The following is a 112,679-nucleotide window of genomic DNA, read 5'->3' as shown; positions in this document are numbered from 1 at the left end:
ACTCCACGAAAGCCCGCGCGATTGCCTCCAGGCCGTGCTGGTCTTCAACGTCGAAACGATCCTGAACCGGACTGTCGAGGTCGAAAACGCCGATCAGCGCGCCCGTCGACGACACCAGCGGGACGACGAGCTCGGAGTTGGAGGCCGAGTCGCAGGCGATATGGCCCGGGAACGCATGCACGTCGGCGATGCGCTGCGTCTGGCGGGTCGAGGCCGCGGCACCGCACACGCCCTTGTCGAGCGGGATGCGCACGCAGGCCGGCAGGCCCTGGAACGGGCCGACGACCAGTTCGGTGCCGTCGAAGAAATAGAATCCGGCCCAGTTGAGCTGCGGCAGCGCGTTGTACACCAGCGCCGACAGGTTGGCGGCATTGGCGATGCGATCGCGCTCGCCGTGCATCAGCGCCCGGGCCTGCGCAAGCAGCTGTTCGTATTGTTCCGGCTTGCTGCCGCTTAGACTTGCGCTGGTGAACATGAGTGCCTCGAACCTGCCGTCGCATAGTGCCTGGGATGCCAGTGTAGATGGGGCCGGACCGCATCGCCGCAACCGGCTCGGCGGGCAGGTGCGGCGATGACGCGCGGCTGGTTCGTCACCGGCACCGACACGGGCATCGGCAAATCGCTGGCCAGTGCGACGCTGCTGCACACGCTGCGCGCGGGCGGGCAGCGTGCGGTGGGCATGAAGCCACTGGCGAGCGGTTGCGAATCCACGCCCGACGGGTGGCGCAACGAGGACGCCCTCGCGCTGCAGGCGGCGAGCGATCCGCGACCGGCCTACGACGACGTCAATCCGTTCGCGCTGCCCAACCCGCTGGCGCCGGAGCTCGCGGCCGCCGATGCCTGCATTCGCGTTACCCTTGCGCCCATCGTGTCCGCATTCCAGCGCCTGTCCTCGCAGGCCGATGCGGTGGTCGTGGAAGGCGTGGGCGGCTGGGCCGCGCCACTGTCGGCCGACCTGGACCAGGTCGACCTGGTGCGCGCGCTCCACCTGCCGGTGGTGATGGTCGTGGGCCTGCGGCTGGGCTGCATCAACCACGCGCGCCTGACTGCGCGTGCGATAGAACACGACGGATTGCGGCTTGCGGGCTGGATCGCCAACGACATCGACCCGGCGATGGCCCGCGCCGACGACAACTTCGAGCTGCTGAAGCAGCGGCTCCCGGTGAAATGCTGGGGACGGCTCCCGTTCCGCGAAATGCCCGATCCCGCACAGCTGTGGTCTTTGCTCCAACCGGCCTGATCGTCGATAGGCGTGACCAATGGGAGATGGGCTGCTCCCGAGCAATGCTAGACTGATCGGTATAGGAATTCGAACCCGTCCGGGCTTCACCGCTCGTCATGAAGGAACTGGAGTCTTCCCCCATGGTCAAGAACCCGCGCACGGTGGCGATCGCCGCCGCGTTGGCCCTCGCACTGTCCGCCTGCGGCGGCAAGGATCAAGCCCAGCAGGGTGGCGGCATGCCGCCGCCGGAAGTCGGCGTGGTCACGGTGAAGCCGGGCGACGTGCCGTTGCAGAAGGATCTGGTGGGCCGGCTGGCCGCCTTCCGCAGCGCCGACGTGCGCGCCCGCGTGCCGGGCGTGCTCCAGCGCCGCGTCTACGAGGAAGGCAGCGACGTGAAGGCCGGGCAGGTGCTGTTCCTGATCGATCCGGCGCCGTTGCAGGCCGAAGTCGGCCAGGCCCAGGCCTCGCTGGCCTCGGCGCAGGCCAACTACGCCAATTCCAAGGCCGCGGCCGATCGCGCCCGTCGCCTCGCCCCGGACAAGTTCGTCTCGCAGTCCGACCTGGACAACGCGCTGGCCGCCGAGCGCAGTGCCGGCGCGTCGGTGAAGCAGGCCGAGGCCGCGCTGGCCAACGCCCGCATCAACCTCGGCTACGCCACGGTCACCGCGCCGATCAGCGGCCGCGCCAACCAGCAGCAGGTCACCGAAGGCGCGCTCGTCGGCCAGGGCACGGCCACGCTGCTGACCACGGTGGACCAGATCGACCAGCTGTACGTGAACTTCTCACTCAGCGTCAGCGAGCTGGAGCAGGTGCGTCGCGCCCAGCAGCTGGCCGGCGATTCGAAGGTGCAGGTGATCCTGCCCGACGGCACGCCGTACGAGCATCCGGGCAAGCTGGACTTCTCCGGCGACGTCGTGGATCCGACCACCGGCGCGATCGCGTTGCGTGCGCTGATCCCGAATCCGGAAAAGAACCTGCTGCCAGGCACGTTCGTGACGCTGCAGGCGACGCTCGGCACGCAGCCGAATGCCTATCTGGTCCCGCAGACCGGCCTGCAGCGCGACGCGAAGAGCGCGTACGTGCTGGTGGTCGGCAGCGACGGCAAGGTCGCGCGCAAGGACGTCCGCGCCGAGCGCCAGCAGGGTGGCAACTGGGTCGTGACGCAGGGCCTGTCGCCGAACGACCAGGTGATCGTCTCGGGCGTGCAGCGTGCGCAGCCGGGTTCGCCGGCCACCGCCAAGCCGGCCGACGCCGGCGATGCGGGCAAGCCGGGTGCCGCGGCCGCGCCGGGCGCTCCCGCGCAGGGACAGGCTGGCCAGAAGCCGGCTGAAAAGGCCGCCGGTCAGGAACCGGCCAAGAAGGACTAATCCCCCGCCATGTCCAGATTCTTCATCAACCACCCGGTCTTCGCCTGGGTCATCGCGATCCTGATCTCGCTTTGCGGCGTGCTCGCGATCCTGAACCTCGGCGTCGAGTCGTATCCCTCCATCGCGCCGCCGCAGGTGACGGTGTCCGCGTCGTATCCCGGCGCTAGCGCCGAGACGGCCGAAGGCGCGGTCACGCAGGTCATCGAGCAGCAGCTGACGGGCATCGACAACCTCGTCTACTTCTCCTCCTCGTCCAGCTCCAGCGGCGGCTCGAACATCACCCTGACGTTCGCGCCGGGCACCGATCCGGACATCGCGCAGGTGCAGGTGCAGAACAAGGTCGCACTCGCCACGCCGCGACTGCCGACCGAAGTGACGCAGCAGGGCGTGGTCGTCGCCAAGGCGAACGCGGGCTTCCTGAAGGTCGTCGCGCTGCGCTCGGACGACGAGTCGATGGACCGCGACGCGCTGAGCGACATCATCGCCTCGCGCGTGCTCGACCAGATCGCGCGCGTGCCAGGCGTGGGCAGCACGCAGCTGTTCGGCAGCGAATACGCGATGAACATCTGGCTGAATCCCGATCGCCTGCGTGGCTTCGGGTTGTCGGCCACGCAGGTGCTGCAGGCGGTGCGCTCGCAGAACGTGCAGTTCGCCGCCGGCAAGATCGGCGCCGACCCCGCGCCGGTGGAGCAGGGCTTCACCGCGACGGTGTCCGCCGAAGGCCGCTTCAGCACGCCCGAGCAGTTCGGCAACATCATCCTGCGCACCAACACCGACGGCACCTCGGTGCGCCTGCGTGACGTCGCGCGCGTGGGCCTGGGCGCGACGTCGTACGGCTTCGACAGCCGCTGGGACGGCAAGCCCGCGGCCGGTTTCGCGATCCAGCTGGCGCCGGGCGCCAATGCGCTGGGCGTGGCCGAAGCCGTCACCAAGCGCATGAACGAGCTGCAGGCCACGTTCCCGAAGGGCGTGACCTGGTTCTCGCCGTACGACAGCTCGACCTTCGTCGCCGTCTCGATCAAGGAAGTGATCAAGACGCTGTTCGAGGCGATCGTGCTCGTGTTCCTGGTGATGCTGATCTTCCTGCAGAACCTGCGCGCGACGCTGATCCCGACGCTGGTCATCCCGATCGCGCTGCTCGGCACGTTCCTGGGCATGTACTTCATCGGCTTCACCATCAACCAGCTCAGCCTGTTCGGCATGGTGCTGGCGATCGGCATCGTGGTGGACGACGCGATCGTGGTGATCGAGAACGTCGAACGCATCATGACCGAGGAAGGCCTGTCGCCTAAGGCCGCCACGCGCAAGTCGATGTCGCAGATCAGCGGCGCGGTCGTGGCGATCACGGTCGTGCTGGCGGCGGTGTTCATCCCGTCGGCGTTCCAGGGCGGTTCGGCGGGCGAGATCTACAAGCAGTTCGCCATCACCATCGCAATGGCGATGTTCTTCTCGGCGTTCCTCGCGCTGGGCTTCACGCCCGCGCTGTGCGCGACGCTGCTGAAGCCGACGGCCGATCATCACCGCGACAACATCGTCTTCCGTACCTTCAACAAGTACTACGACAAGATCGCCAAGACCTACGTCGGCCACATCGGCCACGCGATCAGCCATGCGCCGCGCTGGATGATGGTGTTCGGCGTGCTCGTGGTGCTCGCGGGCTTCCTGTTCACGCGCATGCCGGGCAGCTTCCTCCCCGAGGAAGACCAGGGCTACGCCATCGCGCTGATCAACCTGCCGGCCGGCGCGACGATCAACCGCACCAACGCCGTGCTGGACCAGGTGCGCGAAACGGTGGCCAAGGACGACGCGTTCGACGGCATCTTCACCGTCGCCGGCTTCAGCTTCGTCGGACAGGGCGAGAACGTGGGCATCGCGTTCATCCGCCTCAAGCCGTGGGACGACCGCAAGGTCACCGCTTCTGAATTCATCCAGAAGGCGAACATGGCGCTGTTCGGGATCCGCGATGCGCAGATCTTCGTGATCAACCTGCCGACGGTGTCTGGCCTGGGCCAGTTCGGCGGCTTCGACATGTACCTGCAGGATCGCAGCGGCCAGGGTCGCGCCGCGTTGACCGAGGCGCGCAACACGCTGCTGGGCAAGGCCGCGCAGGACAAGGCGCTGACCGGCGTGCGTCCGAACGAACTGGAAGCCGCGCCGCAGCTGCGACTGGACGTCGACCGCGTGCAGGCGCAGTCGATGGGCCTGTCGGTGGGCGACATCTACAGCGCGATCCAGCTGATGCTGGCGCCGGTGTACGTCAACGACTTCGTCGACGAAGGCCGCGTGAAGCGCGTGACCATGCAGGCCGACGCGCCGTACCGCACCGGTCCGGAATCGCTCACGCGCTTCTACACGCCGAGCCCGCTGACGCAGGCCGCCCCGGGCGAAGCCACGTCGATGGTGCCGCTGTCGAACATCGTGCGCAGCCACTGGATCACCGCATCGCCGTCGCTCACCCGATACAACGGCTACGCCGCCGTGGAAATCGTGGGTTCGCAGGCACCGGGCCACAGCTCGGGCGAAGCGATGACCGCGATGCAGAACATTGTCGAGAAGGACCTGCCGCAGGGCTTCGGTTACGACTGGACGGGTCAGTCGTACCAGGAAATCCTGTCGGGCAACCAGGCGCCGGCGCTGCTCGCGCTGTCGATCCTGGTGGTGTTCCTCTGCCTGGCGGCGCTGTACGAAAGCTGGTCGGTGCCGGTGGCGGTGCTGCTGGTCGTCCCGCTCGGCGCGCTCGGCGCGGTGCTGTTCTCGCTGCTGCGCGGGCTGCCCAACGACATCTACTTCAAGATCGGCCTGATCACGGTCATTGGCCTTGCGGCCAAGAACGCGATCCTGATCGTGGAGTTCGCCATCGAGCAGCGCCAGCACGGCAAGACGCTGCGCGAGGCGACGATCGAAGCGGCGCACCTGCGTTTCCGTCCGATCCTGATGACGTCGTTCGCCTTCATCATGGGCGTGTTCCCGCTGGCGATTTCCAGCGGCGCCGGCGCCAACTCGCGTCACGCGATCGGTACCGGCGTGATCGGCGGCATGATCTTCGCGACCTTCCTTGGCCTGCTGCTGATCCCGGTGTTCTACGTCGCGGTGCGTCGCCTGCTCGGCGACAAGATGGACGAGAAGCCGGTGATCGAGCACGACGACGAGGAACCGACGCCGCGTCCGGCGACGTAACAATCGTCCGCTTCACGAAAAAGCCCGCCGGTTGGCGGGCTTTTTCTTTGCGGCGCAAAAGCGCAGTCAAATCGCCTCGCGCTGCGATGCAAGGTCGCGCGTGTTTTTCTGGACGGCGATTGCTGCAAACAAACTCAGCGCGAATGCCATTCCATAAAAGCCCTTCTCGCTTAGCGTAAGGCTGGTCGCATTGAACAAGCCGACGACGAGCAAGGTGAGCGCCATCAGAATCGAGAACCACGACAACCCGTAGTAGATGGCCGTGACAGGAATGCCCTGAGCACGATCGCGGACGCTCTTCTGAATGGAGACTGCCGAGAACAGGCCATACATGAGCACGGTGAAGTAATAGCCCTTCTCGCTGAGCGACATAGTGGCGTTCCATAGCCCAGCCAGAAACGCACAGGTGCCGAGCAGCAGGGCCAGCCATGAGGCGCCCACGAAGGCACCGGAGGGCTTGCGAAGATCCATTTGATTCCATCCTTGTCATACGTGCTGGGCACGGCGACGGCGGAATGCCGTGCGGCGATAACGTGCAGCGCCCGGGTCAAATCGGGAAGTTGGAAAAGTTCGCAGGATCAATCGCGTGCGTCGTCCGCATCGCGCCACGATCGCGCGTCGCCGGGAAGATGCCCGTCCGGATCGTGCACGCGCAGCATCCGCGCAGGCAGCTGGCTGGAGTTGAACAGAACGAGATTCGTACCGCCTGCATGCGCGGACGACGGAAATAGAATGCCGGCGGCACCGGCATCGAGCGCGATATCGCCCAGCACCCAGCTCGGCGGCTCGCTGCGTTCGTCGAAGGCGAGGCGTCGCCAGTTGCAGGCGTAGTCGGCCCAGATCGGCTCCCAGCGAGCGCTGTCGAACCCGGCGGAGAAGTCGACCACGACGAGCGGGCCGACCAGGAAGGTCACCAGCGTTCCGGGCGGCAGCAGGAGCTCGTGCTGGCGGTATTCCTCCAGCGCGGTGATCGCGTCCTTCGACAGATACAGCGCTTCGAGTCCGGGCCGGTTGAAGCGGCCACCCTTGCGTGCCGCGCCGGCACCGGAGGTCGGCGCGTGCGACCAGCGCGGGACGATGACGCGATACAGCGCGTCGCCATCGCCCAGCTCGCGCAGGATCATCCGGTCGCGCCGCCGGCGACCGACTCGATGTAGTCGATCACGACCTGCGCCTTGCCGGCCTGCACCAGCGCATCGGCGGTGAGGTAATCGAAATCGGCCAGCGGGTCGTTCATGAACCAGAAGATGGCGCGCGTGCGATCGCCGCCGGCGGCGTCCTCCGCCGCGGCGATGACGCGCACGACGTCGCGCAGGTACTGCTGGAGGTGTTCGTTCTGGGGGCGCGCGGTCGGCGTGTTGCGGCTGACGCGGGCGCGTTCGGCCAGACTCTGCACCTGCAGGCCCAGCGCGTCGCCGATGCGGCGGGGCGAGAGGTAGACCTGGTCGGGCTCGCGGACGGCTTCGGCCAGGCTGGCGCGGGATTTCATGACGGCGTTCATCAGGAACTCCGGTCGAGACATGCACTAATCATGCACGAAATCCGCACGGAATTCCACCCGCCGGAGCGAGCGCTGCAACCATCGCCCAAAAGAAAAAACCCGGCAGCACGGGCTGCCGGGTTTCCAGTCCGCCGGGAGGGGAGGCGGACGTCTCGGAAAAAGAAAGCGAAAGGAGAGAGTTGAAGCGGTAGGGATTACTTGACGCTGGCGGCCTTCGGGGCGACGGACGCGGCGGCCTTCACGGTCTTCTCGACCTCGCCTTGCACGCCGCGGGCGGCGGCTTCGAACTGCGACTTGGCCAGCTCGGAAATCGCGCCCTGCGTCTTCATCGTGCGGCCGAAGACTTCCTGGCCGGTGGCGACGCCGCGCTCGAAGTTCTCGCGGGCAACCTGCGTGCCCTTCGGCCACAGGTTCTTGAAGCCGTCGAAATCGCGGATTTCGGCCGCTTCGCCGAGGAAGGCGAAGGTGGCGTTGACGCGGTCCTCGATCGCCGAAAGCTGCAGGCCGAAGACGGCCTCGGCGTTGTCGAGAGCCAGGCGGTTGACCTGTGCGGCCGTGTCCGCGAACTGGCGCGTCGCGGCGGCGAACTGTTCGTTGAACGGCTGGTACATGGTGGTCTCCAGGCAATCCGGGGAGGGGAGGGGGTTCGGATTGTGCGGTGCAGCATAACCGAGGTTTTGTTGCGGTGCAACAAGGGCCGGCACGGGACTCAGGTCCCATTGGGGGAGTTGAAGTCCGGTGGCAGAATCCCGCTGCAACGGGCTCTGCCCGCGCAGGATCGCCAACCAGGATGACCGGACGATGATGCAGGCCCCCCGCACCTCCAAGCCGCACCGCCCGGGGCTGCTGACCCGCCTGGCGCTCCTCGTCGCCATCCTGCTGGGAGCCGTCGCCTCCCCGGCCTTCGCCCAGATCGCCCCCGGGAATCCGGCCACCCCGGCCAATCCCGCCCATCTCCCCTGCGTCGGCCTAGTGCTCGGCGGCGGCGGCGCGCGCGGCTCGGCCCACGTTGGCGTGCTCAAGGTGCTCGAACGCGAGCGCATCCCCGTCTGCAAGGTCGCCGGCACCAGCATGGGCTCGATCGTCGGCGGCCTCTACGCCACCGGCTACACGCCGGCGGAGATGGAAAACCTGATCGACACCATCGACTGGGCGGACATGTTCGTCGACGACCCGCCGCGGCCCGGCCAGCCGATGCGCCGAAAGGACGCCGATTTCCGCTACCTGCTCGACCTGGAGATCGGCTACGTCGACGGCCGCGTCGTGCTGCCGGTCGGCATCGTGCAGGGGCAGAAGCTGCTGATGCTGATGCGGCGGCTGACGATCTCGACCTGGAACGTCCACGACTTCGACCAGCTGCCGATCCCGTTCCGCGCCGTCGCCGCGGACATCATCAACGGCGACAAGGTGGTGTTCGAGGACGGCGACCTCGCGCTGGCGATCCGGTCGAGCATGTCCGTGCCCGGCGCGTTCGCCCCGGTGCGCGTGGGTGACCGCCTGCTCGTCGATGGCGGCATGGTCGACAACGTGCCCGTGGATGTCGTGCGACAGATGGGCGCCGACCGCCTCATCGTCGTCGACGTCGGCTCGCCGCTGCACAAGGAAGAGGCGCTGACCAATCCGCTGGTGATCATGGACCAGATGATCTCGGCGCTGATGACCGAGAAGACCGAGGCGACGCTCGCCACGTTGCGCCCCGACGACGTGCTCATCCGTCCGGAACTGGGCGACATCACCGCCGCGGAATTCAACCGCGGTGCCGAAGCCATCGCCATCGGCGAACGCGCGGCCGAAGCGGCGCTGCCGCGGCTGCGCGCGCTGTCCGTGGACGAGGCGACGTACGCCGCCTATCGCGAGCGCCAGCGCAAGCGCGATTTCGATCCGAAGCTGGTGGCGTTCCTCGACGTCGTCGAGGGCCGCTCGCCGTCGGCAACGCGCGAAGTCGAGCGCGCCGTCGCCCCGAACCTGGACGAGCCGTTCGATGCGGAGCGTCTGGAGAAGACCATCGGCACGGCTTACGGCGACGGCCGCTTCCAGCAGATCGACTACCGCCTGGTCGAACGCAACGGCGAGCGCGGCCTGCAGATCATTCCGGCGGAAAAGCCGTGGTCGGCGTTCGGCAAGCTCGGCTTCCAGCTGGACGACAACTTCAACGGGCGCAACAGCTACATGGTCTCGGCGGAGCTGACGTTCAACGACGTCAACACACTGGGCGCGGAATGGCGCAACGTGCTGCGACTGGGCCGCATCACCGGGCTGCTGTCGGAGTTCTACCAGCCGCTGGGCGAAACCGGCGCGTTCTACGTGAAGCCCGCGCTCGAGTTGCGCAACGAATCCTTCCCGCTGTGGATCGAGGACGCGCAGCTCGCCGAATACCGCGTCAACCGGCGCCAGGTCGCGGTCGAAGCGGGCTGGTCACCGCAACCGGAATGGCGCGTCAGCGCGCAGCTGGTCGCCGGCAAGGATCGCGGCGACCTGCTCATCGGCAATCCGGCCGACTTCACCAACAGCGAGGAGAAGTACGCAGGCGTGTTCTACAACGCGACCTGGGACACGCTGGACAACATCAACTTCCCCACGCGCGGCATCCGCGTGAGCGCGGACCTGGAGACCTACCACGACACCGCCGGCGCGAACGTCGAAGGCGATGTCGCACGTCTCACCGCCGACTGGGCGCAGGCGTGGGGCCGCTACCACCTGCTGCTCGGCGCGCACCTGAGCAGCGCGCTGGAGGACGACAGCTTCTTCCAGACGCAGGGCTTCCTCGGCGGCTTCCTCAATCTTTCCGGCTTCGACGAACGCGCGCTGTTCGGCACGCAGACCGCACTCGCGCGCGCGGTGATGTACCGCCGCACAGGCAACACGAGCCGGTTGTTCTCGATGCCGATGTTCGTCGGTGCGAGCCTTGAAACCGGCAACGTCTGGGCGACAAAGGACGAGGTGGACGACGACCTGATCCTCGCCGGCAGCCTGTTCGTCGGCTTCAGCACGCCGCTGGGGCCGATGTTCCTGGCGTACGGCGCCAACGACGAAGGCGAGAACTCGTGGTACCTGACGTTCGGCTCGCTGCTGCGGCCGCAGGTGAAGTGACGCCGGGCGCGCCGGTGGCGCGCCTCAGGCCTTGTAGTGGCAACCCGACGTGCAGGTCTCGTGCACGACCACTTCCGACAGCAGGGGGAGCGAGGGCTTCAGCTGGTCCCAGATCCACTTCGCCAGCACTTCGCTGGTTGGATTCTCCAGGCCTTCGATGTCGTTGAGGTAGTGGTGGTCCAGGCGGTCGTAGATCGGCTTGAACGCCGCCTTCAGGTCGGCGAAGTCCATCACCCAGCCGAAGTGCGGGTCGATGTCGCCCTCGACGTGGATCTCGATGCGGAAACTGTGCCCGTGCAGGCGCGCGCACTTGTGGCCCTCGGGGACGTTGGGCAGGCGGTGCGCGGCTTCGAGCGTGAAGGCCTTGAAGATTTTCATGCGCGCAGTGTACCGCCGGGCCGTCGCCCGGGCGCTGCGACGCTCCCGGCGCCGGCGGCATCCAGAGGTAGAAATCCCTCGGGAAACTCGCCATGCCGAAGCTGCTCCGCGTCGCCGCCGTCCTGCTGCTGTCCGCCTTCGCCGCGCATGCCGCGCCCGTCCCGCGCGAGCGGGTCGGCGCCGTGGCCGATGCCATCGCCGCGAACTACTTCGATCCCGCGCGTGGAAAGGCCATCGCCGACGACCTGCGTCGCGACGCGGCGAGCGGCACGTTCGACGCACTCGCACCGCAGGCGCTGGCCGACGCACTGACGGCGCGCCTGCGTCCGCTCGACCGCCATTTCCGCGTGCGCTGGGAGGGCACAGGCGCGACCGATACGCAGCTGGCCGGCCCGCGGCGCCGCTCGCCGCCGGCGAACCACGGCATCGCGACGGTGGAAACCCTGCCGGGCGATATCGGACATCTCCGCCTGAGCGAGTTCGCGCATTTCGAGTTCGGCGACGCGAACGCGCCCGAGCGCGCCGCGATCGACGCGGCACTCGCGAAACTCGCCGGGACGCGCGCGATGATCGTCGACCTGCGCGGCTGCCGCGGCGGATCGCCGAGCATGGTCGGCTACCTCGCCAGCGCCTTCGTCGCGCCGGGCGCCGACATCTACAACACCTTCCACACGCGCACGCAGACGCTCAGCGAGGCGCCCGACACGCCTTACGCCACGCCGCGCACGCAGGTGCCGTTGTACGTGCTGGTCGACAAGGGCACCGCTTCGGCGGCCGAATCGTTTGCCTATACGCTGCAGAGCGCGAAGCGCGCCACCATCGTGGGCGAACGCAGCGCGGGTGCCGCCAATCCCGGCGGCATGATCGACGTCGGCGACGGGTACAGCGTGTTCGTCTCCGACGGCTCGCCCATCAATCCGATCACGCGCACGAACTGGGAATCGACCGGCATCGCGCCCGACGTCGTGACCACGTCCGACCAGGCGCTCGACGCCGCGCTACATCTCGCCCGCGCGTCACGCTGAACGTAAAACGCGTCGTACACGCCGGATTCGCATCGGTGAACGAACACGACGAGCGAAGCGGGCGATATCGCGGATTTCACGCGGAACTACGCATTTGCGCTGAAAGCTGTGCGCACCTTCAACGGGAGCCACGACATGAAGATCCGAACGAATTCGACCTTGTTCGCCGCCGTCTTCGGCGCGGCCGCGATGATCGCCGCGCCGGCCATGGCGCTTGCGCAGGATCGCACCCAGACCGAAGCGGAAGAGGAAAGCGATTCCGCGCAGCCGGTCAACGACACCTGGATCACCACCAAGGTGAAGGCCGACCTGATGGCGACGTCCGACGTGCCGGGCACCGAGATCGACGTCGACACCACCAACGGCGTGGTGAAGCTGTCCGGCACGGTCGACAGCAAGGCCAAGCATGACAAGGCGATCTCGGTCGCCAAGGGCATCAAGGGCGTGAAGAGCGTCGATGCCAAGGGCCTGACCGTCGCCAAGGGCGACAAGAAGTAACGAACCGATAGGGCGGCCCTGGGGCCGCGCGGGCGGCAAACGCCCGGGTGTCCGCACCCGGGCGTTTTGTCGTGGAAAGAGGAGAACAACGCAATGGCGAAAGAGAAGAAGCCCACGTCGAATGCCGATGGCACCGCGGCGAAGCAGCAGGCGATCCAGGAGCAGGTCGAAGCGAAGGAAGCGAAGAAGTCGTCGGCCGGCGATTCGGAATCGAAGAAGAAGCCGGTGCAGGCGGGAACCCGCAAGCAGCCGGAAAATCCGCTTCCCGCGCAGCACCAGGACAAGCCCGGGCAGGAACACGAACTCGATCCGCGGCCGCGCTATCTGGCCCCGGACTACAAGGGCAGCGGAAAGCTGCAGGACATGGTCGCGATCGTCACCGGCGGCGATTCCGGCATCGGTCGGGCGGTGGCGGTGCTGTACGCGCGCGAAGGCGCGGACGTCGCGATCGTCTACCTCAACGAGCACGAGGACGCCGAGGAAACGCGCGCGGCGGTCGAGAAGGAAGGCCGCCGCTGCCTGGTCATTCCCGGCGACGTGAAGGATCCGAAGTTCTGCGAGGGCGCCGTGGCCGCGACCGTGCAGGCGTTCGGCAAACTCGACATCCTGGTGAACAACGCCGCGTTCCAGATGCATGCGCAGTCGCTGGAAGACCTCACCGACGAACACCTGCAGGAAACGCTGCAGACCAACATCGGCGGCTATTTCCACATGGCGCGCGCGGCGCTCAAGCATCTGCCGAAAGGCGGCTGCATCGTCAATTCGGGTTCGGAAACCGGTCTGTTCGGTTCGAAGCAGCTGCTCGATTACTCGGCGACGAAGGGCGCGATCCACGCCTTCACCAAGTCGCTGGCGAGCAACCTGCTCGAACGCGGCATCCGCGTGAATGCCGTCGCGCCGGGGCCGGTGTGGACGCCGCTCAATCCGGCGGACCGGGATGCGAAGGAAGTGGCGAAGTTCGGTGAATCCAGCGACATGGGCCGTCCCGCGCAGCCGGAAGAACTGTCGCCCGCGTATGTGTTTCTTGCATCGCCCGTGTGCTCGTCGTACGTCAACGGGATCGTGCTGCCGGTCATGGGCGGGCCGTATGGGTGAGGCAGGCCGCTTACGCGGCACTGCCGCGTGGCCTGCCGAACGCCTGGCCATGGATGGCCGGGCAGGGCGTCCCGAAGCCTGATGCCTGACGCCATGGATGGCGGTGGTGCCGTCGACGGAGTGGCGCCTTTTGCCTTTGCTTGCTTCTGCTCCTGCCGTCGCGCCAGGAGTCGCCTCTGCCGTCGCTCGTGCTGTTGCTCGTCATTCCCGCGAAAGCGGGAATCCATGGACGCTCCACGCCTTCGCGTTGCATTGGAGTGTCGGGATTAGAACAGCCGCACGCGCAGGTCGGAAGCGCTGCCCGCAAAGCATGAAAAGTCCATGGATTCCCGCCTTCGCGGGAATGACGGCACATGGTTTAGCCGCGGAGGAGAGTGCCCGAAGGTCGCAGGCCTGGGTCCCGGCTTTCGCCGGGATGACGGTGTTCTGAGGTGACGGCGGTCGTGAAGTGACGGCGTGATGAAGTAGCGACGGGTGATCTGGAGCGACGACGGTGGTGAAGTGACGACGGGTGATCTGGAGTAATTGCGGTGATCTGTCGTGATGGAGGCCATCAACCCACCCCAGCCATCCTCACGTCGCCGCACTCCAAGCACCGCCCGACGGCACTCCAACCCCACGCGCCGCTACTCCGCGTCCTCCACCTTCCGCTCCCGCAGCTTCGTCATCGCCGCTTCCTCGCGGGCGCCCATGATCATCTCGGCGAGCCATTTGACGAGGATCGTCTGGTACGCCTTCTGCGCCGGCTTCTGCGAGAACGCATGGTCGGCACCCTCGATCACGCGGCGCGTCAGCGAGCGCGTGTTGTGGAGCGCATTGGCGTAGTTGTCGATCACCGGGTGCGGCACGACGGTGTCGTGTTCGGCCGCGACGAGCAGCGCGTGGCCGCGATACTCCGCACATGCGCGCAGCACGGCGTTTTCCTGCCAGTCCATGCGGCGCTGTCGATACGCCACCAGGTCGGTGTCGATATGCAGCTGCAGCTTGGGGCGTTTCCAGCCTTCGTCGCGATAGATCGCCGGCGAGCGCAGCGCGAGCCAGCGCACCGGTCGCTGCGCCGTCATCAACGCCGCCAGATACCCGCCGTAGCTGATGCCGACCACCGCGATCGCATCCGGATCGACATTGGGCCGCGCCGCGAGCCAGTCGTACGCGGCGAGCAGGTCGGCGAGGTTCTGCGGGCGGTTGACCTTCTCCCAGTGCCGCGCGGTGCGCTCGTGCCCGCGCAGGTCGAAGGTAAGGCAGACGCAGCCGATGCCCGCCGCTTCGCGCGCGCGCACCAGGTCGTGTTCCTGGCTACCGCCCCAGCCGTGCACGAACAGCACGCCGGGCAGCTGCGACGGCGGCGAGAGCACCGTTCCGCTGATGCGCTCCTGTTCGACCGCCAGTTCGATGGTTTCGAGGCTAACGTCCATGCGCATCGTCCTGCGCGTCGAGCATGGCGTACTTCGTCATCGGGCCGACGTGCGGATCCTCGCCACGGAAGGACACCTGCGCGCCCGGCGGTGGATCGACCAGCGCGTGGAACTCGTGCGTCGACACATTCACGCGCGACAGCAGCGGATCGCGATGCATCGCTTCCAGCGCGAGGATCTCCGCCGGCGTCGCACCGCCCACGCGCCAGGACTGTTCGAGCACGCCGGTGCGCGGCATGCCCGACGGATCCACGCCCAGCGCCACGTCGTAGTTGCGACGCGATGCGAAGAACGCCGGATACGCGCGCGACACCTCGGCGTCGTAGCGGATCGCGCAGCGCAGGACGCGACGCTCGGCTTCGTCGTCCAACGTGGCGAGCAGGTCGTTGAGGTCGCCCCGGATGCACGCGAGCGAGGAGCCGCCGTACACCGACAAGCCTGACCGGTTGCGCGTGAGCGTCTGCATGCCGAAGTAGGCGATGCGGTGCGACCCGAGCGCGACGGTGCCGACGCTGTAGGTCGTCACCGGCTTGAGGTTGAGTTCGACCACCGCGCCGAGGCGCGCAAGCGATTGCGGGTCAAGGTGCGCGAGCGCGGCGTCGAGCGACTTGCGCTCGGTCGCGACCGACTGCCCGAGGCCTCCGATGCCGTCGGCGCGCTTGATGCGCGCCGGCAGGCCCTGTTCGAAGAGCGACCGCGCCGCGCGCCCGACATCTTCCACGGTGAAGGCCGCAAAGCCCGGCAGCGTCACGTCGTCGAGCGCGCGGCCGAGTTCGTCGGACCAGCCTTCCGGCTTCGTGCGCGCGCCGTCGACCAGCGGATGCGTGATCGCCTTCGTCGCCACGAACGCGTGCGGCACGACGCCCCCGAGCAACTGCTGCGGCCCGGCGATGCCCAGCTCGTGCGCATCGGTGGCGAGCAGCGTGACGTCGGGCAAGAAGAACGGCGGGGCGTCGTACCGCACGCCGGCGTCGTGCACGCCTCCGTATTCGAAATCGAGCAGCGTTGCGACGCGTTCGCCTATCCAGCGGCCGGTCGCGGCCTCGTGTTCGCTGCGACGATCGCGTCGCAGCAGTTCGACCACGCAGCCGGCACCGTCTGCGCAGGCAGCGCGGCCGGGGTCGGGTGCGGTCTGGGTCCAGACTCCGCCGGCCGCCATCGTGCCGTCAGTCCGGTGCCTTGGCCGGCACGAAGGGCGATACCGGATCGCTCGCCGGGAAGGTTTCCTCCAGCGCCTGGTCCTGGTTCTCGCTCTCGTGCTGCTTGCGCTTCTCGCGCTCGCGCGGGTCCTCGGGCTTGTCCTGCGAGGTCTTCTTGTCGTCGTGCAGCGGCGGGTCCTTACGATCCTGCGACATGGCGCGGCTCCGGTCTTGCGTATCGATGTTGCATCGACGATACGACCGCGCCCGGGTAACGCCGCGTGATGGCGCGGGTGGTCGTGAATGCGTCACCGGACGCTGCTGTTCACGTGGATTTTCGCCCGCGCGGCGGATGGTTTCGTCGCGGCGACGGGCCGCGCCACGACGCCTCGTATGGACTGGCACAGCAAGTTCGCCAAGAGTGCGGCCCGCTGGACCGGCAATGCCTCGTGCTTCGGCCTGGCGGTGCTGGTGGTGGTCATGTGGCTGGTCAGCGGGCCGATGTTCGGATTCAGCGACACCTGGCAGCTGGTCATCAACACCGGCACGACGATCATCACCTTCCTGATGGTGTTCCTGATCCAGAACACGCAGAACCGCGACACCGAGGCGATGCAGATCAAGCTCGACGAGCTGATTCGCGCCACGCGCATGGCCGAGAACACGCTGCTGGACCTGGAGGAACTCGACCAGGCCGAACTGGACCGCCTGCGCAAGCGCTACGAGGAACTCGCCCGCCTAGCGCGCGAACATAGCGATTCCCGGCGGCGCGACTCGCCGGCGCACGAGCATGCGCGCAAGACGGATGCGGCACGATCGGGCGAACGCGATGGCGGCTACGACGATCGCGGCGAACATCGCGAGCCGGCGCCGCGCGGAGAGTGACGCGCCCTCAGCGCCAGGCGCTGCCGACCTGCACGTAGAGCGTCTCGTCTTCCGGGCCCCACGCGTAATCGAGGCCGGTGTAGAGGCCGAGCACGCTGGCGATCTTGTAGCGCACGCCCGCGCCCTTCGCGACCTGGCTCGGCGCCTCGCCGAAATTGTTGTGGCGGCCCCACGTGCGGCCGGCGCCGAGGAAGCCGATCAGCGCCCAGCGCGGCGTGGTGTTCCAGCGCAGTTCGGTTTCCAGCGTTGCCGCGCGCGTATCCGCGTAGCGTGCCGAGCCGACGCCGCGCAGGTCGATGAACGGCAGGCGATAGAACGGGATGTCGCCGTTGGCCCAGCGCATGTCGATGCGACCGCCGAGCACGAAACGTTCCCCGCCCATCGGCAGGTAGGCGAAGGTGTGCGAGCGGTAGCTCTGGAACGTCGTGTCGCTGCCGAAGGCGTCGTCGTAGAAGTTCCCTTCGATCTGCCCCAGCCAGCCGCTGTTGGGCGTGAACGAGTTGTCGCGCGTGTCGTACTGCAGCGACAGGCCCAGCCCCGACGTGGTCTGCGCGCGCTCCTTCGGCGTGAAGCGCTGCGCGTCGCCGGCAACGTCGAAGCTGAGATCCAGGTCCATGTACGTCCACGACAGGCCGAGGTACAGGTTCTCCTCGCCGAGCCGCCGCGCGATCTTCTGGAACGAGACCAGGCCGTCGGCGTTGTAGCCGATCGCCAGCGGCTCGGTGAAGCGGCCCGGCGTGTAGAAGTCGAGGTTCACCGACGCCTTCGCGACGCCGGCGGTGTAGCGCCAGCGATCGTCCTTGAAGTGCAGCATCGCGCCGCCGCCGTAGGCATGCGTGCCGTTCTCGGTCTTCATCGCCATGCCGCCGAAGAGGTTGGGCGGCACGAGTTGCTGGCGGCCGTCGGCCGTCGTGCGCGTGGTCGCCGCACCCGCGGGGCGATGGAAGAACAGCGCGGCCAATCCGCCGCCATAACCGACGGCCGGATCGCTGACGATGATCGGCACCGGCAGGAAGCCGCCCTTGCGCTCCAGCAGCCACCGCGACATGTCGAACTTGCCGTCTTTCGGATCGTGGAGCAGGGCGCGCAGGCCGGGCTTTTCAGCGGCCGCGTCATCGGAAGCCGGCGCCGCGGTTCTGGATCCCGACTGCGCGAAGGTCGTGGCGCACGCGAGCACGCCCGCGAGCGTCAGCGCGCAGCGCAGTGCCGCGCGGCACATCAGTGTTCCGGCACCAGGAAGGTCACGACCAGCCGCACGCCCCAGTCGGGCCCGCCGCGCGGCGCGTCGGCGTAACCGCGCACACCTCCGGCGAAGCTCAGCGTCTGCCCGCCGATCCGCATGACCTTCGAGTACAGCACGTTGATCGGCACCGTCCACTGCTGGTTTTCCCAGTCGTAAGTGGATTCGGAATTGAAGGTGAGCGTGCGCCCGCCCGGGAACTGGCGCGCGAAGAACGGCTGCAGGAACGTGTTGCTGAGGTCGGGATCGTTCGCCGAACCGCCGAAGGACCAGATGTGGTTGGCGAGCGCGCCGACCGTCCAGTGCTTGCCCTGGTGCAGCACGAGCACGCTCGGGCCCGCGCCCCATTCGTCCACGCCGAGCAGGTCGTCGCTGGCGGTGGGCAGCAGGAACACCGGGCCGATGCCCCACGTCAGGCCGCCGGCAGTGGGCTGCTTGGGCGAGAAGAAGAAGGTCGGCGTGATGTTGCCCAGGCCGAACTGGCTGCCGGACTTGCCGGCGATGTCCTCCTGGTAGATCACCGGCGCGATCACGCGCGTGATCAGGTTCCAGTCCTGCGAGATCGATGCGGGAATCACCGGCTGGATGTTCAGCGTCTGCTTCGTGCCGTCCTCGCTGCCGTAGCCGAAATCGGCGTTGTACTGGAACGGCACGCTGATCATCGACGCAACGGGGTTCGACAGCTTCTTCGCCAGTTCGTCGGCGCTTTCCTGCGCATGCGCGACAGGCACCGTGGCGGCGGCAAGAACGATTGCGAAAAGGACGCGCGTGCACATGCTCGAACCTCCGTGTTCGTGATCAGAAGGCGATCGTGGCCGTCACCATCAGCGGATCGCCCTTGATGCGCCGCTTCACGTCGAACTCGGTGAGCCAGCGGGCGGCGAATTCGACCTGGCCGCCGTCCCACTTGTTCGTGTAGTTGACCGTCGGCCCAAGCGCGAAGGCGCGACCCTTGAAACCGTTGAGCCGGTCGGCCGTGGGGCCTTCGTCGTCCTCGATCTGCTGGATCCAGCCGCCGATCCCACCTACGCCCCAGCCATTGGCGAAACGCTTGACCAGTTGCGCGTCAAGGCGGAACACCGCGCCGTTCTGGTAATCGGTGGCGTCGTTCTTCGTGTAGATGTCGACGGCGCCGACGGTGGTGAATTCCAGCGTGCCCTTCTGCATTAGCTGCGTGTAGCCGATGGTCGGCGAATACGTCCAGTTGTTGAGGCTCAGGTTCGCCAGCCGGTCGGGGTCGTAATCGCCCCAGTCCGTGTAGACGTACAGCGCCAGCGTCATGTGCCGGGTCTGGTCGAAGTGGTAGCCGGCGATGATCGGCGCGAAGAACGGGTCGAAGACGTCCCAGTCGGCCTTGTCGTTCACCCGCCCGGTGCGCGAGCCGATCGACACGTTGGCGGTGACGTCGACTTCCGCGAATGGCAGCGTCGCCATCGATGCGAAGTTCCATCGACCTTCGCCCGTGTCCCAGACATACAGGCCGGTGACACTGAGCATGTCGAAGGTCGCGTCCATGCCGAGCGTCAGCTGGTTGTTCAGCGGGACTTCGCGCGAGGCGCTGATCTCGCCGCTGTAGTGCACGTAGCCGATGGCGGCATTGAAACCCGGCGTCGGCGGCACGACGCCGGCGAAGGACTGCACGTTCGTGCCGGTGATGGTGCGGCCGAGCGCGCCTTCGGTCGCGAACGCGGGCTGGGCCAGCGCGGCGCAACCCAGCGCGATGCCGGCGGCGAGCAGGTGACGGGTGTTCATCGTTCTCTCTCCAAGCCAATTCAGACGCCGTCTCATCCGGCGTCGAGGAAACAGACGCGGCGCGGCGCATGGCCGCCGCCGCGCGTCGATGGATCAGCGACGACGGAAACCGCCGCCGCCGCGGAAGCCGCCACCACCCAGCCCCGGACGGAAGCCGCCGACCGGCCGCTGCATGCCGCCCGCAGGGCGCTGCATGCCACCGCCGCGCTCGAAGCCGCCGGTGCGTTCCATCGCGCCGCCCTGGCGCTCGAACGCAGCGGGATTGAGCGAGCCGCCATCGCCGCGGATGCGCGCGTCGCCGCGTTCGCGCGCGAAACGGTCGCCGTCGAGCGCACCCGGATCCACGTTCTGCCGCGTCTGGCCGGACAGGTTCTGCGAGCGGTCGGGACGATCGACCTGCGTCCAGCCGTTCTCGTCGTGCTTGTAGACGTTGCCGTCGCGACCGGCGTAGACGTCGTCGTTCACCTGCACCACGCCGCCGCGGTTCAACGTGCCGGTGTCGGCGTTGTAGTGGAAGCCGCCCGCGCCGCGCGCGTCGTTGCCGTTCGGGCCCTGCGTGTTGAACGCGCCAGCCGCGCCCGCGCCGTTGGGGCCGATTGCCGCGCCGCCCGCGGCCTGCGTCACTCGGCCGGTGTTGGTGTTCACGACGGTGCGTTCGCCCGCGCGCGCGGCCTGGCCGGTGTACGGATTCACTGCCGCGGCGCCGCCGCCCGCGACCACGCGACCGGTCTCCGGGTTGTAGCGGATGCCCTGCGCCCCCGCGCTGGTCGTGCCGGTGTAGACGTTGGTGTTGACGCCCGCACGGCCGATGCCGCGCCCGCCGGTGGCTTCGTTGTAGTAGCCACCGCGTGCGCCGCGACCGACGTTCCCGGTCCACGGGTCCGCCCACGCCGCGGCCGTGCCGCGCACCGCGGCGTTGCCCCAGTGGCCGTACACATTCCACGCCGCAGCGCCGCCACCCCACCAGCCGTACGGATACGCCGGGCCGTACCACGGGCCCCACCACGGGCTGTACGGGCCGTACCAGCCGTCGTACCAGCCCCAGCCCCAGCCGAAGCTCCAGCCGACCCACGGGTTCCAGCCGAAATACGCGCCCATGCCGTACGTCGCCGGGCAGCCGTACCAGTACGCGCCGACCCACGGCGTGCACGCGTAACCCGTGCCGTACACGACGACGTTGTCGGTCACGACCGTGCCGTAGTAACCCGGCGTGTAACCGACGTACACGTCGTCGCCGTCGTTGCCGTACACGCGCACGTAGGTGACGTAATGCAGCGGCGAACTGGTCGGGATGCCGTAGATCGCGGGAGGAACGCTGGTGGCGACGGTCCACGGTCCCGTCGGCGAGGACGCGGCGAACCAGATGCCCTTGTCGACCGCGTAGTAGCTGTCGTTCGCCACGCGGATCACCGGCACCGCCGTGTTGCGCGCGTACTGCAGCGAGGTCCCTTCGATGTTCGCGAACTGCGGCGCGCCGTCGTAGGCGACGGTGAGCTTCGCCTGCGCCTTCTTCACCGTCGCGGTCTGCGGGATGTCGTTGGCGATCAGCGCTTCCTTCGACTCCGGCGTTCCGGGAATCGACGCGAGCACGCCGCTCTTCGGGCTTTGCGGCGGGATCTTCGCGAAGTCCGCCGGCAGCCGGTTTGGCGCCACGTAGCGCCACGGCCCCTTGCTGCCCGGCGCCGTGAACCAACGACCCGATACCAGCACGTACCACGCGTTGTCCGCGCCGGCGTCGACGAACACGTCCGCACCTGTGTTGGTGACGTAGCTGAGTCGGGTGCCCTCGATGGAGGCGAACTGCGGATCGCCCTGCACCGTGATCAGTTCGGCCGGATGCGTGCGCACGTACAGCGCGGGCATCCCTCCGTTGGCGAACGCGTCGGCGAGCGCCTGCGGCGGCTTGTCGAGCGTGTCGACCTGCTTCGACGACACCGCCTGCTGCATCGCCTGCGTCAGCTTCGCGTCGACCGTGGGCGCAAGCGTCCACGGACCGTCCAGCGACGCCGCCTTCGCCCAATGGCCAGCCAGATGCGTGTAGTACTGGCCGTTCTGCTCGAGCAGCAGCGAACGGCTGTTGATCACGCGCTGCACGCCGGCCACGCCGCTGGGCTTCAGCGCAGGCTTTCCGTCGACCAGCACCAGCACCGCCGGCTGCGTGCTGAAGAGGATGTCGGGCGGATCGTTGCGGACGGGAAGCGAAGCCGGCGTCTTCGCATCCACGGCGGCGATCGCCAGCGCGGATTCGAGCTGGTCGAGCGAGACGGTGAGGGTGGATTTCTGCTTCAGCTGCGCGCGCACCAGTTCCAGGTACTGAGCCTGCTTCGCGGTGGCGGTGGGGAAGCTCGCGTTCGTCAGCTGGATGTCGCGCAGCACCACCGCGCGCGCGTCCTTGTCGATCTGCGTGCGCGCCTGGAAGGTCACCACGCCGTAGTCGGCGGTCTGTTCCGGCTTGCCGTCCGCGCCGTTGTGCGTGCCGGTGTTGACCGACATCGCGAAACGTCCTTTGAGCTGGTTGTCGTTCCAGCTGTCGTACTGCGGCTGGTGGACGCTGAAAGTGGTGCCGTTCTGCGTGAACTGCCGCGGGAAGGGGCGCGCGTCGATGTTCGCGGCGGCATCCGATGTGGACGACTGCGAAACCAGCAAGACCTGCGCTGTCGAAGGAACCGCGACACACAACGCCATCGCCGCGCTCAACACCAACGACTGGATACGCATATGCACTCCGTTTGCAAGGTCGTTCCCAGCGACGCGTGAACGACGTGGTGGGCGGCGGATGGTGACAGGAAACGCGAGCAGGCAAGCCCAGAAAATTTCAGCGATGAATCGTCAATTCGGTGGATTCACGACGATGTATTGCACCGTGGTTCCTGCGTACTGCGGCTGATACCAGGTGCTGCCGCACTGCTGGTACGCGATGCCGTTGACGACGGTGGTAACGCAGCTCGGCGGCACGGAATTCACGATCGAACCGACCGCCGCCGCCGTCACGGCGACGGCCGTGGTGACCGCGGCCGCGGTCGCGACCGGATGGTCGTCGTACCAGCCGTGATGCCAGCCGTTGTCCACGTCGATGTCGATGTCGTTGTGGACGTCGATGTTCGTGTTGCGACTGACGTTCGTGCTGCGATTGACCTGGGTGTTGCGGTTGACGTTCGTGTTCGCGCTGCGGCTGGGTGCGACCGCATGCCCACCGGCGCCAGCGTGATTGACGCTCGTGCGCGCACCGCCGCGGGCGCGTGGACCCGCATGTGCGTCGGACGTGACCGCGAGCAACGCGACCGCACCGGCCAGCAGTCCGATGCCCGCGCCGATGGCGATCGTGTTGCGCCACGGGTTCGCGTGCGGTGGGGCGTGCCGCTTCGACGCGCGATGTTTCGTCGCAGCGTGTTTCATGGCGACACCTCCTGCGCGGCGACCAGCTCGATGCGATGCGCATCCTTCGGCGGCGTGAACGCGAAATCGCCGTCGCGAATCGTCGCGTTCGTGTTCCATCGCAGCGTGCTGGCGTACTGCGGCTGCGCCGCATCGTCGGTGGTGGTGATCACCATGCGGCGCGGCAGCGGCTTGTCGCCGGCCTCGATCCAGATCTGCCAATCCACGCCGTCCTGGCGGAAGGCGTACTGGTCGGTGACGCTGCCGTCGATGCGCGCCGGGCCGACGTACGCTGCCGAACGCAGCGACGAGACCGGGGCCCGCGCCGTGCCCCACAGGAACAGATCCGCGAGCGGTAGTTCGATGCCGTACTTGTCTTCGGCCAGCGCGAGCAGCCCCGCGATCGTCGGCGGTGCCGGCGTCTGCGCGTACAGCTTGTTGCGCGGGCCGTAGACCGTCAGCGTCTTGCCGTCGTAATAGAGTTCGCGCTCCTTGCGGTCGCTCTTCATGCCGATGTACAGGCCGTTCGGCGAACGAACCTTGTAGTCGAGCGTGCCCGGGAACTCCAGTTTCTGCCCGTCCTCCATCACCAGGTCGATGGTGGTGTCGGCATGCAGGCCGAACTGCTTCAGCGACCGGAGGTAAGCGGACATCTTCTCCAGCGCGGCGATCGCCTCGGGCTGCACCTGCGGCGCGGCCATGATGGCGGAGGAGGGTACATCGGCTGTCTGCGCACGCGCGAGCGCCGGGGCGCACGCGATGGCCACGATGACGACGAACAACGAAGAACGACGCATTGCGCACCTCCTCGATGTTGCGGCGACCCCGGCGGGCGCCGCGTGGCCGCGCTGCGGCCATGGCGACACGTCACTGCCCGCGAAGGGCCGGCGACGCGCCTGTCTTCATGTGCATGCAGAGGATGGTGTCGCGCGCGAAGCTGCAGCCGCGCATCGTGCGCGCTGCTTCGCCGCCACGGCGAAGCACGGTTTGCCTGCTCGACATCGTCCCTCCCTCCCGGCGATCCCGTTGCGGTTGGTGCGTGACGCATGCGGTGCTTGCGCGCGGTACAACAGATGCGATGTCACCGCCGGCACATTTCCGGCAATGCCGCGTGAAACCGTTGTGACGGGCACGCGAACGCGTATCCGTTCAGGCTGAACGACCGACGCGTCCGCCGACGAGCCGTCATTCCCGATGCGCGATTACGCCGCGTCGGGCGCGAGCGTCGTGCCGGTGATGCCGCGCAGGTGCTGTTCGAGTTCGCCGATGCGTTCGGCCAGGCGCCGCGTCTGTTCGTCGTCCAGATGCTGCATGTCGCCGAGGATCGCGGCCAGCCGCGACAGGCGTTCGCTTTCGTCGCGCACATGCTGCCGCTGGCGCAGCGCGAACTGCTCCTCAGCATTCACGGTGCTGCGGCGATGCAGGTCGATGAGCACGTCGTAGAGCCGTTCGGCGATGCGGCGGTCGCCGTCGCTCCACGGCACGCTCTGTCCACGCACCGTCTCGCGCCACGCGGCGAAACTGCGCCGTGGCGCGATTCGCAGGCCGTCGTCGGTGGGTACCGTCGCCTTGTGGGGATGGCCGGCCCACGTGACTTCCTCGACCTGTTCCTTGCGGAAGCAGTACACGCCGTCGCCATCGCGGCCGAACGCCATGGCCAGTACGCCGGCGAGACCGTCGGCCGGGCGTTCCTGGCTGCGCCAGTCCTCGCGAAGATGCGTGGAGGCGACCGCACCCGCGCGCGCGGCGCCCCACGCGCACAGCTCGGAGAACGACTCGCCGCCCGGGACGGTGCCGATGCTCAGCTGCCGGTTGCCCAGCAGCATCATCACGCCGTCGGCATCAAGCAGCTTCGCGATCACGCGCAGGTACGTCGGCAGCACGTCGGCGAGCACGCGCCCCTTCTGCGTCGCTTCGCGCAGCACGTCGCCGAGTTGCTGGCTCTGGTCGTACAGCGCCATCGCGGTGGCCTGCTCGTGGCCCGCCACCCGCATCGACACGTACATGCCGAACAGGTCGGCGGTGGCGCGGATGCCGGGCGGAACGAGCCGGGCAACGCGGTGGTGGCACGCGATCAGGCCCCACAGGCGACCGCCGCTGACGATGGAAATCGACATCGACGCGCCCACGCCCATGTTGCGCAGGTATTCCAGGTGCACGGGCGACACGCTGCGCAGCGCGTGGTGCGACAGATCCAGCGATGCACCGCCAGCATGGCGCGGCGGTTCGATCGGCACGGGCGTGTAGCCCGAATCGGGAATCACGCGAAGCCGGTTCATGAGGTACAGGTGCCGCGCCTGCACCGGGATGTCCGAAGCGGGATAACGCAGGCCGAGATACGGCTCCATGTCATCGGCGTGATCTTCGGCGATCACTTCGCCGGCCTCGTCCGGGCGGAAGCGATAGACCATCACGCGGTCGTATCCGGTCAGCTCGCGCACCAGTGCCGCGGCCTGCTGGAAGAACGCCGCGCCCGGATCCTGCCCGGCGATGCGGCCGATCATCGCGTTGGCCGTCAGTGGGCCGACGTTGTCCGTGCCCGGCTGCTGCGGTTCGATCTCGATGTGCACCAACCCCTGGTGCAGGTGCGTGCTGATATCGCACAGCGCGCCGTGCCCGCCGATGTTCGTCGTCGCCACGCGCTGCGCGGCCAGTCCGGGCTCGATGAAACGCAGCGCGTCGGCGATCGCTTCCAGGATGCTTTCGTCGACGTGCTCGCGCAGCGACGTGCCCAGCAGCTGCGCCGGCGTCTGGTCGAACAGGTCGGCGACGTTGGCCGAGGCATGGCGCACCGTCCAGTCGGGCCAGCTGCAGCTCACCAGATAGCCGTGCGGCTGGATCGCGCCGGACAGGTGGATCGGTTCGCGCGCGCAGATTTCCGCGTCCGTGGCGTTGGCGATGTTCATTCGGTTCCTTCCTTTTCGACGCGCAAGGCGTCGCGCAATGCGGCTTCGACGGCGGCGAAGGCGCGATGGCTGGCGGCGACGAGGCGATCGAGCTGGCCTGCGTCGGGCGTGGCGTCTTCCAGTTGCCGGAGCAGGTCCGGCCAGCCGCTGGAGGCGGCATGTTCGTTCAGGTAGCGCGCACCGGCGCGTCCATCGAAACCCAGCGCGCCAGCCTGGCGCAGCAGCAGGCGCGCGCCGAGCGAGGAGCCTTCGAACACGTACGCCCAGCCGAGCCGTTCGTAGCGGTCTTCCGGTTCCGCATCCGCGGGCGTCGCTTCGCCGACGATTCCAAGCGTTTGCAGATCGTCGGAAAGCAGCGGCAGGTAGCGATCGCGCGCGCCGTCGGGCAATGCGCTGGTCGCGACGAAGCGATGCATCGCGCGCAGGTAGGCGGCGTAGTCGCGGTGTTTCGAAACACCATCGGGAAGCAACGCATCGACGCGTCCATGCGCGGATGCGGTGGCATGGCGCAGATGCGAGCGGACGGGGCCCAGCGACATCGGGCGCTCCCGCGCGATCGAGGAGCTCCAGACTACCCGATCCGTGCTTGCCGCGTTGGTCCGTTCAGGCTCAGCCCTGCGCCGTGGCGCTCTCGCGCTGGTTGCGCGATGCAGTGAACGCCGACGGATGTTCCCCGATGCGGAAACCCATGCCGGGGATCGTCTGCAGCAGCGGCGTGTCGTGCCCGCGATCGATCGCCTTGCGCAGGATGTAGAGATGGCTGCGCAACGAATCCGAATCCGGCGGCTCGTCACGCCACACCTCGCGCTGGATTTCCTCGCGACTGACCACGCGCGGCGCTTCGCGCATCAGCAGGTGCAGGATCTGGAAGCCGATGGGCGTGAGGTGGATCGTCGTGCCGCCGCGCTCCGCGCTCATCGCATGCGGATCGAGCACGAGATCCCCGACGCGGATCGGCTCACCGGCGGTCTTGCGCGAGCGACGCATCAGGCCACGCAGGCGCGCTTCGAGTTCCTCGATCGAGAACGGCTTGGTGAGGTAATCGTCGGCGCCCGCTTCCAGTCCTTCCACGCGATCTTCCACGGTGTCCCGCGCGGTGAGCATGAGGATGGGCGTGGAGCGGCGCTGCTCCTGGCGGATGCGGCGGCACACTTCCACGCCGTCGATGCGGGGCAGGTTGCGATCGAGCAGGATCGCGTCGTACGGGTTGTTCGCCGAGAGCCGCAGTGCTTCGGCACCATCGCGGGCGTAATCCACTTCGTAGCCACCCGCCTCGAAATAACCGCCGAGCATTTCCGCGATGGAAAGGTGGTCCTCGACGATCAGGATGAGTCGACCGTTCTGGTTCATGTGCGTACCGATGCAAGAAAACCTCTGGATTTCAAGACTCGGTGAAGAACCGTGACGCGCACGTGAGAGCGTTCCCGCAACACGCTTAACGCAACGATGAAGAGACTTAACGTCGTCTGCGCGTTCACGATTCCGTCGCCGCATCGCCCGGATGATCGAGCTCATCGCAAACCGAAACGGAGACTGCAATGGCGAACATCGAACATGAACTGCACGTGGTGAACAGCCTCATCGAGACCACCATCGACAGTGTGGACGGCTACCGCGAGGCGGCGAGCGACGCGCAGAACCCGACGCTGCGCACGCTGTTCGAGCGTCGCGCGAGCGAGCGCCAGGCAGCGGTCGCGGCCTTGCAGGCCTACGTCGTCTCGCAGGGCGGCAAGCCCGAGGACGACGGCACCGTGCTCGCCGGCGCGCATCGCGTGTTCGTGGACCTGCGCGCCGCGCTGACGAAGGGCGACGAGGCGGTGGTCAAGGAGGTCGAGCGCGGCGAGGACCACATCAAGCACAAGTACGAGGAAGCGCTGAAGGACCTCGAGCTCTCGCCGGCCGCGCGCGACGCGATCGACAAGGCCTACGCCTCGGTCAAGCAGGGCCACGACGAAATGAGCCGCCTGAAGCACGGCTTCGAGGCACTGGGCTGACCGAGCGCGTCACCATCAACCGCGCCGGCCACTGCACGGGACGCGCCGCATGAATCCCGATGTGATCGGCTGGCTCGCGTCGATCGTTCTTCTTGCGACGCTCATCCGCCAGGTCGTGACCATGGCGCGCGACCCGGAGGCGAAAGGCGTCTCGCGCTGGCTGTTCATCGGCCAGTGCGTGGCGTCGGTAGGCTTCGTCGCCTACAGCGCGATGGTGGGAAACAAGGTGTTCGTCGCCACCAACGTGGCGATCCTCATCACCGCCATCGTCGGTCAATGCATCGTGGCGCGGCGCAAGTCGCGCCAAGCGCGCGCCTGAAGGACGCGCCATGGACCTGAAAAGCGGCTACCCGTTCTGGGCGGTCAAGAACGGGCTGATGCAGTCGTATGCACCGCTGCGCTCGGATCTTCGCTGCGACGTGGCGATTATCGGCGCCGGAATCACCGGCGCCATCATCGCCGATGCACTCGCCGACGCCGGGCACGAAGTCGCGGTGTTCGACCAGCGCGACGTCGGCTGGGGCAGCAGTGCGGCGAGCACAGCGCTGCTCCAGTACGAGATCGACACCCATCTGACCGACCTCGCACGCGAGTACGGCGAGGAACCGGCTTCGATGGCGTATCGCGCATGCGAGGACGCGATCGAGATGATCGGCGACCTGGCGCGTGGTGTCCGCGACGTGGATTTCGCCCGTACCAACAGCCTGTACTTCGCGAGCAGTCGCTGGCACGTGCCACGTCTGCGTTCCGAATTCGAGGCCAGGCGTCGCGCGGGCCTGGACACGCACTGGCTCGATCGCGGCGATGTCGCGCGCGAGTACGAGTTCGACGCGCCGGCGGCTCTGCTCACGACCCAGGCTGCGCGCGTCGACCCGTATCGGCTCGCGCACCGGCTGTTGCAACGCCTGCACAAACGCGGCGGTGGCGTATACACGCGCACACGGTTGAAGCCGGTGCGGACCACCTCACGGCAGGTCGTGCTCGAAAGCGATGCCGGCGCACGCGTGATCGCGCGGGACGTCGTGGTGGCAGCAGGCTACGAGTCGCAGCGCTGGATCGACCAGAGCCTGGCCCGCAATCGCAGCAGCTACGCGTGCATCACGGAGCCGGTGGAGCTGGGCGCGCTCGCGGACACCATGCTGTGGGAAACCGCGCGGCCGTACCTCTACATGCGTGCCACCGGCGATTCGCGTCTGCTGGTCGGCGGCGAGGACGATGCGGTGGACATCCCCCGGCGTCGGGACCTGCGCGTGGACAAGAAGGCGGGCCAGCTGATGAAGCGCGTGCAGGACCTGTTTCCGCGATTGACCACCGTCCCGTCGTTCGCGTGGGCGGGTACGTTCGCTGAAACCAAGGACGGGCTGCCCTTCTTCGGTCCCCATCCGCAATGGGGCCCGCGCGTACTGTTCGCGATGGCCTACGGCGGCAACGGCATCGTCTACAGCATGCTCGGGGCAGGCCTGATGCGCGCGTGGCTCGAGCGGCGTCGACACCCACTGCAGGCGCTCTTCGGGTTCGAGCGATTGCGCTGAGGCGTGGGCCGAGCGTGTCCGGCTCTGCCGACGTTGGTGAACGGGGAGCAGATGGCGCCTGGTGTGGCGGAGCGGCCTCGTCGCCTTCGAACGGGCAACAAAAAACCCGCATCGCTGCGGGTTTTCATGTGTTCTCGCGGATGGTGGCTATGGGTGGACTCGAACCACCGACCCCAGCATTATGAGTGCTGTGCTCTAACCGGCTGAGCTACATAGCCCCGCGGAGAACCGCGAATTATTCATGCCGAAGGGGTGTCCGTCAATCGCCCCGGACCGGGTTGTCGTCGCGGGCGAGGGCGTGGCAGAGTCGGGGGCAGTGAATTCAGGAGTCCGCATCGTGATCGATCCGGACGGCTACCGACCCAACGTCGGCATCGTCCTGATGCACCCGGACGGACGCGTGTTCTGGGCGCGCCGCGTGCATCGCGACGGCTGGCAGTTCCCGCAGGGCGGGATGAACAGCGACGAGACGCCGCTGGAAGCCATGTACCGGGAGCTCCGCGAGGAGACCGGGCTGCTTCCCGAGCACGTCGAGGTCCTCGGCGCCACGCCCGGCTGGCTCCGCTACCGCCTGCCGCAGCGGGCCATCCGCCGCAACGACCGCCTTGTCTGCATCGGCCAGAAACAGGTGTGGTTCCTGTTGCGCCTGTGCGGGCAGGAGTCCGACCTGCGCCTGGACCTGACCGACAAGCCCGAGTTCGACCACTGGCGCTGGGTCGATTTCTGGTACCCGGTCGAGCATGTGGTCATGTTCAAGCGCTCGGTGTACGCCCGGGCGCTGCGGCATCTCGCCCCGGCCGCCCGGCAGGTGGCCGGACCGGCCGCGGTACCGACGCCGGGGCCGGAGTTCCGCCCCCAGGACCAGATCGGCCGCAGCCGCGGCGCGCGCTGGCGCGGCGCCGGAGCGGGGTCCGGGCCCCGCTGACCGGGGCACCCGAACCGGTTGCCGTCGATTAATTGACAATCATTCTCATTCATGGCGGAATGGCCCTGCAGCCGATCCGGCTGTCCAGCCGAATACCGCCGCCGTGTACGTCTGCATCTGCAATGGGGTCACCGATCACGACATCCGCTCGGCCGCCGAGGCCGGTTGCCGCAGCGTGACCGAGCTGACGATGCGTACCGGCGCCGGCGCCAACTGCGGCAGCTGCCTCGACATGGCCGCGTCGCTCCTCGATGCGGCCCACGCCGTCCGCGAGCTGCCCTTCGCGGTGATGCAGGAAGCCGCCTGAGCTTCTTTCCCAACCGAGACTGATTCTCGCACGCGGCTGCACCCGATTCGCGTTCCGTCATCGCGCCCATGAACGGGCTAGAGTGCCGCCATCCCACGTCTTACGGAGGCCGGCCATGAAGGGCGACGCCAAGGTCATCGAGTTCCTCAACAAGGCGCTCTACAACGAGCTGACCGCGATCAACCAGTACTTCCTGCACGCCAAGATGCTGAAGAACTGGGGCCTGAAGGAACTGGCCGAACACGAATACAAGGAATCCATCGACGAGATGAAGCACGCCGACAAGCTGTCGGAGCGCATCCTCTTCCTCGAAGGCCTGCCGAACTTCCAGGCGCTGGGCAAGCTGCGCATCGGTGAGAATCCGCGCGAAGTGCTCGCGTGCGATCTCGCGCTCGAACTGGAAGGGCTGCCGCTGCTGCGCGACGCCATCCGTTATTGCGAGTCGGTGAACGATTACGTCAGCCGCAAGCTCTTCGCCGACATCCTCGATTCCGAGGAAGAACATATCGACTGGATCGAGACGCAGCTGTCGCTGATCGAGCGCCTGGGCGAACAGAATTACCTGCTGACGAAGCTGGAAGACTGATCGCCGCGCATCGCGAACGCTGAAACGAAAACGCCGCCGGATCCGGCGGCGTTTTTCTTGGCAATTCGTCAGATCGGCCCGGGCTTCGGCGTGCGGCGGAACAGCATCCGCCATACCCACCACAGCAGCAGCGCGACGGTGATGCTGATCAGCACCACGAGGCTGAGCGCGATCCACGGATGCGCGAACACCAGCGCCAGGCCACCGATCGTGGCCGCGTCCTCGGTGATCGAGGCCGTCCAGTTGCTGACCGGTTCCGGCGAGGTGTTGAGCAGGGCGCGCGAGCCGGACTTGAGGACGTGGCTGGTCAGCGCGACGCCCGCGCCCGCTGCGAGCGCGCCAGCGCCGAGCTGCCCGTCGGGCGACAGCGTGGCGGCGGCGAGGAAGGCGCCCGCCGGAACGCGCAGCAGCGTGTGCAGGAGGTCCCAGCCGGAGTCGACGCCCGGAATCTTGTCGGCGAAAAATTCACCAGCGGCGAGCAGGCCCGAGACGCCAAGGACCCAGGGCGAGGCGGTAACCTGCAGCGCCTGCGGCAGGTCCAGCCAGCCGAAGAAGCCCGCCAGGCCGACGCCGAAGACCGTGAGGTACACGCGGATTCCGGCCAGCCAGGCCAGAACTACGCCAATTGCGAACAGGTGCGCATCCGTCATGTCGCTCCCTCGCTAGACTGTCCATCGAAGTATAGGGGCTGGGGAATCCGGCGACTCACCGCCGGAAACACGCTTATGAACAACACGCCGCGCAGGGCGCCGCCGCCGCGCTTCACGATCGTCCAGCAGCGTCCGGACCGCCGGCCGCTGATCGCGGCCGTGCTCGCCATCGCGTGGCTGGGCTCGCTGGCGGGCGTGTGGTTCGGTGCCGAGCGCCATGCCGCACCCAAGCTGCCGCAGGTGACGGCGCAGCTGGACGCGGCCCAGGACGAGCTGCGCCGCTGGCGCTCGCAGGCCGAGCAACTGGCCCAGCGCGAGGCGACGCTGTCGCGCTCCGACCAGATCAGCCGCGCGGCGAACAAGGAAGTGCAGGGCGAACTGGCCGAGCGCGAGGAGGAAATCTCCGACCTGCGCGCGAATCTCGCCTTCTACGAGCGGCTGGTCGGCGCCACGGGTCAGCCGAAGGGCCTCAGCGTGCACTCGGCGCGCTTCGATGCCGAGTCCGGCGGCAGCTGGCGCTACCAGATCGTGCTGACGCAGAGCCTCAACAAGGGCGCGATCAGCCGCGGCCGCCTGCATTTCACCGTCGAGGGCGTGCGCCACGGCAAGCTCGCGACGATCAGCTGGGACGAGCTCCACCAGCGCAGCTCCGCGCCGCCGCAGGACTACTCGTTCCGCTATTTCCAGCAGCTCAACGGCAGCGTGATGCTTCCGGCCGACTTCACCCCGCAGCGCGTGCGCGTGTCGCTCGACGGCGGCGACGTCGCCGTGGAGCAGACGCTGGGCTGGCAGCTCGGCGCCACCTGACCCGACGATTTCCCCTACTGCCGGTCCGCCGGCGCGCAACCGGAAGTACCCGATGTTCAAGAACAAACCCGCCCAGATCGACGGCCAGGTCGACACCCTCATCGGCGCCCAGGTCGTCATCCATGGCGACCTGAAGTTCAGCGGCGGCCTGTACGTCGAAGGCCGGATCGTCGGAAAGGTGATCGCCGAGGAAGGCCAGCGCGCCACGATCACGCTGGCCGAGAACGGCAGCATCGAGGGCGAGGTACGCGCGCCGGTGGTCATCCTCAACGGCCGCCTCGATGGCGACGTGTACGCCAGCGAGCGCGTCGAACTGGCCGCGAAGGCCCGCGTGCAGGGCAACGTGCACTATCAGGTCGTCGAGATGCTGGCCGGCTCGGTGCTGACCGGCCGCCTGATCCACGCCGGCGCGCATGAAGGCCACGCCCTGACTGAAGCGGATCTGGACGGCGCCGCCGTTCTGCGCTGACCGTCACACCGGCTCGCGGTAGGCTGGGCGCCGATTCCCACGGCGCCCCGGCATGACCCCGAGCGATCCCGAGCAATCCACGTCGCCCCGACCGCCCGGCCACGTGCCGGAGCCCGTCGCCGCGCCGTCGGCCGCGCGCGACGCGCTGGTCGGCGGCCGCACGCCGATGCTGCTGGGCGTGGTCGCGGTGGCGCTGCTGTTCGGCCTGTGGGGCGCGTGGCGCGTGTTCGCGCCGGCGCCGGACAGCCCACAGGCGCAGCTTGAGAACCGCGAACGCGAAACGCGCAGCCAGCGGCGCCAGATCGAGCAGCTCGAACAGCGTGTGGCGACGCTCAGCCGTTCGGACCAGATCAGCCGCGACGCCAATCGCGACCTGCAGAGCACGCTGGCCGAACGGGACGAGGAAATCGCCGGCCTGCGCGCCGACGTCGCCTTCTACGAGCGCCTGGTCGGCAGTACGGCACAGCGCCGCGGCCTGGCGGTGCACTCGCTCCGGTTGCAGCCGCAGAACGACACCGCCTGGCACTTCACCGGCACGCTCACCCAGAACCTCAACCGCGGGGCGGTCAGTACCGGGCAGCTCACGCTGGCGATCGAAGGCACGCGCGGCGGCAAGCTCGAAAAGCTCACCTGGCCGGTGCTGCGCCAGCAGGCCAACGCGCCGGGCATGACGTACTCGTTCAAGTACTTCCAGCAGGTCGAAGGCGACATCTTCCTGCCACCGGGCTTCACCCCAGTGCGCGTCGCCGTGCGCCTGGCACCGCGCTCGGGGGCGCCGATCGAGCAGTCCTTCACCTGGGCCGACGCCACTCGCGACGTCGCGCCGGCCACCGCAACGCCCTGAAACCGGCGTTGCGGCGCCCGCAGGACGCAGCGACCCGTCCTGCGGCTTGAACAACCCGGCCGCGCGCCCCATCCTTTTTCGCATGGAATTGCCCACCGTTTCCCCCACGCCGGACTACCAGTCCCTCGATCGTCCCCTCCAGTTCTCGTCGGCCGCCGCCCGCAAGGTGCGCGAGCTGATCGCGGAGGAGGGCAACGACGCGCTCAAGCTGCGCGTCTACATCCAGGGCGGCGGCTGCTCCGGCTTCCAGTACGGCTTCGAGTTCGACGAGGCGCAGGGCGAGGACGACCTCGCCATCCAGACCGACGGCGTCACGCTGCTGGTCGACCCGCTGAGCCTGCAGTACCTGATGGGCGCCGAGGTCGACTACACCGAAAGCCTGCACGGCGCGCAGTTCGTGATCCGCAATCCGAACGCGAAGACCACCTGCGGCTGCGGTTCCTCGTTCGCGGTGTGAGCGACACGCCGGCACCGTTCGCGTTCGTCGAAGCCGGCGCGGATGCCGCCTGCCGCGGAGCGCTCGATCGTGCCGACCGCCTCCGCGACGATCCCGACGCGCTGAAATCACGCTGGCCCACCTCGCGCGTGATCCTTCTCGACGAGAAGGGCAACGCGTACGCCGACGCCGAAGGCCGACTGCTCGCAATCACCGGACACGACGTCAGCGAGGGTCCCGGCGGTGTAGGCGCCTCGGTGTTCCTCGGTCTTGATCCGCATGACACGGCATGGTTCGCGCTCGAAGGCGCGCTGACTGCGCTCGATGCGCCGCGTCGTGTCGACCTGCGCAGCGCCGCGGCGTCGTGGCCGGCGTTCGATGCGAGTGTGTTCGCGCAAGCGCGCGCGCTGCAGCACTGGCGCAGCCGCCACCGCTTCTGCGGTGTGTGCGGCGGCGAAGTCGCGTTGTCGCGCGCCGGCTGGCAAGGCACGTGCACGAAGTGCGGCGTCGAACATTACCCGCGCACCGATCCGGCGGTGATCGTCGCCGTCAGCGATGGTTCGCGTTTGCTGCTCGGTCGCCAGGCCGCGTGGCCTGCGCGGCGCTATTCGGTGCTCGCGGGTTTCGTCGAACCGGGCGAATCGCTGGAGCAGACCGTCGCGCGCGAAGTGCTGGAAGAAACCGGCGTGCGCGTGCGTCGCTGCCGCTATATGGCCTCGCAACCGTGGCCGTTCCCGGGCTCGCTGATGCTCGGTTTCCACGCCGACGCCGAACCCGACGTGCCGCAGGTCGACGACGAGCTCGAGGAAGCGCGGTGGTTCACCGCTGACGACGTGCGTCGTGCACGCCAACGCGGCGAATGGGGCAGCACGCAGGACGACGGCGAAGGCCCGGTGCTGTCGCCGAGCATTTCGATCTCGCGCTGGTTGATCGAGCAGTGGCTGGCGGAGCAGGGCGGCGCGTAAGCGAGCCGTTACCAGTCGCCCGAAAGAAAGCCGTCATCCCGGCGAAAGCCGGGGCCCACGCCTGTAACGCACGGGCACTCCCGCACCCGAAACCTACCTCACCGTCATTCCCGCGAAGGCGGGAATCCATCGGTCTGAGGCCACGTCTCATTCGGAGGCGCTGATGCGCGCAAGCATGGATCCCCGCCTTCGCAGGGATGACAGCCAAGCGCGTAGTGCACCGTATCTTCGAATCATTTGGGTGATGTGTCGCAACAGAATGCCGTCCCGGCGAAAGCCGGGACCCAGGCCCTGTAACGCACGGGCACTCCCGCACCCGAAACCTACCTCACCGTCATTCCCGCGAAGGCGGGAATCCATCGGTCTGACGCCACGCCTCATTCGAAGGCGCTGATGCGCGCAAGCATGGATCCCCGCCTTCGCGAGGATGACAGCCAAGGGCGTAGTGCGCCGTATTTTCGAATCATTCCGGTGATGTGTCGCAACAGAATGCCGTCATCCCGGCGAAAGCCGGGACCCAGGCCTGTAACGAACGGGCACTCCCGCACCCGAAACCTACCTCACCGTCATTCCCGCGGAGGCGGGAATCCATCGGTCCAACGCCACGCCTCATTCGAAGGCGTTGATGCTCGCAGGCATGGATCCCCGCCTTCGCGGGGATGACAGCTAAGGGCTCAGTGCACTGCATCGCGAATGATCTTGGCTGCAGCAGCAACTGCCTCACGTCGCGAAAGACGCCCGCGAGACGTGTACGCCATCCCTCCGCCGACCCTCACCCCAACTCCTCTCAGCTCTGCACGCCCTTCGGGTCGCCGGTGGGGAGGGGGCTATGGGCAGACGCCATCGCTCCCGCAACGCCACGCTAGAATCGATCCAGCCCACGCGACCGGAGCCGCCGCGCAATGTCCGCCACCCTGATCGCCGTCGTCGTCGCGCTGGTGCTCGGCCACATGGCGCCGTCGCTTGCGGCATCGGTTCGCCACTACGGCTGGTACCGCGACTGGCTGCGCTGGCTCGACTCGCGCTTCCCCGAAGGCAGCTTCTGGCGCGGCCGCTGGGGCCTCGTGCTTGCGCTGGCGCCGATCTCGCTCCTCGTCACGCTGTTCCAGCTCGCACTGCACGATGCCTTCTTCGGCCTCGCAGGCCTGATCTTCGGCGTTGCCGTGCTGTTCTACGCATGGGGCCCGCGCGATCTGGACGTCGATGTCGATGCCGTCGCCAACGCGCCCGATCCCGTCGCGCGCCGCACCGCTGCGATTCGCCTGTGGCCCGAAGGGGGCATGCCCGCGGTGCTCGACGGCGGCAGCCTCGTCGAAGCCGTCTTCCGCAACGCGCAGCATCGCTGGTTCGGCGTGTTGTTCTGGTTCCTGCTGCTCGGGCCATTCGGCGCGTTGCTTTACCGGCTCACCGCCATGTCGGCCGAAGGCGAGGCGGCCAGCGCATTGCCGAACGAGACCCGCGAAGGCGCGCGTTACCTGTTTGCGATCCTCGACTGGCCCGTCGCACAGCTGATGACGCTCTCGCTCGCGCTGGTCGGCAACTTCGACACCGTGCTCGGCGCATGGCGCGATGCCGGTGGCGCGTCGTTCGACGTGCGCCGTCCGTTTCTCGGCGCCGTCGCGCGTGCGAGCGTGAAGTGCGAGCTCGCCGACGAGGCGGCCGATTACGACGACGTCGCCACCGGCGTGGAAGCGGGCGATGCCGGCCTTGCGCCGACACCGCCGCCGATCTCTGCGTTTTCCGGCGAAGTGCCGGAACTGCGCGACGCGATGAGCCTGGTCTGGCGCAGCCTGCTGGTATGGCTTGCCGTGCTCGCGCTGTTCGTCATCGCGGGCTGGGTGAGTTGACGCTCAGCCCGGCGCCATCCACGCGAACATCGGCAGGTTCCGCAGCACGCCGAACGCGAGAAGCGCGACGATCCACACGCGTCCATCGTGCGCGTACCGGTTGAGCGACGCAGGCAGCAGCGGCCGCGCAAGCCACCACTGCGCCAGCATCGCCGCGAGCAACGGCAGCGCGATCATCGCCAGCGGATTCATCGACCACGCACGCGCCACATCGCCATGCACCAGCGCGTGCAGCATGCGCGTGAGCCCGCAGCCGGGGCAGTGCAGCCCGGTGACGGCATGGAAAATGCAGGGCCACAGCGACTCGGGCTGGAAGACCCGCAGCAGCGCGGCACCCAGCAGCGTGAGCACCGCCGTGGCACCCACCACGGCGGTGCGCATCTCGAACGCGCGCGACGAGGCGCGGCAAACGACGACGTTCATTGCTGCACGCGCTGCACGTTTTCCAGCTCCTGCATCATCTGCTGGTAATGCGCCATGCCGCCGGCGCTGATGAACCAGATCGTCCAGCACAGCCCGAGGATCGTCAGGCCCGTGGTGATCCAGCACCACAGCTTCGCGCGACGCGACGCCACCCACGCGCCGGCTTCATCGCCCGCGGCGAGCTTGGTGTTGACCTGCGCGGCGAACACGATGGCCACGATGCCGGGGATCGTGCCGACGATGCAGCAGAACAGCACCGAGGCGATCGTGATGAGGATCGCCCAGATCATGTAGTTGGGAATGCGCGGCGCCAGCGACGGCGGCGGCGACGACGGCGGGATGGGAGGCGGCACGTTCATGGCGATCCTTCGGGTGCGCCGCGACGCCGCGGCGAACCGATCCTAGGAAACGCCCCATGGTCCCGCCGTGATGGCTCAGGCGGCGTCGCCGCGCATCGCCCGCACCTTCGCTTCCAGCGTGGCCGCGTCGATGGCGGGATCGAGGATCGGTGCCTGTGCGATCACCTCCACCGGCGCTCGGAACCTTCGCGGCACGCGCATCCGGCCCAGTCGCGTGTCGCGCCGGCTCCACATGCTCGTCCACATGTTGCGCAGGGCCATCGGCACCACGGGCACGACCTGCCCGCGCGCTGCGGCGCGTTCCAGGATGTGCTCCACGCCCGACTTGAACGGTGCGATCTGACCGTCCTTCGTCAGCGCGCCCTCGGGGAAGATGCCGACCAGTTCGCCTTCGGCCAATGCGGCGTCGATTTCATCAAACGCCTTGCGCATCAGTTCGGGGTCCTCGCGCGCACCGGCGATGGGGATCGCCTTCGCCGTGCGGAAGATCCAGCTCATCACCGGGATGTTGAAGATCCGGTAATACATGACGAAGCGGATCGGCCGCGGCACGCTTGCCGACAGGATCAGCGCATCCATGTAGCTCACGTGGTTGCACACGATCAGCGCCGCGCCTTCGTCCGGGACGTGCTGCTCGATGCCGTGCGGACGCATGCGGTATAGCACGCGCACGAACACCCAGCTCAGGAACCGCATCATGAACTCGGGCACGATCGTGAAGATGTAGATCGCCACGATCACGTTCGCGATCGCCAGCGCCAGGAACACCTGCGGGATCGTCCAGCCGAAGAAGCGCTGCACCACGAGGCCCAGCGCCGCCGCCAGCACGATGAAGCCCGCGTTCTGGATGTTCATGCCGGCGATCACGCGCGAGATCTCGCTGCGCGGCGTGCGGCTCTGGATCAGCGCGAACAGCGGCACCACGAAGAAGCCCGCGAACAGGCCGATGCCCGTCAGGTCCATCGCGATGCGCCAGCTGCCCGGCTGCTGCAGGAACGCGCCGATGCTGAGCCCCGTCGTCGTCGCCGCGCCGCTACGGGCGAAATACAGGTCGATCATGAAGGCGCTCATGCCGAACGCGCCCATCGGCACCAGGCCGATTTCCACCGTGCGCGCCGACAGTTTCTCGCACAGCATCGACCCCACGCCCGTGCCGACGGAGAACAGCGCCAGCGCGAAGATATACAGCGTGGCGCTGCCGCCCAGGTTGGCCTCGGCATAGGTCGGCAGCTGCGAGGTCAGCACCGTGCCGATGAACCAGAACCACGACACGCCCAGCACCGAGTTGCGCACCGCCAGCTGCTTCTTCGCAAGGCGCAGCACGGCGAGCGATTCGGGGATCGGGTTCCAGTTGATGCGCAGGTCCGGCGCCCCCGGTTCCGCGCGGGGAATGAAGCGGCTGACGATGTTGCCGCCCACGGCGAGCAGGATGATGGCCGTGGCCGCCACCACCGGCCCGTGCGAGCCGGCCAGTTCGAAGATCAGGCCGCCGAAGATCATGCCGACGAGGATGGACATCGACGTGCCCATCTCGACCAGGCCGTTGCCGCCGGTGAGTTCCTCCGGCTTCAGCACCGACGGCAGGATCGAGTACTTCACCGGCCCGAACAGCGTGGACTGCACGCCGGTGCAGAACAGCGCGACGAGCAGCACCACCATGTTCTGCGTGACAAAGCCCACCGCCGCCAGCGACATGATCACGATTTCCATCGTGGTCGTGATGCGGATGAGCTTCGACTTCTCCAGCTTCTCCGCGATCTGCCCCGCGGTGGCCGAGAAGAGGAAGTACGGCAGGATGAACAACGCCGGCGCGATGTTGGTGTAGAGCGTGCGCTCCTCCGGCGTCACCCCGAGCCAGAACAGCAGGCCGATGATCGCCTGCCGGTACACGTTGTCGTTGAACGCCCCCAGGCACTGGGTCACGAAGAACGGCAAGAAGCGCCGCTGCCGAAGCAGGTCGAACTGACTGTGTGCCATGCACGCAAGTGGTTGGGGCGATGCGCGCGAGACTAGCAAATGGGGGAAAACAGCGTCATCCCGGCTGGGCGATGCCCCGACATTGGCCCCTCTCCCCGCTTGCGGGAGAGGGGTTGGGGTGAGGGGCGGCGGCGTGTTGCCGCCGTCCCGGTGGTGACCGGCGCGGACTCCCGCGCGCGGGAATGAAGAAGGTGGAGGCCTTGTCATCCTTCCTCAGGGCGGCGCAGCAAACGCAATCAAGCCCACATCCGCAGCGGCACCAATCCCCACCATGCGAGCACGCACGTCCACTGCAGCACGGCAAGCATCGCGATCACGTCCAACTTCGCGCGCATCGACCACGCTCCGCGCCGCGACGCAGGGATCAAGCCCGCCAGCATCGTCAACGGCCACAGCGCGGTGACGATGGCGAGCAGCACGCTCGCGGTGGTCACGTCGCCCAGCTCAAGGAACGACTGGCGGTAGAAGAGCGGCAACGGCAGAAGCAGCGCAAGCAGGCCCGAGAAGGGAATCAGCACGGCCATGTTCGCGGCGGCCCGCCGGCGGATCAGGGCATGCGCGCCCGACGCGAGCAGCCACACGCAACCGAGCAGGCCGGCGAACAGGCTGCCCCACAGCAGCACCATGCGTGCGAGCGGTGCGCGCTCGTAGCTCTGAAGCCCGGTGCTGATGACGCGGGCGCCATCGGGCGTGATGACCAGGGCGTGCGAGGCGATGACGCGCTCTGGCGCACGCAGGAGGCGGTCGCCGACGGGATGCAGCGCGAGCTCCTTTCCCTGGAACGGCTTGAAGCGCAATGAATCGCCCTCGTGAGTGACGCGCACGAAGTTCAGCGTGCTATCGAGCCACTCCAGGCTGGCGAAGCGGTTCGGCGACGGCACGTAGATGCCGTTCCACCCGGACAGATCGCGCACCGTGCCGCTCACGCGCTGCGGCGGCGACGCGGGCAGGTGCAGCGCTTCGATCAGGCGCCTGTCGAGCTTGCCGTAGTCGACGCCTTCCACGTCGGCGTTGACGGCGATGAAGAACGCGCGCTGTTCGCGAGGAAACAGGCACAGCATGGCGCGATAGCCGACGGTGCTGCCGCCGTGGCAGCGGCCGACGACGCCGTGGCGGTCGCGCGTGGACAGGCCGAGTCCGTAGCCGACGCGCAGGCCGGCATCGGCGGCCTCGGTGGCGACCGGCTCGCCCATCGCGCGTAGCAGTGCAGCGTCGATGTACGGCGCGCCGTCGATGCTGCCGTCGCTCATCAGGAACCGCGCAAGCCGGCCCATGTCGGCCGCGGTGGTCGTGAACTGTCCGGCGGGGCGGATGTAGCTGGGCACGGCCGCGTGCGTCGCGTTGTTCTCGAAATGCCCCATCGCCAGGCGCGGATCCGCGCGTTCGCCGTCCTGTGTGGTGAAGCCGAACGTGCTGTCGTGCATGCGCAATGGCGCGAGCAGGTGCGCGTCGAGGTAGGTTTCGTAACGCGTGCCGGTAATGCGCTCGACCACCATGCCGAGCAGCGTGTAGCTGGTGTTCGAGTAAGAATGGCGCGCGCCAGGGCGACTGCGGACGTGCAGCGGGCCGCGGCCATCGAAGGCGTCGCGCAGCGGCGTGTCTTCGCGCGGGGCAAGCGTGAACGCCTGCGAGAAGCGAACGTCGTCGAGCCCGGCGGTGTGGTCGAGCAGGTGGCGGATGCGGATCGGGTCCGTCGACGCCCATGGATTGTCGAATTCGATCTCCGGCAGCAGCGGAGCGACGGGCGTGTCGAGCGCGAGCTTGCCCTGCGTGACGAGTCGAAGCACGCCGGTCGCGAGCAGCGTCTTCGCCACGGAGCCGACGTGGACGCGGTCGTTCGCCTGCATCGGCTTGCCGGTGCGGGCATCGCGCGTGCCGGCGGCACCGGTGGCGATGGTGTCGCCGGTGAGCGTGAACCACACCGCGCCCTGAAGGCCTTGCGATGTCAGTTCTCGCGCGATCGTGTCGTGCAGTGCCGCGGCGCTTGCGCCGATGGGAAGCATGAGGAGCGCGAGCATGCATGCGAGGCGGCGAAGCGCGCCTTGGAACATTCCAGTGTTCACGTCGTCGTGCGGCCTTGCGATGGCAGGCGACAGTGTCGGGCGAGGCCGCGATCGGAGCCTGTGTCCTTCGTCACGAGGCCGAACGGCGGCTGACGCGGCGACTTTTTTCGGTCGGTTCACTCGTGCATGGCTACGCTGCGGATGCGATTCACACCAGGAGGTCGTCATGTCGTCCGACACCAAGTCTCCGCTCGACCACGTCAACGACACGCTGCTGCAGCTCAAGGAAATGCGGCACTACGCGAAGGGCAACGTGGAACGGCTCACCGCCCAGTGGCTGCTGTTCGACGGCGAACTGGCGAAGTTGAAGGAAGCCGGGAACATCGAGGACCTGATGACGCGGCAGGCCGAGTTCTACGATGCGCTGGAGCGCGTCATCGCCGAGCTGGAGGACGTGGTGGTGAAGTTGACGCCGGCGCCGGAGGAGGGGGCGGCGTGAGACCTCCTTGAGCTGGTTGCGCTAAGAAGCCACAACCAGCAGCGCTGTGCGTTTGAGGTGGGTTGCCGCGAACGCTTCGTTGCCCCTCACCCCAACCCCTCTCCCGGCGGGAGAGGGGCTCAACTCCCGGAGGGAGGGGATCCCAGGCTTTCGATCACGCCGGTTCTTCCGCCCGCTCGCGCTCGATCGCGCGCCAGCCGATGTCGTGGCGGTGGAACTCGCCGTGCCACGAGATACCGGCCACCGCTTCATACGCCTTGTGCTGCGCGTCGCCGACGGTCTCGCCGAGCGCGCACACGCACAGCACGCGGCCGCCGGCGGTGACGACGTGTTCGCCTTCCAGCTTCGTGCCCGCGTGGAAGACCTTCACGTCATCCACTTCGGGCGCGTCCCAGCTGTTGATGACGTCGCCGGTGCGCGGCGTGTTCGGGTAATGCTCGGCGGCCATCACCACGCCGAGCGACGGGCGCGGATCCCACTGCGCGCTGACGGTATCGAGGCGTTCGTCGATCGCGGCCTCGACCAGGTCGAGCAGGTCCGAGCGCAGGCGCAACATCACCGGCTGCGTTTCCGGATCGCCGAAGCGCACGTTGTATTCGATGACCTTCGGCGCGCCGCTCTTGTCGATCATCAAACCGGCGTAGAGAAAACCCGTGAACGGGATGCCGTCGGCCTGCATGCCGCGCACGGTCGGTTCGACGACCTCGCGCATGATGCGTGCGTGCACCTCCGGCGTGACCACCGGCGCGGGCGAATACGCGCCCATGCCGCCGGTGTTCGGGCCGGTGTCGCGGTCGCCCACGCGCTTGTGGTCCTGGCTGGTCGCCATTGGCAGCGCGGTCTTGCCGTCGACCATCGAGATGAAGCTGGCTTCCTCGCCATCGAGGAACTCCTCGATCACCACGCGCGCGCCGGCCGCGCCGAACGCGTAGTCGGAGAGCATGTCGGTGATGGCCGCTTCGGCTTCGGCGAGCGTCATCGCGACGATCACGCCCTTGCCCGCGGCCAGGCCGTCGGCCTTGATGACGATGGGCGCGCCCTTGTCCTGCACGTACTCCAGCGCGGCCTCGGTTTCGGTGAACACCGCGTAGTGCGCGGTGGGAATGCCGTGGCGCGCGAGGAAGTCCTTCGCGTACGCCTTGCTGCCTTCCAGCTGCGCGGCGGCGGCGGTGGGGCCGAAGATGCGGTGCTTCTTCTCGCGGAATCGGTCGACCACGCCGTTCACCAGCGGGCCTTCCGGGCCGACGACGGTGACGCTGACACCCTCGCGTTCGACCAGCGCGAGCAGGCCGTCGATATCGGAAGCGGGCACGTCCACGTTGCGGCATTTGGCTTCGGTCGCGGTGCCGGCGTTGCCCGGGGCGACGAGGACTTCGCTCACGCGGCGCGATTGCGCCAGTTTCCAGGCCAGGGCGTGCTCGCGACCGCCGGATCCGATGACGAGGACTTTCATGCTCACTCCTGCCGCGCGACGTGGGATCGCGATTTTACGCAAAGCCTCCCGCGGGCCGCGACCGGCGCGTGTGGCTCATGGAATCGAACGCGCCCGCGCCGGCGCATCGGCCGCGCGCGTTCATGCGGATCGCTCAATGGGTCGAGAACGAGCGGTGGTAGCGAACGTCGCCCTTCGCGCCGGCATCGTTGAAGGCCAGCGACTGGAAGTACTGCGGCGGGGCGTCGGCGTATCGCAGTTCGCCGTCGTTGTTGAAGCCGAAGCGGGCGTAGTACTCCGGCTCGCCCAGCACAACGCAGCCGGCCGCGCCCTGGTCGGCCAGTTCGGCGAGCCCGGCGCGGATCAGCGCCGTTCCCACGCCGTGCCCCTGATCGCGCGGGGCGACCGCGACCGGCCCCAGGCCGTACCAGGACTGCGCGCCGTCGATCGCGACCGGCGAGAACACCGCCACGCCGGCGATGCGGCCGTCGATGTCGGCCACCAGGCAAAGGCTGAGCTCGCCGTCCTCGCGCAGGGCATCGACGATGCGCTGCTCGATGCGCCCCTTTCCGTCCGAGTCGGCGAACGCCTCGCCGAGCAGTGCGCGGATCGCCGCGTGATCGTCCTGGGTTTCGGTGCGGATCCACATAAAGCCTCCGGGCGTGTGGGCGGAGTGTGGGGGATCGGCGGTTACGGCGGTGTCGTGCGCGTCGCGGGTGCAATGCGGGAGTGCCGGCCGGTGCGCGCCTGGGTCCCGGCTTTCGCCGGGATGACGGGGAGCTGCGCCCGTTGTCGATCGAGTTGCTGTCATCCCCGCGAAGGCGGGGATCCATCTCACCGGTCTCTCACCGTCTTCCTGAGGCGTGACGCTTGCACGCATGGATTCCCGCCTTCGCGGGAATGACGGTGAGGTGGTTTGCCGGAATGCGGAGTGCCCGGGCGGCACGAGCCTGGGTCCCGGCGTTCGCCGGGACGACGCTTCGGACCTGCTTCCGAATCCCGGGTCAGTGGCGGAAATGCCGCACGCCGGTGAAGACCATCGCCAGGCCGTGTTCGTCGGCCGCGGCGATGACTTCGTTGTCGCGCATCGAACCGCCCGGCTGGATCACGGCCTTGATGCCGGCTTCGGCCGCGGCGTCGATGCCGTCGCGGAACGGGAAGAAGGCATCCGACGCCATCACCGAACCGGGCACGATCAGGCCCGCATCGGTCGCCTTGATGCCGGCGATGCGCGCCGAATACACGCGGCTCATCTGGCCGGCACCGACGCCGATGGTACGGTGGTCCTTCGCATACACGATGGCGTTGGACTTCACGAACTTCGCCACGCGCCACGCGAACAGCAGGTCGTCCAGCTGCTCCTTCGTCGGCGCGATCTTCGTCACGACCTTCAGCTCCTCGCGCGTGACTTCGCGGATGTCGGCCGTCTGCATCAGCAGGCCCGAGCCGACGCGCTTGACGTCGACGTTGTTGCGGCCGTCGCCGTGCGGGATGCGCAGCACGCGCACGTTCGCCTTCTTGCGCGCGTAGTCGAGCGCGCCTTCCTCGTAATCCGGCGCGATCAGCACTTCGACGAACTGGCGGTCGAGGATCGCCTTCGCGGTCGCAGCATCGAGCTTCGTGTTGAACGCGAGGATGCCGCCGAAGGCGGAGGTCGGATCGGTCGCGTACGCGAGTTCGTATGCGTCGCCGCAAGCGACGCCTTCGGCAACGCCGCACGGATTGGCGTGCTTGACGATCACGCACGCGGGGCGCTCGAACTGGCGCACGCATTCCCACGCGGCGTCGGCGTCGGCGAGGTTGTTGTAGCTGAGCTCCTTGCCCTGCAGCTGCGTGAACGTCGCGAGCGTGCCCGGCACCGGCCACAGGTCGCGGTAGAACGCGCCGGCCTGGTGCGGGTTTTCGCCGTAACGCAGGTCCATGACCTTCACGAAGCTGCCGTTGGCCTGCGCGGAGAACGCGGCGCGCGAGCCGTCCTCGACGTTGATCGACGACAGGTAATCGCTGATGCGGGCGTCGTACTGCGCGACGCGGTTGAACGCGGCGACCGACAACGCGAAGCGCGTCTTGCCGGACACGGCGCCGTTGTTGCCCTTCAGCTCGGCGACGAGCGCGTCGTATTGCGCCGGATCGGTGGCGACCGTCACGCGCGCGAAGTTCTTCGCCGCCGAACGCAGCATCGCGGGGCCGCCGATGTCGATGTTCTCGATGATGTCTTCCAGCGTGCTCGCCGGATCCACCGAGACCTTCTCGAACGGATACAGGTTCAGCACGAGCAGGTCGATCGCGCCGATGCCGTGCTGCGCCATCACCGCTTCGTCCAGGCCCGCGCGGCCGAGCAGGCCGCCGTGCACGATCGGATGCAGCGTCTTGACGCGGCCGTCCATCATTTCCGGGAAACCGGTGACGTCGCTGACGTCCTTCACCGGCAGGCCGGCGTCGCGGATGGCCTTGGCGGTACCGCCGGTGGACAGCAGCTCGACGTCGAACGCGTGCAGCGCGCGCGCCAGTTCGATCAGGCCGGTCTTGTCGGAGACGGACAGCAGGGCGCGGCGGACGGTGACCGGCGGGCCGGACAGGAGTTCGGAGGTCATGGGGGGTGGCAGCGTGCGGCGGGGAGCTGGGAATTATACGCAGCGGGGCTGGGCGGGCTCCGGCGTGCTAAGCACGGTCGCCTTGACGCCGCGATTCCTGCGCGGACGTGTCGCGTGATAAGCCGCCATTCCCGCGAAGGCGCGGCGCTTTGAAGCCGTCATTCCCGCGTAGGCGGGAATCCATCTGTCGGACTTGCTACGGCTTTCGGAGTGCGTGATGCGCGCCGGCATGGATCCCCGCCTTCGCGGGGAAGACAGCAGAGGGCGCGACGACAGCGGAAAGCGCGAGAGACGACAGCAGAGAACGGAGGACGTCGGAAACGGACGACGGCAAAGAACGAACGGCGTTTACGCGCGTCGAGCTGGCGCGCTCAATCCAGTCCGTATTCGCGCAGCTTCTTGCGCAGCGTGGCGCGATGGATGCCGAGCATCGACGCCGCACGGCTCTGGTTGCCGTCGCAGTGCTGCAGCACTTCCACGAAGAGAGGGATCTCGAGTTCGCGCAACGCGATCTCGTAGAGGTTCTCGGTGCCGTGACCGTCCAGGTCGCCGAGGAAACGACGGATCGACGTGGCGACATGGTCGCGCAGCGGCACGCGCGGCGCGGGTCGTGCGATGTCGTTTCGGTCGGTCGCGGCGTTCAAACGGAATCCCCAGTGTCGCGTCGATCCGGCCCGGTGCGGGATCGGCGGGAGGGCGAGTCTATCGCGCGCCTGTCGCAGGCGCCAATGATGCGGCGAGGTCAGCGGAAGTCGAACGTGAACGCCACGATGCGCGGTGCCGGTTCAATGACCTGGAAGGTCACATTCGCGCTCTGCCCGGGCAACAACCGGTCGTCGGGACGATGCGCGCCGCGGTATTCAGCAGGGGCGAACGCGCGCACGCCGACCGGGCGGCCATCGACGTCGGACAGGCTCAGCACCAGCGTCGGCCAGGGCTGCGGCCAACGCGCATCGTTGCGGAAACTCGCATCCACCGCGAGCACGCCGGGCGCGTTCGGCTGCGGTCGCACGCTGCGCTGGAGCATCGTGAACGCCGCCGGTTCGCGCCACGCCGGCACGTCGCAGCGCAACACGCCGCATGCGCCGCTGACGAGCGGTCGCCAGCGCGGATCGGCGGCGAGTTCATGTCGCTGAGCGAGCAGTAACTGCAAGGCGAACAACAGTGCGAGCGCGGCGATGCCGACGTACCAGCCCCAGTGCGTGCGCGTGGCCGCGTGCTGCACGCTGTGGCGCGCGAAGCTTGGCGCGCCTTTCCGACGCGGCCGCGCAGTACGTTTTGCGGGGCGCGCCGGCGTACCGCCGACCGTAGCCGCGGCGATGGCGTCTTCGTAACTCGGCGATGGCGTTCCGATCGTGCCATCGCCCGCATCGACGGCTTCGTCGTCGTTGGTTGCGGACGTAACCGTCGTCGCGTCGAGGCGCGTCGCGTCGGATGCTGCGTCGATGGGCGCAGCGTCGTCCGTCGCGTGCGAGGTCGCCTGCGTCGGTTCGCCCGGCCGCGCGTCTTCAATCGGCGATACGGTTGCTTCGACGGACGATCCCGTCGACGCTTCGTCCTGCACTAGGCCATCGCAACGCGGGCAACGCTGCGGCGCACCGTCCGGACGGACGATGAGCGCGACGAGGAAACCGCAGTGCGGGCAGGGAACGAACATGGCGGCTATTCAAACATGCCGCCGTGCGCCGATGTCATCGGCGGCGCACGCCTGTGACGCGCATCCAGTCTTCCATCCGCTCGGCGCGAAGGTCGTCGAAGTCGGCGCGGTAGCGCGCCATGACCTCGTCTTCCTGCCCCGCGAGGATGCCCGACATCGCGATGCGACCGCCCGGCGCGACGCGCGCGATGAGCGTGTCGGCCAGCGCCACCAGCGCCGAGGCGAGGATGTTGGCGACCACCACCGGATAGGTGTCGACCGGTTCGGTCTCCGGCGAGTACGCCACCAGCCGGTCGGCCACGCCGTTGCGCTGCGCGTTGTCGTCGGTGGCGGTGAGCGCCTGCGGGTCGTTGTCGACGCCGATGGCCTGCGCGGCGCCGAGCTTGATCGCCGCGAGCGCGAGGATGCCCGACCCGCAGCCGAAATCGAGCACGCGCTGGCCGGCCAGCGCGCCTTCGTCAGCGAGTTCGTCGAGCCACTGCAGGCACAGCGCCGTGGTCGGATGCGTGCCCGAACCGAACGCCAGGCCCGGATCGAGCCGGACCACGGCGGCGTCCGCGGCGTCGGCGCCTTCGGGAAGGTCGTGGTTCCACGGCACGATCCAGGTGCGACGGCCGAAGCGCAGCGGCTCGTACTGGTCCATCCAGGCGCGTTCCCAGTCCTGGTCCTCGACCTCGCGGAAACTCGCGCGCGACCAGTCCAGTCCTTCGTCGGCGGCGTCGAGTGCGTAAAGCAGCAGTTCCGGCGAGGTGCCGCCTTCGAAAAGCGCGGTCAGCAGCATCTCGTTCCACAGCGGCTGCTCACCGACGCCGGGCTCGAAGATCGCCTGTTCGTCGGGGGCGTCGGCATGCTGGTCGGCCAGTGTCACGGCCAGCGCACCGACGTTTTCCAGCGCGCGCTCGTAGCGCGGCTGCTGGGCTTCGGTGCAGGGCAGGGTGAGTTCCAGGAACGGCATGGCGACTCGGGACAACGGCGACGGGCGGCCATGGTGGGCCGTGGCCGGGGCGGCGTAAAGCGGGCGGGTGTCACATGCCCGCATTGGGACGCCCGCATTCAGGTGTCGCGCCGCGGCGCTTTGCATCACTTGGCCTAGAATGGTCCAACGCCGGCGCCAGCCGGTGATCCCCCGCCGATGACCGACACCCTGCAAACCGGGATGAGCAGACGATCGCCTTCGTGGCCGGGCACCCGCACGCTCGCCTGGGCGACGCTGGTGCTGCTCGTCGTCGCGTCGGTGGCAGCGTGGGTGCAGGGCGGCGACCACGACAGCGTCGAACGCGTCGCCATCGCCACGGCCGTGAATGCCCGTCTTCCTGAAGGAAGCGTCGATCGCGCGATCGACCGCCCGCGTGCGAGCGCGATCCAGACGCCGGACGCCGCACCGGCGACGCGTTCGACGATCCGGCAGGCGTTCGATTCCAGCCGCGACCTGTTCGCGTACGCGCAATCGCTCGAGCCGGCCGCGCGCGAGCGCGATGCCGACGCGATCTGGATGATCAGCCGCGTCTACGAATACTGCTCCGGCTTCGCGACATCGCCGGCCGCGTTCGATCGCGACACGCGCGTGATCGGCGAGATGGGCATGCGCGGCTCCGCGGCGATGGTCGCCGCGCGCGAGCGCGTCAGCGAGCGTTGCGCGCGTTTCGCCCCGCAGGACGAACTCACGCCGCGGATGATCGTGCTCAAGCGCGTGGAAGCGGCCGAAGCCGGCAGCGTTGCCGCCGAGGCTTCGCTGATGGCCTCCGGCGAGCCGCTGAAGGACACGCCCGAATACAAGCGCGAGCTCGTCGAGCGCGTGCAGAAGTCCGAAGACCCCGAAGCCTATTCGGCGCTCGCGCCGGCGATGGGCATCGCGGCCAGCGGCAAGGTCGAGTACAGCGACAAGGTCGCAGGCACGCAGTTCTCCGAACTGGCGTGGCAACTGGCGGCATGCCGGCTGGGCATGGACTGCACGGCCGACAGCGCGCTGATGACCTCCTACTGCGCCAACGGCGGCATCTGTTCCAGCGTGCCCGGGCAGGATTTCGAACGCTTCGTCTTCGACGCCGCCGTGCCGCGTCAGGGCGTGGACGTGATCAACGACATGGTCGACTCGCTCATGGGCGGGAAGAGGGAACTGAAATGAAAAGTGTTGCACTGACAACGAGGCCGCTGGCGGGAAAGGTCCGCCGGTATTTCTGGGTGCTGCTGTTCGCCACCTACTCGGTGGGCGCGGCCGGCGTGATGATCGACGTGCTCGCCGACGAGTACCGCCACCTGTCCCAGGTCGCGGTGACGACGGCGCGTTCGTCCGAGGAGCTGCGGATGTCGGGCGCGGCGCAGGTCGCGGCGGTGTACCGGGCCAGCAGCGGCGCGCCGTTCTCGACACTGCCGCCGGGCAGCACGTTCAAGGTCGTCTGGCCCGACGGCTCCAGCGAATACGTCATGGTCGTCAATCCGACGTCGAGCGCCGGCACGCAGCCCATCGCCGGCACGCAGAGCACGGGCGGGAAGATCGGCAACAACGACCTGATCGATGCCGCGGCCGGTGCCTCCGGGGCCGTGCACCGCTGATGCTGTGAACCTGTTTGCGGGCGCCCTTCAGCGCGACGCCCGCTCCGCGCGCCCGGCGGGCGCGGTCTCGAACTGCGGCGGGACGAAATCCACCGGCACCCGCACGATCGACCCCGATTCCTGGCGCTCGGACTGGATGCGCCAACCCCAGGCGGTAGTGATCGCCGACTGGTCCAGCTGCGGATAGCCCGACGACTCGCTCAGGCGCACCGCACGCACTTCCCCGCATGGATTGACCAGCAGGCGCAGCTCGACGCGGCCGCCGTCGCCGTGGCGCGCGAGCGAAGCCGGGTAGCGCGGCGCCGGCATCTGCTTCGGTGCCGGCGTGCAGGCTTCCGTCTCGATCAACCCTCGCCATGCGTCGTAGGACGCCGAATCGTCGCGCGTGGAGGGCTCCGGAGGCGACATTGCGGCCGTTTCGGCGCGCAGCTTGCGGCACGAAGTGGCGGCAGGATCGCAGTGCACGCGGGCGAGGATGCGGTAGTTCTGCGCGTCGGAGCGGTCGATCACCTGCACCGCCGCGCCCGGCCAGCGTCCCGCGTCCGGCGGCGAGAAGGTCCACTGGCCGGCGGACTCGCCGCTGTCGATGGAAAAGCTCGTCAGGTCGGGGCGGAAGGCGAAGTAGTCCGCGTCCGGCAGCGCGGCCAGCTCGCGCTCGTCCATGGCGCCGCTGGTGCGGTACCAGGCGAGCAACTGCTCGCGGTACAGCCGCGCGACGTCGTCGTCGGCGTCGCCGACAAGTTCGACCTTCAGCCAGTCGGTCGGCGCCTTCGCCCCGACGCGCTTCTCGGCGGCGTGCTTCTGGGCCGTGCGCTTGTCGGCCGCGGCGGATTTCGACGCGGCGGCGACCTGCAGCGACGACAGGCCGATCATGAGCATGACGAGCAGGCGCGGGGACATGCGGGCTCCGGGGGCGGGTGCTGCGACCAGCGTACAAAGAAAAACCGCGGCCTGGGCCGCGGTCTGGGGTCACACGATGGAGAGCGCCTTTTCCTTCTGTTCCTTCAGGCGCTTTTCCAGGTAGTGGATGTTCATGCCGCCCTGCTGGAAACCGGCGTCGGACATGATCCGCTGCTGCAGCGGGATGTTCGTCTTGATGCCGTCCACCACCATCTCCGACAGCGCAACGCGCATGCGCGCGATGGCCGTTTCGCGATCGGGCCCGTGCACGATCAGCTTGCCGATCATCGAGTCGTAGTTCGGCGGCACGCGATAGCCTTCGTAGATGTGGCTGTCCACGCGCACGCCCGGGCCGCCCGGTGCGTGGAAGTGCTGGATCAGGCCGGGGAACGGCATGAACGTCTCCGGATCCTCGGCGTTGATGCGGCACTCGATCGCGTGGCCTTCCAGCACGACGTCGCTCTGCTTGATCGAGAGCTTGTGGCCCGGCGGCGATCATCAGCTGCTCGCGCACCAGGTCGATGCCGGTGACCAGTTCGGTGACCGGATGCTCCACCTGGATGCGGGTGTTCATCTCGATGAAATAGAAGCGGCCGTTCTCGTAGAGGAACTCGAACGTGCCGGCGCCGCGGTAGCCGATGCGCAGGCAGGCTTCCACGCAGACCTTGCCGATTTCCGCGCGCTGCTCCGGCGTGATGCCCGGCGCCGGCGCTTCCTCGACGACCTTCTGGTGGCGGCGCTGCATCGAGCAGTCGCGCTCGCCCAGGTGGATCGCGCCGCCCTGGCCGTCGGCGAGGACCTGGATCTCCACGTGGCGCGGGTTCTCCAGGAACTTCTCCATGTAGACCATGTCGTTGCCGAACGCGGCTTTCGCCTCGGACTTCGTGGTCTGGATCGCCGCGGTGAGGTGCGCCTCGGTGTGCACTACGCGCATGCCGCGACCGCCGCCGCCGCCGGCGGCCTTCACGATGACCGGGTAGCCGATCTCGCGCGCGATCTTGACGTTGGTCGCCGCGTCGTCGCCCAGCGGGCCGCCGCTGCCGGGCACGCACGGCACGCCGGCGGACTTCATCGCGCGGATGGCTTCGACCTTGTCGCCCATCAGGCGGATCGTGTCGGCCTTCGGCCCGATGAAGATGAAGCCCGACTGCTCCACGCGCTCGGCGAAGTCGGCGTTCTCGGACAGGAAGCCGTAGCCGGGATGGATCGCCTGCGCGTCGGTAACTTCCGCCGCGGCGATGATCGAGGCCATGTTGAGGTAGCTGTCGGTCGACGGCGCCGGGCCGATGCAGACCGATTCGTCGGCCATCGCGACGTGCTTGAGGTTGCGGTCGACGGTGGAGTGCACCGCGACCGTGCGGATGCCCAGCGCGTGGCACGCGCGCAGGATGCGCAGCGCGATTTCACCGCGGTTGGCGATTACGACTTTGTCGAGCATGGGCTGTTCTCTGGAACGGGGACGGGGCGGTTCACGTGGGCGTGGCCTGAGCCCCGCCCGTCGCGCTTACCCGATGACGAACAGCGGCTGGTCGAACTCGATCGGCTGGCCGTTTTCGACCATCACCTTCAACACCGTGCCGGCGACGTCGGCCTCGATCGGGTTGAACATCTTCATCGCCTCGATGATGCCCAGCGTGTCGCCGGCCTTGACCGCCTGGCCGACCGTGACGAACGCCGGCTTGTCCGGCGAGGGCGAGCCGTAGAAGGTGCCGACCATCGGCGCGCGGACGATGTGGCCCGGCGGCAGGTCCGCGGCGGGTTTGGGCGCGCCGCCGCTGGCCGCTTCGGTGGGACCGTGCATCGGCATGACCGGCGCCGGCTGCGGCGCGGCCTGCATGATCGGCGCCGCGGCGACCTGGATGCCCTTCGGCGTGCGGGCCAGGCGGACGGATTCCTCGCCTTCCTTGATCTCGATCTCGGCGAGGTTGGATTCCTCGAGCAGGTCGATCAGCTTCTTGATTTTGCGCAGGTCCATGTTCGGGCCTCAGGTTGCGTGCGCCCGGCGAGCGGGCAGGCAGGTGGATGTCAGGGCGTCCCGGCGGGCGCGGCCATCCGGGCCAGCGCTGCGTCGAGTGCGTATCGGTAGCTGTCCGCGCCGAAGCCGCACACCACGCCGACCGCCAGGTCGCTGAAGTAGCTGGTGTGGCGGAAGGGCTCGCGACGGTGCGGGTTGGACAGGTGGACTTCGATGAAGGGCAGGGCGACGGCCGCCAGAGCGTCGCGGATGGCCACGCTGGTGTGGGTGAAGGCCGCCGGGTTGATCAGGATGAAGCTGGTACCGTCCTGGCGCGCGGCCTGGATGCGGTCGACCAGCACGTGCTCGGCGTTGGACTGCAGGCTCTCGAAGGTGTGGCCGGCCGCCTGCGCGCGCTCGCGCAGCGAGGCGTCGATGTCGTCGAGCGTTGCGCGGCCGTACACCTCCGGCTCGCGCGTGCCGAGCAGGTTGAGGTTGGGGCCGTGCAGGAGCAGCAGCTTTGCCATCGGGGCCGGAAACACGCGCCAACGCGCGTCGATTGGGGGCGAAGGCCGGCAGTGTGCGCCATGCCCGATGGGGTGTCCAGACGTTCGCCGCCGTATCGACGAAGTTCGCGGAATTTAATCGGGCGTTTGAGTGGTCGCTCTAATCCGCGACCCAGTTATCGATTTCGCCATGCTGGAACGGCCCGATCTTCTGCTTGATCAGGCGGCCGTCGGCGGAAATCAGCGCCGTATAGGGCAGGACACCCTTGGGATTGCCGAGTTGGACGCCCGCGTCGCGCGGGCCGGCTTCGTCCAGCAGGATCGGATAGCGCACGGGAACGCGCTTGAGGAACGCCTCCACGGCGGCCGGGTCATCCAGCGCGATGCCGACCACTTGCGTGCCGTTCGGCCCCTGCGCGGCGGCAAAGCGGTCCAGCTCGGGCATCTCCTCGATGCACGGGCCGCACCAGCTCGCCCACAGGTTCACCAGCACCGGCCGGCCGGCGTACGCGGCGGGGAGTTCGACGGTGGCGCCGTCGAGCGCGGGAAGGCGGATCCTCGGGATGGCTTCGCCGCGCCGGGCGACCGGAAGATCCGCGGGCGGCTTGGGCGCGCTCGCGTCCATCGCCGACTGCAGCGCGCGCTGGCCGACCTCGGTACGCAGCAGCGGACCCGGGCCGTTGACCACGAGGCCCGCGACCACGCCCAGCGCGCCGGCGACCGCCGCAACGAGCAGGATCTTCGCGGTCGAACCCATCAGCGGGTCGCCTGCTCCGACCCCGCGCGGCCGGCACGTTCGACGAAGTTCTCTGCTTCCTCGAAGCCGAACAGCCGCAGTTCGCGGCGCTCGGCGCCGTCGCGGTACCAGAGCGTCGCCGGAGGGCCGATGATGCCCAGGCGCTTCATCAGTGCCTGGTCGACGTCGTCGTTGGCGGTGACGTCGGCCTTGAGCAGCACGAAGCCGTCCAGCGCCTTGTGCACGGCCGGATCGGGGAAGGTGTACTTCTCCATTTCCTTGCAGGCCACGCACCAGTCGGCATAGAAGTCGAGCATCAGCGGCTTTCCGGCCGCCTTTGCTGCGGCGATCTCGCGGTCGAGGTCGGCCGTCGACTTGATCTTGCGGAATGGCAGCTCGGCTTCGACCTGCGCGCCGCCGCCGACGAGGCCGGCCAGCGGCTTGAAGGGATCGCGGCTGCCGGCCATCGCGCCGACCAGCTGCGCGGCGCCGAACAGGCCGAGCACCAGCGCGGCCGTCCAGCCCATGATCCGCGCGCCGTCGTGGCGCGAGTTGCGCACCGCGGTGGCCGTGGTCGCCGCCGCGGCGAGCAGCAGCACGCCCCACAGCGCGAGCGTCACCGGCGCCGGCACGATGCGCGAGAGCATCCACACCGCGAGCCCGAGGAAGACGAAGCCGAACGCGCGCTGCACCGCGACCATCCACGGGCCGCTGGTCGGCAGGCCCTTGCCGGCGGCGACGCCGAAGACGAGCAGCGGCACGCCCATGCCCATCGCCAGCAGGAACAGCGCCGCGCCGCCGAAGGCCGGATCCTGCGTCTGCCCGATGTAGAGCACGGCCGCCGCCAGGGGCGGAGCGACGCAGGGGCCGACGATCAGCGCCGACAGGGCGCCCATCATCGCCACGCCGGCGAGCGAGCCGCCGCGCTGGCGATCGCTCAGCGCGCCGAGCTTCGATCGCAACGACGAGGGCAGCTGCAGTTCGTACAGGCCGAAGCTCGACAGCGACAGCACGACGAACAGCGCGGCGAAGGCGACGATCACCCACGGCGTCTGGAAGGCCACCTGCAGGTTCGCGCCGACCAGGCCCGCGACGACGCCGGCCGCGGTGAACACCACTGCGCTCGCCAGCACGTACACGAACGACAGCGTCAACGCGCGACGCACGCCGAGGTTCGGACCCTGGCCGGCGATGAGGCCGGAGAGGATCGGGATCATCGGCAGCACGCAAGGCGTGAACGACAGTCCCAGACCCAGCGCGAAGAAAGTCAGCAGCGCGAACCAGCGGCCCTTGCCGGACAGCGCGGCGGCGAGGCGCGCATCTTCGGCCTGCTCGCCGTTGGCTGCGTTGGTCGCGGGCGCGCGTTCGCCGGTCGACGTCGCGGCGGAAGGAACGGGCGCGGTCGGCGTCGCCGCGACGGCGGTATCGCTCGCGGGAGGCTGCGCGGGCGCCGCGCCCTGCTCACCGGCCGCAAGCGGAAGCTGCGTCGAAGGCCCGTTCGAGATCGCCTGCACCTTCCGCGCGGGCAGCGCGACGTCAACCACCCGCGTCATCGGCGGATAGCAGATGCCGTCCGTCTGGCAGCCCTGGAATCCGGCCGTCAGTCGCAGCGTCGCCGGCTCGGTCGTGCGTGCGCTCACCGGCGCCGGTACGTCGATCTGGTCGAAGTACACCGTGACGTCGCCGAAATGCTCGTCGCGATGCGCCACGCCCTTCGGCCAGCGCGGTGCGCCGAGCGCGAAGCCGGCCTTCGTCGCGGCGGCGTCGAGTTTCAGCGTCGTCTTGTCGCGATACAGGTAATAGCCGCGCGCCGGGGTGAAGCGCAGCAGCAGCGTGTTGCCGTCGCCGGCGATCGCCTCGAAACCGAACGCCTGCTCCGGCGGCAGCGGCAGCGCATCGGTGCCGGTGCCGGCGTTCTGGCCGAGCAGCCCGCCACCCAGCGGCGCGTTCCCGCGCGGGCCGAAGTTCACCAGCGGCTTGGCGTTGTCCTGCGCGGCGGCGGGCAGCGCAACGGTCACGCTGCGCGTCTGCGGTGGATAGCAGATGCCGGCGTCGGCGCAGCCCTGGTACTTGATCTTCAGCGTGACCTGGCGCGCGCTGGCCTGGCCGGGGAGCACGGCGGTGAGCTGCTGGCGGTAGGTCTCGACCTTGCCGAAGAACTCATCCTCGTGCTGATCGCCCCTGGGCAGTTGCAGCGGCTGCGCGGCGAAACCGGCGTCGGCCTGCACGGCGATGCGGTGGCGATACAGGTAATAGCCGTCGGCGATGCGCCAGCGGATCTCGATGCGGTCGGCGGACGGCGCCTCGGCCCGCAGCGCGAAGGCGTCGTCGACCGGCAGCAGGTCGTCGGGATCGATCGCGGCGGCGGCGGGCAGCGCGGCGAACGCGAGCGCGAGCGGGAGGAAAAAGGAAAGCAGGCGCGCGGCGCGCGTCCGGATCGGGTCAGTCATCGTCACGTGTCTGTTCGTCCACCCAGCCGAGGTAGGCGGCGAGGCCGCCGACGGCTTCGACCGCGAGCGCCTCAGGCAGTTCATACGGGTGCAGCGTCTTCAGCCGCGCGATCAGTTCGTCCTGGCGTGCCGCCGTGGTCTTGATCAGCAGCAGGACTTCCCCGCTGCGTTCGATCGCGCCCTGCCAGCGGTACACCGAGCGGATGCCGGGCAGCACGTTCACGCACGCGGCCAGTCGCTCGTCCACCAGCGCGGTGGCGAGGGCGTCGGCGGTCTGTGCGTCGGGGCAGGTGCTGAGCACCAGCCGCACGCGCGGGTCGGTGGCCGTGGGCATGAGGGGCGCCAGTGTAGGGCCTGCCTGCGGCCGCTGCCCGTGCCGGACCGGCCCGCAGCGTTCCGTCGGAACCCTGCACGATGCGCCCCCGGATGGCGTAGGCTGCCGGCGCCGGCGTTCCGCTGGCCGGCCAGGAGGTTCGATGTCCCACCGCACGTTGCTCGCATCGCTCGGCCTCGTGCTGGCACTCGCCAGTACCGCCGCGATGGCCCAGACCGAAGACGCGCACGGCATCCGCGTGCGTGCCGCCTGTGCGCAGGCGATGCCGGCGCCACGGCTGTTGCTGGACCTCAGCTGCGAGAGCGCGATGAACTGCTGGAGCGATCCGGCCGACCTCGGCGTGCTCGACCTGGAGTCCGGCGAGCGCCTGGCCACGTCCGGCCGCGACCTGGTCTACGTCGACGCGTCCGGCGCGCCGCAGGCCGAGCCGCCGATGCAGGGCACGATCCGCGCCGTGTGGACGGCCGTGCTGGCCGCGCCGCTGACGGCAAAGCAGCTCCAGCTCGTGCAGGGCGACGAGACGGCGACGGCGGCGTTCGCCCCGGCCGCCGATTGCGCGGCGCTTCCGGCGGCCGCGGTCCGGCGTTTGGCGGGCGGCTGAGACGCTACACGCGCGCCGTCTTCGCCGTGACGCGCGCTCGCCCGGTACGCAATTCGGCCAGCTGCTCGACGACTTCCACCAGCGGCGCCCTGGCGCGCGTCGGCGCCGCGCGGAACGCGGCCAGCAGGCGTAGTTCGAGCGGATCCTCGACCAGCACGGCGTCGGCGGCCGCCACCGAATCCAGCGCCGTGTCGGCCGACAGGCCCATGCTGCCGCGGCCGGTCGCCAGCCATTCGAACTGGACACCGGTGACCAGTGCGATCTCGCGCAGGTGCGCCACGCTGGGGAACTTGCCGCGCGCCGCCTCCCAGTGACCGACCGCACTGCGCTGCACGCCGACGGCGGCCCCGAGTGCGGCCTGCGAGAGGCCGGCGTGACGGCGGGCGAGGCGGATCCGCTGCTGGGGTGTCATCGCGGCTACCTATGGTCACAGGGTGAACGAAATACACCCGAAGGTGTGCGCTGCCGGTAGCCGGCGCGCCACCGAAAGCAAATCCGGATCGCAGATTCTGGCAAACCTTCCGGCCGGATGGATACCGCTGGTCAGCAGGCGCGACCAGCCCGCCGCTGGCCCGAACGCGAACGAACGCACACCATTGCCGTGCGCCGTGTCAGGCGCAGGTTCGAAGCACGTGCGCACGGACGGCGCCGGGCCAGGACGGCAACTTCGATACCAAAGAGCGCGTTCCACGGGGCGCGCTCTTTCTTTTTTGGCCGGCCTTGCCGGCGCCGCGCGCTTCCCGCGTTCCAATCAGTCGCTCCCGCCTGCACCGGATATGTCGGCAGGCCTTGAAAGGTTCCGCTGCCGCCCCATCTCCGACGGATCCCGGTTCGCCGGGTACTGTTTGCCCGCGATCTTGGCACTCGTCGCGGGCGACTGCTAAAATTTCGACACTTTTTCCGCTGTTTCAACTACTTACAGAGGTGTTCGTCGCCATGAATATCAAGCCGCTCTACGACCGCGTGGTCATCAAGCGCATGGAAGAAGAAAAGATGTCCGCTGGCGGCATCGTGATCCCGGACTCCGCCACCGAGAAGCCGATCAAGGGCGAAGTCGTCGCCGTCGGCGAGGGCAAGGCGTTCGACAACGGCAACGTGCGCGCCCCGAAGGTCAAGGTTGGCGACAAGGTCCTGTTCGGCAAGTACAGCGGCACCGAAGTGAAGCTGGACGGCACCGAATACCTGGTGGTGAAGGAAGACGACATCTTCGCCGTGCTCGGCTGAAAGCCGTGATTCGTGGTCCGGGAATGGCGATTCGGACGAGCGCAGCGCGCTGACCGATCCCCCGCATCACGAGCATCACGGTTGTCGCTTTCCACGAATCACAAATCACGAATCACGAATCCCGGAGTTAAGAACCATGGCAGCCAAGGAAATCCGTTTCGGTGAGGACGCGCGCGTCAAGATGGTGCGCGGCGTCAACATCCTCGCCAATGCCGTCAAGGCAACGCTCGGCCCGAAGGGCCGCAACGTCGTGCTCGAGAAGAGCTTCGGCGCCCCGACCATCACAAAGGACGGCGTGTCCGTCGCCAAGGAAATCGAGCTTGCCGACAAGTTCGAGAACATGGGCGCGCAGATGGTGAAGGAAGTCGCTTCCAAGACCTCCGACAACGCCGGTGACGGCACCACCACCGCCACCGTGCTGGCCCAGGCGCTGATCCGCGAAGGCATGAAGGCCGTTGCCGCCGGCATGAACCCGATGGACCTCAAGCGCGGCATCGACAAGGCCGTCGCTGAAGCCGTGGGCGAGCTGAAGAAGATCTCCAAGCCGTCCTCGACCTCGAAGGAAATCGCCCAGGTCGGCGCGATCTCGGCCAACTCGGACACCAACATCGGCGACCTCATCGCGCAGGCGATGGACAAGGTCGGCAAGGAAGGCGTGATCACCGTCGAGGACGGCTCGGGCCTCGAGAACGAACTCGACGTCGTCGAGGGCATGCAGTTCGACCGCGGCTACCTGTCGCCGTACTTCATCAACAACCAGCAGTCGATGCAGGCCGAGCTGGACGATCCGTTCATCCTGCTGCACGACAAGAAGATCTCCAACGTGCGCGACCTGCTGCCGGTGCTGGAAGGCGTCGCGAAGGCCGGCAAGCCGCTGCTGATCATCGCCGAGGAAGTCGAAGGCGAAGCGCTGGCGACGCTGGTGGTCAACACCATCCGCGGCATCGTGAAGGTTTGCGCCGTGAAGGCCCCGGGCTTCGGCGACCGTCGCAAGGCGATGCTGGAAGACATGGCCATCCTGACCGGTGGCACCGTGATCTCCGAGGAAGTCGGCCTGCAGCTGGACAAGGCCACCATCAAGGACCTCGGCCGCGCGAAGAAGGTGCAGGTCTCCAAGGAGAACACCACCATCATCGACGGCGCCGGCGATGCCTCGGGTATCGAAGGCCGCATCAAGCAGATCAAGGCGCAGATCGAGGAGACCTCCTCCGACTACGACCGCGAGAAGCTGCAGGAGCGCGTGGCCAAGCTGGCCGGCGGCGTGGCGGTGATCAAGGTCGGTGCCTCGACCGAGATCGAGATGAAGGAAAAGAAGGCGCGCGTCGAAGACGCCCTGCACGCCACGCGTGCGGCGGTGGAAGAAGGCATCGTGCCGGGCGGTGGCGTCGCGCTGCTGCGTGCCAAGGCGGCGATCGCCGGCCTGAAGGGCGCCAACGAAGACCAGAACCACGGCATCCAGATCGCCCTGCGCGCGATGGAAGCGCCGCTGCGCGAGATCGTGACCAACGCCGGTGAAGAGCCGTCGGTCATCCTCAACAAGGTCATCGAAGGCAAGGGTGCGTTCGGCTACAACGCCGCCAACGGCGAGTACGTCGACATGCTCGAAGCCGGCATCCTGGACCCGACCAAGGTCACGCGTACCGCGCTGCAGAACGCCGCGTCGATCGCCGGCCTGATGATCACGACCGAAGCGATGGTCGCCGAGCTGCCGAAGAAGGAAGAGCCGGCGATGCCGGGCGGTGGCATGGGCGGCATGGGCGGCATGGACTTCTAAGTCCCGCTTCCCGCGTCACGCGACACGAAGAACCCCGCAGCGATGCGGGGTTCTTTTTTGTGCGATCGGGCGTCGTGCGCACAACGCGTCGAGCCGATAAGCTCGCGCGCATGCCGACCTCCCTGATCATCGTCGACGACTTCCTCAGCACGCGCGATGCGCAATCGCTGCGCGAGGTCGGACTGCAACTTACCTATCCCGAGCAGCAGGGCGCGTTTCCGGGGCGCAATTCGCTCGAACGCATCGAGATGGATGGGCTGGACCGCACGGTGTCGAACATCGTCGGCGAACGCGTCAAGCCGATCTCGCCGCTGCAATCGCACGCGAAGTTCCGCATGACGCTGGCCGCCGACAAGGGCCGCGCGAAGGTGCACATCGACCACGCGTACTGGTCCGGGATCCTCTACCTCAGTCGACCCGAGGATTGCCGCGGCGGCACCGAATTCTTCCGCCATCTTCCGACCAACAGCGAACGTGCGCCGTGGAGCGAGGAGGAAGCGCGCGCGATGGGCTACGACTCGCTCGAGCACATGCACCAGCAGGTGATCGAGAAGGACACCAACGACGACGCGAAATGGGAGCGGACGATGACCGCGCCGATGCGTTTCAACCGCCTGGTGCTGCTGCGCCCTTGGTTGTGGCACACCGCGGGGCCGGCCTTTGGCGACCGCATGGAAAATGGCCGGCTGGTGTACCTGATGTTCTTCGCGGGCGCGTAATCACGCCTGAGAGTCCCGCTTCCAAACCTGAACAGGGCGGGCGTTACAAGTCGATTGAAGCGCTATTTGAACCGCTGAGTTCTATTTTGCAGTGCAGCGTGCATTGCACCTAACGGTTCCTTCACGATCAGCGCGCATCCCGACGTGGGGGAGGGAGCAGGCCCGCAACCGGTTCGACCGGGGCGGGCTTTTTATTTGCCTCGTCGGCACGCCTCTTGCCGCGAGCACGTCGTAGCGCTCCAGCAGCGCGCACCTCGAATCGACGAAGCGAACGCGCATGACAGAATCGGCGCGATGACTTCCCCCGCACTCGCTTCAATCCCCGACCGATTCCAACCGCTGCTCGCGCGTGTCCTTCCGCGCCTGCGCGCCGTGTTGCCCGGCGAGCTCCTCTCCGATCCGCATGCGATCGCGCGCATCGAACGTGTCGCCATCGCGAGCGACTTCGCGATCGACACGCTCGTGCGACAGCCGGAACTGCTGGAGCGCCTCCTGCGCGACGACGGCGCCGAGCCGCCTGCGCAACCCGTGCTTGATGCCAGCAACCGCGCCGATTGGCCCGCGCTGCTGCGTCGCTATCGCGCCGCCGGCTCCACGCGGTTGATCTGGCGCGACGTGCTCGGCCTGGACGACGTCGGCGCGACACTTGCCGGCAGCACGCATCTGGCCGAGCGCTGCCTGCAGATCGGCCTCGACGCGGTAGAAGCGGAGTTCGCGCAGCGACATGGCGTCTTGCGCGATCGCGACGGCAACGCGCAGCGGCTTGTGGTGTTCGGCCTGGGCAAGCTCGGCGGCGGCGAACTCAATTTCAGCTCCGACGTCGATCTGGTCCACACCTACGAGCACGACGGCGAATCGGACGGCGCGCGTCCGCTCGATGCGGAGCACTACTTCGCGCGCCTTGGCCAGCAACTGGCGAAACTGCTCGACGAACCGACGGTGGACGGTTTCTGCCATCGCGTCGACCTGCGCCTGCGGCCGTACGGAAACGCAGGCCGCGTGGCGTGGTCGTTCAACGCGATGGAGCAGTATTTCCAGCGCGAAGGCCGCGACTGGGAGCGCTACGCCTGGCAGAAGGCGCGACCCGTCGCCGGCGACGCGGAAGCGGGCGAGCGCTTCCTCGACAGCCTGCGTCCGTTCGTCTATCGGCGGTACCTCGATTTCGGAGCGCTGGACGGCCTGCGCGGCATGAAGGCGGCGATCACCGCCGAGGTCGCACGCAAGGAACTGGCAGACGACATCAAGCGCGGGCCCGGCGGCATTCGCGAGATCGAATTCCTCGTGCAGGCGCTGCAGCTGATCTACGGCGGGCGCGAGCCCGAACTGCGCGATCGCCGTCTGCTGCCGTCGTTGCGCGCGCTGGTGGGCGCGCGGCAGATGGGCGCCGAGGCCGGCGACCTGCTCGCCGATGCGTACCGCTTTTTGCGGCGATTGGAAAACCGCCTGCAGATGCTGCGCGACGCGCAGACGCATGCGCTGCCCGAGCGCGAGGACGACCGTGACCGCATCGCCTTCGCGCTGGGTTTCGACGACTGGAGCGCGTTGCGCGAAGCGCTCGACGTGCAGCGCGCCCGCGTCGCCACCGAATTCGAGGCGCTGCTTGCGCCACGTCGCCGCCGCAACGCGCCCGACGCGCTGACGACGTATTGGCGCGCGCTGCCCGACGGCGGCGACAGCGAAGCGCTCGCCGACGCGGGCTTTGTCGAAGCGGGTAACGCGGACGGCGCGCTGCGCGATTTCGCGCGCAGTCCGGGCGTGCGCGGTCTGTCCGACAGTGCGCGCGGACGCCTCGATCGCGTGATGCCGTCGCTGCTGCAGGCCGCGGCCGCGTCGAGCGAACCGATGCTCGCGCTGCGCCGGCTGCTCGCATTGCTGCACAACGTGCTGCGTCGAAGCGCGTATCTCGCGCTGCTGGACGAACAACCCGTCGCGCTGGCGCGCCTGGTCGAAGTCGTCTCGCACAGCGCGCTGCTCGCCGAACGCCTCGCGTCGTATCCGTTGCTGCTCGACGAACTGCTGGACGCACGCGTCGCCGGCCCGCTGCCCGGTCGCGACGAACTGCATGCGGCGTGCGCAGACGCTGCGCCTGGCGGCGACGACGACGCCGAAGCCGTGCTCCAGGTGTTGAACGAAGTCCGGCAGGCATTGAGCTTCCGCATCGCGATGGCGGTGCGCGACGGCCGCCTGACCGCGGTCGATGGCGCGCGCCAGCTCGCGTGGCTCGCCGACGGCGTGGCGATGCGCGTGCTGCGGCTGGCCGAACATGAAGTCGCCAGTGCGCACGGCCGCGTCCCCGGTGCGCGCTTCGCGGTGATCGGCTACGGCAGCCTGGGCGGCGAGGAGCTCGGCTTCGGCTCCGACCTCGACCTGGTCTTCATCTACGACGCGCCCGGCGGCGAACACGCGCACTCCGACGGTGCACGACCGCTCGAAGTCACGCGATGGTTCGCGCGTGTCGCGCAGAAGGTCGTCGCGCTGCTCGGCGCGGTCACCGGCGCCGGGCGGCTTTACGACGTCGATGTCCGCCTTCGCCCCGACGGCGCGAAAGGCCTGCTCGTGTCCAGCCTCGCGAGTTATCGCGACTACCAGCGCGATCGCGCGTGGACCTGGGAACACCAGGCGCTGGTGCGGGCGCGTTTCGTCGCGGGCGATGAATCGCTGGGCGCGGACGTCGAGGACGTGCGTCGCCAGACGCTCTCACGCACGCGCGACATGGAGCGCGTGCGTGAGGACGTCGTGTCGATGCGCCGTCGCATGCGTGCAGAACTCGACCGCACCGACGCCGCGGCGTTCGACCTGAAGCAGGGCGAAGGCGGCCTGGTCGATCTCGAATTCCTGCTGCAGTACGCCGTGCTCGCGCATTCGGCGCAGCACCTGGAGTGGCTGTCCTCGCGCAACACGTGCGAGCTGATCCAGGCGACCGGCGAAAGCGGCTGGCTCGACGAAAACGAAGTCGAAGCGTTGACGCAGGCGCATGCGACGCTCGTCGATGCGGGCCTTGCGTGCACGCTCGATCGTCGCCCTCGAAGGCTCCCGATCAACGACGCGATCGCCACCGCACGCGCGGCGATTTCAGGCGCGGCGAAGCGGCATGGACTGGACTTCGATCAGGACGCCAGTCGCTGACGGACTTCGCCCGCCACGCGCGCGGTTTCGCGCAGCGGCGTGATCGCAAAACGTCCGGCGTCATCGCCGAACGAACGCACGCGACCGGTGTGCAGCAGCGATTCGACGAACCGGCGCGGTCGTCCTTCGACGCGTTCGTGGTCCGCGACGAACACCGGTGCCCATGTCGCGCAGGCTTCGGACAGCATGTTGACCGAGTCGGCGGTGCAGACGACGCGGTCGGCCCAGGCGAGCAGGCCGGCGTAGGGGTTCGGGCCATCGGCGCCGTCGGTCCAGATCAGGCCGGGCACGCCACGCAATCGATCGCGCAATGCCGCGGCGACATGCGTCGGCGTGCGGCGCGACGTCGTGGCGAGCACGCTACCGCCTTCGTCTCGCGCGACACGTTCGACGTTGAGCAGCAGCGCGTCGTACATCGCGTCGTCGAAACGCGCGTGCGCGCTGGCGCCACCGACGAGCAGCGTCGTGCGCGGGCCGGGCAGGGCGCCGATGTCGGGGAACGCGTGGCGACCGGCCGCGAGCCAGAGGTCGTCGACCGGATTGAGGCTGCCGATCATCGAGATGACGTTGTCGCCGCGAAGGCCGTCGTGTTCGGGCGCGATGACCAGATCCCAGTGCCGCGTATCGATGCGGGGATCGAGGATCTGCACCGCGCGCGCACCACGCGATCGCAGCAGCCGCGTCGCCAGGCCGGCCTGGCGGCCGCAACCGATCGCCAGCGACGGCGGCGTCCGCATCGCCTGCTTGAACGTGCGGCCGAACGCATTCGAGCAACCCGGCAACGCCCGCGGCGCGAACCACCGCCATGGTGTGCGCGGGGCCAGCGTCCAGGCGCGGAAGGGCTCGGCCAGCGCGGTCGCGAGCGCCTGCGCCTGGCGCACGTTGCCGGCATGGCCGTCGGTGATCGTCCAGGTCGAGGGCCCGCGTGAGGGCGCGGAATCGGGTCTCGTTCGTTGCACGTTTGTGAGTAATCCGTTCCGGATCAGTCGGCTGTTGCGAACGTGCCAGACTCTACACTCTCGAACCTCGGCCGCGGCGGTGTCGCGGCTCATCACGGAGCACACGATGTCGCAGAACACCCCGCCGCTGCCCGCGTCCGCGCTGGACCAGCTCTTCCGCACCGCCCGCACGCACAACGAGCTCAAGGGCGAGGTGAGCGACGAGACGCTGCGCGAACTCTACGACCTGGCCAAGTGGGGCCCGACCAGCGCCAACATGTCGCCGCTGCGCCTGGTCTTCGTGAAGTCGCCCGAAGCCAAGGCCAAGCTCGCCCCCGCGCTGGACGAAGGCAACCACGCGAAGACGATGGCCGCGCCGGTCACCGCGATCGTCGCCCACGACCTGGCGTTCTACGAAAAGCTGCCGTACCTGTTCCCGCACACCGATGCGCGCGGCTGGTTCGAGGGCAAGCCGGAGGCGGACCTGACCACCATCGCGCTGCGCAACGGCAGCCTGCAGGGCGCCTACGTGCTGATGGCCGCGCGGGCGCTCGGGCTGGATACCGGCCCGATGTCGGGCTTCAACAACGCGCTCGTGGACGAAACCTTCTTCGCCGGCACGAAGATCAAGTCGAACTTCCTGATCAACCTCGGCCATGGCGACACCGCCAAGCTGTTCCCCCGTTCGCCGCGCCTGTCCTTCGACGAGGCGGCGCGGATCCTGTAACGCCGCAGTACCCGCTCGCCCTGCACACCTCACGGAGACTTCCCGCATGTTCAAGCGCATCGCCCTCACCGCGGCCCTGATCGCCGCCAGTACCGCCGCCTTCGCCGCCCCGGTCACCTACAAGATCGACCCGAACCACACCGACGTCGTCGCGAGCTGGAGCCACTTCGGCTTCTCCAACCCGATCGCGCATTTCGGCCAGGTCGACGGCAGCATCACCTACGATCCGAAGAACGTCGGCACCTCGAAGGTGGACGTGACGATCCCGCTCGCGGGCCTGGATTCGCACGTGGAGAAGTTCGACGAACACCTGCGCAGCGCCGATTTCTTCGACGCCGAGAAGTACCCGAACATCACCTTCAAGAGCACCAAGGTCGAAGCGGCCGGCGACAAGAAGCTGCGCGTGTTCGGCGACCTGACCATCAAGGGCGTGACCAAGCAGGTCGTGCTCGACACCACGATCAACAAGATCGGCGAGCAGCCGATGGCCAAGCGCGCCGCCGCGGGCTTCGATGCGACCACGACGATCAAGCGCAGCGACTTCGGCGTCGACAAGTACGCGCCGAACGTGAGCGACAACGTCACCATCCGCATCACGACCGAAGCGGTCGTGCCGGCCGCCAAGTAAGCCGCAGGCGGACATCGGGGGCGGGAACGGGGACAATGTCCCGGTTCCCGCCCTTGTCGTTTCCAGCGCCCAGATGATCGTCCAGCGCCCCTCCAGCGAACGCGGCCAGTCCGCCGCCTCCGGCCGCGACAGCCGCCACGCGTTCTCCTTCGGCGGCCATTACGACCCGCAGTGGATGGGCTTCGGCCCGTTGCGCGTGCTCAACGAGGATCGCCTCGATCCCGGTGCAGGCTTCGACACGGCGCGGCACGCGAACATGGAGTTGCTGGCGTTCGTCGTGTCGGGCGAACTTGCGCACGAGGACGCGATCGGCGGCAACGGCGTCGTTCGCACCGGCGAGCTGCAATGGCTCAGCGCCGGCCACGGCACCGAGCACGCCGAACGCAACGCATCGGCCTCCGAACCGCTGCGCCTGCTGCAGCTGTGGATCCAGCCCTCGCGCCTGAACCATGAGCCCGCCTACGCACGCCGCGCCGACGCGCCCGCCGACGCGCGCGGCTGGACGCTGCTCGCCTCCGGCGATGGCGCCGACGGCAGCCTCGCGATCCGGCAGGACGTGCGCGTCCTGCAGGTCCGGCTCGATCGCGGCGAGGCGGCGGAGGTCACGATGGATCCGTCGCGGCTGTACTGGGTGCAGGTGGTGGACGGCGAGGCGACCGCGAACGACGGCATCGCGCTGCGTCCCGGCGACGCGCTGGGCGTACACGACGAGGCCGGCACGTTGCGCCTGACGGGCGCCAGCGACGGGCGGGCGCTCATCCTGCTGCTGGACCTGCCCCAGTAGCGGCGATTCGGGCCGTTTCGCGCCGGCCTTCGCATCGGGGCTGGTAAACTTGCGGCCCCGCGTCGCCACAGCCGTTCCGACCCATGACCGCAGCCAACGCCCATCCGACCCAGGCCAACGCCGAGCAGCGCTATGTCGTGCATCGCGCCGACCTGCCGCTGAGCTGCCCGCTGCCCTCGATGGCGCTGTGGAACTCGCATCCGCGCGTGTACCTGCCCATCGAAGCCGAGAACGGCGAGGTGCAGTGCCCGTACTGCGGCTCGCATTTCGTCCTCGAAGACTGACCTCCGCGCCGCGCCGGTGCCGCGAATTCCTTCCGCGGAGCCGCGCATGCGCCGGCTGACCGTCGTCCAGCTGCTGCCCGCCCTGGAATCGGGCGGCGTCGAACGTTCCACCCTCGAGATCGCGCAGGCGCTGGTCGATGCCGGCCATCGCGCGATCGTCGTGTCCAGGGGCGGCCGGCTCGTGCCGCGCCTGCTCGCATCGGGCGCCGAGCACGTCGCGCTCGACATCGGGCGCAAGTCACCGCTGACCTTCCGCCACGTGTTCGCGCTGCGCGCGCTGTTCGAGCGCGAAGGCGTGGACATCGTGCATGCGCGTTCGCGCCTGCCCGCGTGGGTGGGCGAATTCGCGCTGCGCAGCCTTCCGCTGTCGAAACGCCCGCGCTGGGTCACGACCGTGCACGGACTCAATTCGCCGTCGCGCTACAGCGCGGTGATGACGCATGGCGAACGCGTGATCTGCGTGTCGGACACCGTGCGTGACTTCGTGCTGCGCCAATACCCCGCGGTCGATGCATCGAAGCTGCGCGTGATCCCGCGCGGTATCGATCCGCGCACGTTTCCGCGCGCGCCGCATCCTGATCGCGAGGCGCGTGCGTGGGCCGCGTCGCTGCATCCGGCGCTCGGCGGCGACGGCCCGCTGCTGCTGTTGCCCGGACGCGGCACGCGCCTGAAGGGACACGCCGACGCACTCGCACTGCTGTCGCGCGTGCGCGGGGACGGGGTCGACGCACGGCTCTGGCTGCCCGGCGCGCGCGAGGCCGGACGCGAGGCGTACATCGCCGAACTCGAAGGCGAAGCGGCGACGCTCGGCATTGCCGACGCGGTGGCCTTCACCGAACCGACCGACGCCATCGCCCGTGCGTATGCGGCCAGCGACGTCGTGCTGCAGTTGTCGCGCAAGCCGGAGGCGTTCGGCCGCACGGTGCTCGAAGCCTGGTCGGTGGGTCGCCCGGTGCTCGGCTGGGCGCACGGCGGCGTCGGCGAACTGCTCTCGAACTGGCAGCCCGATGGCGCGGTGGCGCCATTCGATCTCGATGCCCTGTATCGCCGCGGCTACGAACTTCTTACGCATCCGGCGACGCCGCCGGCTACGATTCCGCATTCGTTGCATGCGATGCAGGAGGCCACGCTTGCCGTCTACGCCGAGCTCGTCGATGAATCCCGCTGACACCGCGCCGGCCGAAGGTCGCGTGCGCGGCTGGCGCTGGGCGCCTGCGTGGATCCTCGCCTACGTCGCGCTGTGGCCCGCACCGGGCTATGCCGAAGGCGTGCTCGTGCTCGGCGCGCTGGCGGCAATCGTGCACCTGGCGCTGTCGCGATTCCGCGGTGGCGCGAAGCTGTTGAGTAATCCCGCGTGGGCGCTCACCAGCGTGCTGTTCTTCGCGTACTGGACGCCCGAGCTGGTGTCGGCGATCGACGCCATCGACCCCGCACGCGCGCTGCGCGAAGCGGCGGTGGACCTGCGCTACCTGCCGTTCCTGTGGCTGGTCGCCTCGGCCGTGGCCGATCCGCGTGGCCGGCGCATCACCTTCGGCGGACTGGCGATCATCGTCGGTATCTGGACGCTCGACGCGCTCGCGCAGGCGGCGACCGGCGCGAGCCCGCTGTTCTCCGGCATCGACGGCATCAAGCACGCCATCAGCGGCCACGGCATGTGCACGCCGCAGGAAGTGGCCGCGGTCGATCGCCTCAGCGGCGTGCTCGGCCCGTGCAACCTCAAGCTCGGCCCGGTGCTTGCGAGCCTGTCGCCGTTCCTGCTGTTCGTCGGCGGGCGTCGCATGGGCACGGCCGGCTGGCTGCTGGCCGCTGCGGCGATCGGCATCGTGCTGGTGCTGGCCGGCTCGCGTGCGTCATGGATCACCTACGCCGTCGCGCTGGTGCTGTCGGGCTGGCGGTTGGTCGGCTGGAAGAAGCTGATCGGCGTCTTCGCGCTGGGCGCCATCGTGATCGCCACGCTGAGTGCCACCGTGCCGCAGGTGCGCGAGCGCCTCATGCGCACCACGCATGCGGTCACCGCGGACGTCGAGGGCGTGGACAGTGCACTGTCGGGCCGCGCACGCATCTGGAGCGCGGCGCTGTGCATGGCGCGCGAGCACCCGATCAACGGCATCGGCGCGCGGGGGTTCCGTGAGGCGTTCCCAGCGTGCGATCCCGCACCGGGTCAGACGGCGGCGTGGGGCACGGGCCCGGCGCTGCACGCGCACCAGATCGTGCTGGAGGTGCTCAGCGAAACCGGTGCGTTCGGCATGCTGCTGTGGCTGGCCGGCCTCGCACTCGCATGGCGCGCTTGGCGCTTCGCCGACGAGCAGGCGCGCGAACGCGCACGTCCGGCGATGTGGGCCCTGGCGGTGACGGTGTTCCCGATCAACACGCACCTGGCGTTCTATTCGACGTTCTGGGGGGGGCTGACGCTGCTGCTCGCCGCGCTGTACGCCGGCAGCCTGCTCGCGCGGGAATAGCCGTCAGCGCTTGCCGTAGGGCGAGGTCATTCCGGGCGGACGGCGTTTGAAGCGGCGGTGGATCCACAGGTACTGCGTCGGGGCTTCGCGAACCATCGCCTCGATCGCCGCGTTAACGCGGGTGGAATCGACCGCGGCGTCGTTCGACGGAAAATCTTTCAGCGGCGAGCCGACGCGCAGCACGTAATCGGCACCTTCGCGGCGATGGAAGAACGGCACCACGGCGCAGCCGCTCAGGCGCGCGAACTGGTGCGTGGCAGTGATCGTCGCCGCCGGGACGCCGAAGAACGGCGCGAACACCGTGTCCTTGCCGCGCATGTCCTGGTCCGGCGCGTACCAGAGGAACCCGCCCTGCTTGAGGTGCCGGATCGCCGGACGGATCTCGTCGTTGGTGAACATCGCCTTGGCGTAGCGCAGGCGGCCACGCTTGACCGCCCATTCCATCACCGGGCTGCGATGGCGGCGGTACATGCCGGTCAGCGGTAGGTGGTCGCACATCAGGCGGCCGCACATCTCCAGCGTCATGAAATGGCCCGATACCATCAGCACGCCGCGTCCCTGCGCGCGGATGTCGTCGAGCAGTTCCAGCCCTTCGATGCGCACGGTGCGGCGCATCGGCGCGGCCGAGCCCCACCACGCGCGGGCGAACTCGAAGAACCCGATGCCCAGGTCGCGGAAGCTGTCGCGCAGCAGGCGCTCGCGCTGATCGGTCGACATCTCCGGAAAGCACAGCTCCAGATTGATCTGCGCGGCCTTGCGCCGCGATGTGCCCGCCAGCAGCGCGAACGCGCCGATCATCCGACCGAGGCCGCGTTGCATAGACCACGGCAGGCGCGCGCCCAGGCACATGACGCCGAGCGCGAGCCACATCGGCCAGTGGCGCGGGCTGAACGGCGGAGACGGCGGCGAGGTGGGGGATTCGACAGCCCTGGGCATCCGCAGATTCTACGGGGCGGCTGCCTGCATGCAGTAGACGCTCGCGATGCGAGCGCTATCCGTGCCGACGGAACAATGCGCGGATCGCGGGACCTTCGCCCGGCCGTCACCGGCTTCGCTATCCTTATGCCGATGCCGAAAGACCCCATCGAGCGCCTGCTGCGCGGCCTGTATTCGGTCGCCCTGTATCTGTTGGCGCCGATCACGGTCTACCACCTGATCTGGCGCGGCCTGCGGCAGCCCGCGTATTTCCTGCGATGGCAGGAGCGTTACGCGCATTACGGCGATGCCCCGCCGATGCGCACGTTGTGGGTCCACGCGGTCTCGGTGGGCGAGGTCAACGCCGCCGTGCCGCTGGTCAACGCGCTGCGACGCGCGAGGCCGGACCTGCGCCTGCTGGTCACCACCATCACGCCGACGGGTTCGGAGCGCGTGCAGGCGCTGTGGGGCGAGGCGGTCGAACACGTCTACCTGCCCTACGACCTGCCGGGCGCGGTCGGGCGTTTCCTCAGGCACTACCGCCCGTACGCCGCATTGATCATGGAAACCGAATTGTGGCCGAGCCTGTTGTTCGGCTGCCGCGACGCGGGCATCCCCGCGGTGATCCTCAACGCACGGCTGTCGGAGCGCTCGCTGCGCGGCTACCGCGTGCTCGCGCCGCTGGTCGCGCGCGCACTGCGCACGGTGCGGACGGTGGCCGCGCAGTCGCATGCCGATGCCCAGCGTTTCGTGCGGCTCGGCGCGAATCCGGAGCAGGTCGCCGAAGTGGGCAACCTGAAGTTCGACGTCGCCGTGCCGGAAGACCTCGCCGGCTTCGCCGCGCAGTGCCGCTCACGCTGTGGCGAACGTCCCGTCTGGATCGCCGCCAGTACGCACGAGGACGAGGAGATGGCGGTGATCGCCATCCATCGACAGTTGCGAGCGCACTTTCCCGACCTGCTGATGCTGTGGGCGCCTCGCCATCCCGAGCGCTTCCGCACCGTCGCCGATACCGCGCGTGCCGCGGGATGGAATGTATCGACGCGCTCGCGCCAGCAGTGGCCGCAGGCAGACGATGCGGTGTTCGTGATCGACACGCTCGGCGAACTGATGAGCTTCTACGCCTGCGCCGACGTCGCCTTCGTCGGCGGCAGCCTGCAGGCGATCGGCGGCCACAACCTGCTCGAACCCGCGGCGACCGGCACGGCCATCGTCACCGGCCCGCACCTGCACAACTTCGTCGAGATCGCCCAACGCCTCGAGGATGCCGGTGCGCTGTGCGTGGCCCCCGACGCCGAGCACGTCGAACGCGCGCTGGCCGAGCTGCTGTCTGATCGCGAACGACGCGAGCGCATGACGGACGCCGGCCGTGCGCTGGTCGAAACCGGTCGCGGGGCGCTCGCCCGCACGCTCGATCTGTTGCAGCCGTTGCTTCCGCCGCAAGCCTGATTCGCGGCACTTCGCGATTCTTCTGATGGTGCGCGACCGCGCACGCCGACAGACTTCACGGCCCGTGAACGCCCGGTGTTGCATCTGGCGACGGACATCACCTGAAGGAGCGAGTGACGTGAAGCAGCCATCCGGAAAGCCCATCGCGCACGACCATTCCGCATTTGCGATGCCGGGCCTGGCCCTGGCGGCATCGCTTTTGGTGTCCGCCTGCGCGAGCACGAGCGAGTCCGCTTCGTCGGCGTCGCCCGCTTCGCCCATGTCGCCTGCTGCGACCGTGTCGTCTCCGGCGACCGCCGAAGCCGTGCCCGAGATTCGTCCTGGCGTGCTCGCGGGCTACCTCGGTCGCGAATTGCCCGACAGCCTGAAACTGCTGCCCGCGCCTCCGAAGGAAGGATCGGCCGCCTTCAGGCAGGACCAGGCCGTGAGCCGCGCTTCGCAGAAACTGCGCGGGACCGCCCGCGACACGCAGGCGACGTCGGATGCCGACCTGAGCTTCCCGCACGTGGCCGACGCGTTCTCTTGCGCGCTCGGCGTGCCGGTCTCGCAGGATCAGTCGCCGCGCCTGTACCAGTTGCTTCGCCGCACGCTGACCGACGCGGCGCTCGCTACATACGCCGCGAAAGACCACTACAAGCGCACGCGTCCGTTCGTGTTCTACAAGGAAGGCACGTGCGCGCCGAAGGACGAAGCGGCGTTGCGCAACGACGGTTCGTACCCGTCGGGTCACACGTCGATCGGCTGGATGTGGGCGCTGGTGCTGACACAGGTCGCACCCGACCGTGCCGATGCATTGCTGGCGCGCGGTCGCTCGTTCGGCGAGAGCCGGCTGGTCTGCAACGCGCATTGGCAGAGCGACATCCTGGCGGGTCGCACGATCGCGTCGGGCACGTACGCGAAGCTGCAGTCGAACACGACCTTCCAGGCGGATGTCGCCGCGGCATCGCAGGAAGTGCAGTCGCTGCGGGCGAGCGGGAAGACGCCTTCGGTGAATTGCAGCGCGGAAGCAGCAGCGCTCGCTATTCCGATCGACGGCGTGCTGTAGGCGAACGCCCAAAGAAGAAGGCCGGACGTTTCCGTCCGGCCTTCGTCGTTTCTGCGATGCGGTACCGATCAGCCCGGCACGTCGCCCGCCGGCAGCTGCGAAGCGGTGTCCACGGTGAGCAGGCGGTTCACGTCCTGCACGTCGGCGATGTCGAGCGTGCCGGCGGCCTGTTCCAGCAGCAGGCGGCTCTGTAGGTGGTTGTAGCGCGCGCGCGCGAACTCGAGCTGCGCGGTGAACAGGTTGTTCTGATTCTGCAGGACGTCCAGCACGGTGCGCGTGCCGACTTCCAGGCCGACCTGCGAGGCGTCGTACGCGGCCTGCGCCGAGACCAGCGCGAGGCGGCGTGCCTCGACTTCGCTGATGCTCGCCACCAGCGTCTGGTAGGCGTTGCGCGTGTTGCGCACGAGCAGGCGCTTCTGCTGTTCCAGCTCATCGGCCGCGACGTCGCGACGTGCCAGCGCCTGGCGGACGCCCGACTGCGTGGCGCCACCGGAGAAGATCGGCACCGACAGCGTCAGGCCGACCTGCGGACCGAAGGTGCGGCTGTCGATGTCGCGCGTCGCGTCGAGGATGTCGCGCTCGCCCCAGGTCGTGCTGTCGCCATAGGAACCGCTGAGGTACAGGCGCGGCCAGTGGCCTGCGCGTGCGGTCTCGACGTCGGCTTCGGTGGAGGACACCTGCAGTTCCTTCGCACGCAGCGCCGGGTTGTTCTCGATGGCCGTGCTCACCCAGCCGTCGGCGTCGCGCGATTCGGTCAGCGACGGCTGGTAGTCCTTCGGCAGGCCCTTGATGTTGCGCACCTGCTGGCCGGTGATTTCCGCCAGCGCCTGGTACGAATCCTCGACCGCGTTGCGGGCCAGGATCGTGTTGGCGCGCGCGCTGTCGTACTGGGCGCGCGCTTCATGCACGTCGGTGATCGGCGCCAGGCCGACTTCCAGGCGCTTGGAGGCGTAGTCGAACTGCTTCTTCAACGCCGTCTCGGCGGCTTCGGCGGCGGCCAGCGATTCCAGCGCGATCAGCACGTTGAAGTACGCGGCCGAGGTGCGCGTGATCAGGTCGTTGCCGGACGCCGCCAGCTGGAAGTCCGCCGCCTGCGCTAGCGCCTTGGCGCTCTTGTGGCGGGTGAAGTTGCCGCGGTCGTAGACCATCTGGCTGAGGTTCACGCCCGTGCTGCGCGTGGTGCTCTCGGTGTCACTGTCGCCGGGGTTGATGGTGCCGTCGGCGTTGACCGAGTTGTTACCGCGCGAGTAGCTGCGGCCCTTGGTGATCGAGGCCGAACCGTCGATCTGCGGCAGCATCGCCGCGCGCGTCTGCACCTGGCCTTCGCGGATCGCAAGGCGGTTGGACTCGGCCGCCGCGAGTTGCGGATCGGCCGTGCGTGCCAGCTCGTAGGTCTGCAGGAGGTCTTCGGCGGAGGCCGTGGCCGGCAACAGGGCCGACAGGCTCACGGCTGCGGCGAGGGCGATGACGAGCGGGCGGCGGATCATGCGAGGTCCTTGTCCGTGTTGCGTTTTGTTGAGCCGCCCGCGGTCTGCAGGCGTGTGGGGGTACTGCTTCAGAACTTGAATACCGGGGCGGGGGCCGCACCGGCGAGATAGGGAAGATCGGTTTCGAACAACGATTGGATGCGCGGCGCGTTGACATCGTTGCGCACCAGCACCGCTTCCATCACCGGCGAGCGACCGCGCACGACGAACATGCGGCCGTTCGGCTCCAGCCAGTCGATGAAACGCTGCGGGATCGTGTCCACGGCGCCAGCGACGAGGATCGCGGTGAAGCGGCGCTCGGTGGTCCAGGCGAACGCGTCGCCGACCACGACCTGCACGTTGTCGACCGACTGCTCCGACAGCGCCGCCGAGGCGGCCTGCGCGAGGTCGGCGTGGCGCTCCAGCGCGAGCACGTCGCGGGCGAGGCGGCCTGCGCAACCAGCCAGGTAGCCGGTGCCGGCGCCGATCACGAGCACGTCGTCGGCCGGATCCAGCGCGAGCGCCTGCAGGGCGCGGCCCTGCAGGACCGGCTTCATCGTGAATTCGCCATGGGCCAGCGGCAGCGCGAGGTCGGCGTAGGCCAGGTTGCGATGCGCCACGGGCAGGAAGGCTTCGCGCGGCAGCGTCGCCATCACATCGAGCACGCGGCCATCAAGCACGTCCCAGGGACGCACCTGCTGCTCGACCATCAATTCGCGTGCCTTGTTGTAATCCATGGGGTTCATCGGGGGCTGACTCGTGCGCGGAAGACCGCGAATTGTACCGGGAATACCGCTGCCGGCCTTTGCGGGCGCGGCGCACAGGATGGCCGCGGCCCCAAGTCAGACTGAGTGCCAGAAGTAACCAAGACGGATGTCATCGACGCGACCGACCGCTTGCGGCGGGCTTGCCGGCCGCGGTGTCGCGCACCTGGTAGGCGCGCAGGAACAGGTCCACGGCCGAGGCCAGATGCGCCTGGATTTCGTTCTCCGCCGGCCCCGGCCCACCGAACACCAGGCACGCGTGCGGTTCGCCCTTGAGCAGGCTGAAAAACTGGCCTGCGGCGCGCGCGACGTCGGGGATCTCCAGCTCGCCGGCCTTGATCCGCCGTTCGAGCAGCGCGGAGAAATCGGACTGCACGCGCATCGGGCCGGCGTCCCAGAACAACTTGGGCAGGCCGGAATTCGACATCTGCGGCGAGCACAGCATGCGATGGCCCGCGACGGCTTCTGGCGCGGTCACCATCGAATAGAACGCGTGGGCGATGTCCATCAGCCGATCGCGCAACGGCGTGTCGGGCGAGGGCTCGAACAGGGAGGACGGCAGCGACAGGTCGCAGTGCGACTCCACCGCGGCGAGGAACAACGCGTCCTTGTCGCCGAAGTGGCTATAGACGGTGAGCTTGGAGACCCCGGCCTCGGCGGCGATCTGGTCCATGCTGGCGCCATCGAAGCCGTGCTGAGTAAACATTCTTTTCGCCGCCTCCAGGATGGCGGCGCGCTTGCCCATGTCCTTCGGACGTCCGGGGCCGGCCGGCTTGGCGGTTGCGCCCTGCGGCGCGGAAGGCTGGCGTGGAGCGGTCATGCGGCAATACTAGACTAATCAGTTTGATATTTATACAGTACCCGCAAGTACATTAATTAACTGCAGGGACCCCCGCAATGCGCAGTCCTTTCCCCGCTGCGTTCCGCCTGTCGGCATGGACGCTGGTCGCCTTTTCCACCTTTCTATTGAGCGCCTGCGGGCGCGATGGCGCGGTCGAGGAAGCCCCGCGCCCGGTCCTGGTCACGCACCCGGTCGCGGCCGACCACACCGCGAGCGCCTTCGCCGGCGACGTGCGGGCACGCGAGGAGAGCCCGCTTTCGTTCCGCGTCGGCGGCAAGCTCGTCCAGCGCAATGTCGACGTCGGCGACCACGTGCGCGCCGGCCAGGTATTGGCGATGCTCGATCCGGGCGACCTGGAGGCGCAGGCCCGCGCCGCGAAGGCGCAACTGGCCGCCGCCGAAGCCGAACTGGGCCGCGCCCGCGCCGATCAGGCGCGCTTCGCGAAGCTGGCGAACGAGCAGTTGGTGAGCCGATCCACCCTCGACGCCCAGAACGCCGCGGCCACCGCCGCGCAGGGCCAGGTGAATGCCGCCCGCGCCGAGGTCGAAGTCGCGAGCAACCAGGCCGCCTATTCGCAATTGCGCGCCACGCGCGACGGCGTGATCGCCGCGCGCCAGGCCGAAGCGGGGCAGGTCGTGGCGGCCGGGCAATCGGTGTTCACGCTTGCCGCCGACGGCGTGCGCGAGGTCGCGTTCGCGCTGCCCGAAACCATGGCCGGCAAGGTCAAGGCCGGCCAGCCGGTGCAGGTCGAAGCATGGTCGCGCCCCGGCCAGCGCTGGAACGGCCGCATCCGTGAAATCTCCCCCGCGGCCGATCCGGCGTCGCGCACGTTCGCCGCGCGCGTTACCGTCGATGCGCCGGCCGGCGCGATCGACCTCGGCCAGAGCGCCCGCGTCTATCTCCCCACCGACGACCGCGGCGGCCTGAGCGTGCCGATCGCCGCGCTCCAGCGCGAGAACGGCAAGGCGTCGGTGTTCGTCGTCGACATGAAGACCTCCACCGTTAAGCTGCGCCCGGTGCAGGCCGGCGCGTTCGGCGAGGACCGCGTGCCGGTGCAGGGCGAACTCGCCGCGAACGAGTGGATCGTCGCTGCCGGCGGTCACCTGCTGCGCGACGGGCAGAAGGTGCAGCCGGTCGATCGGGAAAATCGCCCGATCAAGAACAACTGAGCGAAGCCAGTGCGGGCGACGCGCTGATGCAAGCAGCGCGCGACACCCGCACGGCACGCATGCCCTTCCCCCGCTCGCGGGGGAAGGGGACGGGATGGGGGGCAGCGCCGGTCGCGTTCGACGAAGCCGGCGCAGCACCCCACCCCTCACCCCAACCCTCTCCCGCACGCGGGAAAGGGGACAAGCAGACGAGCTGACGCCTGATGCGCTTCAACCTCTCCGAATGGGCGCTGCGCCATCGCAGCCTGATCATCTACGCGATGCTGGTGATGGCCATCGCCGGCACGTTCTCGTACCTGCGGCTGGGTCGCAGTGAGGATCCGGCCTTCACCTTCAAGGTGATGGTCATCCGCACGCTGTGGCCCGGCGCGACCGCCGAGGAAACCTCGCGCCAGGTCACCGAGCGCATCGAAAAGAAGCTGATGGAAACCGGCCAGTACGAGTTCATCCGCTCGTACTCGCGCGCGGGCGAATCGCAGGTGATCTTCGTCGCGCGCGATTCGCTGCGTTCGAAGGACATCGAACCGTTGTGGTACCAGGTGCGAAAGAAGGTCGGCGACATCCGCGCGACCCTGCCCAGCGATGTCGTCGGCCCGTTCTTCAACGACGAGTTCGGCGACACCTTCGGCAACATCTACGCGCTCACCGGCAAGGGTTTCGACTACGCCGTGCTGAAGGACTACGCCGAGCGCGTGCAGCTGCAGCTGCAGAAGCAGCCCGACGTCGGCAAGATCGAGCTGTTCGGCGTGCAGGACGAGAAGGTCTGGGTCGAGCTGTCGAACGTGAAGCTCGCCACGCTCGGCATTCCCGCCGCCGCCGTGCAGCAGGCGCTGGACGAACAGAACGCGATGGTGCCCGCAGGCTTCTTCGAAACCGGCAGCACGCGCGTGGCGCTGCGCGTGGGCGGCAAGTTCAAGTCCGTCGAGGAAATCCGCGAATTCCCGATCCGCGTGGGCGACCGCACGTTCCGTCTTGCCGACGTCGCCGACGTGAAGCGCGGCTTCTCCGATCCACCGGCGCCGCGCATGCGCTTCATGGGCGAGGACGCCATCGGCATCGGCGTCGCGATGAAGCAGGGCGGCGACATCCTCAAGCTCGGCAAGACGCTGGAAACGCAGTTCGCGCAACTGCAGGACACGCTGCCGGCCGGCATGGAACTGCGCAAGGTCGCCGACCAGCCCGCCGCCGTTACCGAATCGGTCGGCGAGTTCGTGCGCGTGCTGTCCGAAGCCGTGGCCATCGTGCTGCTGGTGAGCTTCTTCTCGCTTGGCCTGCGCACCGGTTTCGTCGTCGCGCTGTCGATCCCGCTCGTGCTCGCGATGACCTTCGCCGTGATGGACCTGTTCGGCGTCGGCCTGCACAAGATCTCGCTCGGCGCGCTCGTGCTCGCGCTCGGCCTGCTGGTGGACGACGCGATCATCGCGGTGGAGATGATGGCCATCAAGATGGAGCAGGGCTTCAGTCGCCTGAAGGCTGCGGCGTTCGCGTGGGATTCCACCGCGTTCCCGATGCTCACCGGCACGCTCATCACCGCTGCCGGCTTCCTGCCGATCGCCACCGCGAAGTCGAGCACCGGCGAATACACGCGCTCGCTGTTCGAAGTGGTGACCATCGCGCTGCTGGTGTCGTGGATCGCGGCGGTTGCGTTCATTCCGTACCTCGGCGACAAGCTGCTGCCCGATTACGGCCACGCGGCCAAGCCGCTCAAGCCTGGATCGATTGCGTACCGCTGGCATGAATTCCGCGAACGCATCGCCAGCCGGTTCCCGAAATTGCACGACTACATCGCGCCCAAGCCGCCCATCGACGGCCATGCGCACGATCCGTACGGCACGAAGTTCTACGTGAACTTCCGTCGCTGGGTAACGTTCTGCGTGCGTCGCCGCTGGCTGGTGATCGCGGTGACGGCGGCGGCGTTCGTGCTGTCCATCGTCATGTTCCGCTTCGTGCCGCAGCAGTTCTTCCCCGATTCCACGCGACCTGAACTGATGGTCGACATGGAACTGGCCGAAGGCAGCTCGCTGCGCGCGACGACCGAGCAGGCGCAACGCTTCGAGCAGATCCTGAAGCAGAACAAGGATCTGGCGAACTTCGTCGCGTACGTCGGCACCGGTTCGCCGCGTTACTACCTGCCGCTCGACCAGCAGCTGCCCGCAGCGAACTTCGCCCAGTTCGTGCTGACGCCGAAGAACCTGGAAGCGCGTGAGGAAATCCGCACGTGGCTGATCGATGACGTCTTCCAGAAATTCCCCGAACTGCAGATGCGCGTGACGCGCCTGGAGAACGGCCCGCCGGTCGGGTATCCGGTGCAGTTCCGCGTGTCGGGCGAGCACATCGACCAGGTGCGGAAGATCGCCTACCAGGTGCGCGAGAAGATCCGCGAGAACCCGCACGTGGTGAACGTCAACCTGGACTGGGACGAGCCGAACAAGGTCGTGCGCCTGATCGTCGACCAGGAGCGCGCCCGCGCGCTGGGCGTGAGTTCGGCGCGGCTGTCGCAGTTCCTGTCCAGTTCGTTGTCGGGCTCGCACATCAGCACGTACCGCGAAGGGAATGAACTGATCGAGATGCTGCTGCGCGGCCCGGCCGAGGAGCGACTTCGCCTCGACATGCTTGGCAGCCTGATGGTGCCGACCGAAAGCGGCGCAAGCGTGCCGCTCACGCAGATCGCGACGCTGGATTACGGCTTCGAGGAAGGCATCATCTGGCATCGCGACCGCCAGCCGACGATGACCGTGCGCGCCGACATCTACGACGGCACGCAACCGGCGACGGTGACGGCGCAGATCTCGCCGACGCTCGACGGCCTGCGTTCGAAGCTGCCGTACGGCTATTCGATCGATATCGGCGGCAGCGTGGAGGATTCCGCGCGCGGCCAGAAATCCATCGCCGCCGGCATGCCGCTGTTCGTGTTCGTCGTGTTCACGCTGCTGATGCTGCAGCTGCGCAGCTTCTCGCGCAGCTTCATGGTGCTGTTGACCGCGCCGCTGGGCCTGATCGGCGTAACGCTGTTCCTGCTGGTGTTCCGCGTGCCGTTCGGCTTCGTCGCGATGCTGGGCACCATCGCGCTCGCCGGCATGATCATGCGCAACTCGGTGATCCTGGTGGACCAGATCGAGCACGACATCGGCGAAGGCGCCGCGCCGTGGCAGGCGATCGTCGAGGCCACGGTGCGTCGCTTCCGCCCGATCGTGCTGACCGCGCTCGCGGCGATCCTCGCGATGATCCCGCTGTCGCGCAGCGCCTTCTTCGGACCGATGGCGGTGGCGATCATGGGCGGCCTGACGGTGGCGACGTTCCTGACGCTGCTGTTCCTGCCGGCGCTGTACGCGGCGTGGTTCCGGGTGAAGGCGCCGGAGGCGGCGTAACCGCGACGCGGTGGCAGGAAACGAAAAGGGCGCGCCTCCGGGCGCCCTTCTTGTTACTGCTTCGGTGCAACGCTCCACGGCGGTGGTGGCGCCGGAATCGGGTGCTCGAGATCGAACTCGATGCGCACTTCGCGACCGGGGCGGGTGAGTTCGTAGGTGAAGCGCTCGTGCGGTTCGATTTCCATCGCCCACACGTTCGACACCGACGTGGCGCGGTCCTCGCGCGCGAACAGCGCCTTCGATGCGGCGTCGGCCGGGAATTCCTGCCGCTCCTCCGTGCCCATGTCGAGGGTGTCGCCGCCGTACTGGCTCAGTTCGGCCTCAGTGCCGTCCTCGTGGCGATGGTCGTGCTTCAGGCGCAGCCCCGTCGGGGTGCGCGTGAGTACCCAGGTGCGCGAACGATCGCTGCCGACGAAGAACGGGATGCGGATGGTGTCGCGGCTGCATTCGCGCACGTGCATGGTCAGCGCCTTGCCGGCCAGCGGATTATCGGGGGTGGGCGGGCGATCGGCGACGATGCGGCCGGCGAACGCCTGGCCGCAAAGCGCGGCGACGCGCTGGAAAAACACGTCCTGCGCGGCCGAACTGCCGGCATCGGGCGTGGAACCGCAGGCGGACAGGCCGAGGGCGAACGCGAAAACGAGGGCGGTGCGTGGGCTCATGGGCGCCCAAGCTAGCCCGAAGCACGTGAAGCCGGCAATGCGACCTCGGCCCAGTAACGCCGAATCGCGCCCGCCGTCTCAGTCGCGCATCACCACCGGCTGGCATTCCAGTTCGAGCTGCTCCAGCACCGCGACCATCGCCGCCTGCGTGGACACGCCGCGGCCGGCCGGCGCGAGATCCGCCGTGAACACGCCCGCCGCAAGCGCGCCATCGACCGCCTTCTCGACACAGCGCGCTTCCGACTCTAGGCCCAGCGAATGCCGCAGCAGCATCGCTGCACTGAGGATCGTCGCGTACGGGTTGGCGACGCCGCGGCCGGCGATGTCGGGCGCCGAGCCGTGGATCGGCTCGTACAGTCCCACGCGCCCTTCGCCCAGCGACGCCGAAGGCAGAAGCCCAAGCGATCCGGCCAGCATCGAGGCCTCGTCGGTGAGGATGTCGCCGAACATGTTCTCGGTGACGATCACGTCGTACTCACGCGGTCGCGAGAGCAGGTGCATCGCCATCGAATCGACCAGCTGGTGCTCCAGCGTGACATCCGGAAACTCGTCGCGAACCACGCGCGTCGTCACTTCGCGCCACAGCCGCGAGGTCTCCAGCACGTTGGCCTTGTCGACGGAAGTCACGTGGCCGCGCCGGCTGCGCGCGAGCGTGCACGCGCGACGCACGACGCGCTCGATCTCCTCGACGCTGTATTCGCACAGGTCGCTCGCCGACGTCGCGGTGCGCTGCTTCTGGCCGAAATACACGCCGCCGGTGAGTTCGCGCACGACGATCAGGTCCACGCCCGTGAGCAGGTGCGGCTTGATCGGCGAAGCGCCGAGTGCGGCCGGATGCGGCTTCACCGGGCGCAGGTTCGCGTACAGGCCCAGCGCCTTGCGGATCGCGAGAAGGCCCTGTTCCGGCCGCACCTTCGCGCCCGGATCGGACCACTTGGGCCCGCCCACGGCGCCGAGCAGCACGGCATCTGCGCGCTTGGCGGCATCGAGCGTCCGTGCCGGCAGCGGCTCGCCGGTAGCGTCGATGGCCGCGCCGCCGATGAGTTCATGCGTGAAGTGGAACTCGTGCCCGTAACGTTGCCCGACGGCACGCAGCACCTGCACCGCGGCGGCGGTGACTTCCGGGCCGATGCCGTCGCCCGGCAGAACGACGATCTCAGCTTGCATGGCGGAACTCCTGGGTTTGGCGTTGTTGTTCGAACTGCGAAATGGCCGGCGACTGCTTCAGCAGGAAGCCGAGCTGGTCGACGCCTTCGAGCAGGCAGGTCTGCGCGAACGCATCCAGCGGGAACTGCACGCGGCGCCCGTCGGGCAGCGTGACGCTGCGTTGCGCGACATCGATGCGCAGCTCCACGCCAGGCTGTTCGAGCAGTTCGTCGACGATGGCTTCATCTAGCACGATCGGCAGCAGGCCGTTCTTCAGCGCATTGCTGCGGAAGATGTCGGCGATCTCCGCGCTGATCACCGCGCGCAGGCTGAGGTCGGTCAGTGCCCACGGCGCGTGCTCGCGCGAGGAACCGCAGCCGAAATTGCGGCCGGCGACGAGGATCCGCGCGCCGATGTTCTCGGCGCGATTGAAGGGGAACTCGGGGTTCGGCGAACCGTCCGGCAAACTGCGCCAGTCGTTGAACGCGTGCTTGCCCAGACCTTTGCGTTCGGTCGTGGTGAGGAAGCGCGCGGGGATGATCTGGTCGGTGTCGATGTTGCGTTCGCGCAGGACGACGGTGCGCGATACGACTTCGGTCAGCGGCTGCATCAGGCGGTCTCCAGCTCGGCGGCCGCGTGCGGCGCGGCTTCGGTGGTGAGGTACGGGCGCGGGTCGGTGATCTCGCCGGCCACCGCGCAGGCGGCCGCGGTAGCCGGCGAGGCGAGCACGGTGCGCGCGCCCTTGCCCTGACGACCTTCGAAATTGCGGTTGCTGGTGGATACCGCCAGCTGCCCGGCGCCGACGATGTCGCCGTTCATGGCGATGCACATCGAGCAGCCGGGGTCGCGCCATTCCGCGCCGGCATCACGCACGATGCGATCGATGCCTTCGCGCTCGGCATCGCGCTTGACCTGCTCCGAGCCGGGCACCACGAGCATGCGCACGCGCGGATGCACGCGGCGGCCGCGCAGCACGCTGGCGGCTTCGCGCAGGTCCGACAGTCGCGAGTTCGTGCAGCTGCCGACGAACACCACGTCGACGGCGCGGCCGGCGATCGCGGCGTTCGCATCCCAGCCCATGTAGTCGCGCGCCTTCGTTTCGTCCGCATCGCCGCTGCCGGGCACGCGTGCACTGATCGGCGCGACCTGGCCCGGGTGCGTGCCCCACGTGACGGTCGGCTGGATATCGCGCGCATCAATGCGCACCTCGCGGTCGAACGGCGCGCCTTCGTCGGTGCGCAGTTCCTTCCACACTGCGACCGCGGCCTCGAACGCTTCCCCTTGCGGCGCCCGCGGACGGCCGCGCAGGTAATCGAAAGTGACTTCGTCCGGCGCGATCAGCCCGGCGCGCGCGCCGGCTTCGATCGACATGTTGCACACCGTCATGCGCTGCTCCATCGACAACGATCGGATCGCGCTTCCGCGGTACTCGATGACGTGGCCCGTGCCGCCGTTGACGCCGATCACGCCGATAACGTGCAGGATCAGGTCCTTCGCGCCGACGCCCGGCGCGAGTTCGCCGTCGATGGTGATCGCCAGCGTCTTCGGCTTGCGCTGCAGCAGGCATTGCGTGGCGAGCACGTGGCCGACCTCGCTGGTGCCGATGCCGAACGCGAGCGCGCCGAACGCGCCGTGAGTGGCCGTGTGGCTGTCGCCGCAGACGATGGTCTGGCCGGGTTGGGTGAGGCCGAGCTCCGGCCCCATCACGTGCACGATGCCGCGCTGCGGGCTGTCGTAATCGAACAGCTCCACGCCGAAGCGCGCGCAGTTCGCGCGCAACGTGTCGACCTGCGCACGTGCTTCATCGTTCACGTAAGGACGCTGCCCGTTCCCGGTGGCCGGCAAAGTCGGTGTGGAATGGTCGAGCGTGCCCTTGGTGCGCTCGGGCCGGCGCACCGGCAGGCCGCGCGCGTCGAGTTCGGCGAAGGCCTGCGGCGAGGTCACTTCGTGGATCAGGTGCAGGTCGATGTAGAGGATCGCCGGCGCCGCCTCGGATTCGGGCGTGACGACGTGGGCGTCCCACAGTTTGTCGAACAGGGTTTTCGGTTGGCTCGTCATTGACTTGGCTTTCTGTAATGAGGTCAGGCGATCGCCGCGGCGCGCGTGTCCGTGGCCTGCGCGCGCGTGCGCTGCAGGCGGTTGGCGATGTCGAGCCACGCGAGCGCGCTGGCTTCGAGGATGTCGGTGCTGGTGCCCGAGCCGGTGAACTCGCGCCCGTCCACGCGCGCGATCACCTGCGCCTGGCCTTGGGCGTCATCGCCCGTCGTGACGTTGGAGACCTGGTAGCTGTCGATCTCCAGCGCGATTCCGGTGGCGCGCGCGAGGGCCGCGAACAGCGCATGCACGGGGCCATCGCCGACGGCAGCCTCGCTCACCGAAGCGCCCTCGGCATCGACGAGTTGCACGCTCGCCGTCGGCAGGCTGTCCTGCGCGACGCCGGTGCTGACGTGGAAACGCGCCAGGCGGTGCCCGCGAGCCGCGCGTGCGTCGGCGCCGAGCACCAGCGCTTCCAGGTCCGCGTCGAACACTTCACGCTTCTTCTCGGCCAGCGACTTGAAGCCGGCGAAGACCGCGTTGAGCTGCGCCTCGGGCAACGTGAAGCCCAGCGCCTGCAGGCGGTCGCTCAGCGCGGCGCGGCCGCTGTGGCGGCCCATCACCATCTGCGACTGCGCCCAGCCGACGTCTTCCGGTCGCATGATCTCGTACGTGCCGCGATGCTTGAGCATGCCGTGCTGGTGGATGCCTGACTCGTGCGCGAACGCGTTCTGCCCGACCACGGCCTTGTTCCGCTGCACCGCCATGCCGGTGATGCGCGAGAGCAGGCGCGAGGTGGGAACCAGGCGTCGCGTGTCGATGCGCGTGTGCGCGCCGTAGTACTCGCCGCGCACGCGCAAAGCCATCACCAGCTCCTCCAGCGCGCAGTTGCCTGCGCGCTCGCCGATGCCGTTGATCGTGCATTCGACCTGCCGCGCGCCGCCTTCGATCGCGGCCAGCGAGTTCGCCACCGCCAAGCCAAGGTCGTTGTGGCAGTGCGCGCTGAACACCGCTTCGTTCGCGCCGGCGACGCCCGATTCGACGACGGACGCACGCAGGTACTCGAAGAGCGTGCGGATCTCGCTCGGCGTGGTGTAACCGACGGTGTCGGGAATATTGAGCGTGCGCGCGCCGGCCTGCACCGCGGCAATGCAGACCTGCGCGAGGAAGTCGGGCTCGGTGCGCAGCGCGTCCTCGGCGGAGAACTCGACGTCGTCGACGTGGCGCTTGGCCAGTTCGACCGCCATGACGGCACGTTCGATCACCTGCTCGCGCGTCAGCCCCAGCTTGTGCTCGCGATGCAGCGGGCTGGTGGAGATGAACACGTGGATGCGTGGATGCACGCCGCCGTCGAGTGCGCGCGCGCAGGCTTCGATGTCGCCGACGTGGCAGCGCGCCAGCGTCGCGACGGTTGCGCCGCGCACCTCGCGCGCGATGGCGCGAACCGCGTCCATGTCGGCTTCCGAACTCGCCGGGAAGCCCGCTTCGATCACGTCGACACCCAGCTCGGCGAGCGCGTGCGCGAAGCGGAGCTTCTGCGGCGCGGTCATGCTGCAGCCGGGCGATTGCTCGCCGTCGCGCAGGCTGGTGTCGAAGATCCGTACTCGGGCGGCGGGGTCGTTCATGCGGTGAGCTCCTCGTGGTCGCGCGCGACGACGGCGGCGCGCGGCTTGGATGGGAAAGCAGGATTCAGGGTCGCGATGGCGGGCTCCAGCGCGGGTGCGGGCATCGCATCGCGATGGCGGCGACGCGGCCGGCGCGGCGCCCGTGGGCGCACGTCGGACAGCAGTTGCGCGAGCACGACCGCGTCGACGTTTCCGCCGGACACGACGGCGCACTTGCGCTTGCCGGCGATGCGACGCCCGGCGGCGAGCGCCAGCGCGCCTGCGCCTTCGGCGATGACGTGCTCTTCGAGCGCGAGGCGCACCAGCGTTTCGCGCAGTTCGGCCTCGCGCACGACGACCACGTCGTCGAGCAGCTCGGCGAGCAGGCGCTGCGTGAGATGGCCGGGTTCCTTCACGCGCACGCCGTCGGCGAGCGTCGCGACCGGATCGCGCGGCGTGCGGTCGCCACGCAACGCGCGCAGCATCGAATCGACGCCCTCGACCTGCGCGCCGATCACGCGAACGCCCTGCGACTTCAAGGCCAGCGCAACCCCGGACGCGAGCCCGCCGCCGCCGATCGGCACGAGCACGACGTCCGGCGCGAGCGCGGCCAGCTCCAGCCCTACCGTGCCTTGGCCGGCAATCACGTCGGCGTCGTCGAACGCGGACAGCACGCGGTAGCCGTTCTGCTCGGCCAGCTCTGCGGCAAAGGCTTTCGCTTCGTCGTAGGTGTCGCCATGCAGGCGCACGGTCGCGCCCCAATGCGCGACGCCGGCGATCTTTGTCTGCGGCGCGTTGCGCGGCATCACGGTGATCGCGTTGACGCCCAGGCGATACGCGGCCCACGCCAGGCCCTGCGCGTGGTTGCCGGCGGAGGCGGCGATCACCGGTCGATGATCGCCGCGTTCGCGCGCCGCGAGCAGCGCGTTGAGCGCGCCGCGCACCTTGTATGAGCCGGTGCGCTGCAGGTTCTCCAGCTTCAGCCAGCAGCCGAAGCGCTCCGCATGATGCAGCGGCGTCGCCGGCAGGTAGCGACGCAGACGCGCCTGTGCCGCGAGCACGTCGGCCGCGGTGACGCGTACGTCGGTGGGTACGTCGCCGTCCATGTCAGACGGCCGTCAGCCAATGCGTGTACGACGACTCTTCGCCGCGAACGACGCGACCGTACAGCGCCTGCAGCTCGCGCGTGATCGGGTTGTCGCCGAACTCGCGCCGGTCGAGCGCGCTGATCGGCGCGATCTCCGCCGCGGTGCCGCAGACGAAGACTTCGTCGGCATCCAGCAGTTCGTGATGCGTGACCGGGCGCGACTGCGCGCCGCTCAGCGCGATCACGCTGTCGCGCGTGATCCCGGGCAGCGCGTCGCGATGCGACACGGCCGTGACGTCGCCGCCGCGCACCATGAACACGTTGGCGCCGGTGCACTCGACGACGTAACCGTCCTCGTCGACGAACAGCGCTTCGTCGAAGCCGCGCAGGCGCGACTCGCGCTTGGCGAGGATCGAGTTGATGTACGCGCCGCACAGCTTCAGCGGCGGCAACGACGAGGCCGGATTGCGCTTCCACGGCGACACCGTCAGGCGCGAACGCTTGCCGTTGAGGTGCACGACGGTGGGCAGCGTCATCACCATGAAGTGCTGGCTCAGGCCCGGCACGTCGAGGCCGACGGTGACGCCGTCGGCACCGTTGCCCAACCACGTCAGCGGGCGCACGTACGCATCGCGATGGCCGTTGGCGCGCAGCGTCTGCAGCGTCGCTTCGAACGCAGCATCGACGTCGAAGTCGATGCCGAGCAGGTCGGCGCCCTTGCGCATGCGTTCCAGGTGCTCGGGCAGGCGGAACACGGCCGCGCCATCGCGCGTGGCGTAGCTGCGGATGCCTTCGAACACGCCGGTGCCGTAATGCATCGCGTGCGTGGTCAGCGGCGCGTGCGGCGTATCGGCGGCGGTCAGTTCGCCGTCGAACCACAGCAGCGGCATGCCCGGACGGCGCGCTTCGTCGCGCAGCTCGATGGGCTTGCCCGCGGGTTGTCGCGAGGCGATGGCTTCGGGTGCGATCACCGACATGGCGACACCTCCACCGCGAGGCAGTCGTAGAGCTTCTCGAGCTGGTGCTGCAGGTTGGCTTCGTCGCGTTCGCCTTCGACGGTCAGCCGCAGGTACCAGCGGTCGCCATCGGCCTGCGCTTCGCCATCGACGGCGAGCGGGCGGAAACCGCGGCGTTCGGCCGCGCCCAGTACCCGCGACAGCGCGCCTTCGGCCTGACGGAGCGTGAGATCAAGCTGGTATCGCATGGCGGGGATCCTCGGTGGGGGTGGGTTCGTTCGACGCGCCAGCCTCAAGCTCCGGATCGAGCATCTGCGCGTTGTTGTGGTTGGGCGGCACCAGCGGCCACACGTTCGCGGCCTGGTCGATGGCGACGTGCAGCAGCGCCGGGCCGTCGGTGGCGAGCAGCGCCTGCAGGGCGGCTTCGACGGATTCGGCGCGATCGACGTGCAGCGCCTGCACGCCGAACGCCGCCGCGACCGCGCCGAAGTCGGGGTTGTCGGACAGGTCGATCTCGGAATAGCGTCGGTCGAAGAACAGCTCCTGCCACTGGCGCACCATGCCGAGCGCCTGGTTGTCGAGCAGCACGATCTTCACCGGCAGACCATAGCGGCGCAGCGTCGCCAGCTCCTGCACGTTCATCAGGAAGGACCCATCGCCGCTGACGCACACGACCGGCGCGTCGGGCGATTGCAGTTGCGCGCCGATCGCCGCCGGCAGGCCGAAGCCCATCGCACCGAGCGCGCCGCTGGTGAGGTGCTGGCGCGGCGTACCGAAGCGCCAGTGCTGCGCGACCCACATCTGGTGCTGGCCGACGTCGCAGGCGACGATCGCGTTGGGCGCCAGTTCCGACAGGCGCTTCAGCAGCGCCGGCGCGTACACGGTGTCGCCCGGGGCGTCGTATCGCGCGGCGAATTCGTGCATGCGTTGCTGGCAGGTCGCGCGCCATTCGCGCCGCGCCGCGCCGTTGCGGCCGTGCAGGTGCGCGGCGCAGGGCAGGGTGAGCGCGGTCAGCGTGCGGCGGATGTCGCCACACACGGCGGCATCGGCGTGGCGGAGCTTGCCGATCTCGCACGCGTCCAGGTCCATGTGGACGACGCGCGCGTTCGGCGCGAACTCCGCCAGCTTGCCGGTGGCGCGATCGTCGAAGCGCGCGCCGACGACGATCAGCAGATCGCTTTCCTGCACGGCCAGGTTCGCCGCGCGGCTGCCGTGCATGCCGAGCATGCCGAGGTTCAGCGCGTGGTTCGACGGCAACGCGCCCAGTCCCTTCAGCGTCAGCACGGTCGGGATCTGGGTGGCGTCGACGAACGTCCGGAAGGCCTGCACCGCATCGCCCAGCGCGATGCCGCCGCCGCCATAGACGACGGGCTTCTTCGCCTGCGAGATCATCGCGAGCGCCGCGTGCAGCGAGGCGTCCTTCGGCGCGGGCACGTCGTCGATCTCCGCCGGCACGTGCAGCGGAAGATGCGACGCGTCGCCGACCTGCACGTCCTTGGGCAGGTCGATCAGCACCGGGCCCGGACGGCCCGAGCGCGCGATGCGGAACGCCTCGGCGACGACATTCGGCAGTTCGTCGACGCGGCGCAGCAGGAAGCTGTGCTTCACGATCGGCATCGTCATGCCGAACACATCCAGTTCCTGGAACGCGTCGGTGCCCATCAGCGGCGTGGCGACCTGCCCGGTGATGATCACCATCGGCACCGAATCGAGCATCGCGTCGGCGATGCCGGTGACCAGGTTCGACGCGCCCGGACCGGACGTCGCCACGCATACGCCCACGCGCCCGCTGGCCCGCGCATACCCGTTCGCCGCGAAGGCCGCGCCCTGTTCGTGGCGGACCAGCACGTGCCTGAGCTGCGATCCGTGCAGCGCATCGTAGAAGGGCATGATCGCACCGCCCGGGTAGCCGAAGAGCGTGTCCACGCCTTCGGCCGCCAGGGCCTGCACCAGCCAGCGGGCACCGTTCATCACGCGGCCTCTGTCTGCGCCTGGCGCTTTTCGGCTGCGGCAGGCGCGGCCTGCGGCGCGGTCGAAAGCCACTTCATGTTCGCGCGAAGCTTCTTGCCGACCGCTTCGATCGGATGCGTCAGGTCGCCTTCCTTCAGCGCCTTGTAGTTCGCGTTGCCCGCGGCGTATTCGGCGATCCACTGGCGCGCGAACGTGCCGTCCTGGATCTCGGCGAGGACCTTCCTCATCTGCGCGCGCGTGTTGTCGTCGACCACGTAGGTGCCGCGCGTGAGCGCGCCGTACTGCGCGGTCTCGCTGATGAACTCGTGCATGCGCGTGATGCCGCCTTCGTAGAACAGGTCGACGATCAGCTTCAGCTCGTGCAGGCACTCGTAGTACGCGACCTCCGGCTGGTAGCCGGCTTCGACCAGCGTTTCCCAGCCGGCCTGCACCAGCTTGGTCGCGCCGCCGCACAGCACGGCCTGCTCGCCGAACAGGTCCGTTTCGGTTTCTTCCTTGAAGGTGGTGCGGATCGCGTTCTGGCGCGCACCGCCGATGCCGGCGCAGTAGGTCAGCGCAAGCTGCTCGGCGTTTCCGCTCCTGTCCTGGTAGACGGCATAGACCGACGGGACGCCGCGGCCGATCTCGTATTCGCGACGCACCAGCGCGCCCGGGCCCTTCGGCGCGACGAGCACGACGTCCAGGTCCTCGCGCGGTGTGATCTGCCCGTAATGCACGTTGAAGCCGTGCGCGAACAGCAGGCACGCGCCCTGCGCGATGTTCGGCTCGATCACTTCGCCATAGAGCTGCGGCTGCACCATGTCGGGCGTGAGCACGGCGACGAGTTCGGCGTCCTTCACCGCCTCGCTGGGCGACTTCACGGTGAAGCCGTCGGCCTTCGCCTTGATCTCGGTCGGGCCGCCCGGACGCAGTCCAACGGTGACGTCGAAGCCGGAATCGCGCAGGTTCAATGCATGCGCGCGGCCCTGGCTGCCGTAACCGACGATGGCGACGCGGGGTTTTTGCTGGGTGGTCATGATCGTGTCCGTAGTGGATGGAGGGCGGTGCGGAGGGTCAGGCGAGGAACAGTTCCTTCGTTTCTTCGGGCGTCACGGGCGCTTCCTCGATGAACTGCACGGGGATGTCGCGGGACTTCGCGCGGGCCGCATCGAGCGGGCCGGGCGCCGTGACCGCGCCGCGCGAAGCCGAACTCACCTGCGCGGCGTATTTCGCGAGCACGCCGGTGGCCACGCGCGGCGTGATGCGTGCCGTGGGGCGCGTGCGCAGGTCGGCATCGACGTCGATGCGGCGCGTCTTCACGTCGATGCGCACGCGATCGCCGTCGCGCAGCTTCGCGATCGGGCCGCCGCGCGCGGCTTCGGGCGAGATGTGGCCGACCATGAAGCCGTGCGTCGCGCCGCTGAAGCGGCCGTCGGTGATCAGTGCGACATCGTTGCCCAGGCCCTGTCCGACGAGCGCGGCGGTTACGGCGAGCATCTCGCGCATGCCCGGGCCACCCGCGGGGCCTTCGAAGCGGACGACGACGACGTCGCCCGCGCGGATCTGGCGCGCCTGCACGGCGTTGAACGCGGCTTCTTCCGAATCGAAGACGCGCGCGGTTCCCTCGAAGTGCTCGATGCCGTGGCCGGCGAGCTTGAGGATGCAGCCTTCCGGCGCGAGATCGCCGTAGAGGATCGAATAGCCGCCACGCGGCTTGAACGGATCCGACACCGGACGCACCACGTCCTGCGCGCGCGGTGCGGGCACGTCGTCGAGTTCGGCGAAGAAGCTGCGGCCGGTGACGGTCGGAATGTCCTCGATCAGCCCCGCGGCACGCAGTTCGCGCGCGACCAGCGCCGCGCCGCCCATCTCGAACATTTCCGCGGCGGTGTAGCGCCCGCCGGGCTTGAGGTCGGCGATCACGGGCGTGCGCGCGGCGGCTTCGAATTCCTCCAGGTCGAACGCGACGCCGGCTTCGTGCGCGATCGCCAGCAGGTGCAGTGCGGCGTTCGTCGAACCCGCGGTGGCCGAGACCGCGCACGCAGCGTTGCGCAGCGCTGCGGGAGAGAGGATCTCGCGCGGTCCCGGACCACCGTTGCGCAAACGCTGCATCGCCAGCGCGCCGCAGGCCCGCGCGGCGGCGGGCTTGTCGGCATGCACGGCGGGAATGTCGTTGAGTTGCAAAGGCGACAGGCCGAGGAAAGTCAGCACCATCGCCATCGTGTTCGCGGTGAATTGCCCGCCGCACGCGCCCGCGCCCGGACAGGCATGCGACTCGATGCGATGCAGTTCGGCATCGTCGATGCGGCCGGCCGAATGCGCGCCGACGGCTTCGAACACGTCCTGCACCGTCAGGGGCTTGTCGCTCGCGTCCTTGCGGCAATGGCCGGGCAGGATGGTGCCGCCGTAGAGGATCACCGTCGGGATATCGAGCCGCGCCGCCGCCATCGCTGCCGCCGGGATCGTCTTGTCGCAGCCGACGAGCAGCACCATCGCATCGAGGCAATGGCCGTTCACGGCGAGCTCGATCGAATCGGCGATGGTCTCGCGCGAAGGCAGCGAGGCGCGCATGCCGTCAGAGCCCATCGCGATGCCGTCGGTCACCGTAATCGTGTTGAATTCGATGGGCGTGCCGCCGTTCTCGATCACGCCCGCGCGCACGTGCTGCGCGAGGTCGCGCAGCGTGTAGTTGCACGGCGAGACGTCCGACCACGTATGCACGACCGCGACCAGCGGCTTGGCGATCGCCTCGTCGCTCAATCCGGTCGCGCGCAGCATGGCGCGTGCGGGAGCGCGTGCGGGGCCCTGCTTGATGGCGTTGCTTCTCACGAACGGCGATCTCCTGGCTGGACGTTCCGCAGGGCGAAAACAAAAACCCCGCGCCGTTTCGGGCGCGGGGTCTTGGGTATCGACCTGGGTGTGTGGTTCTTACTTACACAAACCCGTACTCCGCGCTGGCAAGCCCGGTAATAAGTACGAGTACAAGAATGAGCGAGGCCGCGATGGGCGCGGCCTTCATCAGAAGTGCGATGGCGATGCGACGCGCGTCAGCCTGCGACGCGGCGGCGGCGGAGCGTTGGCCCCGGCCCGATGCGGTCTGCAAGTGGTTGCTGCGCTGCGTCATGGGATCGAGAGAAACACGGCCGGAATGGCCGTGTCAACAGTTTCTTTCGTAACTGCGAAGAAGTGCGGCATGCGCCTCACGCTGAGCGCCCGATGGTTTCGGATGTAACTGCACCGGTACGCAGCGCATCTCGCAGCGCGGCGTAATCGGCGGGCAATCGCTGCGCCGATGCCGGCCGCGCGAGGCATTGCGCGAGCGATGGCGGCACCGGGACTTCGTGCCCGACGAGCGGTTCGACGATGGTGTCGAACTTCGCCGGATGCGCGGTGGCGACCACCGCCCACGGTCGCGAGTCGCCTTGCGACCGGAACGTTTCCAGCACGTGCAGGCCCGCAGCGGTGTGCGGATCGGCGACGACGCCATGGCGTCGAGGCGCCTCGCGCACGACGTCGGTGATCGTCGCATCGTCGACGGTGAATGCGCGAAGCGAACCGCGGAGTTCGTCGTCGTCGGCATGCCAATGGCGAAGGCGCTCGAAGTTGCTCGGCGCACCGACGTCCATCGCGTTGGCGAGCGTCGCTTTCGTCGCGCGTGGCTCGTACGGATCGCCGGCGAAGTAACGAGGCAGCACGTCGTTCGCGTTGCAGGCGAGCACCAGGTCGCCGATCGGAAGCCCCATTCGCCGCGCGACGAACGCGGCGCACGCGTTGCCGAGGTTTCCGGTGGGCACGATGAGGTTGAGCGCTTCCCCGTGCCGGCGTGCGAAATGCAGCGCGGCGTGCGCGTAGTACGCCACCTGCGGCAACAGGCGCCCCAAACTGATGCTGTTGGCCGAGCTGAGCGACACCTCGCGTCGCAGCGCTTCGTCCGACAACGCCTGCTTCGCCATGCGCTGGCAATCGTCGAACGTGCCCTGCACGCGGAACGTGCGCACGTTGTCGCCCCAGCATTCCAGCCCGTGCGCCTGGCGCGGCGACACGCGGCCTTCGGGATACAGGATGACGACGTTGAAGCCATCGCGCCGATGGAACGCCGACGCGACGGCCGCGCCGGTGTCGCCGGAGGTCGCGACGACTATCGTCGTTGGCGCCGCATCCGATGGCCGCAGGCGCGACAAGGCTTCGGCGAGGAAGCGCGCCGCGTAATCCTTGAAGGCGGCGGTCGGTCCGTGGAAAAGTTCGAGCAGGTGATCGCCATTGCCGGTCATCGCGCGCAGCGGCGCATCGAACGAATAGGCGTGCGCGCAGATCGCGGGCAACGCATCGCGCAATGACGACTCGACGAAGTAGGGCGAGAGCACCGTCTGCGCCGTCTGCGCGAGCGTGTCGCCCGGCTCGATATCGACCGTCGGAATGCGTTCGGGAACGTACAGCCCGCCGTCCGGCGCGAGGCCCGCGACGAGCGCGGCATCGATCTGCGTTGGCGGCGTGTTGCCGCGCGTGCTCACGAACTTCATGCGTACGCCCCGGCCGAGATCACGTCCGCGCGCGGGCCCGCGACCGGCGTGACGTACGCGCGCGAACCGTAGCCGGCCGATGCGAACGCGGCCTGCATCGCAGGCGCGGCGGCGTCGGCCTGTGCACGCGAGGCGAACCACGCGAAGGTGCTCGGTCCCGCACCGGAAATGCTGGCACCGAGTGCATCGTGATCGAGCGCCGCGGCCTTCGCTTCGGCGAAGCCGGGAATCAGCGGCGCGCGGCGCGGCTCGACCAGCAGGTCGCGCAGCCCTTCGCGCAACAGCGTCGCATCGCCGCGCTGCAGGCCGGTGAGGAACAGCGCCAGATGCGCGCTCTGTTCGACCACGACGTGCAGCGGATACGGATCGGCGAGCACGGCGCGCGCGCGGCGCGTCTCCAGCACCTGGTCGGGATGCACGACCACCGCATGCAGCCACGATGGAACGTCGAGCGGGATCATGCGCGTCGCGGTGGCCATCACCACGCCGCCGAGCAGCATCGGCGCCACGTTGTCGCCGTGGCGACTGCCGCTGGACACCGATTCGCCGTCGAGTGCGAAGTCGTATAGCGCTTCGCGCGCGAGCGGCGCATCGAGCACGGCATTCGCCGCGACCAGCGCCGCGACGCACGACGCCGCCGAACCGCCCAGGCCCGAGCCGAGCGGGATGCCCTTCTCCAGTTCGAGTTCGAAGCCGTGCGCAAGGCCAAGCTTGTCGCGCAACGCGATCAGCGCCTGTCCGGCGGTGTTGCGCTCGGCCTGCAGCGGCAGCGTGTCGGCGCCTTCGACATCGCCACGAATGGCCGCGATGCGCACGACCGGTTCTTCGATGCGCCGCACGATGGCGACATCGCGCACACCGTCGATGGAGTGGCCGAGCAGATCGAATCCCACGCCGATGTTCCCGACGCTGCCCGGCGCGAAGGCGCGCGCGATGCGGGGCCGGGTTGCGTTGCGCTGTGGATCGATGTCGCCGCTCATGCGTTGACCTCGACGCGCGCTTCGACCGGCGGCGACGACCATGTCGACGACACGCCGAGCGACTGCGCGATGGCGAGCACATCGCCGAAGACGCCCGCGGCGGTGACATCCGGGCCCGCGCCCGGACCCTGCACGACGAGCGGATTCTCCGAGTAGCGACGCGTGCGGAACTGGACGATGTTGTCGGTCAGTCGCGTGTGGCAGCAGGCGTGTTCGGCCGGCAGCGCGACCACGCCGACGCGCGCGACGCCGTCGCGATCGAGCTGCGCGAGATGCCGCAGCGAGCGGCCGTCGCGCGCGGCATCGCGCTGGCGCGCGAGCATCGGCTCGTCCATTTCGCCAAGGCGCGCGAGGAATTCCTCGCGGCCGACTTCGCGCAGTGCCGGCGGCACCAGGTTTTCCACGTCCACATCCTCCAGCGACAGCGCACGACCGGCCTCGCGCGCCAGGATCACGAGTTTTCGCGCGACATCCAGGCCGGACAGGTCGTCGCGCGGATCCGGTTCGGTGTAGCCGAGCGCCTGCGCCTCGCGGACGAGTTGCGAGAACGGCACCGTCCCGTCGAACCGGTTGAACAGCCAGGCCAGTGTGCCCGAGAGCATGCCGTCGATGCCGTGCAGCTCGTCGCCCGTGTCGAGCAGGTTGCGCAGCGTGAGCATCACGGGCAGGCCGGCGCCGACGGTCGCTTCGTAACGGAAACGTCCGCCGCCGCGACGGCTCGCGTCCTGGATGGCGGCGTAATGATCCCACGCGCCGCTGCCGGCCTGTTTGTTCGGCGTGACCACGTGGATGCCGCGCGCGAGCCAGCGCGGGTATTGCGCGGCCACGCGCGGGCTCGCGCTGCAGTCGACGATCAGCGCGTGCGGCAGGTGTTCGCCGCGGACGTGGTCGGCGAAGCGCTCCAGGTCCACCGGCTGCGCGGCGCCGCCTTCGAGCCGCGCGGCGGCATCGGCGGGCTCGACGCCGCGTTCGTCCAGCACCATCGCGCGGCTGTTGGCGATGGCGCGAAGACGCAGGTCGAGGCCCGATCGCCGCCGAAGCTGCGGCAACGCGGCGGACATCTGCACGAGCAACGCGGTGCCGACCTGGCCGGGCCCGATCACGCCCACCGACAACGTCTGCGGCGACAGCCAGAACGCCGCATGAGCGGCGCGCAGGGCACGCGTGGCGTCGTTCGCGCCGATTGCGACGGAGATGTTGCGTTCGCCCGCACCCTGCGCGATGGCGCGCGCGTTGACGCGCGCCTGTGCGAGCCCGCCCAGCAATCGCGCCGCGACGCCCGGCGTGCCGACCATGCCGTCGCCCACCGCCGCGAGCACCGCGATGTCGCGCGTGAGCGTCACGCCCTGCGCCTGCCCGTCGGCGATGGCGTCGGCGAACGCCGCGGCGGCCGCGTCGCGCGCGCGTTCGGCCTGGTCGGCGCGCAATACGCAGCAGATCGAATGTTCGGACGAACCCTGCGAGATCATCGTCACCGACACGCCGGCGCCGCGCAGCGCGCCGAACAGGCGCTCGGCCGCGCCGGGCACGCCGACCATGCCGTTGCCGACCAGTTCGACGATGGCGAGATCGCGCACCAGGCTGAGGCCCTTCACCGGCGTGCCGTCGCGGCCGCTGTCGGGCGCGATCAGCGTGCCCGGCGCTTCGGGCCGCTTCGTGTTGCGGATCCACAGCGGGATGCCGCGCTCCTGCACCGGGGCCATGGTCTGCGGATGCAGCACCTTCGCGCCGAAGTACGCCAGTTCGCAGGCTTCCGCGTAGGACATTGATGGCAGACAGACCGCTTCGGGCACGAGGCGTGGATCGGCGGACAGCACGCCGTCGACGTCCGTCCAGATCGTCAGCGCGTCGGCATCGAACAGGTTGGCGAAGATCGCGGCGGAGTAATCGCTGCCGTTGCGGCCCAGTGTCGTCGCGTGGCCCTGCGCGTCGCGCGCGACGAAGCCGGTGATGACGACATTTCCTTCGGGGTTGCCTGCACGCCACTTTGCGAGGCGCGCGCGGCTCTCGGGCCAGTCCACCGCCATGCCCATTTCGCCCGCGTGCACGACGAGCACATCGCGTGCGTCGAGCCGACGCCACGATGCGGCATCGCCGCCGAGGGCGGCGTGCATCAGGTGCGAGGAGAACACCTCGCCGAAGCCGGGCAGGTCGGCGGCGAAAATCCCCGCATCGGCTTTGCCTGCACCGATCGCATCGAGATGGCGGCGCAGGGTTTCGAATTCGGCATCGAGCGCGGGCTGAAGCGCGAAGTGTCCATCAGGATCGAGCGCCGTTGCGGCATTCGCATGTCGCTCGCGCAGCGCATGAAACGCGGGGTGCCACGCGTCCCTGCGTTGCGCGGTTTCGAGCAGCGCGATCAGCGCATCGGTGACGCCCTGCATCGCCGACACGACGACCACACGCGTGCGGGAAGGGTCGTCCACCAGCGCCGCGGCGGCGCGATAGAGCGAGGCATCGGCAAGACTGCTGCCGCCGAACTTGTGCACATGGCACGGCGGGGCGGAAGGTCGTGAAGCATCGGCGGGCGGCATTGCGGCGGGCTCCTGTTGGGCCCCGCGAACCGTCCGGGTGGCAGGCCTGCGCACCCGGGTCGGGGTGCGGAGGCGTGGTCTTCAGATCACCTGGACACGCCCGTCCGCACCCGCAAGCGAGTGGTACCGGTACCCGTGGTAATCGCAACGACGGCCGCGAACGCCGCGTCGATCGGCGCGGTTCGGTCGGTCTGCGGCAGCGTGTTGCGATGCGTCATGCGCCGAGAAGATCACGCGGTTTCGGGGACTGTCAACTGTTACATACGCAACTGGAGGCCGGTTGGGGCCGCCGACGTGAACAGGGCTGCTGCGCGCGGCGTTGGACCCGCGCGGCGGCGCGTGGTGAAATGCGCGCCGAAGCGGGGGTACCGGTCGGTCGACCGGTTGAGAAAGACCCTTCGAACCTGACGCGGTTGAGACCGCCGTAGGGAAGCTTCGCCGGATGCGATCTGCAGTCGCGTCCGTCGCTGCCCGCTTCGTCCCGGCCCGCGAGGGCGCTCCACAGGACGAACCCAATGAACGCAGTCCCCTCCCAGCTCATCCAGCAGGCCGAACAGCTCTCGGCCGACGTCACCCGCCCGATTCCCGGCTCGCACAAGATCCGTGTCGAAGGCTCGCGTCCGGACATCCGCGTCCCGATGCGCGAGATCGTGCTCGCGAAGACGCCGACCATGTTCGGCGGCGAGGAGAACGCGCCGCTGGCGGTGTACGACACCTCCGGCGCGTACACCGATGCGAACGCGCAGATCGACCTCGCGCGCGGCCTGGCGCCGCTGCGGGCGGAGTGGATCGCCGAACGCGGCGATACCGGCGTGCTGTCGGAGCTGTCGTCGGAATTCGGGCGCAAGCGCGAGCACGATCCGAAGCTCGATGCGGTGCGTTTCCGCAATCGCCCCATGCCGCGCCGTGCGCTGTCCGGCGCGAACGTCACGCAGATGCACTACGCGCGACGCGGCATCGTCACGCCGGAAATGGAGTTCATCGCCATCCGCGAGAACCAGCGGATCGAGGCGATCCGCGAAGCGCACCTGCTGCGCCAGCATGCTGGCGAGAGCTTCGGCGCGAACATCCAGAAGCTGATCACGCCGGAATTCGTGCGCGATGAAGTGGCGCGCGGCCGCGCGATCATCCCCAACAACATCAACCATCCCGAAAGCGAGCCGATGATCATCGGCCGCAACTTCCTCACCAAGGTCAACGCGAACATCGGCAATTCCGCGGTGTCCTCAGGCATCGCCGAGGAAGTGGAGAAGCTGGTGTGGTCGATCCGCTGGGGCGCCGACACGGTGATGGACCTGTCGACCGGCAAGCACATCCATGAAACCCGCGAGTGGATCATCCGCAATTCGCCGGTGCCGATCGGCACGGTGCCGATCTACCAGGCGCTGGAAAAGGTCGATGGTCGTGCCGAGGAACTCAACTGGGAGATCTTCCGCGACACGCTGATCGAACAGGCCGAGCAGGGCGTGGACTACTTCACGATCCACGCCGGCGTGCTGCTGCGCTACGTTCCGCTGACGGCCGGGCGCGTCACCGGCATCGTCTCGCGCGGCGGTTCGATCCTCGCGAAGTGGTGCCTGGCGCACCACAAGGAAAACTTCCTCTACACGCATTTCGAAGAGATCTGCGAAATCATGAAGGCCTACGACGTGGCCTTCTCGCTGGGCGACGGCCTGCGTCCGGGCTCGATCGCCGACGCGAACGACGCGGCGCAGTTCGGCGAACTCGAAACGCTGGGCGAACTGACGAAGATTGCGTGGAAGCACGACGTGCAGACCATGATCGAAGGCCCCGGCCACGTGCCGATGCAGCTGATCAAGGAAAACATGGACAAGCAGCTGCGCGAGTGCGGTGAGGCGCCGTTCTACACGCTTGGCCCGCTGACCACCGACATCGCGCCGGGCTACGACCACATCACCAGCGCGATCGGTGCGGCGATGATCGGCTGGTTTGGCACCGCGATGCTCTGCTATGTCACGCCGAAGGAACACCTTGGCCTGCCCAACAAGCACGACGTGCGCGAAGGGTTGATGGCGTACAAGATCGCCGCGCACGCGGCCGACCTCGCGAAGGGTCACCCGGGCGCGCAGGCGCGCGACAACGCGATGAGCAAGGCGCGTTTCGAGTTCCGCTGGGAAGACCAGTTCAACATCGGCCTGGATCCGGAGCGCGCACGCGAATACCACGACGAAACGCTGCCGAAGGACGCGCACAAGGTCGCGCATTTCTGCTCGATGTGCGGCCCGCATTTCTGCTCGATGAAGATCACGCAGGACGTGCGCGACTACGCGAAGGAACACGGCGTCGACGAGGAAGCCGCGCTCAGCGAGGGCATGGCGGAGAAGTCGGCGGAGTTCCGCGCGCAGGGCGCCCAGGTGTACCGCAAGGCCTGACGATGGCCGTCGGACGGGGAACGAGGTGCGCCCTCGTTTCCCGCCCCGCTCATTCCCGTCCGCCTTCGGCTAGGCTTTGCGCGACCCATTCGAAGGATCGCGACCATGGCGGAGAACCGCATCGGCCTGTTGCGCTGGCGCGTGCAGGCGCGGCGCCATCCGTCGGCGTTCCTGCTTGCGGCGCAGCTGCTGAGCCTCATCCTCTATCCCATCTTCGACGAGACGCGCAGCAGCGGGCGCGTGCTGTTCGGCGCGCTCGGCGTGGTGGTGCTGATGCTCGCGGTGTGGGTGGTGAACCGCAGCCCGGCGAAGGTGTGGGTCGCCTGGCTCCTGGCCGCGCCGGCACTGGGGCTGTCGGTGCTGTCGGTGGTGCTCGCGAACGACACGCTGCTGGTCGTGTCCTCCGCGCTGGAGGCGCTGCTCTATCTGTATGCGGCGTCGAGCCTCATCGCCTACATGCTCGGCGACCATCGCGTGACCGCCGACGAACTGTTCGCCGCAGGAGCGACATTCACGCTGCTCGCGTGGGGCTTCGCCTACGCGTATTTCGTCTGCCAGGCGTGGTATCCGGGCAGCTTCACCGGCGCGCTGCGCCCGGGCGAGCCGCGCACGTGGCTCGAACTGCTGTTCCTCAGCTTCACGACGCTGTCGGCCACCGGGCTCGGCGACATCCTGCCGCTGTCCTCGCCCGCGCGCGTTCTGGTGATGCTGCAGCAGTTCGCCGGCGTGGCGTACATCGCGGTGGTGGTGTCGCGCCTGGTCGGCCTGACCATGCTGCGCGCGACGAAGTAGGGCGTCGCATCGCTGCAGCCGCGCTCCGCAGGGCTTTAAAGGGCTCTTAACGCGGCTGTGCTATGAAGCACGCAGCGTCCTTCCTCAGGTGCTTTCGGAAGGCGAGGGGATGGGGAGTCGACCGTGCCGGAGAAAAAGATTCGCGCCGGGTGGCGCGAATGCTGGAACGTTACGTTCTGTAATACGTCGGCGAGAGAGGGCCTGAAGCCACCCCCGTGTAAACGGGAGTAAGCCTGCCGACGTTAGAATGTTCGGGCGAGCATTGCTTTCCCCGTCGGGTCTGGCCTCTTTGCCGGGTTTGCCGAGTAGTCGTATCTGATCCATTCGGCACATGACGGCCGTTCAGCTTGCCGCTCACCATTTCGGATTCATGCAAAGAACCCTCGAACCCTCCACACCGCCCCTGCCGTCCGAGCGACTGCGCGTGGGCGAGTGCGTGGTCGACGTGCCGCTGCGCGAGATCCGCGCCCCGGGCAAGCGTCGTCCATTGCGCATCACGCCCAAGTCGATGGGCGTGCTGCTGGTGCTGGTGGAGCAGGCAGGGCGCGTGGTCAGCCGCGATTCGCTGATGACCGAGGTCTGGCCGGACACGCTGCCGACCAACGACGTGGTCACGCAGGCGATCACGCAGCTGCGCAAGGCCTTCGACGACGAGCGCGGCAATCCGCGCTACATCGAGACGATCGCGAAGAACGGCTATCGCCTGCTCGCGCCGATCGAGTGGATCCACACCGGTGGCCCGGCCGCCAGCGCGGACGTGGTCGCCAGCGACGAACGCTGGTCCGATCCGACCCGCACCACGGCCAAGTACCCCGCCATCGCGGGTGCCGATCCGAGCGAGCCGCTCGCCCCGGTGCCGTTCCCGGCGTCTTCCACGCCGCGCGGCACCTGGACGTCGATCGCGTCGGTGATCTTCGTCGTGGCGCTGCTCGTGGCCGGACTGGTGGCCTGGGCGCTGATCCGCGCCCCGGCGCAGCCGGAAGTGGCCCCGGTCGCCGTCACCGGCATGCAGGGCCTGCGCAGCGAGCGCCCTTACCGGCTGATCACCTCCGCGCCGGGCTTCGAACTGTCGCCGGCGCTCTCGCCCGATGCCGGCCTGGTGGCGTACGTCGCCATCCCCGAAGGCCAGCGCGGCACCGCGATCATGGTGCAGACCACCGAACAGACGCAGCCGCGCCAGCTGACGCGGCCGCCGGAAGGCACCGATGACGCTTCCCCGGTGTGGTCGCCCGACGGCCGCTGGATCGCCTTCATGCGGCTGTCGGAGAGCAGCTGCAGCATCCGCCTGGTCACGCCCAACGCGCGCGCCGAGCACGAGGTCGGCGTCTGCGATCGCCGCAGTCCGCCGACCTTCGACTGGACCCCGGACAGCAACGGGCTGATCTTCGGGAGCATGAGCACCGACCAGGGCACGGTCGGGCTGCGCGTACTGAACCTCGACAGCGGCCAATGGCAGCCGATCGAATATCCCCACGATCCCGACGAACTCGACACCGATCCGCGCTATTCGCCCGACGGTCGCTGGATCGTGTTCGTGCGCAACGCGCCGCTGGGCGACTTCTGGCGCATCCCGGCGCAGGGCGGCAACGCCGAGCGCCTGAGCCGTCTGCGCGCCGACCTGCGCGGCTGGGACTGGTCGCCGACCGGGCGCGGGCTGCTCTTCAGCGCCATGGTCGACGGCGAGTACCGCCTGTTCCGCCTGGACACCAGCACCGGCGAAGCCCGGCAGATGGGCGTGGACGATGGCCAGGCGCCGGTGGCCGCGCGCTCGCGCCGCGCGATCGCCTTCGTCCAGCGCCGACCGTACTTCGGTCTCTACCGCGTCCAGCTGGCCGATGGCGACGGCCCGGGCCGGGTGCACGTGGTCGAACCGCTGTTCGCGTCGGCGGCCCGCGACCTGCTCCCGTCGATCGCCCCCGACGGCCGGCAGCTCGCGTTCGTGTCCGATCGCTCCGGCAGCAACGGGCTCTGGGTCGGCGACGTGTCCCAGCCCGACACCCTTCGCATGATGGGCGGCGTCCGCCCGGGCACGCGCTACGCGCCGGCGTGGTCGCCCGACTCGCGCCGTCTGCTGGCGACGGGCATCGACGCCCAGGGACGCGGCGTCGTGCAGGAAGTGCTGGCGGCGAGCGGCCAGGTCTCGACCTTGCCGGTTCCGGACGCCGAACCCCTGCAGGCCCAGTATTCGGTCGATCCGAACCGGTTGTTCGTGCTGGCGGCCAGTGAGGAAGGCGCGCCGCAGCTCCGGCTGTACGACCGGTCCGCGACGCCCTGGCGGGTGCTGGGCCGGATCGACGGCGTGTCGCACTTCGAGGTGGACGGGGCGCGCAACCGGGTGTTGTTCACGCGGTTGACCGAAGCGGGGCTCTGGGAGGTTCCGCTGGACCTGGGTGCCGCCTCGGTCCGCCAGGTCAGCGCGAGCGTGCCCACCGCCGATCGTTACCGCATGTGGACCGTCGCGCCGGATGGCGAGATCCGCTACCTCGAACGGCTGCAGGATTGCGCCGCCAGCCTCCGCCGGATCGTGCCCGCCGACCCCGCCCCGCCCCGGTGCCTGGACCAGCTGCGACGCTCCGCGGTGAACGGATTCAGCCTCGGCGGACCGCGCAATGAGGCGGCCTATCTGGCCCTGGTCGACTGGGACGGGGCCGATATCGGTTACATGGAGCTTCCGAAGGAAACGACGGAGGTTGTCCCGGGATGGGTCAAGTAATTGATGCAGCTGGGAAAAGTGCTATCGGAAATCCTTCGGTTTTGCATTCGGTGCGATTTCGGATAAGTCTCCACCAACTTTCCTGATGTGAAGTGGGTGTGTACGGCAAATCCATTGACCATTCTCGGCACATGAGGTGGACCAATGGAGCAAGTGCAATGGGCGGACCGCGGGCAGCTGCTGCAGCTCGAAACGCCTGAGGGCGCGGTTCAGGGCGGTTGCATCGGCGTCTCGCGGCTGGGCAGCGTCCAGTCTTCGGGAGGCTTCTCGTTCTGGCTGCAGCTGCACGGCAGCTCGTGGGTCGAGGCGAAGGAAGGCAAGTTCCGGCTGCGCAGCGGCGACTGGATCGCCTTCGAGAAGGACTCCAAGCCGACCGTCCAGGCCGACCGCTTCGGCGTCTGCGTCGGCCTGACGCTGACCAGCGAGGCGCTGCGCGAGATGACCCGCTTCGCCGACCGTGGCCTGTATGCCGGCCGCGGCCAGATGTCCCGCCACGACGCCCGCATCGGCCTGCGCCTGTGGCGCGAGGCGGCGGCCCGCCTGGCCGAGAACCCCGGCGCCGGGTTCGACGCCTCGCTGCTGCGCCCGATCCTGCTCCACCTGGCCGGCGTCCAGCGCGACCTGGCCGCGCGCATTCCGCGCTGCCCGGGCCGCTCGCGCAGCCGCAAGCGCCAGGTGTTCGGCCGCCTCCAGCGCGCCCGCCTGTATCTGGAAGGCAACTGCGACCGCGTGGTCCGCATCAGCGAACTGGCCGAGCTGACCAGCTTCTCCAGCTGGTACTTCTCCAAGACGTTCCACAGTCTTTATGAGGAGAGCCCGCAGGCGGCCTCGGCGCGCATGCGCCTGGAGCACGCGGCGGACCTGCTCACCAGCACGTCGATGATGATCGGCGAGGTTGCCGCCGCCAGCGGGTTCGACAACTGCTGCAGCTTCGCGCGCGCCTTCCGCGCACGTTTCGGCGTGTCGGCCACGCGCTACCGCGCCGCCGCCGCCACGCGCGGCGAGCCGGGCAAGGCCCAGGCCGCGGCGCGCAAGTCGCTGGAGCGCAAATCGCTCGCCACCAACGGCTGATCGATCGCACATTGCAGTACGCAACGGCCGGCGCAACGCCGGCCGTTTTCGTTTGTGCGCGAAAACCGCCAACGTCGTCGCAGCTTCGACGCACGGGCCCACTCCCAATGCGCGTTGCGGAGCGCCGCAATCGTTAAGGTCGTGTCCTCACTGGCAGATTGCGCAAAGTCTCTCAACGCTAGCCGCAAAGCGATCGTCCTCTTCAGAACTTAAGTTTGATGGGCGTTTAACACGCCCATAACAGATATCTGGAGAGAGATAGATGAACCATCGCAATTTGCGCACCGCGATGCGCGTCGGCATGCTGCCGGCGGGTATCGCGATCGCACTGGCGCCGGCATTTGCCGTCGCGCAGGAAGGCGGCGAGCAGCAGGCGACCACCCTCGATCGCATCGAAGTCACCGGTTCGCGCATCAAGCGCGCCGACGTCGAGACCTCGCAGCCGATCTTCACCCTGAGCCGCGCCGAGATCCAGAAGCAGGGCGTGACCTCGGTCGCCGACGTGCTGCAGCGCATCTCGAGCAACGGCGCCGCGCTGAACTCGACCTTCAACAACGGCGGTGACGGCTCGGCCGGCATCAGCCTGCGTAACCTCGGCGAAGGCCGCACCCTGGTGCTCGTCAACGGCCGTCGCTGGACCCAGGGCCTGGGCGGCAGCGTCGACCTGAACACCATCCCGACGGCGATGATCGAGCGCGTGGAGGTCCTGAAGGACGGCGCTTCGACCATCTACGGTTCGGACGCCATCGCCGGCGTGGTCAACATCATCACGCGCCAGAACTTCGAAGGCGCTGAAGCCGGTGCCTACGTCGGCCAGTACTCGCAGGGCGACGGCAACCGCGAGGCCTACGACTTCACGATCGGCACGGGCAACGACCGTGGCAACGTGATGATCGGCGCCTCCTACGTGAAGGAAGAGGCCGTCATGGCCGGCGATCGCCAGATCTCCGCCGGTGGTCCTCCGTTCTTCGGCGGCCAGAGCACCACGGGTATCCCGGGCTCGTTCGTCGACACCGACAACGTGCGCTACATCATCGATCCGGTGACGGGCGCGAAGACGCGCTTCAACTCTGACATCCACGGCTACAACAGCGCGCCGGACAACTACCTGCTCACCCCGCAGGAGCGCACCTCGCTGTTCGCGCAGGCGAACTACGACATCACCGACAACGTGCGCTTCAAGACCGAGATGCTCTACAACGAGCGCATCTCGGAGCAGCTGCTCGCCGCGATGCCTGTCACCGGCATGCGCCTCAGCGCGAACAGCTACTACAACCCCACCAACCCGACCGGCTTCTACGCCGGCACGCCGGCCTTCCAGACCGGTGGCGCGCGTGACCTGATCGGCGTCGCCCGCCGCTTCCAGGAGTCCGGTGGCCGTTCGTTCAACCAGAACGTCAAGAACTGGCACTTCTACGGCGGCCTCGAAGGCTTCTTCGAAATCGGCGAGCGTACCTTCGACTGGGATACGGGCTACCGTTACGACCGTTCGGACGAGAACGACCTGACCTACGGTCTGTTCAACCGCGCCAACCTGGCCCTGGCCTATGGCCCGAGCTTCCGTGACACCGACGGCACGATCCGCTGCGGCACCGCTGCCAGCCCGCTTGCCGACTGCGTCCCGGTCAACCCGATCGGTAGCACCGGTTCGATCTCGCAGGAAGCGATCGACTACACCGCCTTCACCGCGCACGACTCCAGCCGCGTGACCTCGAAGAGCTACTACGCCAACGTCAGCGGCGACATCGTCGACCTGCCGGCCGGCCCGCTGGCTTTCGCGGCAGGCTATGAGCACCGCACCGAAGACGGTCAGTTCGATCCGGATGCGTTCATCGCCGCCGGCCTGAGCACCGGCAACGGTTCCAAGCCGACCGCCGGTGGCTACAAGCTCGACGAGTACTACCTCGAGCTGGCCGTGCCGGTCCTGGCCGACCTGCCGGGCGCCAAGCTGCTCGACTTCTCGCTGGCCACGCGTTACTCGGACTTCAGCAACTTCGGCAACACGCTGAACAGCAAGTTCGGTTTCCGCTGGAAGCCGATCGACGACCTGATGGTCCGCGGTAACTGGTCCGAGGGCTTCCGCGCTCCGACGATCAACAACCTGTACGCGGGCAACACCGACTCGTTCGAGAGCTACGACGATCCGTGCGATGCGCGTACCGGTCAGCTGGGCAACGCCCAGGTCGCCGCCCGCTGCGCCGCTGAAGGCGTCTCGTCGACCTTCACCCGCTCGCAGCGCCAGACGGCCGAGCCGTTCACCTGGAGCTCGAACGAGGAGCTGCAGCCGGAAACGTCGACCACCAAGACGCTAGGCTTCGTCTACAACCCGAGCTTCCTGGAAGGCTTCGACATCTCGCTGGACTGGTACGAGATCAAGATCGAGAACGCGATCTCGCGTCCGGAAGCCCAGTTCATCCTGGACAAGTGCTACGCCGGTACGGCGAGCGAACAGGCCGTCTACTGTGGCCTGTACTCGCGTGACCCGGCCTACCCGGGTGCGCCGAACACGATCACCAACCTGGAGATGCCGCTGCTCAACCTGGCCGAGTACACGGTCGAGGGCTGGGACATGACGGTGAACTACCGCTTCCCGGAAACCACCTTCGGCAAGTTCTCGGTCACCTGGGACACGGCTTACACCTCCAACTGGTCGACCAAGGCCACGGTGGATTCGCCGGAAGAACAGCGTCAGGGCCTGTACCTGCCGCAGGATCCGTACTGGCGCATCAAGTCCAACCTGTACCTGGACTGGACCTACGGCGACTTCGGTGCGACCTGGGGCATGCGCTACAAGTCGGGCCTGGATGAAACCTGCGTCCTGGACAACGACGATGGCCTGGCCGACGCGTACTGCTCGGATCCGGATCGCGTGACCGCAGATGGCCCGGCTCCGCGCAACTACCTCGGCGCCGTGACGTACCACGACATCCAGGTCCGCTACAACACGCCGTGGAACGCGACCGTTTCGGTCGGTGCCAACAACGTGTTCGACAAGGAACCGCCGACCTCGTACAGCTCGCCGTACAACAACTTCGATCCGCAGTACGACCTGCCGGGCGCGTTCTACTACGTCCAGTACCGTCAGCGCTTCTGATCGACCGCTGTACAGCAACACGCAACACCACTACGGCCCCGAAAGGGGCCGTAGTTCTTTCCGGGGCCCGCAACCCGTCGCTTTGCGGAGTCTGGCGCACGGCGCGGCGGACGTTACGATAGCCGCTGACGCTTCGCCCGGATCCGCGATGAAACTGCAGGTGCCCTTCATCCAGTTGCCCATGAGCTTCGACGCCGCCGCGCTCGAGGCGGAAATCGCCGCGCTCGGCGAAGGGCCCTGGAAGCCGCATCCGCAGGGATTCGCCGGCAATTCGATGCTGCCGCTGGTGGCGGCCGATGGCGACCCCGACAACGAGGCCTTCGCCGGCACGATGCAGCCCACGCCGCACCTGCTGCGCTGCCCGTACCTGACGCAGGTCTTCGCCAGCCTGGGCGCCACGGTCGGCCGCAGCCGGCTGATGCGCCTGTCCGGCCATGCCGAAGTCACCCGCCACGCCGACCAGGGCTACTACTGGGCCGAGCGCGTGCGCGTGCACATTCCCGTCGTCACGCAGCCGACGGTGCGCTTCGAATGCGACAGCGCCGTCATCAACATGGCCGCGGGCGAATGCTGGATCTTCGACACCTGGCGCCAGCATCGCGTGCTCAACGATGCCGTGCAGTCGCGCGTGCACCTGGTGGTGGACACGGTCGGGGGCGGACGCTTCTGGGACCTGGTCAACCACGGACGCCCGCACGATGCGCCGCGCACCGGCTGGCAGAACGTGCGCATCGCGCCGAAGCCGGGCGAGGTGGCGTCCTTCGCCTGCGAGCGTGTGAATGTGCCCGTCGTGATGAGTCCGTGGGAGCTCAACGACCACCTCGGCCTGCTCATCGGCGACGCGGTGCCGCATCCGAACCTGCCGCAGGTGCGTCAGATCGCGATGCGTTTCTCGCGGCAATGGCAGGGGCTCTGGTTCGAATTCGGCGAACGCGAGGAAGGCCGCGCGCGATACGCCGCCGCCCTGCAGCGCTTCCTCGACGACATCCGCGGCCCGAGCCAGCCGATGGTATTGAAGAACGAGCTGCGCTGGTTCAATGCGCTGATGACGATCGTCGGCAAGTTCGCGGTGAGCGATGCCGCCTCGCAGGCACCGGCGACTGCAGCGCGCCAGCGCGAGGTCGGCGACAACGCGTGAGTCGACATCGCCTGAAACACTGACACGCACAACGAAAAAGGCCGCCCGTGAGGCGGCCTTTTGCTGCGCAGCGAAAGCCGGCGATCAGAACTTCGGCTTGTCTTCTTCCGCGTTGTAGCGCGCGATGGCGTCGTTGAGGATCGCCTTGGCCTCGGCGGCACCGCCCCAGCCTTCGATCTTCACCCACTTGCCCTTCTCCAGGTCCTTGTAGTGCTCGAAGAAGTGGCCGATGCGCTCGAGCCAGTGCTTGGACACCTGCTCGATGTCGGTGATGTGCGAATAGCCGCCGAAGATCTTCGGCACCGGCACGGCGATCAGCTTCTCGTCGCAGCCGGCTTCGTCGCTCATCTTCAGCACGCCCACCGGCACGGCGCGGATCACCGAACCGGGCACCAGCGGCAGCGGGAGGATCACCAGCACGTCGGCCGGGTCGCCGTCGCCGCACAGCGTGTGCGGGACGTAGCCGTAGTTGCACGGATAGCGCATCGGCGTGGACAGGATGCGATCGACGAAGATCGCGCCCGAAGCCTTGTCGACCTCGTACTTGACCCGGCTCGGCATCCTTGGGGATTTCGATGATGACGTTGATCTCATCCGGCGGGTTCTTGCCGGTGGGGACGAGGTCCAGGCCCATGCGTTGCTCCGACTGCTGAAGGCCGCGCCAGGACGGCGGGGCGGGGGGTTGGGATAGCGGGGCCGGTATTTTACGTGTCTGGCTGCTGCGGCGCAGCACCGCCGCCCCCCTTTCCCTCGCCTGCCGCGCCATTGGGCAAAGAAAAACGGCGGCCCGAAGGCCGCCGTCCTGGTTTCCAGCCGTGGTGAGCCTTACAGCAACGGCACCAGCAGCAGCGCCACGATGTTGATGATCTTGATCAGCGGGTTGATCGCCGGGCCCGCCGTGTCCTTGTACGGATCGCCAACGGTGTCGCCGGTCACCGCCGCCTTGTGGGCGTCGGAGCCCTTGCCGCCGAAGTTGCCGTCCTCGATGTACTTCTTGGCGTTGTCCCATGCGCCGCCGCCGGTGGTCATCGAGATGGCCACGAACAGGCCGGTGACGATCGTGCCGATGAGCAGACCGCCCAGCGCCGTCGGTCCCAGCAGCAGGCCGACGACGATCGGGACGATCACCGGCAGCAGCGAGGGCACGATCATTTCCTTGATGGCCGAACGGGTGAGCATGTCGACGGCCTTGTCGTACTCCGGCTTGCCCGTGCCTTCCATGATCCCGGGGATCTGGCGGAACTGGCGGCGCACTTCCTCCACCACCGCGCCGGCCGCGCGGCCGACGGCTTCCATCGCCATCGCACCGAACAGGTACGGGATCAGGCCGCCGATCAGCAGGCCGATGATCACGTAGTGGTCGGACAGGTCGAACGCGAACGAACGCCCCGGATTGGCGGCCGACAGGTTGTGCGTGTAGTCGGCGAACAGCACCAGCGCCGCGAGCGCGGCCGAGCCGATCGCATAACCCTTCGTCACCGCCTTGGTCGTGTTGCCGACGGCGTCGAGCGGGTCGGTGACGTTGCGCACTTCCGGCGGCAGTTCGGCCATGTTCGGCGATGCCGCCGGCGTTGTCGGTGATCGGGCCGTATGCATCGAGCGCGACGATCATGCCGGCCATCGACAGCATTGCCGTGGCGGCGATCGCGATGCCGTACAGGCCGCCGAGATGGAACGCGAGCCAGATCGCCACGCACACGGCGACGACCGGCAGCGCGGTCGACTTCATCGACACGCCCAGCCCCGCGATGATGTTGGTGCCGTGGCCGGTGGTGGACGCGGCGGCGACGTGGCGCACCGGCTTGTACTGCGTGCCGGTGTAGTACTCGGTGATCCACACGATCGCGCCCGTCAGTGCCAGGCCGATGAGCGCGCAACCATAAAGGTTCATGGCGCCGTGCGTGTTGTCGCCCATGAGCT

100 protein-coding genes, 1 tRNA gene, 3 pseudogenes and 1 riboswitch (2 of these 105 running past the window's edge) are annotated in these 112,679 nt (G+C 68.4%); of the genes and pseudogenes, 44 read left to right on the top strand and 60 right to left on the bottom strand.

Translation table 11 applies throughout. From position 1 onward, the window contains the following. Nucleotides 1-475: the 5' portion of a free L-methionine (R)-S-oxide reductase MsrC gene (gene msrC, locus ABIE51_RS17995; protein ID WP_115841865.1), read on the bottom strand. It extends 11 nt beyond the left edge of the window; the window shows 475 of its 486 coding nt (coding positions 1-475); the start codon lies at nt 473-475; its stop codon lies off the left edge, out of view. A 96-nt stretch (nt 476-571) separates the two neighbouring features. Here msrC and bioD point away from each other — a divergent pair, with 96 nt between their 5' ends. The 3 genes from bioD (at nt 572) to ABIE51_RS17980 (ending at nt 5,766) form a co-directional block, all read left to right on the top strand. Further along, nucleotides 572-1,240 carry a dethiobiotin synthase gene (gene bioD, locus ABIE51_RS17990; protein WP_192632804.1) on the top strand — a complete coding sequence of 223 codons (669 nt, stop codon included), beginning with the start codon at nt 572-574 and terminating at the stop codon, nt 1,238-1,240. Nucleotides 1,241-1,362: 122 nt separating this feature from the next. Beyond that, a complete protein-coding gene (locus ABIE51_RS17985) occupies nt 1,363-2,589 on the top strand; it encodes an efflux RND transporter periplasmic adaptor subunit (protein WP_157031219.1) in 1,227 nt (408 codons plus the stop codon). A 9-nt stretch (nt 2,590-2,598) separates the two neighbouring features. Then, nucleotides 2,599-5,766, top strand: a complete 3,168-nt coding sequence (locus tag ABIE51_RS17980) for a multidrug efflux RND transporter permease subunit (RefSeq protein ID WP_192632805.1) — start codon at nt 2,599-2,601, stop codon at nt 5,764-5,766. A 66-nt stretch (nt 5,767-5,832) separates the two neighbouring features. On the opposite strand, the gene yiaA is transcribed toward ABIE51_RS17980, so the two are convergent. The 4 genes from yiaA to ABIE51_RS17960 all read right to left on the bottom strand — a co-directional run bounded on the left by yiaA (nt 5,833) and on the right by ABIE51_RS17960 (nt 7,878). Then, on the bottom strand, nt 5,833-6,237 hold the full coding sequence (gene yiaA, locus ABIE51_RS17975; RefSeq protein ID WP_192632806.1) for an inner membrane protein YiaA: 405 nt from the start codon (nt 6,235-6,237) through the stop codon (nt 5,833-5,835). Between the two features lie 107 nt (nt 6,238-6,344). Then, the gene (locus tag ABIE51_RS17970) at nt 6,345-6,890 is read right to left on the bottom strand and encodes an RES family NAD+ phosphorylase (RefSeq protein ID WP_192632807.1); all 546 of its coding nucleotides are present in this window, start codon (nt 6,888-6,890) and stop codon (nt 6,345-6,347) included. Further along, entirely contained in the window at nt 6,887-7,267 is a 381-nt protein-coding gene (locus tag ABIE51_RS17965; protein ID WP_192632808.1) for a DUF2384 domain-containing protein, read from the bottom strand. Before ABIE51_RS17965 ends, ABIE51_RS17970 begins: the two co-directional genes overlap by 4 nt. 194 nt (nt 7,268-7,461) lie before the next feature. Then, nucleotides 7,462-7,878 carry a phasin family protein gene (locus ABIE51_RS17960; protein ID WP_157031215.1) on the bottom strand — a complete coding sequence of 139 codons (417 nt, stop codon included), beginning with the start codon at nt 7,876-7,878 and terminating at the stop codon, nt 7,462-7,464. 190 nt (nt 7,879-8,068) lie between these two features. Here ABIE51_RS17960 and ABIE51_RS17955 point away from each other — a divergent pair, with 190 nt between their 5' ends. Then, nucleotides 8,069-10,357, top strand: coding sequence for a patatin-like phospholipase family protein (locus ABIE51_RS17955; protein ID WP_192632809.1), 2,289 nt, complete (start codon nt 8,069-8,071; stop codon nt 10,355-10,357). Between the two features lie 24 nt (nt 10,358-10,381). Here ABIE51_RS17955 and queD read toward each other — a convergent pair whose 3' ends face one another. After that, nucleotides 10,382-10,735, bottom strand: coding sequence for a 6-carboxytetrahydropterin synthase QueD (queD, locus tag ABIE51_RS17950; protein ID WP_157031213.1), 354 nt, complete (start codon nt 10,733-10,735; stop codon nt 10,382-10,384). A 92-nt stretch (nt 10,736-10,827) separates the two neighbouring features. On the opposite strand from queD, the gene ABIE51_RS17945 reads away from it, so the two are divergent. From ABIE51_RS17945 to ABIE51_RS17935, 3 genes are all read left to right on the top strand, one after another. After that, nucleotides 10,828-11,760, top strand: coding sequence for a S41 family peptidase (locus ABIE51_RS17945; protein ID WP_192632810.1), 933 nt, complete (start codon nt 10,828-10,830; stop codon nt 11,758-11,760). A gap of 135 nt (nt 11,761-11,895) precedes the next feature. Continuing rightward, the gene (locus tag ABIE51_RS17940; protein ID WP_115842069.1) at nt 11,896-12,258 is read left to right on the top strand and encodes a BON domain-containing protein; all 363 of its coding nucleotides are present in this window, start codon (nt 11,896-11,898) and stop codon (nt 12,256-12,258) included. A gap of 93 nt (nt 12,259-12,351) precedes the next feature. Continuing rightward, nucleotides 12,352-13,353, top strand: coding sequence for an SDR family oxidoreductase (locus ABIE51_RS17935; RefSeq protein WP_115841856.1), 1,002 nt, complete (start codon nt 12,352-12,354; stop codon nt 13,351-13,353). A 626-nt stretch (nt 13,354-13,979) separates the two neighbouring features. Here the strand turns inward: ABIE51_RS17935 and ABIE51_RS17930 are convergent. From ABIE51_RS17930 to ABIE51_RS17920, 3 genes are read right to left on the bottom strand one after another with little or no spacing between them, the layout of a single operon-like run. Next, the gene (locus ABIE51_RS17930) at nt 13,980-14,768 is read right to left on the bottom strand and encodes an alpha/beta hydrolase family protein (protein ID WP_192632811.1); all 789 of its coding nucleotides are present in this window, start codon (nt 14,766-14,768) and stop codon (nt 13,980-13,982) included. After that, nucleotides 14,758-15,927, bottom strand: a complete 1,170-nt coding sequence (locus tag ABIE51_RS17925; protein ID WP_192632812.1) for a DUF3182 family protein — start codon at nt 15,925-15,927, stop codon at nt 14,758-14,760. Before ABIE51_RS17925 ends, ABIE51_RS17930 begins: the two co-directional genes overlap by 11 nt. A 7-nt stretch (nt 15,928-15,934) precedes the next feature. Beyond that, nucleotides 15,935-16,123, bottom strand: a complete 189-nt coding sequence (locus ABIE51_RS17920; RefSeq protein WP_115841854.1) for a hypothetical protein — start codon at nt 16,121-16,123, stop codon at nt 15,935-15,937. 177 nt (nt 16,124-16,300) lie between these two features. Here ABIE51_RS17920 and ABIE51_RS17915 point away from each other — a divergent pair, with 177 nt between their 5' ends. Further along, a complete protein-coding gene (locus ABIE51_RS17915) occupies nt 16,301-16,792 on the top strand; it encodes a low affinity iron permease family protein (RefSeq protein ID WP_192632813.1) in 492 nt (163 codons plus the stop codon). A 7-nt stretch (nt 16,793-16,799) separates the two neighbouring features. Here the strand turns inward: ABIE51_RS17915 and ABIE51_RS17910 are convergent, their stop codons facing one another. The 9 genes from ABIE51_RS17910 to ABIE51_RS17870 form a co-directional block, all read right to left on the bottom strand. Next, nucleotides 16,800-18,011, bottom strand: coding sequence for a BamA/TamA family outer membrane protein (locus ABIE51_RS17910; protein ID WP_192632814.1), 1,212 nt, complete (start codon nt 18,009-18,011; stop codon nt 16,800-16,802). Then, the gene (locus ABIE51_RS17905) at nt 18,011-18,808 is read right to left on the bottom strand and encodes a transporter (RefSeq protein WP_192632815.1); all 798 of its coding nucleotides are present in this window, start codon (nt 18,806-18,808) and stop codon (nt 18,011-18,013) included. The genes ABIE51_RS17910 and ABIE51_RS17905 overlap by 1 nt, the downstream gene beginning before the upstream one ends. A gap of 22 nt (nt 18,809-18,830) precedes the next feature. After that, the gene (locus ABIE51_RS17900) at nt 18,831-19,784 is read right to left on the bottom strand and encodes a SphA family protein (protein ID WP_192632816.1); all 954 of its coding nucleotides are present in this window, start codon (nt 19,782-19,784) and stop codon (nt 18,831-18,833) included. Between the two features lie 93 nt (nt 19,785-19,877). Continuing rightward, entirely contained in the window at nt 19,878-22,502 is a 2,625-nt protein-coding gene (locus ABIE51_RS17895) for a hypothetical protein (RefSeq protein ID WP_192632817.1), read from the bottom strand. A gap of 111 nt (nt 22,503-22,613) precedes the next feature. Then, nucleotides 22,614-23,180, bottom strand: coding sequence for a hypothetical protein (locus ABIE51_RS17890; protein WP_354504646.1), 567 nt, complete (start codon nt 23,178-23,180; stop codon nt 22,614-22,616). After that, nucleotides 23,177-23,956, bottom strand: a complete 780-nt coding sequence (locus ABIE51_RS17885) for a DUF2092 domain-containing protein (RefSeq protein WP_192632818.1) — start codon at nt 23,954-23,956, stop codon at nt 23,177-23,179. Before ABIE51_RS17885 ends, ABIE51_RS17890 begins: the two co-directional genes overlap by 4 nt. 405 nt (nt 23,957-24,361) lie before the next feature. After that, nucleotides 24,362-26,065: a GAF domain-containing protein gene (locus ABIE51_RS17880; protein WP_192632819.1), complete on the bottom strand. Its 1,704-nt coding sequence runs from the start codon at nt 26,063-26,065 to the stop codon at nt 24,362-24,364. Next, nucleotides 26,062-26,604: a biliverdin-producing heme oxygenase gene (locus ABIE51_RS17875; protein ID WP_192632820.1), complete on the bottom strand. Its 543-nt coding sequence runs from the start codon at nt 26,602-26,604 to the stop codon at nt 26,062-26,064. Before ABIE51_RS17875 ends, ABIE51_RS17880 begins: the two co-directional genes overlap by 4 nt. Before the next feature lie 70 nt (nt 26,605-26,674). Beyond that, complete coding sequence (locus tag ABIE51_RS17870; RefSeq protein WP_115841846.1) at nt 26,675-27,415, bottom strand: response regulator transcription factor; 741 nt, start codon at nt 27,413-27,415, stop codon at nt 26,675-26,677. 188 nt (nt 27,416-27,603) lie between these two features. Between ABIE51_RS17870 and ABIE51_RS17865 the strand changes: the two genes are divergently transcribed. Genes ABIE51_RS17865 through ABIE51_RS17855 form a run of 3 tightly spaced genes read left to right on the top strand, consistent with a single transcriptional unit; the run spans nt 27,604 to nt 29,591 of the window. Then, nucleotides 27,604-28,059 (top strand): PA2169 family four-helix-bundle protein, encoded by a 456-nt coding sequence (locus ABIE51_RS17865; RefSeq protein ID WP_115841845.1) that lies wholly within the window; start codon nt 27,604-27,606, stop codon nt 28,057-28,059. 49 nt (nt 28,060-28,108) lie between these two features. Then, nucleotides 28,109-28,378 carry a hypothetical protein gene (locus ABIE51_RS17860; RefSeq protein WP_192632821.1) on the top strand — a complete coding sequence of 90 codons (270 nt, stop codon included), beginning with the start codon at nt 28,109-28,111 and terminating at the stop codon, nt 28,376-28,378. 10 nt (nt 28,379-28,388) lie between these two features. Beyond that, nucleotides 28,389-29,591, top strand: coding sequence for an NAD(P)/FAD-dependent oxidoreductase (locus ABIE51_RS17855; protein WP_192632822.1), 1,203 nt, complete (start codon nt 28,389-28,391; stop codon nt 29,589-29,591). Nucleotides 29,592-29,732: 141 nt separating this feature from the next. Here the strand turns inward: ABIE51_RS17855 and ABIE51_RS17850 are convergent. Then, nucleotides 29,733-29,809, bottom strand: a tRNA-Met gene (locus tag ABIE51_RS17850). A 119-nt stretch (nt 29,810-29,928) separates the two neighbouring features. Here ABIE51_RS17850 and ABIE51_RS17845 point away from each other — a divergent pair. From ABIE51_RS17845 to bfr, 3 genes are all read left to right on the top strand, one after another. Next, complete coding sequence (locus ABIE51_RS17845) at nt 29,929-30,516, top strand: RNA pyrophosphohydrolase (RefSeq protein ID WP_115841835.1); 588 nt, start codon at nt 29,929-29,931, stop codon at nt 30,514-30,516. Nucleotides 30,517-30,619: 103 nt separating this feature from the next. After that, nucleotides 30,620-30,823, top strand: coding sequence for a (2Fe-2S)-binding protein (locus tag ABIE51_RS17840; RefSeq protein ID WP_115841834.1), 204 nt, complete (start codon nt 30,620-30,622; stop codon nt 30,821-30,823). Nucleotides 30,824-30,938: 115 nt separating this feature from the next. Continuing rightward, nucleotides 30,939-31,409: a bacterioferritin gene (gene bfr / locus ABIE51_RS17835; RefSeq protein WP_115841833.1), complete on the top strand. Its 471-nt coding sequence runs from the start codon at nt 30,939-30,941 to the stop codon at nt 31,407-31,409. A 68-nt stretch (nt 31,410-31,477) separates the two neighbouring features. Here the strand turns inward: bfr and ABIE51_RS17830 are convergent, their stop codons facing one another. Continuing rightward, on the bottom strand, nt 31,478-32,059 hold the full coding sequence (locus tag ABIE51_RS17830; RefSeq protein ID WP_192632823.1) for a DUF4126 domain-containing protein: 582 nt from the start codon (nt 32,057-32,059) through the stop codon (nt 31,478-31,480). 75 nt (nt 32,060-32,134) lie between these two features. Here ABIE51_RS17830 and ABIE51_RS17825 point away from each other — a divergent pair, with 75 nt between their 5' ends. From ABIE51_RS17825 to ABIE51_RS17800, 6 genes are all read left to right on the top strand, one after another. Beyond that, nucleotides 32,135-32,866, top strand: a complete 732-nt coding sequence (locus ABIE51_RS17825; protein ID WP_232338466.1) for a DUF6776 family protein — start codon at nt 32,135-32,137, stop codon at nt 32,864-32,866. A 52-nt stretch (nt 32,867-32,918) separates the two neighbouring features. Further along, nucleotides 32,919-33,335 carry a bactofilin family protein gene (locus ABIE51_RS17820; RefSeq protein ID WP_115841831.1) on the top strand — a complete coding sequence of 139 codons (417 nt, stop codon included), beginning with the start codon at nt 32,919-32,921 and terminating at the stop codon, nt 33,333-33,335. Between the two features lie 52 nt (nt 33,336-33,387). Next, on the top strand, nt 33,388-34,179 hold the full coding sequence (locus ABIE51_RS17815) for a DUF6776 family protein (protein ID WP_354504641.1): 792 nt from the start codon (nt 33,388-33,390) through the stop codon (nt 34,177-34,179). Nucleotides 34,180-34,261: 82 nt separating this feature from the next. Beyond that, entirely contained in the window at nt 34,262-34,636 is a 375-nt protein-coding gene (gene erpA / locus ABIE51_RS17810; RefSeq protein WP_181902748.1) for an iron-sulfur cluster insertion protein ErpA, read from the top strand. Next, entirely contained in the window at nt 34,633-35,580 is a 948-nt protein-coding gene (gene nudC, locus ABIE51_RS17805) for an NAD(+) diphosphatase (RefSeq protein WP_192632824.1), read from the top strand. The genes erpA and nudC overlap by 4 nt, the downstream gene beginning before the upstream one ends. Nucleotides 35,581-36,482: 902 nt before the next feature. Then, nucleotides 36,483-37,427, top strand: coding sequence for a hypothetical protein (locus tag ABIE51_RS17800; protein ID WP_192632825.1), 945 nt, complete (start codon nt 36,483-36,485; stop codon nt 37,425-37,427). Nucleotides 37,428-37,430: 3 nt separating this feature from the next. On the opposite strand, the gene ABIE51_RS17795 is transcribed toward ABIE51_RS17800, so the two are convergent. The 4 genes from ABIE51_RS17795 to ABIE51_RS17780 all read right to left on the bottom strand — a co-directional run bounded on the left by ABIE51_RS17795 (nt 37,431) and on the right by ABIE51_RS17780 (nt 42,204). Next, nucleotides 37,431-37,850, bottom strand: coding sequence for a DUF2752 domain-containing protein (locus ABIE51_RS17795; RefSeq protein WP_354504638.1), 420 nt, complete (start codon nt 37,848-37,850; stop codon nt 37,431-37,433). Then, complete coding sequence (locus tag ABIE51_RS17790) at nt 37,847-38,209, bottom strand: CD225/dispanin family protein (RefSeq protein WP_157031194.1); 363 nt, start codon at nt 38,207-38,209, stop codon at nt 37,847-37,849. The genes ABIE51_RS17795 and ABIE51_RS17790 overlap by 4 nt, the downstream gene beginning before the upstream one ends. A 75-nt stretch (nt 38,210-38,284) precedes the next feature. After that, nucleotides 38,285-40,186, bottom strand: a complete 1,902-nt coding sequence (locus tag ABIE51_RS17785; RefSeq protein ID WP_192632826.1) for an MFS transporter — start codon at nt 40,184-40,186, stop codon at nt 38,285-38,287. Nucleotides 40,187-40,422: 236 nt separating this feature from the next. After that, nucleotides 40,423-42,204 (bottom strand): serine hydrolase domain-containing protein, encoded by a 1,782-nt coding sequence (locus tag ABIE51_RS17780; protein ID WP_192632827.1) that lies wholly within the window; start codon nt 42,202-42,204, stop codon nt 40,423-40,425. Nucleotides 42,205-42,415: 211 nt separating this feature from the next. Here ABIE51_RS17780 and ABIE51_RS17775 point away from each other — a divergent pair, with 211 nt between their 5' ends. After that, the gene (locus tag ABIE51_RS17775) at nt 42,416-42,688 is read left to right on the top strand and encodes a hypothetical protein (protein ID WP_157031191.1); all 273 of its coding nucleotides are present in this window, start codon (nt 42,416-42,418) and stop codon (nt 42,686-42,688) included. A 154-nt stretch (nt 42,689-42,842) separates the two neighbouring features. Here ABIE51_RS17775 and purD read toward each other — a convergent pair whose 3' ends face one another. The 6 genes from purD to prmA all read right to left on the bottom strand — a co-directional run bounded on the left by purD (nt 42,843) and on the right by prmA (nt 49,326). Then, on the bottom strand, nt 42,843-44,141 hold the full coding sequence (gene purD / locus ABIE51_RS17770; RefSeq protein WP_192632828.1) for a phosphoribosylamine--glycine ligase: 1,299 nt from the start codon (nt 44,139-44,141) through the stop codon (nt 42,843-42,845). Nucleotides 44,142-44,274: 133 nt separating this feature from the next. Continuing rightward, nucleotides 44,275-44,769, bottom strand: coding sequence for a GNAT family N-acetyltransferase (locus ABIE51_RS17765; protein ID WP_192632829.1), 495 nt, complete (start codon nt 44,767-44,769; stop codon nt 44,275-44,277). A gap of 355 nt (nt 44,770-45,124) precedes the next feature. Beyond that, nucleotides 45,125-46,714, bottom strand: a complete 1,590-nt coding sequence (gene purH, locus ABIE51_RS17760; RefSeq protein WP_192632830.1) for a bifunctional phosphoribosylaminoimidazolecarboxamide formyltransferase/IMP cyclohydrolase — start codon at nt 46,712-46,714, stop codon at nt 45,125-45,127. Nucleotides 46,715-47,085: 371 nt separating this feature from the next. Beyond that, complete coding sequence (gene fis / locus ABIE51_RS17755) at nt 47,086-47,358, bottom strand: DNA-binding transcriptional regulator Fis (RefSeq protein ID WP_115844272.1); 273 nt, start codon at nt 47,356-47,358, stop codon at nt 47,086-47,088. A 98-nt stretch (nt 47,359-47,456) separates the two neighbouring features. Next, nucleotides 47,457-48,371: a DUF3426 domain-containing protein gene (locus ABIE51_RS17750; protein ID WP_192632831.1), complete on the bottom strand. Its 915-nt coding sequence runs from the start codon at nt 48,369-48,371 to the stop codon at nt 47,457-47,459. 34 nt (nt 48,372-48,405) lie between these two features. Then, a complete protein-coding gene (gene prmA, locus ABIE51_RS17745; protein ID WP_192632832.1) occupies nt 48,406-49,326 on the bottom strand; it encodes a 50S ribosomal protein L11 methyltransferase in 921 nt (306 codons plus the stop codon). Between the two features lie 201 nt (nt 49,327-49,527). Between prmA and ABIE51_RS17740 the strand changes: the two genes are divergently transcribed. Next, a complete protein-coding gene (locus ABIE51_RS17740) occupies nt 49,528-50,496 on the top strand; it encodes a hypothetical protein (RefSeq protein WP_253337488.1) in 969 nt (322 codons plus the stop codon). Next, the gene (locus ABIE51_RS17735; protein WP_253337490.1) at nt 50,493-50,924 is read left to right on the top strand and encodes a hypothetical protein; all 432 of its coding nucleotides are present in this window, start codon (nt 50,493-50,495) and stop codon (nt 50,922-50,924) included. The genes ABIE51_RS17740 and ABIE51_RS17735 overlap by 4 nt, the downstream gene beginning before the upstream one ends. Before the next feature lie 27 nt (nt 50,925-50,951). On the opposite strand, the gene ABIE51_RS17730 is transcribed toward ABIE51_RS17735, so the two are convergent. From ABIE51_RS17730 to cutA, 7 genes and pseudogenes are all read right to left on the bottom strand, one after another. Further along, nucleotides 50,952-51,824, bottom strand: coding sequence for an energy transducer TonB (locus ABIE51_RS17730; protein ID WP_192632833.1), 873 nt, complete (start codon nt 51,822-51,824; stop codon nt 50,952-50,954). 69 nt (nt 51,825-51,893) lie between these two features. Beyond that, nucleotides 51,894-53,262: pseudogene (accC, locus tag ABIE51_RS17725) on the bottom strand (acetyl-CoA carboxylase biotin carboxylase subunit). A gap of 66 nt (nt 53,263-53,328) precedes the next feature. Further along, complete coding sequence (accB, locus tag ABIE51_RS17720) at nt 53,329-53,799, bottom strand: acetyl-CoA carboxylase biotin carboxyl carrier protein (protein WP_115844262.1); 471 nt, start codon at nt 53,797-53,799, stop codon at nt 53,329-53,331. Nucleotides 53,800-53,849: 50 nt separating this feature from the next. Further along, nucleotides 53,850-54,305, bottom strand: coding sequence for a type II 3-dehydroquinate dehydratase (gene aroQ, locus ABIE51_RS17715; protein WP_192632834.1), 456 nt, complete (start codon nt 54,303-54,305; stop codon nt 53,850-53,852). Between the two features lie 139 nt (nt 54,306-54,444). Beyond that, a complete protein-coding gene (locus ABIE51_RS17710) occupies nt 54,445-55,041 on the bottom strand; it encodes a TlpA disulfide reductase family protein (RefSeq protein WP_192632835.1) in 597 nt (198 codons plus the stop codon). Further along, nucleotides 55,041-57,470: a protein-disulfide reductase DsbD gene (locus tag ABIE51_RS17705; RefSeq protein WP_192632906.1), complete on the bottom strand. Its 2,430-nt coding sequence runs from the start codon at nt 57,468-57,470 to the stop codon at nt 55,041-55,043. Before ABIE51_RS17705 ends, ABIE51_RS17710 begins: the two co-directional genes overlap by 1 nt. Continuing rightward, nucleotides 57,463-57,804: a divalent-cation tolerance protein CutA gene (gene cutA, locus ABIE51_RS17700; protein ID WP_192632836.1), complete on the bottom strand. Its 342-nt coding sequence runs from the start codon at nt 57,802-57,804 to the stop codon at nt 57,463-57,465. Before cutA ends, ABIE51_RS17705 begins: the two co-directional genes overlap by 8 nt. Nucleotides 57,805-57,946: 142 nt before the next feature. On the opposite strand from cutA, the gene ABIE51_RS17695 reads away from it, so the two are divergent. Next, on the top strand, nt 57,947-58,405 hold the full coding sequence (locus ABIE51_RS17695; RefSeq protein WP_192632837.1) for a hypothetical protein: 459 nt from the start codon (nt 57,947-57,949) through the stop codon (nt 58,403-58,405). Between the two features lie 4 nt (nt 58,406-58,409). Here the strand turns inward: ABIE51_RS17695 and ABIE51_RS17690 are convergent, their stop codons facing one another. Continuing rightward, entirely contained in the window at nt 58,410-58,817 is a 408-nt protein-coding gene (locus ABIE51_RS17690; protein WP_192632838.1) for a helix-turn-helix domain-containing protein, read from the bottom strand. 524 nt (nt 58,818-59,341) lie between these two features. Here ABIE51_RS17690 and groES point away from each other — a divergent pair. The 4 genes from groES to glnE all read left to right on the top strand — a co-directional run bounded on the left by groES (nt 59,342) and on the right by glnE (nt 65,248). Further along, the gene (gene groES / locus ABIE51_RS17685) at nt 59,342-59,629 is read left to right on the top strand and encodes a co-chaperone GroES (RefSeq protein ID WP_115844288.1); all 288 of its coding nucleotides are present in this window, start codon (nt 59,342-59,344) and stop codon (nt 59,627-59,629) included. A gap of 136 nt (nt 59,630-59,765) precedes the next feature. Beyond that, entirely contained in the window at nt 59,766-61,403 is a 1,638-nt protein-coding gene (groL, locus tag ABIE51_RS17680; protein WP_115844248.1) for a chaperonin GroEL, read from the top strand. 110 nt (nt 61,404-61,513) lie between these two features. Next, on the top strand, nt 61,514-62,122 hold the full coding sequence (locus tag ABIE51_RS17675; protein WP_192632839.1) for a DUF6445 family protein: 609 nt from the start codon (nt 61,514-61,516) through the stop codon (nt 62,120-62,122). Nucleotides 62,123-62,416: 294 nt separating this feature from the next. Beyond that, nucleotides 62,417-65,248: a bifunctional [glutamate--ammonia ligase]-adenylyl-L-tyrosine phosphorylase/[glutamate--ammonia-ligase] adenylyltransferase gene (glnE, locus tag ABIE51_RS17670; RefSeq protein ID WP_192632840.1), complete on the top strand. Its 2,832-nt coding sequence runs from the start codon at nt 62,417-62,419 to the stop codon at nt 65,246-65,248. Here glnE and ABIE51_RS17665 read toward each other — a convergent pair. After that, nucleotides 65,230-66,207 carry a mitochondrial fission ELM1 family protein gene (locus ABIE51_RS17665; RefSeq protein ID WP_354504629.1) on the bottom strand — a complete coding sequence of 326 codons (978 nt, stop codon included), beginning with the start codon at nt 66,205-66,207 and terminating at the stop codon, nt 65,230-65,232. The genes glnE and ABIE51_RS17665 overlap by 19 nt on opposite strands. A 106-nt stretch (nt 66,208-66,313) precedes the next feature. Between ABIE51_RS17665 and ABIE51_RS17660 the strand changes: the two genes are divergently transcribed. From ABIE51_RS17660 to ABIE51_RS17635, 6 genes are all read left to right on the top strand, one after another. Beyond that, a complete protein-coding gene (locus tag ABIE51_RS17660; protein ID WP_115844239.1) occupies nt 66,314-66,913 on the top strand; it encodes a malonic semialdehyde reductase in 600 nt (199 codons plus the stop codon). A gap of 46 nt (nt 66,914-66,959) precedes the next feature. After that, nucleotides 66,960-67,541 carry a YceI family protein gene (locus tag ABIE51_RS17655; RefSeq protein WP_115844237.1) on the top strand — a complete coding sequence of 194 codons (582 nt, stop codon included), beginning with the start codon at nt 66,960-66,962 and terminating at the stop codon, nt 67,539-67,541. Nucleotides 67,542-67,614: 73 nt separating this feature from the next. Then, the gene (locus ABIE51_RS17650) at nt 67,615-68,325 is read left to right on the top strand and encodes a pirin family protein (RefSeq protein ID WP_192632843.1); all 711 of its coding nucleotides are present in this window, start codon (nt 67,615-67,617) and stop codon (nt 68,323-68,325) included. 83 nt (nt 68,326-68,408) lie between these two features. Then, on the top strand, nt 68,409-68,609 hold the full coding sequence (locus ABIE51_RS17645; RefSeq protein WP_115844233.1) for a zinc-finger domain-containing protein: 201 nt from the start codon (nt 68,409-68,411) through the stop codon (nt 68,607-68,609). Between the two features lie 46 nt (nt 68,610-68,655). Beyond that, nucleotides 68,656-69,777 carry a glycosyltransferase gene (locus ABIE51_RS17640; protein ID WP_192632844.1) on the top strand — a complete coding sequence of 374 codons (1,122 nt, stop codon included), beginning with the start codon at nt 68,656-68,658 and terminating at the stop codon, nt 69,775-69,777. Then, nucleotides 69,764-71,068, top strand: a complete 1,305-nt coding sequence (locus ABIE51_RS17635) for an O-antigen ligase family protein (protein ID WP_192632845.1) — start codon at nt 69,764-69,766, stop codon at nt 71,066-71,068. The genes ABIE51_RS17640 and ABIE51_RS17635 overlap by 14 nt, the downstream gene beginning before the upstream one ends. A gap of 3 nt (nt 71,069-71,071) precedes the next feature. Here the strand turns inward: ABIE51_RS17635 and lpxL are convergent, their stop codons facing one another. Continuing rightward, nucleotides 71,072-72,004 (bottom strand): LpxL/LpxP family Kdo(2)-lipid IV(A) lauroyl/palmitoleoyl acyltransferase, encoded by a 933-nt coding sequence (gene lpxL, locus ABIE51_RS17630; RefSeq protein WP_192632846.1) that lies wholly within the window; start codon nt 72,002-72,004, stop codon nt 71,072-71,074. 132 nt (nt 72,005-72,136) lie between these two features. Here lpxL and waaA point away from each other — a divergent pair, with 132 nt between their 5' ends. Beyond that, nucleotides 72,137-73,432, top strand: coding sequence for a lipid IV(A) 3-deoxy-D-manno-octulosonic acid transferase (waaA, locus tag ABIE51_RS17625; protein ID WP_192632847.1), 1,296 nt, complete (start codon nt 72,137-72,139; stop codon nt 73,430-73,432). A 169-nt stretch (nt 73,433-73,601) separates the two neighbouring features. Continuing rightward, on the top strand, nt 73,602-74,477 hold the full coding sequence (locus tag ABIE51_RS17620; protein WP_192632907.1) for an acid phosphatase: 876 nt from the start codon (nt 73,602-73,604) through the stop codon (nt 74,475-74,477). 68 nt (nt 74,478-74,545) lie between these two features. Here the strand turns inward: ABIE51_RS17620 and ABIE51_RS17615 are convergent, their stop codons facing one another. From ABIE51_RS17615 to ABIE51_RS17605, 3 genes are all read right to left on the bottom strand, one after another. Continuing rightward, on the bottom strand, nt 74,546-75,964 hold the full coding sequence (locus tag ABIE51_RS17615) for a TolC family outer membrane protein (protein WP_192632848.1): 1,419 nt from the start codon (nt 75,962-75,964) through the stop codon (nt 74,546-74,548). Nucleotides 75,965-76,032: 68 nt separating this feature from the next. Next, nucleotides 76,033-76,689, bottom strand: coding sequence for a protein-L-isoaspartate O-methyltransferase family protein (locus ABIE51_RS17610; protein WP_181902870.1), 657 nt, complete (start codon nt 76,687-76,689; stop codon nt 76,033-76,035). A 130-nt stretch (nt 76,690-76,819) separates the two neighbouring features. Further along, on the bottom strand, nt 76,820-77,527 hold the full coding sequence (locus ABIE51_RS17605; protein WP_192632849.1) for a TetR/AcrR family transcriptional regulator: 708 nt from the start codon (nt 77,525-77,527) through the stop codon (nt 76,820-76,822). Between the two features lie 77 nt (nt 77,528-77,604). On the opposite strand from ABIE51_RS17605, the gene ABIE51_RS17600 reads away from it, so the two are divergent. Both ABIE51_RS17600 and ABIE51_RS17595 read left to right on the top strand, forming a co-directional pair. Beyond that, nucleotides 77,605-78,717, top strand: a complete 1,113-nt coding sequence (locus tag ABIE51_RS17600) for an efflux RND transporter periplasmic adaptor subunit (RefSeq protein WP_192632850.1) — start codon at nt 77,605-77,607, stop codon at nt 78,715-78,717. 200 nt (nt 78,718-78,917) lie between these two features. Then, the gene (locus tag ABIE51_RS17595; RefSeq protein WP_354504908.1) at nt 78,918-82,085 is read left to right on the top strand and encodes an efflux RND transporter permease subunit; all 3,168 of its coding nucleotides are present in this window, start codon (nt 78,918-78,920) and stop codon (nt 82,083-82,085) included. A gap of 53 nt (nt 82,086-82,138) precedes the next feature. On the opposite strand, the gene ABIE51_RS17590 is transcribed toward ABIE51_RS17595, so the two are convergent. The 15 genes from ABIE51_RS17590 to thrA form a co-directional block, all read right to left on the bottom strand. Next, nucleotides 82,139-82,747, bottom strand: coding sequence for a hypothetical protein (locus ABIE51_RS17590; RefSeq protein WP_192632852.1), 609 nt, complete (start codon nt 82,745-82,747; stop codon nt 82,139-82,141). Nucleotides 82,748-82,825: 78 nt separating this feature from the next. Beyond that, on the bottom strand, nt 82,826-83,914 hold the full coding sequence (leuB, locus tag ABIE51_RS17585) for a 3-isopropylmalate dehydrogenase (RefSeq protein ID WP_115844212.1): 1,089 nt from the start codon (nt 83,912-83,914) through the stop codon (nt 82,826-82,828). Continuing rightward, entirely contained in the window at nt 83,904-84,503 is a 600-nt protein-coding gene (gene leuD / locus ABIE51_RS17580) for a 3-isopropylmalate dehydratase small subunit (RefSeq protein WP_192632853.1), read from the bottom strand. Before leuD ends, leuB begins: the two co-directional genes overlap by 11 nt. Beyond that, on the bottom strand, nt 84,503-85,951 hold the full coding sequence (gene leuC, locus ABIE51_RS17575; protein ID WP_192632854.1) for a 3-isopropylmalate dehydratase large subunit: 1,449 nt from the start codon (nt 85,949-85,951) through the stop codon (nt 84,503-84,505). The genes leuD and leuC overlap by 1 nt, the downstream gene beginning before the upstream one ends. Before the next feature lie 23 nt (nt 85,952-85,974). Continuing rightward, the gene (locus tag ABIE51_RS17570) at nt 85,975-87,552 is read right to left on the bottom strand and encodes a 2-isopropylmalate synthase (protein ID WP_192632855.1); all 1,578 of its coding nucleotides are present in this window, start codon (nt 87,550-87,552) and stop codon (nt 85,975-85,977) included. Then, nucleotides 87,549-88,637, bottom strand: coding sequence for a threonine dehydratase (locus tag ABIE51_RS17565; protein WP_192632856.1), 1,089 nt, complete (start codon nt 88,635-88,637; stop codon nt 87,549-87,551). Before ABIE51_RS17565 ends, ABIE51_RS17570 begins: the two co-directional genes overlap by 4 nt. 1 nt (nt 88,638) lies before the next feature. Beyond that, on the bottom strand, nt 88,639-89,595 hold the full coding sequence (locus tag ABIE51_RS17560; RefSeq protein ID WP_192632857.1) for an aminotransferase class IV: 957 nt from the start codon (nt 89,593-89,595) through the stop codon (nt 88,639-88,641). After that, the gene (locus ABIE51_RS17555; RefSeq protein WP_115844200.1) at nt 89,586-89,822 is read right to left on the bottom strand and encodes an ACT domain-containing protein; all 237 of its coding nucleotides are present in this window, start codon (nt 89,820-89,822) and stop codon (nt 89,586-89,588) included. The genes ABIE51_RS17560 and ABIE51_RS17555 overlap by 10 nt, the downstream gene beginning before the upstream one ends. Then, entirely contained in the window at nt 89,806-91,545 is a 1,740-nt protein-coding gene (gene ilvG, locus ABIE51_RS17550; protein WP_192632858.1) for an acetolactate synthase 2 catalytic subunit, read from the bottom strand. The genes ABIE51_RS17555 and ilvG overlap by 17 nt, the downstream gene beginning before the upstream one ends. Then, nucleotides 91,545-92,561, bottom strand: coding sequence for a ketol-acid reductoisomerase (ilvC, locus tag ABIE51_RS17545; RefSeq protein WP_192632859.1), 1,017 nt, complete (start codon nt 92,559-92,561; stop codon nt 91,545-91,547). The genes ilvG and ilvC overlap by 1 nt, the downstream gene beginning before the upstream one ends. Nucleotides 92,562-92,598: 37 nt before the next feature. Next, the gene (ilvD, locus tag ABIE51_RS17540; RefSeq protein WP_192632860.1) at nt 92,599-94,353 is read right to left on the bottom strand and encodes a dihydroxy-acid dehydratase; all 1,755 of its coding nucleotides are present in this window, start codon (nt 94,351-94,353) and stop codon (nt 92,599-92,601) included. Nucleotides 94,354-94,456: 103 nt separating this feature from the next. Further along, on the bottom strand, nt 94,457-94,648 hold the full coding sequence (locus ABIE51_RS17535) for a hypothetical protein (protein ID WP_192632861.1): 192 nt from the start codon (nt 94,646-94,648) through the stop codon (nt 94,457-94,459). A gap of 76 nt (nt 94,649-94,724) precedes the next feature. Further along, nucleotides 94,725-96,044, bottom strand: coding sequence for a threonine synthase (gene thrC, locus ABIE51_RS17530; RefSeq protein ID WP_192632862.1), 1,320 nt, complete (start codon nt 96,042-96,044; stop codon nt 94,725-94,727). Continuing rightward, entirely contained in the window at nt 96,041-97,024 is a 984-nt protein-coding gene (locus ABIE51_RS17525; RefSeq protein ID WP_192632863.1) for a homoserine kinase, read from the bottom strand. The genes thrC and ABIE51_RS17525 overlap by 4 nt, the downstream gene beginning before the upstream one ends. Continuing rightward, nucleotides 97,021-99,558: a bifunctional aspartate kinase/homoserine dehydrogenase I gene (gene thrA / locus ABIE51_RS17520; protein WP_192632864.1), complete on the bottom strand. Its 2,538-nt coding sequence runs from the start codon at nt 99,556-99,558 to the stop codon at nt 97,021-97,023. Before thrA ends, ABIE51_RS17525 begins: the two co-directional genes overlap by 4 nt. A gap of 351 nt (nt 99,559-99,909) precedes the next feature. Next, nucleotides 99,910-100,007: riboswitch (TPP riboswitch) on the top strand. Between the two features lie 66 nt (nt 100,008-100,073). Here thrA and thiC point away from each other — a divergent pair. The 6 genes from thiC to ABIE51_RS17490 all read left to right on the top strand — a co-directional run bounded on the left by thiC (nt 100,074) and on the right by ABIE51_RS17490 (nt 110,759). Beyond that, nucleotides 100,074-101,951, top strand: a complete 1,878-nt coding sequence (thiC, locus tag ABIE51_RS17515) for a phosphomethylpyrimidine synthase ThiC (RefSeq protein WP_192632865.1) — start codon at nt 100,074-100,076, stop codon at nt 101,949-101,951. Between the two features lie 105 nt (nt 101,952-102,056). After that, the gene (locus ABIE51_RS17510; protein ID WP_181902869.1) at nt 102,057-102,743 is read left to right on the top strand and encodes a potassium channel family protein; all 687 of its coding nucleotides are present in this window, start codon (nt 102,057-102,059) and stop codon (nt 102,741-102,743) included. Between the two features lie 370 nt (nt 102,744-103,113). Continuing rightward, nucleotides 103,114-105,456 (top strand): winged helix-turn-helix domain-containing protein, encoded by a 2,343-nt coding sequence (locus tag ABIE51_RS17505; RefSeq protein ID WP_192632866.1) that lies wholly within the window; start codon nt 103,114-103,116, stop codon nt 105,454-105,456. 144 nt (nt 105,457-105,600) lie between these two features. Beyond that, a complete protein-coding gene (locus tag ABIE51_RS17500) occupies nt 105,601-106,527 on the top strand; it encodes a helix-turn-helix domain-containing protein (protein ID WP_192632867.1) in 927 nt (308 codons plus the stop codon). A gap of 289 nt (nt 106,528-106,816) precedes the next feature. Next, nucleotides 106,817-109,621, top strand: coding sequence for a TonB-dependent receptor (locus tag ABIE51_RS17495; RefSeq protein ID WP_502913341.1), 2,805 nt, complete (start codon nt 106,817-106,819; stop codon nt 109,619-109,621). A gap of 148 nt (nt 109,622-109,769) precedes the next feature. Further along, a complete protein-coding gene (locus ABIE51_RS17490) occupies nt 109,770-110,759 on the top strand; it encodes an aspartyl/asparaginyl beta-hydroxylase domain-containing protein (protein ID WP_192632869.1) in 990 nt (329 codons plus the stop codon). Nucleotides 110,760-110,843: 84 nt separating this feature from the next. Here the strand turns inward: ABIE51_RS17490 and ppa are convergent. Both ppa and ABIE51_RS17480 read right to left on the bottom strand, forming a co-directional pair. Continuing rightward, a pseudogene (ppa, locus tag ABIE51_RS17485) lies at nt 110,844-111,393 on the bottom strand (inorganic diphosphatase). Nucleotides 111,394-111,584: 191 nt separating this feature from the next. Beyond that, nucleotides 111,585-112,679 (bottom strand): annotated as a pseudogene (locus tag ABIE51_RS17480) (sodium-translocating pyrophosphatase) (it continues 934 nt past the right edge of the window).

It is taken from the genome of Lysobacter sp. OAE881 (genome assembly GCF_040546665.1).
Lineage (GTDB): Bacteria > Pseudomonadota > Gammaproteobacteria > Xanthomonadales > Xanthomonadaceae > Lysobacter_J > Lysobacter_J soli.
The sequence above is the reverse complement of the archived record's forward strand: the minus strand, read 5'-3'. Positions and strand labels throughout refer to the sequence as shown.

Excerpts from the sequence above, each read along its gene's own strand:
- bioD (WP_192632804.1), top strand. The coding sequence starts at position 572 with ATGACGCGCGGCTGGTTCGTCACCGGCACCGACACGGGCATCGGCAAA.
- ABIE51_RS17985 (WP_157031219.1), top strand. The coding sequence starts at position 1,363 with ATGGTCAAGAACCCGCGCACGGTGGCGATCGCCGCCGCGTTGGCCCTC.
- ABIE51_RS17980 (WP_192632805.1), top strand. The coding sequence starts at position 2,599 with ATGTCCAGATTCTTCATCAACCACCCGGTCTTCGCCTGGGTCATCGCG.
- yiaA (WP_192632806.1), bottom strand. The coding sequence starts at position 6,237 with ATGGATCTTCGCAAGCCCTCCGGTGCCTTCGTGGGCGCCTCATGGCTG.
- ABIE51_RS17970 (WP_192632807.1), bottom strand. The coding sequence starts at position 6,890 with ATGATCCTGCGCGAGCTGGGCGATGGCGACGCGCTGTATCGCGTCATC.
- ABIE51_RS17965 (WP_192632808.1), bottom strand. The coding sequence starts at position 7,267 with ATGAACGCCGTCATGAAATCCCGCGCCAGCCTGGCCGAAGCCGTCCGC.
- ABIE51_RS17960 (WP_157031215.1), bottom strand. The coding sequence starts at position 7,878 with ATGTACCAGCCGTTCAACGAACAGTTCGCCGCCGCGACGCGCCAGTTC.
- ABIE51_RS17955 (WP_192632809.1), top strand. The coding sequence starts at position 8,069 with ATGATGCAGGCCCCCCGCACCTCCAAGCCGCACCGCCCGGGGCTGCTG.
- queD (WP_157031213.1), bottom strand. The coding sequence starts at position 10,735 with ATGAAAATCTTCAAGGCCTTCACGCTCGAAGCCGCGCACCGCCTGCCC.
- ABIE51_RS17945 (WP_192632810.1), top strand. The coding sequence starts at position 10,828 with ATGCCGAAGCTGCTCCGCGTCGCCGCCGTCCTGCTGCTGTCCGCCTTC.
- ABIE51_RS17940 (WP_115842069.1), top strand. The coding sequence starts at position 11,896 with ATGAAGATCCGAACGAATTCGACCTTGTTCGCCGCCGTCTTCGGCGCG.
- ABIE51_RS17935 (WP_115841856.1), top strand. The coding sequence starts at position 12,352 with ATGGCGAAAGAGAAGAAGCCCACGTCGAATGCCGATGGCACCGCGGCG.
- ABIE51_RS17930 (WP_192632811.1), bottom strand. The coding sequence starts at position 14,768 with ATGGACGTTAGCCTCGAAACCATCGAACTGGCGGTCGAACAGGAGCGC.
- ABIE51_RS17925 (WP_192632812.1), bottom strand. The coding sequence starts at position 15,927 with ATGGCGGCCGGCGGAGTCTGGACCCAGACCGCACCCGACCCCGGCCGC.
- ABIE51_RS17920 (WP_115841854.1), bottom strand. The coding sequence starts at position 16,123 with ATGTCGCAGGATCGTAAGGACCCGCCGCTGCACGACGACAAGAAGACC.
- ABIE51_RS17915 (WP_192632813.1), top strand. The coding sequence starts at position 16,301 with ATGGACTGGCACAGCAAGTTCGCCAAGAGTGCGGCCCGCTGGACCGGC.
- ABIE51_RS17910 (WP_192632814.1), bottom strand. The coding sequence starts at position 18,011 with ATGTGCCGCGCGGCACTGCGCTGCGCGCTGACGCTCGCGGGCGTGCTC.
- ABIE51_RS17905 (WP_192632815.1), bottom strand. The coding sequence starts at position 18,808 with ATGTGCACGCGCGTCCTTTTCGCAATCGTTCTTGCCGCCGCCACGGTG.
- ABIE51_RS17900 (WP_192632816.1), bottom strand. The coding sequence starts at position 19,784 with ATGAACACCCGTCACCTGCTCGCCGCCGGCATCGCGCTGGGTTGCGCC.
- ABIE51_RS17895 (WP_192632817.1), bottom strand. The coding sequence starts at position 22,502 with ATGCGTATCCAGTCGTTGGTGTTGAGCGCGGCGATGGCGTTGTGTGTC.
- ABIE51_RS17890 (WP_354504646.1), bottom strand. The coding sequence starts at position 23,180 with ATGAAACACGCTGCGACGAAACATCGCGCGTCGAAGCGGCACGCCCCA.
- ABIE51_RS17885 (WP_192632818.1), bottom strand. The coding sequence starts at position 23,956 with ATGCGTCGTTCTTCGTTGTTCGTCGTCATCGTGGCCATCGCGTGCGCC.
- ABIE51_RS17880 (WP_192632819.1), bottom strand. The coding sequence starts at position 26,065 with ATGAACATCGCCAACGCCACGGACGCGGAAATCTGCGCGCGCGAACCG.
- ABIE51_RS17875 (WP_192632820.1), bottom strand. The coding sequence starts at position 26,604 with ATGTCGCTGGGCCCCGTCCGCTCGCATCTGCGCCATGCCACCGCATCC.
- ABIE51_RS17870 (WP_115841846.1), bottom strand. The coding sequence starts at position 27,415 with ATGAACCAGAACGGTCGACTCATCCTGATCGTCGAGGACCACCTTTCC.
- ABIE51_RS17865 (WP_115841845.1), top strand. The coding sequence starts at position 27,604 with ATGGCGAACATCGAACATGAACTGCACGTGGTGAACAGCCTCATCGAG.
- ABIE51_RS17860 (WP_192632821.1), top strand. The coding sequence starts at position 28,109 with ATGAATCCCGATGTGATCGGCTGGCTCGCGTCGATCGTTCTTCTTGCG.
- ABIE51_RS17855 (WP_192632822.1), top strand. The coding sequence starts at position 28,389 with ATGGACCTGAAAAGCGGCTACCCGTTCTGGGCGGTCAAGAACGGGCTG.
- bfr (WP_115841833.1), top strand. The coding sequence starts at position 30,939 with ATGAAGGGCGACGCCAAGGTCATCGAGTTCCTCAACAAGGCGCTCTAC.
- ABIE51_RS17830 (WP_192632823.1), bottom strand. The coding sequence starts at position 32,059 with ATGACGGATGCGCACCTGTTCGCAATTGGCGTAGTTCTGGCCTGGCTG.
- ABIE51_RS17825 (WP_232338466.1), top strand. The coding sequence starts at position 32,135 with ATGAACAACACGCCGCGCAGGGCGCCGCCGCCGCGCTTCACGATCGTC.
- ABIE51_RS17820 (WP_115841831.1), top strand. The coding sequence starts at position 32,919 with ATGTTCAAGAACAAACCCGCCCAGATCGACGGCCAGGTCGACACCCTC.
- ABIE51_RS17815 (WP_354504641.1), top strand. The coding sequence starts at position 33,388 with ATGACCCCGAGCGATCCCGAGCAATCCACGTCGCCCCGACCGCCCGGC.
- erpA (WP_181902748.1), top strand. The coding sequence starts at position 34,262 with ATGGAATTGCCCACCGTTTCCCCCACGCCGGACTACCAGTCCCTCGAT.
- ABIE51_RS17800 (WP_192632825.1), top strand. The coding sequence starts at position 36,483 with ATGTCCGCCACCCTGATCGCCGTCGTCGTCGCGCTGGTGCTCGGCCAC.
- ABIE51_RS17795 (WP_354504638.1), bottom strand. The coding sequence starts at position 37,850 with ATGAACGTCGTCGTTTGCCGCGCCTCGTCGCGCGCGTTCGAGATGCGC.
- ABIE51_RS17790 (WP_157031194.1), bottom strand. The coding sequence starts at position 38,209 with ATGAACGTGCCGCCTCCCATCCCGCCGTCGTCGCCGCCGCCGTCGCTG.
- ABIE51_RS17785 (WP_192632826.1), bottom strand. The coding sequence starts at position 40,186 with ATGGCACACAGTCAGTTCGACCTGCTTCGGCAGCGGCGCTTCTTGCCG.
- ABIE51_RS17780 (WP_192632827.1), bottom strand. The coding sequence starts at position 42,204 with ATGCTCGCGCTCCTCATGCTTCCCATCGGCGCAAGCGCCGCGGCACTG.
- ABIE51_RS17775 (WP_157031191.1), top strand. The coding sequence starts at position 42,416 with ATGTCGTCCGACACCAAGTCTCCGCTCGACCACGTCAACGACACGCTG.
- purD (WP_192632828.1), bottom strand. The coding sequence starts at position 44,141 with ATGAAAGTCCTCGTCATCGGATCCGGCGGTCGCGAGCACGCCCTGGCC.
- ABIE51_RS17765 (WP_192632829.1), bottom strand. The coding sequence starts at position 44,769 with ATGTGGATCCGCACCGAAACCCAGGACGATCACGCGGCGATCCGCGCA.
- purH (WP_192632830.1), bottom strand. The coding sequence starts at position 46,714 with ATGACCTCCGAACTCCTGTCCGGCCCGCCGGTCACCGTCCGCCGCGCC.
- ABIE51_RS17750 (WP_192632831.1), bottom strand. The coding sequence starts at position 48,371 with ATGTTCGTTCCCTGCCCGCACTGCGGTTTCCTCGTCGCGCTCATCGTC.
- prmA (WP_192632832.1), bottom strand. The coding sequence starts at position 49,326 with ATGCCGTTCCTGGAACTCACCCTGCCCTGCACCGAAGCCCAGCAGCCG.
- ABIE51_RS17740 (WP_253337488.1), top strand. The coding sequence starts at position 49,528 with ATGAGCAGACGATCGCCTTCGTGGCCGGGCACCCGCACGCTCGCCTGG.
- ABIE51_RS17735 (WP_253337490.1), top strand. The coding sequence starts at position 50,493 with ATGAAAAGTGTTGCACTGACAACGAGGCCGCTGGCGGGAAAGGTCCGC.
- ABIE51_RS17730 (WP_192632833.1), bottom strand. The coding sequence starts at position 51,824 with ATGTCCCCGCGCCTGCTCGTCATGCTCATGATCGGCCTGTCGTCGCTG.
- accB (WP_115844262.1), bottom strand. The coding sequence starts at position 53,799 with ATGGACCTGCGCAAAATCAAGAAGCTGATCGACCTGCTCGAGGAATCC.
- aroQ (WP_192632834.1), bottom strand. The coding sequence starts at position 54,305 with ATGGCAAAGCTGCTGCTCCTGCACGGCCCCAACCTCAACCTGCTCGGC.
- ABIE51_RS17710 (WP_192632835.1), bottom strand. The coding sequence starts at position 55,041 with ATGGGTTCGACCGCGAAGATCCTGCTCGTTGCGGCGGTCGCCGGCGCG.
- ABIE51_RS17705 (WP_192632906.1), bottom strand. The coding sequence starts at position 57,470 with ATGACTGACCCGATCCGGACGCGCGCCGCGCGCCTGCTTTCCTTTTTC.
- cutA (WP_192632836.1), bottom strand. The coding sequence starts at position 57,804 with ATGCCCACGGCCACCGACCCGCGCGTGCGGCTGGTGCTCAGCACCTGC.
- ABIE51_RS17695 (WP_192632837.1), top strand. The coding sequence starts at position 57,947 with ATGTCCCACCGCACGTTGCTCGCATCGCTCGGCCTCGTGCTGGCACTC.
- ABIE51_RS17690 (WP_192632838.1), bottom strand. The coding sequence starts at position 58,817 with ATGACACCCCAGCAGCGGATCCGCCTCGCCCGCCGTCACGCCGGCCTC.
- groES (WP_115844288.1), top strand. The coding sequence starts at position 59,342 with ATGAATATCAAGCCGCTCTACGACCGCGTGGTCATCAAGCGCATGGAA.
- groL (WP_115844248.1), top strand. The coding sequence starts at position 59,766 with ATGGCAGCCAAGGAAATCCGTTTCGGTGAGGACGCGCGCGTCAAGATG.
- ABIE51_RS17675 (WP_192632839.1), top strand. The coding sequence starts at position 61,514 with ATGCCGACCTCCCTGATCATCGTCGACGACTTCCTCAGCACGCGCGAT.
- glnE (WP_192632840.1), top strand. The coding sequence starts at position 62,417 with ATGACTTCCCCCGCACTCGCTTCAATCCCCGACCGATTCCAACCGCTG.
- ABIE51_RS17660 (WP_115844239.1), top strand. The coding sequence starts at position 66,314 with ATGTCGCAGAACACCCCGCCGCTGCCCGCGTCCGCGCTGGACCAGCTC.
- ABIE51_RS17655 (WP_115844237.1), top strand. The coding sequence starts at position 66,960 with ATGTTCAAGCGCATCGCCCTCACCGCGGCCCTGATCGCCGCCAGTACC.
- ABIE51_RS17650 (WP_192632843.1), top strand. The coding sequence starts at position 67,615 with ATGATCGTCCAGCGCCCCTCCAGCGAACGCGGCCAGTCCGCCGCCTCC.
- ABIE51_RS17645 (WP_115844233.1), top strand. The coding sequence starts at position 68,409 with ATGACCGCAGCCAACGCCCATCCGACCCAGGCCAACGCCGAGCAGCGC.
- ABIE51_RS17640 (WP_192632844.1), top strand. The coding sequence starts at position 68,656 with ATGCGCCGGCTGACCGTCGTCCAGCTGCTGCCCGCCCTGGAATCGGGC.
- ABIE51_RS17635 (WP_192632845.1), top strand. The coding sequence starts at position 69,764 with ATGAATCCCGCTGACACCGCGCCGGCCGAAGGTCGCGTGCGCGGCTGG.
- lpxL (WP_192632846.1), bottom strand. The coding sequence starts at position 72,004 with ATGCCCAGGGCTGTCGAATCCCCCACCTCGCCGCCGTCTCCGCCGTTC.
- waaA (WP_192632847.1), top strand. The coding sequence starts at position 72,137 with ATGCCGAAAGACCCCATCGAGCGCCTGCTGCGCGGCCTGTATTCGGTC.
- ABIE51_RS17620 (WP_192632907.1), top strand. The coding sequence starts at position 73,602 with ATGCCGGGCCTGGCCCTGGCGGCATCGCTTTTGGTGTCCGCCTGCGCG.
- ABIE51_RS17615 (WP_192632848.1), bottom strand. The coding sequence starts at position 75,964 with ATGATCCGCCGCCCGCTCGTCATCGCCCTCGCCGCAGCCGTGAGCCTG.
- ABIE51_RS17610 (WP_181902870.1), bottom strand. The coding sequence starts at position 76,689 with ATGAACCCCATGGATTACAACAAGGCACGCGAATTGATGGTCGAGCAG.
- ABIE51_RS17605 (WP_192632849.1), bottom strand. The coding sequence starts at position 77,527 with ATGACCGCTCCACGCCAGCCTTCCGCGCCGCAGGGCGCAACCGCCAAG.
- ABIE51_RS17600 (WP_192632850.1), top strand. The coding sequence starts at position 77,605 with ATGCGCAGTCCTTTCCCCGCTGCGTTCCGCCTGTCGGCATGGACGCTG.
- ABIE51_RS17590 (WP_192632852.1), bottom strand. The coding sequence starts at position 82,747 with ATGAGCCCACGCACCGCCCTCGTTTTCGCGTTCGCCCTCGGCCTGTCC.
- leuB (WP_115844212.1), bottom strand. The coding sequence starts at position 83,914 with ATGCAAGCTGAGATCGTCGTTCTGCCGGGCGACGGCATCGGCCCGGAA.
- leuD (WP_192632853.1), bottom strand. The coding sequence starts at position 84,503 with ATGCAGCCGCTGACCGAAGTCGTATCGCGCACCGTCGTCCTGCGCGAA.
- leuC (WP_192632854.1), bottom strand. The coding sequence starts at position 85,951 with ATGACGAGCCAACCGAAAACCCTGTTCGACAAACTGTGGGACGCCCAC.
- ABIE51_RS17570 (WP_192632855.1), bottom strand. The coding sequence starts at position 87,552 with ATGAACGACCCCGCCGCCCGAGTACGGATCTTCGACACCAGCCTGCGC.
- ABIE51_RS17565 (WP_192632856.1), bottom strand. The coding sequence starts at position 88,637 with ATGGACGGCGACGTACCCACCGACGTACGCGTCACCGCGGCCGACGTG.
- ABIE51_RS17560 (WP_192632857.1), bottom strand. The coding sequence starts at position 89,595 with ATGTCGGTGATCGCACCCGAAGCCATCGCCTCGCGACAACCCGCGGGC.
- ABIE51_RS17555 (WP_115844200.1), bottom strand. The coding sequence starts at position 89,822 with ATGCGATACCAGCTTGATCTCACGCTCCGTCAGGCCGAAGGCGCGCTG.
- ilvG (WP_192632858.1), bottom strand. The coding sequence starts at position 91,545 with ATGAACGGTGCCCGCTGGCTGGTGCAGGCCCTGGCGGCCGAAGGCGTG.
- ilvC (WP_192632859.1), bottom strand. The coding sequence starts at position 92,561 with ATGACCACCCAGCAAAAACCCCGCGTCGCCATCGTCGGTTACGGCAGC.
- ABIE51_RS17535 (WP_192632861.1), bottom strand. The coding sequence starts at position 94,648 with ATGACGCAGCGCAGCAACCACTTGCAGACCGCATCGGGCCGGGGCCAA.
- thrC (WP_192632862.1), bottom strand. The coding sequence starts at position 96,044 with ATGAAGTTCGTGAGCACGCGCGGCAACACGCCGCCAACGCAGATCGAT.
- ABIE51_RS17525 (WP_192632863.1), bottom strand. The coding sequence starts at position 97,024 with ATGAGCGGCGACATCGATCCACAGCGCAACGCAACCCGGCCCCGCATC.
- thrA (WP_192632864.1), bottom strand. The coding sequence starts at position 99,558 with ATGCCGCCCGCCGATGCTTCACGACCTTCCGCCCCGCCGTGCCATGTG.
- thiC (WP_192632865.1), top strand. The coding sequence starts at position 100,074 with ATGAACGCAGTCCCCTCCCAGCTCATCCAGCAGGCCGAACAGCTCTCG.
- ABIE51_RS17510 (WP_181902869.1), top strand. The coding sequence starts at position 102,057 with ATGGCGGAGAACCGCATCGGCCTGTTGCGCTGGCGCGTGCAGGCGCGG.
- ABIE51_RS17505 (WP_192632866.1), top strand. The coding sequence starts at position 103,114 with ATGCAAAGAACCCTCGAACCCTCCACACCGCCCCTGCCGTCCGAGCGA.
- ABIE51_RS17500 (WP_192632867.1), top strand. The coding sequence starts at position 105,601 with ATGGAGCAAGTGCAATGGGCGGACCGCGGGCAGCTGCTGCAGCTCGAA.
- ABIE51_RS17495 (WP_502913341.1), top strand. The coding sequence starts at position 106,817 with ATGCGCGTCGGCATGCTGCCGGCGGGTATCGCGATCGCACTGGCGCCG.
- ABIE51_RS17490 (WP_192632869.1), top strand. The coding sequence starts at position 109,770 with ATGAAACTGCAGGTGCCCTTCATCCAGTTGCCCATGAGCTTCGACGCC.